Raw genomic sequence first — 111221 nt, 5'->3', positions numbered from 1 at the left:
CTGTTTCTGTACTTCGGGCTGATTGCCCTGGGCAACGCGATCAGCAATCGTGACAGCGCGGCCAAGGCCTGCGCGGTGCTGGCGATTGTCGGCGTGATCAATATCCCGATCATCAAGTACTCGGTGGAGTGGTGGAACACCCTGCACCAGGGCGCCACCTTCACCCTCACCGAAAAACCGGCGATGCCCGTGGAAATGTGGGCGCCGCTGCTGCTGATGGTCCTGGGCTTCTACTGCTTCTTCGGCGCGGTGCTGCTGATGCGCATGCGCCTCGAAGTGCTCAAGCGTGAGGCCCGTACCAGTTGGGTCAAGGTCGAAGTGCAAAACAGCCTGGGAGCCCGTGGATGAGTTTCGCCTCTTTCAGTGATTTTCTCGCCATGGGCCACCACGGCCTGTACGTCTGGACCGCCTATGGCATCAGCCTGGCCGTCCTGGCCCTCAACGTCGTTGCGCCGATCCTGGCCCGCAAGCGTTACCTGCAACAAGAGGCGCGTCGTCTGCGCCGGGAGACCGATAAGTGAATCCGCTGCGTAGAAAGCGTCTGTTGATCATCCTTGCCATCCTGGTGGGCGTCGGCATTGCCGTGGGCCTGGCCTTGAGCGCCTTGCAGCAGAACATCAACCTGTTCTATACCCCGACCCAGATCGCCAATGGCGAGGCGCCGCAAGACACGCGGATCCGCGCCGGTGGCATGGTCGAGGCCGGCTCCCTGAAGCGCTCCGGCGACTCCCTGGACGTGACTTTCGTGGTTACCGACTTCAACAAATCCGTGACCATCTCCTACCGCGGCATCCTCCCGGACCTGTTTCGCGAAGGGCAGGGCATCGTGGCCCTGGGCAAGATCAACGCCCAGGGCGTGGTGGTAGCCGATGAAGTGCTGGCCAAGCACGATGAAAAATACATGCCGCCGGAAGTGACCAAGGCCCTTAAAGACAGCGGCCAATCCGCGCCAACCCCAGCCAAGGAGGGTTAAGCGATGACCTCTACATTGTTTATTCCCGAGTTGGGCCAGTTGGCGATGATCCTCGCCCTGTGCTTTGCCATCGTCCAGGCCATCGTGCCGCTGCTGGGCGCCTGGCGCGGCGACCGGCTGTGGATGAGCCTGGCGCAACCCGCCGCCTGGGGCCAGTTCGCGTTCCTGGCGTTCGCCTTCGGTTGCCTGACCTATGCCTTCATGACCGACGACTTTTCCGTCGCCTATGTGGCCAGTAACTCCAACAGCGCCTTGCCCTGGTACTACAAGTTCAGCGCCGTGTGGGGTGCCCACGAAGGCTCCTTGTTGTTGTGGGCGCTGATCCTTGGCGGCTGGACCTTTGCCGTGTCGGTGTTCTCCCGGCAGTTGCCCCAAGTCATGCTGGCGCGGGTGCTGGCGGTGATGGGCATGATCAGCATCGGCTTTTTGCTGTTCCTGATCATGACGTCCAACCCGTTCGAGCGGATCCTGCCGCAGATTCCCATGGACGGTCGCGACCTCAACCCGTTGCTGCAGGATATCGGCCTGATCGTCCACCCGCCGATGCTCTACATGGGCTATGTGGGCTTCTCCGTGGCCTTCGCCTTTGCCATCGCCGCCTTGCTCGGCGGGCGCCTCGACGCGGCCTGGGCGCGCTGGTCGCGGCCCTGGACCATCGTCGCCTGGGCCTTCCTCGGCATCGGCATCACCCTGGGCTCGTGGTGGGCCTATTACGAACTCGGCTGGGGCGGCTGGTGGTTCTGGGACCCGGTGGAAAACGCCTCCTTCATGCCCTGGCTGGTGGGCACGGCACTGATCCACTCCCTGGCCGTCACCGAAAAACGCGGCGTGTTCAAGAGCTGGACCGTGTTGCTGGCCATTGCCGCCTTCTCCCTGAGCCTGCTGGGCACGTTCCTCGTGCGTTCCGGCGTGCTGACCTCGGTGCACGCATTCGCTGCCGACCCTGAGCGCGGCGTGTTTATCCTGATCTTCCTGCTCTGCGTGGTGGGCGGCTCGCTGACTCTGTTCGCCCTGCGCGCACCGGTGGTCAAGAGCCACGTGGGCTTCAACCTGTGGTCGCGGGAAACCCTGCTGCTGGGCAACAACCTGGTGTTGATCGTTGCTGCCTCGATGATCCTGCTGGGTACCCTGTACCCGCTGGTACTCGATGCCCTGACCGGCGCCAAGCTGTCGGTCGGCCCGCCGTACTTCAACGCATTGTTCATCCCGCTGATGGGCCTGTTGATGGTGGTGATGGCCATTGGCGTGCTGGTGCGCTGGAAAGACACCCCGGTCAAATGGCTGCTGGGCATGTTGATCCCAGTGCTGCTGGGCAGTGCCGCCTTGTCGGTGATTGCCGGGATTGCCTACGGCGACTTCAACTGGGCAGTGCTCGCCACCTTCATGCTCGCGGCCTGGGTGTTGCTGGCCGGTGTGCGCGATATCTTCGACAAGACCCGGCACAAGGGCCTGATCAAGGGCCTGCCGACCCTGACCCGCAGCTACTGGGGCATGCAGATCGCGCACATCGGCATCGCCGTGTGCGCCCTGGGCGTGGTGTTGTCCAGCCAGAACAGCGCCGAGCGCGACCTGCGCCTGGCCCCTGGCGAGTCCATGGACCTGGCCGGCTACCAGTTCGTCTTTGAAGGCGCCAAGCACTTCGAAGGGCCGAATTTCACCTCCGACAAAGGCACCGTGCGTGTGCTGCGCAACGGCAAGCAGGTTTCCGTGCTGCACCCGGAAAAACGCTTGTACACCGTACAAAGCTCGATGATGACCGAAGCCGGGATCGACGCCGGGTTCACCCGTGACCTGTATGTGGCCCTGGGCGAACCCCTGGGCGAGGGCGCCTGGGCCGTGCGGGTCCACGTCAAGCCGTTTGTGCGCTGGATCTGGTTCGGCGGCCTGCTGACCGGTTTTGGCGGGTTGCTGGCAGCGATGGACCGGCGTTACCGGGTCAAGGTCAAGAGCCGGGTGCGTGAAGCCCTCGGCATGCAGGGAGCAGCGGTATGAAGCGTTGGTTGATGGTATTGCCGCTGGCGCTGTTTCTGCTGGTCGCGGTGTTTTTGTATCGTGGCCTGTACCTGGACCCGGCGGAGCTGCCGTCGGCGATGATCGGCAAGCCGTTCCCGGCGTTCTCGTTGCCTACGGTGCAGGGCGATAAAACCCTGACCCAGGCCGACCTGATCGGCAAGCCGGCCCTGGTCAACGTGTGGGCCACCTGGTGCATCTCGTGCCGCGTGGAACATCCGGTGCTCAACAAGCTGGCCGAGAACGGCGTGGTGATCTACGGCATCAACTACAAGGACGACAATGCGGCGGCCCTGAAGTGGCTCGCGGAGTTCCACAACCCGTACCAGTTGGACGTGCGTGATGAAGACGGCAACCTGGGCCTGAACCTCGGCGTCTACGGTGCCCCGGAAACCTTCTTTATCGACGCCAAGGGCGTGATCCGCGACAAGTTCGTCGGGGTGATCGACGAAGTGGTCTGGCGCGAACAACTGGCGGCCAAGTACCAGGCCCTGGTGGATGAGGCCAAGCCATGAAGCGCTGGTTGACCGCCGCAGTACTGGCCCTGGGCCTGGTGGGCGTGGCCCATGCCGCCATCGACACCTATGAATTTGCCCGCGATGGCGACCGCGAGCGTTTTCGCGAGCTGACCAAGGAGCTGCGCTGCCCCAAGTGCCAGAACCAGGACATCGCCGATTCCAACGCGCCGATTGCCGCCGACCTGCGCAAGGAAATCTTCCGCATGCTGGGCGAGGGCAAGGACAACCAGCAGATCATCGACTTCATGGTCGATCGCTACGGTGATTTTGTCCGCTACAAGCCGGCGCTGACCGGCAAGACCGCCTTGCTCTGGTTTGGCCCCGCTGCCCTGTTGCTGGGTGGCCTGGTGGTCATGGCCGTGATCGTCCGCCGTCGCCGTGCGGCGCCTACCGATGGTTCTGATGCGCTATCTGCCCAAGAGCGCCAACGCCTCGACCAACTGCTGGACAAAAAAACTGATGATTGATTTCTGGCTCGCAGCTGGCCTGCTGCTCCTGGTTGCCTTGAGTTTCCTGCTGATCCCGGTGCTGCGCGTACGTCGCGCCCAGCGTGAAGAAGACCGCACCGCGCTGAACGTCGCGCTGTATCAGGAACGTGTCGCCGAACTGCAAACCCAACAAAGCGAAGGCGTGCTCAACGCCGCGCAGCTCGATACCGGCCGCGCCGAAGCCGCCCGTGAATTGCTGGCCGATACCGAAGGCGTGGAAAAGCCCCGCGAATCGCGCCTGGGCAAGCCGCTGCCGTTGCTGGCCGCGGTGCTGGTGCCGGTGTTGGGCCTGGGGCTGTACCTGCATTACGGGGCCATCGACAAGGTTGAACTGACCCGCGAATTCGCCCAGCCGCCGGTGTCCCTTGCCGACATGACCCAGCGCCTGGAGCGGGCGGCGGCAGCGCAACCGGATTCGGCCGAGGGCCTGTACTTCCTGGGGCGCGCCTACATGGCCCAGGACCGCTCGGCGGATGCGGCCAAGGTCTTCGAGCGCGCCGTGGCCCTGGCTGGCCGCCAGCCGGAATTGCTCGGGCAGTGGGCCCAGGCGCAGTACTTTGCCAACAACAAACAATGGTCGCCGCAGCTTCAGGCCTTGACCGACGAAGCGCTGAAGCTCGATCCGAAAGAAGTCACCAGCCTCGGCCTGCTGGGCATCGCCGCCTTTGAAGGGCAGCGTTACCAGGAAGCCATCGACTACTGGAATCGTCTGTTGGCCTTGTTGCCGGAGAAAGACAACTCCCGCGCAGCACTGCAAGGCGGCATCGACCGTGCGGCCGAGAAGTTGAAAGAGGGCGGCGCTGCCGTCGCGCCAACGGCCAAGACCGCCGTGATGAAAGTGCGCGTGGACCTGGCGGCCGACGTCAAAGCCCGCGCCCTGCCGACTGACAGCGTATTCATCTTCGCCCGCGCCGTTTCCGGTCCGCCGGCGCCACTGGCCGCAAAGCGCGTGACCGTGGCCGACCTGCCGGTGACCGTCGAACTGGGCGATGCCGATGCGATGATGCCGCAGTTGAAACTGTCCAACTTTCCCGAAGTCCAACTGGTTGCGCGCATCTCACGGGCCGGTCAACCGACTGCCGGCGAGTGGATCGGCCGCAGTCAACCCCTGGCCAGCAGCACCACCGCGACCCAGCAGTTGACCATCGACAGTCCGGATAAATAATTTCGAGGAAATCCCCATGACCGCCATCGCTCGTATCACCCTGCTCAGCCTGGTATTGGGCTTGAGCGCTTGCGCGGTTCATCGGCCACCTCCTGCCCCTACGGGCCCGACCATTCCACCGTCGGGCCCCTCGACCCAGCCGGTAACCAAACCTTCCGGCCCGGTCACCGCCCCCGCCAAGCCCTTGCCGAGCAAGTCCCCGACCTTCGCCCCACCCCCCGGCGCTGCCAGCCACTGGGACGGCAAGATGCAGGTGTACGTGCTGGACGAACAACCGGACACCTTCTACCGCCAGCGCACCTATTACCGCTGGAGCAACGGCTGGAGCCGCTCCATCAGCCCGAATGGGCCCTGGGAAGAGACAAATGTGCAGGGTGTACCGCCTGGGTTGAGCAAGCAGTACGCAAAATGATCTAAGGCGACCTTCAAACGGTCGCCTTTTTTTATGACTTGAAATTCAATCAAAATGTGGGAGCTGGCTTGTCGGGTCGCCGCATAGGTATCTACACAACTCGCTTTTTTTGGTTATTGGGTATGTGTACATATCCGTTGCTGCGGTTACGGCGGCTATTGGTTCCGCCCTTACGGCGGGTCACTTTGGAAAAGAGCCGGAGTGCCGGCCCAGCCCAAAGTAACCAAAGGGCTCTTGCCCCACCACTCGGTGCCTCGCCTAGGCTCGGCATGCCCGCAGTCAGGCATTGCTCCGTGGGCCCGCCGCGATCGGCCATCCCTGGCCGTGTCGCGGCTACCCCGGCATCCATGCCGGGGTGCCCACTGCGCAATACCTGCCTGCGGCCAGCGTGGTTTGACGGGGCGCCTAAGATCAAAAGCCAGATCAAAAGCAGTGCAACAGCAGAGCAACAGCAAAGCCAGAGCGCGAAGCTACATTCCCCTGTAGGAGCTGGCTTGCCTGCGATGGCGGTGTATCAGCCAATACATTTATCGACTGATACACCGCCATCGCAGGCAAGCCAGCTCCCACAGGAGTCCGCGCACGCCTCGATGATCAGGTCGGCTGTCAGGCCGCCTCGCTTTGCTTGTGATTTTGATCTTAGGCACACCGAGCCTAGGCGAGGTGCCGAGTGGTGGGGCAAGAGCCCTTTGGTTACTTTGGGCTGGGCCGGCACTCCGGCTCTTTTCCAAAGTGACCCGCCGTAAGGGCGGAACCCTAAGTGGCCGTAACCGCAGCAATGGATATGTACACAGACCGAGAAGAGAGTTGTGTAGATACCTATGGCTATCGCAAGCAAGCCAGCCCCCACAAGGATTTACTTGGCCGTCAGGCCGCCGGGTATTCCCGGTGCAACGCTGCCTCGACTAACAACTGCGCGATCTCGATCAATTGCACCACCGCCATCACCTGCTTACGGCTCGAGCCTTCAAGATGCTCGGTGCCGTCGTACGCACTGACCGCCGCCGACTCGAGCATTTCACAGGCGTTGCTCAACGCCTCTTCGGTGCTGAGACCGGCTGCGAATGCAGTGCGTATTGCTTGAACGCACGTTGTGCCGCTTCGTGGAGTTTGCTGTCGTTCAGGGAGTAGGCCGGGCTAGGCGTGACTTTTTTCATACGGTTGCTCCTGGAGTTAAAGGAGCCGCCACAATCACTTCCACATGATGGGTGGCGACTGTACGCAGGTGTGGAAGACCGGACTCCAGGACCCCGGCGCACCCGAAGGTGCCCCGCGCACAGCCGCCATATAGCTGCGTGAAAAAGGGCGACGACCGAGGAATGGAGACCCGGCAGGGCTGGGCCCTCCTGCGTACAGCTCGCCCAACATGATGTGTGCCTGTTAAATGATGAGCCGTAGGGAAAGTCCTGTTTTGATCATCCCCACACGGAGCATGGGAGCGATCCTCATATGCATGGGAATTGTCCTTCGGCTGTTCCAACCTTTCATAAAACCTTCATCAAACCGCCCCCCTGCCGTCATGTGCAAGTCATAGCCCTGACACCTCCCGCGCCTACTGTCGTTTGAACTCAAACACAGCCCCGCAAGGCTGTTCAAACCAGACAGAGAAGCCCATGAATCCCGCTATCCATGTCGATCGCCTGAACAAGACCTTTGCGAAGAAAACCGCGTTGGTCGACCTCGAACTCACCATCGCCAGCGGCGAGATGGTCGCCCTGATCGGTGCGTCCGGCTCCGGTAAGTCCACGTTATTGCGCCACCTCGCGGGGCTGGCCTGTTGCGACAAGGGCAACGGCGGCAGCGTCAAGGTGCTGGGCCGGGAGGTGCAGGCCAGTGGGCGGTTGAATGGCAAGGTGCGGCGGTTGCGCGCGGATATTGGCTACATCTTCCAGCAGTTCAACCTGGTCAATCGCCTGAGTGTGATCGACAACGTGCTGCTCGGTTGCCTGGGCCGGGTCCCGCGCTGGCGCGGCAACCTCGGGTTGTTCAATACCGAGGAAAAGCAGTTTGCCATGGAATCCCTGGCACGCGTCGGCCTGGCGGACCTGGCCCAGCAGCGCGCCTCGACCCTGTCCGGTGGCCAGCAACAACGGGTGGCGATTGCCCGGGCGTTGACCCAGCGTGCCGAAGTGATCCTCGCCGACGAACCCATCGCCTCCCTGGATCCGGAGTCGGCGCGCAAGGTCATGGAGATCCTCGCCGATATCAACCGCCGCGACGGCAAGACCGTGGTGGTGACCCTGCATCAAGTCGATTACGCCATGCGTTATTGCCCGCGCGCCGTGGCGCTCAAGGGCGGGCGCATTCATTTCGATGGGCAGGGCCGCGAGATGAGCAGCCAGTTTCTCAACGACCTGTACGGTGCCGACGTCGACACCAGCCTGATGTTTTGCGAACCGCCGCGCCGTTCCGAACTGCCCCAGCGCCTGGCCCTGGCCCGCGCTTGAACCCCCACTCACGATCCCTAGGAGTCGCCTGCATGTTGAACCGTATCGGTCATGTTTTCCTGTCTGCCGTGTTGTTGGCCAGCGTCGCCATGGGCAATGCCCAGGCCGCCGACAAGGCCATCAACTTCGGCATCATGTCCACCGAGTCTTCGCAGAACCTCAAGAGCATCTGGCAGCCGTTTCTCGATGACATGCACAAGAAGACCGGCCTGACCATCAACGCCACCTTCGCCTCCGACTACGCCGGCCTGATCCAGGGCATGCGCTTTAACAAGGTCGATGTGGCCTGGCTCGGCAACAAGGCAGCGATGGAGGCGGTTGACCGCTCCAACGGCGAGATCTTCGCCCAGACCGCCGCCGCCAACGGCGCCGCCGGCTACTGGAGCCTGCTGATCGTACGCAAGGACAGCCCGCTCAACTCCGTCGAAGATATGCTCAAGAACGCCAAGAACCTGACCTTCGGCAATGGCGACCCGAACTCCACCTCGGGCTACCTGGTGCCGGGCTACTACGTGTTCGCCAAGAACAATGTGGATGCCGCCACCGCCTTCAAGCGCACGCTCAATTCCAGCCATGAAGTCAACGCACTGAGCGTGGCCAAGGGGCAGTTGGACGTGGCCACCTTCAACACCGAAAGCTGGGACCGCCTGGAAGTGACCCAGCCGGACAAGGCCGCCCAACTCAAGGTGATCTGGAAGTCGCCGCTGATCCCCGCCGACCCGCTGGTGTGGAGCAAGGCCCTGACTGACAGCGAGAAGAGCAAGATCCGCGATTTCATCTTCAGCTACGGCGACACCGATGAAGAGAGGGCGGTGCTCAAGAACATGCAGTTGGGCAAGTTCCTCGCGTCCACTGACGACCAGTTGCTGCCGATCCGCCAGCTGGAACTGTTCAAGCAACGCACCACCATCAGTGCCGACAGCAAGCTGGCCGAGGCAGATAAGGCCAAGAAGCTGGCGCAGATCGACGCCGACCTGGCCACGCTGCAACAGCGCCTGAGCGAGCTGGACAAGAAACCCGCCGCCAACGGTTAACCCCCTGTGGGACCGGAGCCTATGTGTGAACTGAGCCTATGTGTGAACAGGCTTGTGTGGGAGCGGGCTTGCTCGCGAAAGCGGTGAGTCAGTCGCTGGATGTGTTGAATGACACACCGCTTTCGCGAGCAAGCCCGCTCCCACCCACACACACATAGGCCCAGCTCCAATAATTATCGAGAGTGATCCATGACGACCTTGCACGCTGAAGCCGTGGGTAAAAGAACCTGGCCGCAATACCTCGGCTGGGGCCTGTTCCTGGTGCTGCTGGCCTGGGCCTGGAAAGGCGCAGAAATGAACCCGCTGGCGCTGTACCGCGACTCGGGAAACATGGCGACCTTCGCCGCCGACTTCTTCCCGCCGGACTTCCACGAATGGCGCTCCTACCTCAAGGAAATGATCGTCACCGTGCAAATCGCCCTCTGGGGCACGGTGCTGGCGATTGTCTGCTCGGTGCCCCTGGGCATCCTCTGCGCCGACAACATCACCCCCTGGTGGATTCACCAACCCCTACGCCGGGTGATGGATGCCTTCCGTTCGATCAACGAAATGGTGTTTGCCATGTTGTTCGTGGTGGCGGTCGGGCTTGGTCCGTTTGCCGGTGTGTTGGCCCTGTGGATCAGCACCACCGGGGTACTCGCCAAGCTGTTTGCCGAAGCCGTCGAGGCCATCGACCCAGGCCCGGTGGAAGGGGTGCGCGCCACCGGTGCCAGCGCCTTGCAAGAGGTGATCTACGGCGTGATCCCGCAAGTCATGCCGCTGTGGGTGAGCTACGCGCTGTACCGCTTCGAGGCCAATGTGCGCTCGGCGACGGTGGTGGGCATGGTCGGCGCGGGCGGCATCGGCGTGATCTTGTGGGAGAACATCCGCGCCTTCCAGTTCGTGCAGACCTGCGCGGTGCTGCTGGTGATCATCGTGGTGGTAAGCCTGATCGACGTGCTGTCCCAGCGCCTGCGCAAGCGGTTTATCTGACCTTGGAGGGGTGCCTGCGGGCGCTTTTTTTAAAGCATGCAGTTGTCTAGACAAGATGAGCCGGTGTACCGCGAACTCGCCGATATCCTGCGCCGCGAACTCAGCGGCTACCAGGCCGGGGAGTTCCTGCCGGGCGAGGTGCAGTTGGCCGAACGCTTTGGCGTCAACCGCCACACCCTGCGCCGCGCCATTGATGAACTGGTGTTCGAAGGCAGCCTGCTGCGCCAGCAGGGCAAAGGCACCCAGGTGCTGGACCGGCCGCTGATCTACCCGATGGGCGCCGACACCGCCTACAGCCAATCGCTGTCGGCCCTGGGGCATGGCGTGCAGGCGCTGCTGCTCAAGCGCCGCTACTGCTACGCCAGCCGCGAAGAAGCGCAGCACCTGGGCATCGCCGAAATGGCACCGATGATCGAGCTGCAAACCCTGCGCAAGCTCGACCAGCAGCCCGTCAGCCTGATCCGCCATCGCTACTGCGCCAGCCACGCGCCGTTGCTGGCGCACTACAACGGCGGCTCCCTGCGCCAGTACCTGCGCGAGCGCGACCTGCCGCTGACCCGCACCCTGAGCCTGATCGGTGCGCGCCTGCCCAACCGTGATGAAGCCGCGCTGCTGATGATGCCCCGGCACTTGCCGGCCTTGACCGTATTCACCCTTTCCCGCGATCGCGATGGCCGCCCGGTGGAGCTGGCGCAGTCCACCAGCCGTTCGGATCGCTTCCAGTACCAGGTGGTGACTTGATGGAGACCCCGATGAATCTGTCCCCGCGTCAGCATTGGATTGGCGTACTTGCCCGCGCCCAGCTCAATGAACTGCAACCCCACGAAGCGGCATTGAAGGACGCCGAGTACCAACTGATCCGCGCCCCGGAAATCGGCATGACCCTGGTGCGCGGGCGCATGGGCGGCAATGGCGCGCCGTTCAACGTCGGCGAAATGACGGTGACCCGCTGTGTGGTGCGCCTGGCCGATGGCCGCACCGGCTACAGCTACCTGGCGGGGCGCGACAAGGTCCACGCCGAACTGGCGGCCCTGGCCGATGCCCATCTGCAAAACGCGCAGCCGAGCCCTTGGCTCACGGATTTGATCAGCGCCCTGGCCCAGGCCCAGGCCCGGCGCCGCGCACAAAAAGAAGCCGACACCGCGGCCACCAAGGTCGAGTTCTTCACCCTGGTGCGAGGAGAAAACTGATGCACGCTCAATTATTGCAACCGGCGTTTGTCGACCCGGTACTGGATGCCCAGCGCAGTTTTCGCGCCGCGCTCAAGGCCTTGGCCGAGCCGGGTTTGCTCCAGCACTTGCCGGCAGCCCCGCACCTCGATGGCCTGGCGCCCGCCACCTATGCCTTGTGCCTGGCGCTGCTGGATGTCGACACGCCGCTGTGGCTGGCACCTGGCTTCGACACGCCGCTGATCCGCGCCAACCTGGCCTTCCACTGCGGCTGCCCGTTGGTCGCGCGCCGGGAGGAGGCTGCGTTTGCCTTGCTCGGCGAGCCGGACCTGCTCGACCTGAGCGGCTTCGACCACGGCAATGATCGCTACCCGGACCAGTCCTGCACCTTGCTGGTCCAGCTTACCGCCCTGGACGCCGGGCGCGCCTTGCTCTGGCGCGGCCCGGGCATCCAGGCCCAGCGCCGGGTGCAGGTGCCGGTGCCGCCGGTGTTCTGGCTGGAGCGCCAGCGCCGTGAAGCCTTCCCCCGTGGCCTGGACGTGTTGTTCAGCGCCGGCCATCACCTGCTCGGCCTGCCGCGCAGCAGCCGCATCACACAGGAGCACGCCTGATGTACGTAGCCGTCAAGGGTGGCGAACAGGCCATCGACAATGCCCACCGCCTGCTGGCGAAAAAACGCCGGGGCGACCCGGCCGTGCCGGAGCTGCGCGTCGAGCAGATCCGCCAGCAACTGCCCCTGGCCGTGGCGCGGGTGATGAGTGAAGGCTCGCTGTACGACGAAGAGCTGGCCGCGCTGGCAATCAAGCAGGCGGCGGGGGACCTGGTAGAAGCGATCTTCCTGCTGCGCGCCTACCGCACCACGTTGCCGCGTTTCAGCCCGAGCCTGCCGATCGACACCGCGCAGATGTCGTTGAGCCGGCGGTTGTCGGCGACCTTCAAGGACGTGCCCGGCGGCCAGTTGCTCGGCCCGACCTTCGACTACACCCATCGCCTGCTGGATTTCGCACTGCTGGCCGAGGGTGAGTATCCAGGCCCGCAGACCACGGCGGATGCGCAACTCGAACCGTGTCCACGGGTGCTGGGGTTGCTGGCCAAGGAAGGCCTGATCAAGCACGAAGCCGACGACCACGCCCGTGTCGCTGACATCACCCGCGACCCGCTGGAGTTCCCCGCCAGCCGTGCCGAACGCCTGCAAGCCCTGGCCCGTGGCGATGAAGGGTTTTTGTTGGCGCTGGGCTATTCGACCCAGCGTGGCTACGGGCGCAATCACCCGTTTGCCGGGGAGATTCGTATCGGTGAAGTAGAGGTATGGATCGATCCCGAAGAGCTGGGCTTTGCCATTTGCCTGGGCAGCATCGAAGTCACCGAGTGCGAAATGGTCAACCAGTTCGTCGGCTCAGCCACCGAGTTGGCGCAGTTCACCCGGGGCTATGGCCTGGCGTTCGGGCATGCCGAGCGCAAGGCCATGGGCATGGCCCTGGTGGACCGCTCGCTGCGTGCCGAGGAGTACAGCGAAGAGATCGTCTCGCCAGCCCAGCGCGAAGAGTTCGTGCTGGCCCATTGCGACAACGTCGAGGCCGCCGGTTTTGTCTCGCACCTAAAACTGCCGCACTACGTGGACTTCCAGGCCGAACTGGAACTGATCCGCAAACTGCGCCAACCGGCCGAGGGCACCCGCCATGAATGACGCCGCCTACAACTTCGCCTACCTCGACGAACAGACCAAACGCATGATCCGTCGCGCCTTGCTCAAGGCCGTGGCGATTCCTGGCTACCAGGTGCCCTTTGGCGGGCGCGAGATGCCGTTGCCCTACGGCTGGGGCACCGGCGGCATGCAATTGACAGCGGCGATCCTCGGCGCCGACGACGTGCTCAAGGTCATCGACCAGGGCGCCGACGACACCACCAACGCCGTGTCCATCCGACGCTTTTTTGCGCGCACTGCCGGCATCGCCACCACCGAAGCCACCCCCGACGCCACGGTGATCCAGACCCGCCACCGCATCCCGGAAACCCCGCTGCAGGCCGGGCAGATCATGGTCTACCAGGTGCCGATCCCCGAGCCGCTGCGCTTTATCGAGCCTTCGGAAACCGAGACCCGCACCATGCACGCCCTCAACGATTACGGGGTGATGCACGTAAAACTCTACGAAGACATCGCCACCTTCGGCCACATCGCCACCGCCTATGCCTACCCGGTGATGGTCGACGAGCGCTATGTGATGGACCCCTCGCCGATCCCCAAATTCGACAACCCGAAACTCGACATGAGCCCGGCGCTGATGCTGTTCGGTGCCGGCCGCGAAAAGCGCCTGTACGCGGTGCCGCCGTACACCCAGGTCAACAGCCTGGACTTCGAGGACCACCCCTTTGAGGTGCAGAAATGGGAATACCACTGCGCCATCTGTGGCAGCCATGAATCGTTCCTCGACGAGCTGATTCTCGATGACGCCGGGACCCAGAGTTTTGTGTGTTCCGACACCTGGTACTGCGCCCAACGGGTCAAGGAGAACAACCAGTGAGCCAGCCGTTATTGCAAGTGCGCGACCTGTCCCTGCTGTATGGCCCGCAGAAGGGCTGCCAGGAGGTGAGTTTTGATCTGTACCCCGGCGAAGTGCTGGGGATTGTCGGCGAGTCCGGTTCGGGTAAATCCACCTTGCTCTCGCTGTTGAGCGGGCGCTTGCCGCCCCAGGCCGGCAGCGTCGGCTATCGCAGCAAGGACGGCGAATGGCTGGACCTCTACAGTGCCAGCGAAGCCGAGCGCCGCACCTTGTTGCGCACCGAATGGGGTTTTGTTGAACAGAACCCCCGCGACGGCCTGCGCATGGGCGTGTCGGCCGGCGCCAACATTGGCGAGCGCCTGATGGCCCAGGGCGTGCGCAACTATCAGCAACTGCGCGGCGCCGGCCTGGATTGGCTGGGCCAGGTGGAGATCGACCCGCAGCGCATCGACGACCTGCCGCGCACTTTCTCTGGCGGCATGCAGCAGCGCCTGCAAATCGCGCGCAACCTCGTTTCCAGCCCGCGCCTGGTGTTTATGGACGAGCCCACCGGTGGGCTCGATGTGTCGGTGCAGGCGCGCCTGCTCGACCTGCTGCGCGGCCTGGTGCGCGAGCTGGACCTGGCGGTGGTGATCGTCACCCACGACCTGGCGGTGGCGCGCCTGCTGGCCGATCGCCTGATCGTGATGCGCCGCTCGCGGGTGGTAGAAACCGGGCTTACGGACCAGATCCTCGACGATCCACAGCACCCTTACTCTCAACTGCTGGTGTCCTCGGTATTGCAGCCATGACAAATGCCTTGATCGAGGTCCGCGACCTCTCGAAAACCTTCACCTTGCACCAGCAGAACGGCGTGGTGCTCAACGTACTGCGCGGGGTGGCGTTCAGCGTGCAGGGCGGTGAATGCCTGGTGCTGCACGGCCAGTCCGGTGCCGGTAAAAGCACCTTGCTGCGCACCTTGTATGGCAACTACCTGCCGGCCGGAGGCAGCATCCGCGTGCGCCATGCCGGGCAATGGCTGGAACTGGTGGGCGCCGCACCCCGGGACATTCTCCAGGTACGCCAGCAGACCCTGGGCTATGTCAGCCAGTTTTTGCGGGTGATCCCCCGGGTTGCCTGCCTGGATGTGGTGATGGAGCCCGCGCTGGCCCGTGGCTGGACGAAGGCTGACGCCCAGGCCCGTGCCGAGCATTTGCTGGCGCGCCTGAATATCCCCCGGCGCCTCTGGCAACTGGCGCCGGGCACGTTCTCCGGGGGCGAGCAGCAGCGGGTCAATATCGCGCGTGGCTTCATGGTGGCTTGGCCGGTGATGTTGCTGGACGAACCGACAGCCTCCCTGGATGAGCGCAACCGCCAGGTTGTCCTGGAACTGATCAACGAAGCCAAGGCCGGCGGTGCCGCACTGATCGGCATCTTCCATGACCGTGCCGCCCGTGAGGCAGTGGCCGACCGCCATTTGGACATGACGCCCGCTGTAATCACCGATGAGGACTACGCCGATGCCCGCTGAACAGATCCTCAGTAATGCCCAGTTGGTTACCGCTGATCGTGTATTTCTCGGCAGCCTGGTGCTGCGTGACGGGGTGATCGTCGACCTCGCCGAAGGCCGCAGCCAGTTGCCCCAGGCCCAGGACCTGGGCGGTGATTTCCTGCTGCCGGGGTTGGTGGAGTTGCACACCGACAACCTGGAAAAACACATGACCCCGCGGCCCGGCGTGGACTGGCCGTCGACCTCGGCGGTGCTCAGCCATGACGCGCAGATCATCGCGGCCGGTATCACCACGGTGTTTGATGCGGTGTCCATCGGCGACGTGAACCCCAAGGGCAATCGCATGCAGAAACTGCCGGCGATGCTCAATGCCATTGCCTCGGCGCAAGAGGCCGGCCTGACCCGCGCCGAACACCGCCTGCACTTGCGTTGCGAGTTGTGCCACCCGGACACCTTGAGCGTGTTCCGCGATCTGGTGGAAAACCCGCTGGTGCAATTGGTGTCGGTGATGGACCACTCGCCGGGCCAGCGCCAGTTTGTGCTGCAGTCCAAGTACCGCGAGTACTACATGGGCAAGTACCACCTGGACGAGGCAACCATGGATGCGTTCGTGGTGCTGCAAATGGCCAACTCCAAGACCTACAGCGACCGCTACCGCTCAGCCATCGTCGAGCATTGCCTGGCGCGTGGCTTGTCGGTGGCCAGCCATGACGACGCGACCCTGGCCCATGTCGAGGAGTCGGCGCGCTACGGCATGAACATCGCCGAGTTCCCCACCACCCTGGAAGCGGCGCGCGGATGCCGGCAATTGGGCATGAAAGTGCTGATGGGCGCGCCGAACGTGGTGCGTGGCGGGTCCCACTCGGGTAATGTGGCCGCCGCCGGCCTGGCCGCGGAAGGATTGCTGGATATACTTTCCAGTGACTACTACCCGGCTAGCCTGTTGCCAGCGGCCTTTGCCCTGGCGGCCCAGGACAATGACTGCGATCTGCCCCAGGCGATCCAAATGATCAGCCTGGCCCCTGCGCACGCGGCGGGCCTCAGGGATCGCGGGGAAATTGCCCTGGGCCTGCGCGCGGACCTGGTGCAAGCCAGGGCCCAGGGCGGGCTGCCGGTAGTCCAACAAGTCTGGCGACAAGCCAAGAGGGTGTTTTGATGGCGGGCAGGTTGATCTATCTCATCGGGCCATCGGGTTCGGGCAAGGACAGCCTGTTGGATGCCGCGCGCGGGCCATTGGCCGAGCGCGGTTGCCGCATTGTGCGACGGGTCATCACCCGTTCGGCCGAAGCGGTGGGCGAGGCCGCCCAGGGTGTGAGCCCCGAGCAATTCGCCGCGCTGCAGACCGAGGGCGGCTTTGCCCTCAGTTGGCATGCCAATGGCTTGTCTTATGGCATTCCACGGCAGATCGACGACTGGCTGGCGGCTGGCGACGATGTGCTGGTCAATGGCTCCCGTGGCCATCTGGCGCAAACCCGCGCGCGTTATCCGACGTTGTTGGTGGTCTTGCTGACCGTGGACCAGGCGGTATTGCGCCAACGCTTGCTGGCGCGGGGGCGTGAGTCGGTGGCAGAAATCGACGCGCGCCTGGCACGCAATGCGCAGTTTCGCGACAGCCTGCAGGCCGCGCCCGGGGTATTGCTGCTGGATAACTCCGGGCCGTTGGCGCACACCGTCGCCCGGTTGCTCGAGTGTCTGGACGAGGGGCACTCGGCATGCGCCTGACCCTGCTGGGCACCGGCGACGCCCGCCAAGTCCCGGTGTATGGCTGCGAATGCGCGGCCTGCGTCCTGGCGCGCAGCGATGAGCGTTTGCGCCGCCGCGAGTGCAGCGCGCTGATCGAATGCGGCGACCAGCGTTGGTTGATCGACAGCGGCCTGACGGACCTGACCGAGCGTTTCCCGCCCCGCAGTTTCAACGGCATTTTGCAGACCCACTACCACGCCGATCATGCCCAGGGCCTGCTGCATCTGCGCTGGGGCCAGGGCCTGATCATCCCGGTGCATGGCCCGGCAGACCCCGAGGGCCTGTCGGACCTCTACAAACACCCCGGCATCCTCGATTTCAGCCAGCCCTTTGCCGAGTTCGAGACCCGGCAATTTGGCGAACTGGCGGTCACCGCGATGCCCCTGCAACATTCCAAGCCGACCTTCGGCTACCTGCTGCAAGGGCAGGGGCGGCGCCTGGCCTACCTGACCGACACCACGGGGCTGCCCCCGGCGACCGTCGACTGGCTGCGGCGCGAGCCCCTGGACGTGCTGGTCATCGACTGCTCGATGCCACCGCAACCCCAGGCGCCGCGCAATCACAATGACCTGACATTGGCCCTGCAATGCATCGACGCGTGCGGCGCCGAGCTTGGCGTGCTGACCCACGTCGGGCACACCCTGGATGCCTGGCTGTTGCAGCATCGCAGTGAACTGCCGCCGCATGTGACGGTGGGTTGGGATGGGCGGGTGCTCTAGCTCAAGGGGGACCTTGGGGTTACGCTGAAAATGGCGAGCGGATATTTCTCGGGATGGAGAACATGCCCCGTAGGGCATTCGGCTTTTGCTGGCATTTTTTTAATCGCCGTCAGCCACTTGAACGGGTTTTTTCGAGGTCGATTCACGGGGCTGGAGTGTAAGAGTCCATGTGTTTTGTGAGCAAATCCCACAGCAGGCCAAAACGTTTCAATCAGACTTAAAACCCAGGTGGCAAGGCAGGTTTCCTGCATGAAAGATTAGCCGCAGATGACGGTGGTCCAGGCAGTTTTCACTGATGTTGGGCGCTGTTACTCCAGCCACTAATCGTTTCGGAGATCGCCATGTGTCAGATAGGCCACGCAGGTACTCACCCAGCTCACCATCCAGCAGAAACGGACCCGCCGTCCAAGGCGCAGTTTTACGGCCGTGGAAAACGCTCCTTGAACACCGATCAGGTCGCAAGGCACCTGACGCGCAGTGGCATGCGCTTTTACGATCGAGACCGGGACGGCAAGACCCAGGTTTCTTTCAATCTTCGCGGGTTCACCGAACCACAGAAAGGCTGTGCCCGCCGGGCCATGGAGGCTTGGCAGGACGTAGCCGATATCAGCTTTCATGAAAATGCGCGCAAGGCAGATGGATCGATTCAAGTCACTGGTTCCAATCGCATGGAAAGTGGCGTGGCATGGGGTCCTGATCGGCATAACTCCGGCGCGCGCGCCATGATCGGGACACGCCGGGCGGCACATGCACCTCAGGAAGGGAGTTATTTCAACACCACTATGGTGCATGAGATCGGCCATTGCCTGGGGCTGGCCCACCCCGGGGAGTACAACGGCGGGGGGACGTACGAAAGGGATGCGACGTTCGCGCAGGACACCCGGGCCGGCACGGTCATGAGTTACTGGGCCGAGACCAAGCACGCCGGTCATGATTTCCGGGGGCTGATGCCCTCGGCACCGATGATGCATGACATCGCGGCGATTCAGAAAATGTATGGGGCCAACCACAAAACCCGTAGTACAGACACAACCTACGGCTTCAACTCCAATACCGGGCGTGACGTCCTGAGCCTCAAGAATGCACGCGAGGCGGCGCTGTTTTGTGTGTGGGACGGGGGCGGCAACGACACCCTGGATTTTTCCGGGTATGGGCAGAACCAGAAGATCGACCTCAATGCAGAATCATTCTCGGACGTCGGCGGCCTGCGCGGTAACGTCTCCATCGCCAAGGGCGTGACCCTGGAAAATGCCGTCGGCGGTTCTGGCAATGATGTGCTGACGGGCAATGATGCGGACAATCGCCTCAAGGGCGGCGCCGGGGCAGACAGGCTGCGCGGGGGGGAGGGCGCTGACACTTTCGTTTACGACAAGGCCAGTGACTCCACGCCGCGCAACCCTGATCGGATCGCGGATTTTACCAGTGGTACCGACAAGATCGATGTGTCCGGGGCCCTGAGAGAAGCCGGTATCAAGGGCCTCACGTTCTCCAGTCAATTCACCGGGCAGCCCGGCAATGCGGTGCTCAGCTACCAGGAGAGTACCGGGCGTGGCAGCCTGGCGATTGATATGAACGGCAATGGCAAACCTGATCTGCTGGTGATCACCACCGGCAAAATCGCACAGGCCGATATCGTGACGGGAGGGCAGGCGCCCACTCCGTCGCCGCGACCTACGCCTACGCCGGCCCCCGTACCTGAGCCAGAAACCAGCGCTTCGCTCCTTGCGACAGTAGCGAGTTTTCTCCAGCAAACCCTCACCCTGTTCCAGTCGCTCTTGCGCATGCTGGAGAAGAGCCACCGGTGAACCCCAGGCCGGGGCCCGAGCGTACTGGCGTCGTGTCGAACGTCAGGCGCTCACCGCCGATGCCGCCCGAGACACACTCAAGAACCGCAACAGCGCCACCAGCGGGAACAGGCTGCCCACCACGATCACCCCAAGCCAGCCGCCGTGCTCATACACGCTGCTGGCAATCGCTGAACCGAAGGCGCCGCCGATGAAAATGCTGGTCATGTACAGCGCGTTCAGGCGGCTGCGGCTATGGGCGTCGAGGGCGTAGATGCTGCGCTGGCCAAGGACCATGTTCATCTGCACGCAGAAGTCCAGGACCACGCCGGTCACCGCCAGGCCAATCACGCTGTAGATCGGGTGGATAAACGCCGGCAGAAAACTCAGCGCGGCAAACAGCATCGCCAGCAGCGAGGCGCGGTGGGTATGGCCAGCATCGGCCAGGCGCCCGCTGATAGGGGCGGCAATGGCGCCGAGGGCACCGACCAGGGCAAACAGGGCAATTTCGCTTTGGCTCAGCCCATGGTTACGCGACAGCTCCAGGGGCACGGCGGTCCAGAACAGGCTGAAGGCCGCAAACAGGCAACCCTGGTAGAACGCCCGTTGACGAAGCAACGGTTGTTCGCGCAGCAAGGTGCCCAACGAACGCAGCAACTGGGCATAGCTGGCGCTGTGATCCGGCTGGCGCTTGGGCACGGTCAACAGCAGTACCACGCTGATCAGGACCATCATTGCCGCCGCCGCCATGAACATCGCGCGCCAGCCGAAGTGGTCAGCCACCAGGCTGGACACCGGCCGTGCCAGCAGGATGCCCAGCAACAGGCCGCCCATGATGCTGCCCACCACCCGGCCACGGGATTCGGCGGGCGCCAGGTGCGCGGCCAGGGGAATCAGAATCTGCACCGACACGGAGCTGAAGCCGATCAGCAACGACACCAGCAGGAACAGGTTCGGCTGCTCGGCAAAGCCCGCGCCCAGCAGGCTGGCGATGGCGACCACGGTGGTGATGATCATCAGCCGGCGGTTTTCCAACAGGTCGCCCAGCGGCACCAGGAAAAAAAGGCCCAGGGCGTAGCCGATCTGGGTCAGGGACACGATCAGGCTGGCCATGGCCGGCGTCAGGCCGATGTCCGGGGCAATCAGTTCAATGATCGGTTGGGCGTAGTAGATATTGGCGACGATAGCGCCGCAGCAGAACGCGAACAGCAGCACCATGCCACGGGTCATGGTGGCGGTCGCGGGCGGAGTAGCGGTCATGGTGTTCTCGTTAAAACGGGGAAGGAGGATGCGAAGGGTAAAGGGTAGGCGAGGGACGAGGTAAGTGTTACTGATGATTTCAGACATGCCTGGCATTAATGTCTTGCGCACAACCCAATGTGGGAGCGGGCTTGTCGGATCGCCGCATCGCCGCGATGGCGGCGTATCAGGTTAGAAATACCTGGCTGATACACCGCTGTCGCGAGCAAGCCCGCTCCCACATTGTTGAGCGTGTCCGGTCAGTTACTGGCCGTTGTAGATCTGGTCGAAGACTCCACCATCATTGAAGTGGGTCTTCTGCACGGTGCGCCAGTCACCAAAGGTCTTCTCCACCGACAGGAAGTCGACTTTCGGGAAGCGATCGGTGTACTTGGCCAGCACCTTCGGGTCCCGTGGACGCAGGTAGTTGTTGGCTGCAATTTCCTGGCCTTCGGCCGACCACAGGTATTTCAGGTAGTCATCGGCCACTGCACGGGTGCCCTTTTTATCGACCACTTTGTCGACCACCGACACCGGCGGCTCGGCTTCGGCAGAGACGCTTGGGTAGATCACTTCGAACTGGTCGCGGCCGAATTCACGGGCAATCATTTCCGCTTCGTTTTCAAAGGTCACCAGCACGTCGCCGATCTGGTTGGTCATGAAGGTAGTGGTCGCGGCACGGCCACCGGTATCGAGCACCGGAGCTTGCTTGAACAGCTTGCCGACAAAGTCCTTGGCCTTGTTTTCATCGCCGCCGTTCTTGAGCACATAGCCCCAGGCCGACAGGTAGGTGTAGCGCCCGTTGCCGGAGGTCTTGGGGTTGGGCACGATCACCTGCACGCCATCTTTGAGCAAGTCCGGCCAGTCTTTGAGGGCCTTGGGGTTGCCCTTGCGCACGATAAACACGGTGGCGGACGTGAACGGTGCGCTGTTGTTCGGCAGGCGGGTGACCCAGTTGTCGGGCACCAGTTTGCCGTTGTCCGCCAGGGCATTGATGTCGGTGGCCATGTTCATGGTGATCACGTCAGCCGGCAGGCCGTCGATGACCGAGCGCGCCTGTTTGCTGGAACCGCCGAAGGACATCTGCAAGGTCAGCTTGTCGTTCGGGTGTTCGGCTTGCCAGTGCTTCTGGAACGCCGCGTTGTAGTCCTTGTAGAAGTCACGCATCACGTCATAGGAGACGTTGAGCAGGGTGGTCGAGGCGGCCTGGGCGCCGACAGACAGTGCGAGGCCTGCGGCCAGGAGCGAAGCGCTAACAAGTTTTTTCACTGCTCATTCCTTGTTGTTCGAGAAGGTAGTGGCTTATAGCCCACGACTATAGCCGGGGCGGCATAGACGCTTAAAGATTAAAAAGAACTTTGCTTATTCCACTTTTTTATAGAGCCCGTTGCCACAGCGTGAACAGAAGGCCGCATTGGGTTCGTGGCTGCTTTTCTGGCACACAGGGCAGTCGTGTTGCAGTTGCTCGCCGCGCATGGCGTTGGCCAGTTCGGCGGTAAAGATCCCGGTGGGCACGGCGATGATCGAGTAGCCGGTGATCATCACCAGCGAGGAGATCACCTGGCCCAGCGGGGTCTTGGGCACGATGTCGCCAAACCCCACGGTGGTCAGGGTCACGATAGCCCAGTAGATGCCCTTGGGGATGCTGGTAAAGCCGTGCTCCGGGCCTTCGATCACGTACATCAGGGTGCCGAACACCGTTACCAGGGTGCAGACGCTGACCAGGAACACCACGATCTTCTGCTTGCTGCCGCGCAGCGCCGACATCAGGTAGTTGGCCTGCTTGAGGTAGGGGCCGAGCTTGAGCACCCGAAAGATCCGCAACATGCGGATGATGCGGATAATCAGCAGGTACTGGGCGTCGCTGTAGTACAGGGCCAGGATGCCGGGGACGATGGCCAGCAAGTCCACCAGCCCGTAGAAACTGAAGGCATACCGCAACGGTTTGGGCGAGCAATACAGGCGCAGGCCGTACTCGATGAGGAAAATCAGCGTGAAGCCCCACTCGATATAGGCCAGCACATCGGCGTAGTTCTGGTGGATCTGGTCGATGCTGTCGAGCATCACGATCACCAGGCTGGCGAGGATGATCAGCAGCAAGATGCCGTCAAAACGCCGCCCGGCCACCGTGTCGCTCTGAAATACCATGACGTAGAGCCGCTGGCGCCAGTCGTTGTTGCTGTCCATGAAGTCCGCCTGAATCGTAGGTCTGCGAAGCCTAGGGGGATTCGAACGGGCTGTCCACGTTGACCCTGTGCCGCAGGCGCAACGTCGCGCGCACCAACCAGCAGGCGAGGATAAACGGTGCAGTCAGCGGCGCCAGGTGCAGGCCGGCAAAACCCGGGGCAAGCAGGCTGGCCAGGAGGATGCCGAGCAACGGCAGCCAGGGTTGGCGCCGGTAGTGGCTGAGGGCCAGGGCGGCAAGTGCCGGGTTATAGCTGTGCAGGCCGAGCAGGGCGCCGGCGGGGTCGTCGAGCAGCAGGCCGAGCACCACGCCGCTGCCGGCCCCGAGCATCGCCCACAGCGCCGCGCGAGGACTGGCCAACAGCAGGCCAAGGGCTATCAGCAGGCCGGCCAGCGGTCGATCCAGCAGCACGACCTGGCCCAGCCCGACCAGTGGCGCGCTCAGCCAGTCCAGGGGAGTGGCGGCAATGAGGGGCAGGGTGGCCGGTGAGACCGTGCCGAGCAGCAGCCAGCCTAACCCGACGAAGGGCACCGTATAGGCGGGCAGGTCATCGCCATGGGCCATGCGCTTGACCCATTGCCGGGTCAGGATCGCACTCAGGCCGCCGCACGCCAGGATCAGCGGCGGCAGCAATGCTGACCAGGCAAAGTGCTGGCCGATCAGCAGCCCCAGTAACACACCGTTATAGCTATAGAGCCCGGCCTGGCGCTCGGCCTTGGGATAGTCGCGGCGCTGGGCCGTGAGCAGGCCGGCGACCCCGCCCAGCAGCGCACCGCCGAGCAGGGCCGGGGCGCAGGCGAGGATCGCCAGCAGGCAGAGCAGGCCACACAGCGGGTGGCGTTGCAGGAAGATCTGGCTGAAGCCGTTGAGCAGGGCTTCGGCCCAGTCGGGGCAGGTTGGGTTGGGCATGGTGGGTAAGTCAGTAAGACCGAGTTGCCCCCATCGCGAGCAACCCCGCTCCCACATTTTGATCTGCGAACACGGTCAAATGTGGGAGCGGGCTTGCCCGCAATAAGGCCCGAACAGACGCTAGATCAACGTCTCGATACGCAGCGAGTTGGTCGACCCCGGCTGCCCAAACGGCACCCCCGCGGTGATCAACAGCGTATCCCCACGCTGCGCCATGCCTTGGGCCTGGGCGATTTCCAGCGCTGTGGAACACACCTCGTCCACCTGCCGCAAGCGGTCATTGACCACCGAATGCACGCCCCAGGCCACGCTCAAGCGGCGCGCGGTGGACAGGTTCGGCGTGAGGTTGAGGATCGGCACCGCCGGCCGCTCCCGCGCCGCGCGCAGGCTGGAGCTGCCCGACTCGCTGTAGTTCACCAGCACCGCCACCGGCAGGATGCTGCTGATCCGGCGGATCGCGCAGCTGATGGCATCGGACACGGTGGCGTCGGCCTTGGGCCGGCTTACATCCAGTTGGGTCTGGTAGTCCGGGCCGTTCTCCACCTGGCGGATGATCTTGCTCATCATCTGCACGGCTTCCAGCGGGTATTCGCCGGACGCGGTTTCGGCCGAGAGCATCACCGCATCGGTGCCCTCGGCCACGGCATTGGCCACGTCCGTGACTTCGGCGCGGGTCGGGGCCGGCGAGAAACGCATGGATTCGAGCATCTGCGTGGCCACCACCACCGGTTTGCCCAGTTGGCGGCAGGTGCTGATGATGTCTTTCTGGATTTGCGGCACGCTTTCGGCCGGCACTTCCACACCCAGATCGCCTCTGGCGACCATGATCGCATCGCTCAGCTCGGCGATTTCCTGCAGGTGGCGCACCGCCGAGGGCTTCTCGATCTTCGCCATCAAGAACGCCTTGTCGCCGATCAGTTCGCGCGCTTCACGGATGTCTTCGGGGCGTTGCACAAACGACAGTGCCACCCAGTCCACGCCCAGTTCCAGGCCGAAACTCAGGTCGCGGCGGTCCTTGGCGGTCAGTGGGCTGAGCTCCAACAAGGCTTGTGGGACGTTCACCCCTTTACGGTCGGACAGTTCGCCGCCATTCAACACCGTGGTGTCGATCGCATCGGCATGCTTGGTAATCACCCGCAGGCGCAGCTTGCCATCATCGAGCAACAGGTCCATGCCCGGTTCCAGGGCCTTGATGATTTCCGGGTGGGGCAGGTTGACCCGCCGCTGGTCGCCCGGCGTGGGGTCGAGGTCCAGGCGCAACGCCTGGCCACGCACCAGTTGCACCTTGCCCTCGGCGAAACGCCCGACCCGCAGCTTCGGCCCTTGCAGGTCCATCAGGATCCCCAGCGGGTAATTGAGCTGGCGCTCGACCTGGCGGATCCACTGGTAGCGCTGGGCATGGTCGGCGTGATCGCCATGGCTGAAGTTCAGGCGGAAGATATTCACCCCGGCTTCCACCAGCTCGCGGATGTCATCGATACCGTCGGTGGCCGGCCCCAGGGTGGCGAGGATTTTGACTTTCTTGTCAGGCGTCATGGGCAGCAGTCTCAAGTATCAAAATGGCGCGGAAGTCGTTGACGTTGGTACGGGTCGGCTCGGTGACGATCAGCGCGTCGAGTGCCGCGAAATAGCCGTAGCCATTGTTGTTGTCCAACTCATCGCTGGCCGACAGGCCCAGGGCCTCGGCGCGCGCGTAGCTGGTGGGGGTCATGATTGCCCCGGCGTTGTCTTCGGAACCGTCGATGCCGTCGGTATCACCGGCCAGGGCGTACACGCCAGGCAGGCCCTTGAGGCTGTCGGTCAGGCTCAGCAGGAACTCGGCGTTGCGTCCGCCACGGCCATTGCCGCGCACGGTCACGGTGGTCTCGCCGCCGGAGAGGATCACGCAGGGCGCCGCCAGCGGCTGGCCGTGCTGCACGATCTGCCGGGCGATGCCGGCGTGGACCTTGGCCACATCCCGCGCTTCGCCTTCCAGGTCGCCGAGGATCAGCGGGCTGAAGCCGGCCTGGCGCACTTTGACCGCCACCGCTTCCAAGGACTGTTGCGGCCGCGCGATCAATTGGAAATGGCTGCGCGCCAGGCACGGGTCCCCGGGTTTGACGGTCTCTGACTCCGGGTTCTGCAACCAACTGCGCACCGAGGCTGGCACTTCGATCTGGTAACGCTTGAGGATCGCCAGGGCCTGTTGCGAGGTGCTCGGGTCGCCTACGGTCGGGCCGGAGGCAATCACCGTGGCCTGGTCGCCCGGCACATCGGAAATCGCGTAGGTGTAGACCGTGGCCGGCCAGGCGGCCTTGGCCAGTCGCCCGCCCTTGATCGCCGAGAGGTGCTTGCGCACGCAATTCATCTCGCCGATGGTCGCGCCGGATTTGAGCAGGGCTTTGTTGATGGCTTGTTTGTCGGCCAGGGTGATACCCGCCGCCGGCAACGCCAGCAGCGCCGAACCGCCGCCGGACAGGAGGAAGATCACACGGTCGTCTTCGCCAAGGTTGCTGATCAGTTCCAGCACGCGCTTGGCCACGGCCTGGCCAGCGGCATCGGGCACGGGGTGCGCGGCTTCGACCACTTCGATTTTCTGGCAGGGCGCGCCGTGGCCGTAGCGTGTGACCACCAGTCCCGAAACCTCGCCCTGCCAGCTGTTTTCCACGACCAGGGCCATGGCGGCCGCAGCTTTACCCGCGCCGATCACGATCACGCGGCCGCTGCGGTCGGCGGGCAGATAAGGTTCGAGGACTTGCCGGGGGTGGGCAGCGTCGATGGCTGTGGCAAACAGCTCGCGAAGCAGGTGTTGCGGATCGACCGACATAAGCGGGCTCCCGGGTTCTTGTTATTGGGTTTGCAACGTGGAATGAGGGCCAAATGTGGGAGCTGGCTTGCCTGCGATGGCGGTGTGTCAGGCGATTAATCTGTCACTGAACGACCGCTATCGCAGGCAAGCCAGCTCCTACCAGGGATTGCATTGGAAAAGGGGCGGTTACTTATCGCGAATCGAGAAATTCGCCATATGTTCCAGGCCCTTGATCAGCGCCGAATGGTCCCAGTTGCCGCCGCCAATCGCGGTGCAGGTGCTGAACACTTGCTGGGTGCCGGCGGTATTGGGCAGGTTGATCCCCAGCTCCTTGGCGCCGGCCAGGGCCAGGTTCAGGTCCTTCTGGTGCAGGTTGATCCGGAAACCCGGGTCGAAGGTGCCCTTGATCATCCGCTCGCCATGCACTTCGAGAATCTTCGAGGAGGCGAAGCCGCCCATCAGCGCTTCGCGGACCTTGGCCGGATCGGCGCCGTTTTTCGCGGCGAACAGCAGCGCTTCGGCCACCGCCTGGATGTTCAGGGCAACGATGATCTGGTTCGCCACCTTGGCGGTCTGGCCATCGCCATTGCCACCCACCAGGGTGATGTTCTTGCCCATGCTCTGGAACAGCGCCAGGGCGCGTTCGAAGGTCTGCGGCTCGCCACCGACCATGATGCTCAGGGTCGCGGCCTTGGCGCCGACTTCACCGCCGGACACCGGTGCGTCGAGGTACTGCGCGCCAGTGGCGTTGATCTTGGCGGCAAAGGCCTTGGTGGCGGTGGGCGAGATCGAACTCATGTCGATCACCACTTTGTTCGGCGACAGGCCAGCCGCTACGCCGTCGGCGCGGAACAGCACGTCATCGACCTGGGGGGTATCGGGCACCATGACGATGATGAATTCCGCTTCCTGGGCCACTTGCTGCGGGTTGGCCAGGGCCACGGCACCGGCGGCGACCAGCTCGGCGGGCGCCTTGCCGTGGTGCTCGGAGAGGAACAGTTGGTGACCTGCTTTCTGCAGGTTCGCGGCCATGGGTTGGCCCATGATGCCGGTGCCGATAAAGCCGATTTTAGCCATGGTGAAGTCCTCTTTTTATTCTCTGTGCGAGCCTGGCCCGGTCTACCAGACCCAGGCGATCTAAATGTGGGAGCGGGCTTGCTCGCGATTGCGGTAGATCAGTCGACAAAAATGTTGAATGTCAGACCTTCGCGAGCAAGCCCGCTCCCACAGTTGGGTTGTGTGTATTTCGGTCAGATCGCGTTATGGCTCTTGAGCCAGCCAAGACCAGCCTCGGTAGTGGTCAACGGCTTGTACTCACAGCCGACCCAACCCTGATAGCCAATGCGCTCCAGATGCTCGAACAGGAACCGGTAGTTGATTTCACCGGTGCCCGGCTCGTTGCGCCCCGGGTTGTCCGCCAGCTGGATATGGTTGATCTGATCCAGGTGCGTGGCCATGGTGCGGGCCAGGTCGCCTTCCATGATTTGCATGTGATAGATGTCGTATTGCAGGAACAGGTTGGCGCTGCCCACCTGTTCGCGAATCGCCAGGGCCTGTGCGGTGTTGTTCAGGTAGAAGCCGGGAATGTCGCGGGTGTTGATCGCTTCCATCACCAGCTTGATGCCCACCGCTTGCAGCTTGTCGGCTGCGTACTTGAGGTTGGCGACGAAGGTTTTTTCCAGGGTGGCGTCGTCCACGCCGGCAGGGCGAATCCCCGCCAGGCAGTTGATCTGGGTATTGCCCAGTACCTGGGCGTAGGCGATGGCCAGGTTGACCCCAGCGCGAAACTCCTCGACCCGGTCCGGGTGGCAGGCCAGGCCGCGCTCGCCGCTGGCCCAGTCACCGGCCGGCAGGTTGAACAGCACTTGGGTCAAGCCGTGGGCGTCGAGTTGTGCCTTGATTTCGGCGGAGCTGAACTCGTAGGGGAACAGGTATTCCACCCCGCTGAAACCGGCATCGGCGGCGGCTTTGAAGCGGGCGAGAAAGTCCTGTTCGGTGAACAGCATGGACAGGTTGGCGGCAAAACGCGGCATGGGGTTCTCCTTAATCGAGCAATGAAATGGCAGTGGGTGCGTCGTTGCCCACCAGTGCCAGATCTTCGAATTCATTGACGGCGTTGATCTCGGTGCCCATGGAAATATTGGTCACGCGCTCCAGGATGATCTCGACAATCACCGGCACCTTGAACTCTTCGATCATTTCCTGGGCCTTGCGCAGTGCTGGCTGGATCTGGCCCGGCTCGAACACACGCAGGGCCTTGCAACCCAGGCCTTCGGCGACGGCAACGTGGTCGACGCCATAACCGTTGAGTTCCGGGGCGTTGAGGTTGTCGAAAGACAACTGTACGCAGTAGTCCATTTCAAACCCGCGTTGGGCCTGGCGGATCAGCCCCAGGTAGGAGTTGTTCACCACCACGTGGATGTACGGCAGCTTGAACTGCGCGCCCACGGCCAGCTCTTCGATCATGAACTGGAAGTCATAGTCGCCGGACAGCGCCACTACCTTGCGGCTCGGGTCGGCCTTGACCACGCCCAGCGCAGCGGGGATGGTCCAGCCCAGCGGGCCGGCCTGGCCGCAGTTGATCCAGTGGCGCGGCTTGTAGACGTGCAGGAACTGCGCACCGGCAATCTGCGACAGGCCAATGGTGCTGACGTAGCAGGTGTCTTTGCCGAACACCTGGTTCATCTCTTCGTACACCCGTTGCGGCTTGACCGGGACGTTGTCGAAGTGGGTCTTGCGGTGCAGGGTGGCTTTGCGCTGCTGGCAATCATGCAGCCAGGCGCTGCGGTCCTTGAGCTTGCCGGCGGCTTTCCACTCGCGGGCCACTTCGATAAACATCGTCAGCGCGGCACCGGCGTCGGACACGATGCCCAGGTCCGGGGTGAACACCCGGCCGATTTGCGTCGGTTCGATGTCGACGTGAATGAACTTGCGACCCTCGGTGTACACCTCCACCGAGCCGGTGTGACGGTTGGCCCAACGGTTGCCGACACCCAGGACCACGTCGGACTTGAGCATCGTAGCGTTGCCATAACGGTGCGAGGTTTGCAGGCCGACCATGCCCACCATCAGCGGGTGATCGTCGGGAATGGTGCCCCAGCCCATCAGCGTCGGGATCACCGGGATACCGGTCAGCTCGGCGAATTCCACCAACAGTTCGCTGGCGTCGGCATTGATCACGCCGCCACCGCTGACCAGCAGCGGGCGCTCGGCCTGATCGAGCATCGCCAGGGCCTTCTCGACCTGGATCCGCGTGGCCAGTGGCTTGGCCAGGGGCAGCGGCTGGTAGGCGTCGATGTCGAACTCGATCTCGGCCATCTGCACATCGAATGGCAAGTCGATCAGCACCGGGCCGGGGCGGCCGGAGCGCATTTCATAGAAGGCTTTCTGGAACGCATACGGCACCTGGCCAGGTTCCAGCACGGTGGTTGCCCACTTGGTCACTGGCTTGACGATGCTGGTGATGTCCACGGCCTGGAAGTCTTCCTTGTGCATGCGGGCACGGGGCGCTTGCCCGGTGATGCACAGGATCGGGATCGAATCGGCCGAGGCGCTGTACAGGCCGGTGACCATGTCGGTGCCCGCCGGGCCCGAAGTGCCGATGCACACGCCGATATTGCCGGCCTTGGTGCGGGTATACCCCTCGGCCATGTGCGAAGCGCCTTCCACGTGGCGAGCGAGGACGTGATCGATGCCGCCGACCTTTTGCAGGGCCGAATACAACGGGTTGATCGCAGCGCCTGGGATGCCGAAGGCGGTATCTACACCCTCACGACGCATCACCAGGACAGCGGCTTCGATTGCTCTCATTTTGCTCATGGTTTTGGTGCCTCTTGCGTTTTGTAATTGTATACAAGTGGTGTTGCCTCAAAGTGTATTCACGGCGAGCTACGCAGGTCAATCCATTTTATTCTCGGGCCTGTGCATTCGTCGGAAGGCTTTTTAGCGGGAGTATTTCGACGTGTGGTGCGTATGTTTCGAAATATTGTATACAAAAAATAAATCTATTGTGTTCTATTTGTTGCATCCGGCTTCTGATCAATCAGAGCCCCAAGGCTTTCTCAATAACAAGATAAGGACGGCACCCATGAGCGCTCTAACCTTGAAAGTCGCAGTCAACCTGGTCAGCCAGGCCATCACCGCAGGCCGCACCATTGCCGCTGCACCGCTGACCATCGCAGTGCTCGACAGCGGCGGGCACCTGATCACCCTGCAACGGGAAGACGGCGCCAGCCTGCTGCGCCCGCAAATTGCTATCGGCAAGGCCTGGGGCGCGATTGCCCTGGGCAAGGGCTCGCGTTTGCTGGCGCTGGATGCCCAGCAACGGCCGGCATTTATCGCTGCACTGAACAGCCTGGGGCAGGGCGGCGTGGTGCCGGCGCCGGGCGGGGTGTTGATTCGGGATCAGGCGGGGGTGGTGCTGGGGGCGATCGGGATCAGTGGGGATACGTCGGATATTGATGAGCAATGCGCGATCAGCGCGATTGAAGGGGTGGGGTTGTTGGCGGATGCGGGGGTGAGTGCTTGATTTCTCCGGGCTTGTAAGAACCTCATCGCGAGCAAGCCCGCGTTTTGACCTGTGAACACGGTCAAAATGTGGGAGCGGGCTTGCTCGCGATAGGGCCGACTCGGTCTTGAATCTAAACCCAAATTGCATCCCACAACGGATAGTCGCCAATCCTCTCCACCAACCCCGCCCTCAATGGATTGGCCACCACATACCTGGCCATCTTCACCAGATCATCTTCCCTACGCAGCGCGCGATCATGAAAGCTGGTTTGCCAAAGCCTCCCCTTGCGGGCAGTGGTGCCATTGACTGAGCGAGTGCTTTTGGATTTCACCTGGCACATCAAGTCACCCAGCGAACCTTTTTGCAGTTGGATCAACCAGTGGAAATGGTCGGGCATCACCACCCAGGCCAGAGAGTGCGCCAGCCCTTGATATTGGGCGAGCCTGAACTGCCAGACCACCAGGCGGCCGAGATGGAAATCGCTGAAGATTGGTGTGCGTTCGTGGGTGTTGGTGGTGATCAGGTAGATGTGGTTGGTTTCGCTGAACCGCCCGATGCGTAGGCGGTGTGAGGTGGCTCGATCAGGCATTCCGTTGCCTCTCTTCAGATGGGGTCTTGAGAGGCTAGATCGGGGAGCTTGAGGCTGATGGGCAGGCTTTTGGCAGGATGTGTCTGGGAGGGCACTTTCGCGAGCAAGCCCGCTCCCACATGGGATCTTTGTTGTTCATACATTTTGTGTCTGGCACAGATCTAGTGTGGGAGCGGGCTTGCTCGCGAATCTTGGCCACACCACAGTCCATCAGTCCGGCTCACACCCCTTCAACACCAACCGAATAATCGTCTGCGCCGCCGCTTCATAATCGGCCTCATCCAGCTTGGCCTTACCGGTCACCGCCGAGATCTGCCAGTCAAAGTCCGCATAGGTCTGGGTCGCTGCCCAGATGCTGAACATCAGGTGATGAGGATCAATGGCGGCGATCAGGCCGCGATCGACCCAGCTCTGGATGCAATCGATATTGTGCTTGGCCTGGGCGTTGAGTTGCTGCACCTGCTCGGGGCTCAGGTGCGGGGCGCCGTGCATGATTTCGCTGGCGAACACTTTCGAGGCAAAGGGCAGGTCGCGGGAGATGCTGATTTTCGAGCGGATATAGCCGCTCAGCACCTGCTTGGGGTCGCCGTCCGGGTTGAAGGGAGTGGAGGCGGCCAGGATTGGCTCGATGATGCTTTCGAGCACCTCGCGGTAGAGGTTGTCCTTGGACTTGAAGTAGTAATAAACGTTGGGCTTGGGCAGCCCGGCCTTGGCGGCGATGTCGCTGGTTTTGGTCGCGGCGAAGCCCTTGTCGGCAAACTCCTCGCTGGCAGCCCGCAGGATCAGTTCTTTGTTGCGCTCGCGAATGGTGCTCATAGACCAGATGATTCCTTGCCAGGACAGGCGGTTGCGCATGGTAGCACCGGCGATCCGCGCGCCTCAAGAATCTGCCCGCGACGCTTTGTACCACGCTATGCTGCGAAATATCCCACATTTAGGACGTCCGATTCATGGCAGGAAGCAGCTTGTTGGTATTGATCGATGACATCGCCGCCGTCCTCGATGACGTGGCCTTGATGACCAAAATGGCCGCCAAGAAAACCGCCGGGGTGTTGGGGGATGACTTGGCGCTCAATGCGCAGCAGGTTTCTGGCGTACGCGCCGAGCGGGAAATCCCGGTGGTGTGGGCAGTTGCCAAGGGCTCGTTTATCAACAAGCTGATCCTGGTTCCCGCCGCGCTGTTGATCAGCGCCTTCGCGCCATGGGCGGTCACGCCACTGTTGATGCTCGGCGGCGCTTATCTGTGTTTCGAAGGCTTTGAAAAACTCGCCCATAAATTCCTGCACAGCAAGGCCGATGATCAGGCCGCACATGCCCAGTTGGTCGAAGCCGTGGCCGACCCCGCAACCGACCTGGTGGCGTTCGAGAAAGACAAGATCAAGGGCGCGATCCGCACCGACTTTATCCTCTCCGCCGAAATCATCGCCATCACCCTGGGCACCGTGGCTGATGCACCGTTGATGCAGCAAGTGATCGTGCTGTCGGGCATCGCTCTGGTCATGACCATCGGCGTGTACGGCCTGGTCGCCGGTATCGTCAAGCTCGACGACCTGGGCCTGTGGATGGCGCAAAAGCCCGGCCAACTGGTGCGCGATATCGGCAACGGGTTTGTACGAACCACACCGTACATGATGAAAAGCCTGTCGGTGATCGGCACGGCGGCGATGTTCATGGTCGGTGGCGGCATCCTGACCCACGGCGTGCCGGTGGTGCATCACTGGATTGAGAGTGTGAGCCAGAGCATCGGTGGCATCAGCTGGCTGATGCCGACCTTGCTCAATGCCATCGCGGGGATCATCGCCGGGGCGGTGGTGCTGGCGCTGGTGTCGGTGGCGAGCAAGGCGTGGCGTGCCTTGAGGGGTTAGGTGCTATTGCAACGCGCTGTAGCCTTTTTCGCTGAATGCCTTGAGCAGTTGCGCTTCCGAGCCTGCTGAAACGCTGCCGAACTGGCCGAAACCCTGAACGTGCTGATCGCTCTGCTGGCTCGGGCCCTGACGCTCCAAGCCTTCGCGGCCATCAATGTAGGTTGCCACTTGCGCCAGGTTATAGGCGGCGTTGGCGCGTGAGTCGGGGTTTCGATTGGCTGCGCCCCAATCGCCGGTTTGCTGCTTGAGCTGATTGATGAAGTTGCTCGCGAAAGGACCGTCTTGCTTGAGGATGTCCTTGAGGATCGGCGTGTCCTTGAAGATTTGTCCTGCGCTGCGATCATCGCCGGCCGGTCGACCATAGGCGCCTCTGGGGGCGTCCAGAGAAGGTTTTGTTGAGGCTTGGGACTCTGCGGCGGGAGTAGCGGGGGTGCTGGGTGCCGTGATGGGGGGTTGGGAAACCGATATCGTCATGTTGAAGTTCCACTGGAAAGTTCGAGGTGGGTAGCGGGAAGTCAGCCTGTTTTGTGTCAGGCTGACCTGCGCGCGTGCCTGGGTTTTCAGTGGCAAACAGGTACGAAATGGTTCCTGGTGGTTGGGGGCGTCGCTCGGTAAGGTGCGGGGTGTATGGTATTTAAGGGGTTTCGTTCGGCGCTGTGGATGAGTTGAGTAACTCATAGCCATGCTTTAAGGTTACTTGAAGCAAATAGCTCTTATCTGCGGCGTCGTTTTGGGCCCACACCTTACCCCGATTAAAATCTGGAAGCTTTAGACTAATATCTGTAGTCGATTTGTTTAGGTTGCCAATGTAGTTGGCTATATAGGCCAGGTTGTACGCTGCATCTGCCCGTGCCTCAGGGTCTTTGTTATTTTTACTCCAGTCTCCGATATGTTTCTGAAGTTCTTTAAGGTTTTCGCCGGATTTAACCAGTGCGTTGACAATCCGATCTGCTGTAGCAAGTAATGGATTGTCCCTCAAGATATCCTCGGCGCTTCGATGATCGCCACGGGGTCGCCCCGTGGCGTGGGTTGGCCTTACATAAATCTGCTGCTCACCTTTGAACTCCAGGCTGGCGTAGCCATGTTCGATAAATTTTGTGAGCAGCGCGTGTTCGGAGTCCTTTCGGATGGATGGTTCACGAAATGGAGGGTAGATCGCTTCGTTTGGGTGTTGTTTCTTGAACGGTACAATCTGTTCGTTACCAGAATAACCACTGAGAAAACCATCGTTGTGTTGGCTTGCCAGTACGGCATGCGCGTCTTTGGAGTCAATGAAGTTGAACAGGCGCGCAGCATTGTAAGCCGCATCGGCGCGGGCTTGCGGGTCCTTGTTGGCGATTGTCCAGTCGCCGGTATGTTTGTAGATACCTTGCTTGTAGGCTTCGGGCAGGGGTCTGTGCTCTGGGCCACGTCGGTAAATACTTGGTCGCATTTCCAGGTGTTTAAGAGTGGGGTTGGCATTGATGATTTGCTCCGCCGTTCGGCGATCTCCTGCTGGTCGACCGGTTGCCGCGGTGGGGCGCGTCGCGCTGTCGAGATCTCCCAAGGCTGGCGGTAGAAGAGTCTCAGGAGTTGAACGCTCAGGACATGTTGCCTGGCTAGTGGTGGTGTTTATGTTGCAAACTTGGTTGGATAGTAATTGCTGAATAATACCGAGCCCGGTAAAAAATCTGATGTCCATAAGCGTATCCTTCTTACTGGGTTTTTAGTGCTGGAATTTAATGGGCGCAAAGCGACAGTTGTTAACTTTCTTGATTTAAGTGGTGGGCGATGTCGTGTGGTTCCACTTCTTTTATTTCAGATGTTAATCAGGTTTTGTTGTGATGATTAACTATAAAAGTGGTTTTAAGGGGGCGATAGATAAGCGTTGGCTTAAAGGGTGAGACTCGTAGGAATAACGCGTTTAGATAAGTGGGCGGGATGCAAGGATGTTCCATTGACCTCGGGGGCAGGGCCGGGCTGCGAACAGCCGCGGCCTGCGATGGCTACAGGTTACTCGGCAATCTGCAACTTGCGCGACTCGGTATACACATACCGCACTTTTTCATACTCGAACGGCGAGTTCATCTGGCCGTAGCGAAAGCTCGTCTGGTAGCGCTTGTCCACCGCACGCAGGGCCCAGATTTCCGGGTGGTTGGAGCTGACTTCGGCGACGTTGAGGTAGTTGATCTGGGTTTCTGCGGTGTAGTCCACCAACAGGCCGCCGGTGTCGCGCAGGTTGGACGGGCCGAGGATCGGCAGGATCAGGTAGGCGCCGCCGGGAACGCCGTAGAAGCCCAGGGTCTGGCCGAAATCTTCGCTCTGGCGCGGCAGGCCCATGGCGGTGGCCGGGTCCCACAGGCCGGCGATGCCGAGGGTGGTGTTGACCAGCAGGCGGCCGGTGGTTTCCAGGGAGCGGTGGCCCTTGAGTTGCAGCAGGCTGTTCATCAGGTTGGGCACATCGCCCAGGTTGTTGAAGAAGTTGCTGACACCGGTGCGCAGGAAGCTTGGGGTAACGTAGCGATAACCGTCGACCACCGGCAGGAATACCCATTGGTCGAAGCGATAGTTGAAGTGGTACACCCGACGGTTCCACGACTCCAGCGGGTCGTAGACGTTGAGGGCGTTGAGGGTCGAGCGCTCGAACTCGCGCTGGTCCAGGCCAGGGTTGAACTTGAGTTTGCTCAAGGGCTCCTTGAAGCCATCCTGGTCGACCACGGTCGGTGCGTGAGCCTTGCTGTTGTCCGCGTGGGCAACGCCTGCGCAGAGTAAGGCCGCAAGAAACAGGAGATGTTTAGCCACGGAAGAACTCCAGCATGGCGTCGGCGTTGACGCGGTAATTGAGGTTGCCGCAGTGGCCGCCCAGTGGGTAGACGGTCAAGCGATCGCCGAAGGTCTTGCGCAGGAAGCCCAGGTCGCCGGGGCCGAGGATCACGTCGTCGGCGTTGTGCATCACAGCGATTTTCGGGCTGTCGCGCAGGTAATCCTCCAGGGCGTACAGGCTGACCTGGTCGATCAGTTGCAGCAGGCTGCCGCCGTCGGAGCGGGCGCGCCACATCGGGATCACTTGTTCGGTGAGGTAGCAGTCGAAATCACATTGCAGCGCACGCTTGAGGAACGGCGTGAGGCTGGTGCTTTCGGTAATCGGGTACTTGGGTGGGATGATCAGGCCGCGGCGGTTGATCAGGTCCGAGGTGAAGGCGATATCCGCCGCCGAGAAGCGGAACGAGGTGCCGATCAGCATCGCCATCTGCTCGTTGGTCAGGTGCTCCTTGGAGCTCTGGAAGTCGTAGAGCAGGGCATCGTTGAGGTCGATGTAGCCTTTTTGCTGGAAGTAGCGGGTCAGCTTGTTCAACACCAGTTCATAGAAGGTGGTGCTGTTGTTGATGCCCTTGACCTCGGTCTGCACCAGTTTGTCGAGGTTGGTGATGGAGGTGTAGAGGTTGACCGGCGGGTTGAGCAGCAACACTTTCTTGAAGTTGAAGCTGCGGCGGGTTTCGTCCAGTTTGCTGACGAACGCTGCGTCCAGCGCGCCCAGGCTGTAGCCGGTGAGGTAGAAGTCGGTGACGGGCAACGAGGCGTTTTGCGCGCGTACGGCCTGCATCACGCGGTACATGTCCTCGGCGTCTTCCTGGGTGATGCCGGGCGTGGCAAAGCGCGAGGCGGCGCTGATGAAGTCGAAGCTGGTGGGCGATGACAATTGGACGACATGGTAGCCGGCCTTGTAGTACAGCTTTTTCAGGTATTCGTTGAGGCTGCTGTCAAAGCGTGCACCGGTGCCGGCGATCAGGAAGATCAGCGGCGCGGCGCGGTCTTGCTTGGCAATGCGGTAGGTGAGCTTCTTCACCGGCCAGAAGTTGTCGGGCAGGCTGAATTCACGCTCCGGGCGCATGGTCAGGGTGTAGTCGGACTGGTTGATGTCATCGATGGATGGCAGATCCGGCCGCAGGTCCGGTGGTGTCGTGGCGATGGTCGCCTCGAACGGGTTGGTCAAAGGGTAGCCATAGCTGGCCGGATCGACATCGACCGCCAGTGCTGACGCACTCAAAAAAAGGCCACCCAACAGGGCAGCGCAGCGCAAGGAACGGAGCATGACTAAATCCCTAAGAGGAAAACGTGCTGAATGAAGTTCGCAGGCTATGACCACCGCGCTATCGCCGAAGTGCCAGCCATCGGCACTAAATATCGGAAATAAGCGTAGGAATCGAGCTAATAGTAGCCAGACGATACACTTTGGCACGCTTTGATGAATAGTTATCTGTGTGCAGCCCTTGCCAATGGCCCCGGGGAGATTAAGCTGGGCGCCGTTTTCGCCTATCGGAGTGCCCTTATGTCCCCTCGTTTGCCGCTGATTCTGCTGCTGTTGGCCTTGCCGTTATGGCTGGCTGCCAGTTATGGCGCCCGTTATGGGTTTATGGAGGATGGGCAGTGGGTGGGCATCTGCGCCGAGGACGCCAGCCGCTGGGAGTGCCAGTTGCGGGCCAACCTGGGGCTGATGATCCACTTCAAGGTCATGGGCTGGGCGGCGCTGGTCACGTCGGTGCTCGCGTTTTTGCTGCCCGGCCGCGCGGGATGGGGCTTGGCGGTGCTGGGGCTGGCGTTCGGGATTCCGGCGCTGGCGTTGTACAACACCAATTTTGCGGTGTTTGCGCTGGTGATTGCCGGGTTGCGGTTGGTCAGGGCGGCTCGGGCTGTCTGACAGGGCCAACCGCAGGCCAGCCAGCTCCCACATTTGAATGTATTCACAGATCAAAATGTGGGAGCGGTGCGATAGCGATCTTAGGCGTTGCGCACCCGCAGGCAACGCCACAAGGCTGCAACCATCAACCCACTGACCAGCGCCCAACCCAGGGCCTGCTGGTTCATCAAGCCTTCGCGATACAGCTGCGGTGCAATGCCGGCGCCGATGATGAAGGTCAGCAGGGCAATTTCCCGGCGTGGCCCGTTGACCGGGCGCAGCAGGTAAACCAGGGCTGGCAGTAGCAGGGCGGCGCTGGGGAAGCTGCGGTAACGCGGGTCGAATACCAGCGCCAGCATCATCACCGCCGTGGCGAACCCGGCAAATGCGATCAGCCAGCCGGCGCGTTGCTCCAGCCAGGCGAAAGTCCGGTCGCGCCAACCCTGGCGAGCGCTCAAGGCCAGGGCCCCATGGGCCAGCACCAACAGGTTAAGGGCCAGCAACAGCCCGGCCCAGATCCATTCATCAGTGAAGCGTGCGGTCACCCGGGTCAGTTCGGCCCAACTGCCAATCGAACCCGCCGCGACCGCACCCAACAGCGGCAGCAACAGCGCCGCGCGGGTGTTGCGAACCCGTCCGCCGAGCGCCAGGGTACCCAGCAGGATCAGCCCGCCAACGCCCAGCCATAGCGGCCAGTACGGCACGTTGGTGACTGGGCCTGCGAGGATGCCCTTGTCCTGGCGATCGGCGTCAAACAGGCCCCAGTAACCGCCAACCGCACCTTCGCTGGCGCGTTTCCACGGTTGGTCAAAGGCTTCGATCAGGTTGTAGTGCCAGCCATTGGCTTCGGCCATGGCGACAAAACCGCGAATGAACTTGGCTTCGTTGACTCTGCTCGGCACGGCGGTTTCCCGCTGGCGGCCTTCGCTGGGCCAGCCGGTTTCGCCAATCATCACGTCCTTGGGGGCGAAGCGGTTGCCGAAGGTCTGGCGGATATCACCGACATGGCGCAGGGCCTGGTCGATGCCGGCAGGGTCATCTTCCCAATACGGCAATAGGTGGATGGTCAGGAAATCCACCGCCGGGGCGATTTCCGGGTGTTGCAGCCAGAACTCCCAGACGTCGGCGTAGGTGACCGGCTGCTGGATCTGGCTTTTGACCTTTTCGATCAGCTTCACCAGTTGCGTGGCGGTGATTTCCTTGCGCAGCAGCGCTTCGTTGCCGACGATCACCGACGTGACCACGTCAGGGTTGGCGTTGGCCGAGGCGATCAGCAGGTCGACTTCCTTGGCATTGTCCACCGGGTTGCTGTTGATCCAAGCACCGATCATCAACTTCAGGCCGTGTTTGCGCGCCAGGTCCGGCAGGGCTTCGAGGCCGGTCATGGAGTAGGTGCGGATGCACTCAAAGCGCGTGGCCAGCAGTGCCAGGTCGGCGTCCATGCGTTCGGGGCGCAGTTTGAACGGCTGGTCGAACGGCGATTGGTCCTTGTCGAAGGGCGTGTAGGACGCGCATTGCAGCTTGTGGCTGGCGCTGGCCACATCCGGCAGTACCACTGGCTGGCCGAGGCCATACCAGTAGCCACCGAGTGCGAACAGGCCGAGCAGCAAGGCAAATATATAAGGCAGGAAGGGGGAGCGGGCAGTCGCGGTCATGGTCAGGCCGTGTAGGAGCAAAGGCGCGCATCTTACCTGCATTTGCCGGTTCTCAGTGGGGCCGCATAATTTTGACATGCAAAGTTCGAGCGGGATTTTGACGCGAGTTCCTACAAATTGTCCTGCTGGCTTTGTGATGTCGTTTCTTGCTCCGCTGAGGTCGTAGTCAGAGCAGGTCCGCAGGGGCGGCAGGTTGATGATCCAAAGGCACCACCTGACAACAGGTTGACGTCGCTCGGCATCCGCCGGGCGCAGCACTTTCGGGGAAGCACTATGAAGATGCGACGACTCTTGGGCGCAGCTGCCACGTTGGTAGTTGCGATGGGTTCCACACTGGCCAGCGCCGACAGCAAGACCCTGAGCATCGGCTATGTGGACGGCTGGTCGGACAGTGTCGCCACCACCCACGTGGCGGCTGAAGTGATCAGGCAAAAGCTCGGCTATGACGTGAAACTGCAGGCAGTTGCCACCGGGATCATGTGGCAGGGCGTGGCCACCGGCAAGCTCGACGCCATGCTTTCGGCCTGGCTGCCGGTGACCCATGGTGAGTACTGGACCAAGAACAAGGACAAGGTGGTCGACTACGGCCCCAACTTCAAGGATGCGAAGATCGGCTTGATCGTGCCGGAGTACGTCAAGGCCAAGTCCATCGAGGACTTGAAGACCGACACCACCTTCAAAAACAAGATCGTGGGCATCGATGCCGGTTCAGGCGTGATGCTCAAGACCGACGAAGCCATCAAGCAATACGGCCTGGACTACAAGCTGCAAGCCAGTTCCGGGGCGGCAATGATCGCCGAATTGACCCGCGCCGAAGACAAGCAAGACTCCATCGCAGTGACCGGCTGGGTGCCGCACTGGATGTTCGCCAAGTGGAAACTGCGCTTTCTTGATGATCCCAAAGGCATCTATGGCGCCGCCGAGACGGTTAATAGCATCGGCAGCAAGGGCCTGGAAAAGAAAGCCCCGGAAGTCGCGGCGTTCCTGAAGAAATTCCAGTGGGCCTCCAAGGATGAAATCGGCGAAGTCATGCTGGCCATCCAGGAAGGTGCCAAGCCTGATGTGGCGGCCAAGGATTGGGTGGCCAAGCATCCTGAGCGTGTGGCCGAGTGGACCGCTCCGTAACACCCCCAAAAACGGTGGGAACGCACTTTGTGTAGGAGCGGGCTTGCCCGCGATTACGGTGGGTCAGTTGATGGATACCTGACTGATTCACCGCCATCGCGGGCAAGCCCGCTGCCACATAAGCTCGCTCGCGCAATTGTTTCTGGCCCCTGCCAAACCCTCGCTACACTGGTTCTAAGACTAAGGTCGTCTGGAACCTGTCCTGCAGCCGCATACAGTGGATACGTTCCAATAATAAAAAAGCTGTGCTGCGAGGATAAAAACAATGAACGACAGCATTTACCTCTCGATTCAAAACAGCCCGCGCTTCAAGGAGCTGGTGAGAAAAAGGGAAAAGTTCGCCTGGATTCTCTCGGCGATCATGCTTGGGCTGTACTCCGGATTCATCCTGTTGATCGCCTATGGACCGCAAGTCCTGGGGGCCAAGATCAGTCCTGAATCGTCCATAACCTGGGGAATCCCTATCGGGGTCGGGCTGATTGTCTCGGCCTTCGTTCTCACAGGCATCTACGTGCGACGCGCCAATGGCGAATTCGACGACCTGAACAATGCGATTCTCAAGGAGGCTGCGCAATGATCCGTCGTCTATTGGCTGTATTCGGCGCTTCGCTTTTTGCTCCTGCCGTTTGGGCGGCGGACGCATTGACCGGTGAAGTGCACAAGCAACCGCTGAACATTGCAGCGATCCTGATGTTTGTCGCCTTTGTCGGCGCAACATTGTGCATTACCTACTGGGCGTCCAAACGTAACAACTCGGCGGCCGACTACTATGCCGCGGGTGGCAAGATCACCGGTTTCCAGAACGGCCTGGCGATTGCTGGCGACTACATGTCGGCGGCGTCCTTCCTGGGGATTTCCGCGCTGGTGTTCACCTCTGGCTACGATGGCCTGATCTACTCGATCGGCTTCCTGGTGGGCTGGCCGATCATTCTGTTCCTGATTGCCGAGCGCCTGCGTAACCTGGGCAAGTACACCTTTGCCGACGTGGCGTCCTACCGCCTCGGGCAAACCCAGATTCGCAGCCTGTCGGCTTGCGGTTCGCTGGTGGTGGTGGCGTTCTACCTGATCGCGCAGATGGTCGGCGCGGGCAAGCTGATCCAACTGCTGTTCGGCCTTGATTACCATGTGGCGGTGATCCTGGTGGGTATCTTGATGTGCCTTTATGTGTTGTTCGGCGGCATGCTGGCCACCACCTGGGTGCAGATCATCAAGGCAGTGCTGCTGCTGTCCGGTGCCTCGTTCATGGCTCTGATGGTGATGAAGCACGTCAACTTCGACTTCAACATGCTGTTCTCCGAGGCGATCAAGGTTCACCCTAAAGGTGAGGCGATCATGAGTCCTGGCGGCCTGGTGAAAGATCCGATCTCGGCGTTCTCCCTGGGCCTGGCCCTGATGTTCGGTACCGCTGGCCTGCCACATATCCTGATGCGCTTCTTCACCGTGAGTGACGCTAAAGAAGCCCGCAAGAGCGTGCTGTATGCCACAGGCTTCATCGGCTACTTCTATATCCTGACCTTTATCATCGGCTTCGGCGCGATTCTGCTGGTCAGCACCAACCCGGCGTTCAAGGATGCAGCAGGCGCCTTGCTCGGTGGTAACAACATGGCGGCGGTGCACCTGGCCAATGCGGTGGGCGGCAGTATCTTCCTGGGCTTCATCTCGGCCGTGGCGTTTGCCACCATCCTCGCGGTGGTTGCCGGCTTGACCCTGGCCGGTGCTTCGGCGGTGTCCCATGACCTGTATGCCAGCGTGATCAAGAAGGGCAAGGCCAACGAGAAGGATGAGATTCGCGTGTCGAAGATCACCACTATCGCCCTGGCAGTCCTGGCGATTGGCTTGGGTATCCTGTTCGAAAGCCAGAACATTGCGTTCATGGTCGGCCTGGCGTTCTCCATTGCTGCCAGCTGTAACTTCCCGGTGTTGCTGCTTTCCATGTACTGGAAGAACCTCACCACCCGTGGCGCGATGATTGGCGGCTGGCTGGGCCTGGTCAGCGCTGTTGGCTTGATGATCCTGGGTCCAACCATCTGGGTCTCGATCCTGCACCATGAAAAAGCGATCTTCCCGTACGAATACCCGGCGCTGTTCTCGATGATCATCGCGTTCGTGGGTATCTGGTTCTTCTCCATCACCGACAAGTCGGCGGCGGCGGTGAAAGAGCGTGCGCTGTACTTCCCGCAGTTTGTGCGTTCGCAGACTGGCCTGGGGGCGAGCGGGGCGGTTAACCACTAAGCTTGTAGCTCAATAAGAAATGCCCCGGTTGAAAGGCCGGGGTATTTTTTTGCCTGGGGTCCTGTGTTGCCTGGGCTATTGCTTTCGCGAGCAAGCCCGCTCCCACAGTTGACCGCATTCATCCATTGAAATGTGGACAACTGTGGGAGCGGGCTTGCTCGCGAAAGCGGCCTGTCAGGCAGCACAAACAAAAACGGCCTCCACTAAGGGAGGCCGTTCTCAATGCAGCTAAGCAGTTGAATGCTTACTTGCGGTCTTCCAGCTTGGTAATGTCACGCGACTCGTAGCCGGTGTACAGCTGGCGCGGGCGGCCAATCTTGTACGGGCTGGAGAGCATTTCTTTCCAGTGGGAGATCCAGCCCACGGTCCGCGCCAGGGCGAAGATCACGGTGAACATGCTGGTTGGAATGCCGATCGCCTTGAGGATGATCCCCGAGTAGAAGTCGACGTTCGGGTACAGCGAGCGCTCGATGAAGTACGGGTCGGTCAGTGCGATCTCTTCCAGGCGCATGGCCAGTTCGAGTTGCGGATCGTTGTTGATGCCCAGTTCCTTCAGCACTTCGTCGCAGGTCTGCTTCATGACGGTGGCGCGCGGGTCGCGGTTCTTGTAGACCCGGTGGCCGAAGCCCATCAGCTTGAACGGATCGTTCTTGTCCTTGGCCTTGGCGATGAACTTGTCGATGTTGGACACATCGCCGATTTCATCGAGCATGGTCAATACGGCTTCGTTCGCACCGCCGTGGGCAGGGCCCCACAGTGCGGCGATGCCGGCGGCGATACAGGCGAACGGATTGGCACCCGAGGAGCCTGCCAGACGCACGGTGGACGTCGAGGCGTTCTGTTCGTGGTCGGCATGGAGGATGAAGATCCGGTCCATGGCCTTGGCCAGCACCGGGCTGATCGGTTTGATCTCGCACGGGGTGTTGAACATCATGTGCAGGAAGTTTTCCGCATACGTCAGGTCGTTGCGCGGGTACATCATGGGCTGGCCCATGGAGTACTTGTAAACCATTGCGGCCAGGGTGGGCATCTTCGCAACCAGGCGGATCGCGGAGATTTCGCGATGCTGCGGGTTATTGATGTCCAGGGAGTCGTGATAGAAGGCCGACAGGGCGCCGACTACACCGCACATGACGGCCATCGGGTGGGCGTCGCGACGGAAGCCGTTGAAGAAGGTCTTCAACTGCTCGTGAACCATGGTGTGGTTCTTCACGGTGCTGACAAACTGGGCCTTTTGCTCGGCTGTTGGCAATTCGCCATTTAGCAGCAGGTAGCAGGTTTCCAGGTAGTCCGATTTCTCGGCCAGTTGTTCGATCGGGTAGCCGCGATGTAGCAAAATGCCATTATCGCCATCGATATAGGTAATCTTCGACTCGCAAGAAGCGGTCGACATGAAGCCTGGGTCGAAAGTGAAACGGCCCGTGGCCGTCAGGCCCCGTACGTCGATAACATCGGGACCAACGGTGCCGGTTAAAATGGGCAGCTCGACGGGGGCTGCGCCCTCGATGATCAACTGCGCTTTTTTGTCAGCCATGTGGCCTCCTATTTATGCTTCAAATCATCAGACAGACCCCCCACGCAGGGCCCGCACCACTATATTGATATAAATCCAGATGTCAATTTGCCTAAAGTCTTGCCCCAGAAGGCTTTAACCGTACTTTTTCCTCGAAATTGCCTGCCGTTTACGCCTTTTATCCCGTCAGCGCAATCAGCTATTAGGGTGAGGAGCGCGCGTTGTCATTAGTAGCCTAACTGTCTATACTCGGCCACCGACCGCCAAGGGCTTTTGGGCTTGCTTTCATTGGGGGTCGCACTCCCTGGGTGGTGCTTACCTGACCAGTGCACTCCCCAACAACTTTGCCCTGATTGTTAGGGGCTCTTCAGTGTGAAAAAAAGCCGTGAATAGCCAACGACCTGTAAACCTAGACCTAAGGACCATCAAACTCCCCATCACCGGCGTTACGTCGTTCCTGCACCGTGTTTCCGGCATCATCCTGTTCCTGGGCTTGGGCATCATGCTTTATGCATTGAGCAAATCCCTGGGTTCCGAGGAAGGATACGCCGAGGTGAAGGCATGCTTGACCAGCCCGCTGGCCAAGTTCGTAGCATGGGGCCTCCTGTCCGCTCTGCTGTATCACCTGGTAGCCGGTGTGCGCCACTTGATCATGGACATGGGCATCGGTGAGACGCTGGAAGGCGGCCGCCTGGGCTCGAAAATCATCATCGCCATTTCCGTGGTGCTGATCGTTCTGGCAGGAGTTTGGATATGGTAACCAGCGTTACGAACCTTTCGCGTTCGGGCCTCTATGACTGGATGGCACAACGAGTGTCTGCGGTCGTTCTCGCGGCTTATTTCATTTTCCTGATCGGGTACCTCGTTGCAAACCCTGGCATTGGCTACGCCCAATGGCACGGTCTGTTCTCCCACAACGGGATGCGTATCTTCAGTCTGCTCGCCCTTGTGGCCCTGGGCGCTCACGCCTGGGTCGGCATGTGGACCATCGCGACCGACTACCTGACGCCGATGGCGCTGGGCAAGTCCGCGACTGCAGTACGTTTCCTTTTCCAGGCAGTATGCGGCGTCGCGATGTTCGCTTACTTCGTCTGGGGTGTGCAGATTCTCTGGGGTATCTGATTCATGGCTAACATTCCAACGATTTCTTTTGACGCCATCATTATTGGTGGTGGCGGCGCCGGCATGCGCGCTGCACTGCAGCTGGCCCAGGGCGGTCACAAGACAGCCGTGATCACCAAGGTGTTCCCGACCCGTTCCCACACCGTATCGGCCCAGGGTGGCATCACCTGCGCCATCGCTTCTGCGGATCCGAACGATGACTGGCGCTGGCACATGTACGATACCGTCAAGGGTTCCGACTATATCGGTGACCAGGACGCTATCGAGTACATGTGTCAGGAAGGCCCGGCTGCGGTATTCGAGCTGGACCACATGGGTCTGCCGTTCTCCCGTACCGAACAGGGGCGTATCTACCAGCGTCCGTTCGGCGGCCAGTCCAAGGATTACGGTAAAGGCGGCCAGGCTGCCCGTACCTGCGCGGCATCCGACCGTACCGGTCACGCACTGCTGCACACCCTTTATCAGGGCAACCTGAAAGCCGGCACCACGTTCCTGAACGAGTACTACGCAGTTGACCTGGTGAAGAACCAGGACGGCGCATTCGTCGGCGTGATCGCTATCTGCATCGAAACCGGTGAAACCACCTACATCCGCGCCAAGGCTACCGTTCTGGCGACTGGCGGTGCAGGTCGTATCTACGCTTCGACCACCAACGCCCTGATCAACACCGGCGACGGCGTTGGCATGGCCCTGCGTGCAGGCGTTCCGGTACAAGACATCGAAATGTGGCAGTTCCACCCAACCGGCATCGCCGGCGCCGGTGTACTGGTTACAGAAGGCTGCCGTGGTGAAGGCGGTTACCTGATCAACAAGCACGGCGAGCGTTTCATGGAGCGTTATGCTCCGAACGCCAAGGACCTTGCCGGTCGTGACGTGGTTGCCCGTTCGATGGTTAAAGAAATCATCGCCGGCAACGGTTGCGGCCCGAACGGCGACCACGTGATGCTCAAGCTCGATCACCTGGGCGAAGAAGTGCTGCACAGCCGCCTGCCAGGTATCTGCGAACTGTCCAAGACTTTCGCACACGTTGACCCGGTAGTTGCTCCAGTACCAGTAGTTCCAACTTGCCACTATATGATGGGCGGCGTGCCGACCAACATTCATGGCCAGGCGATCACCCAGAACGCCGAAGGCGTGGACGAGATCATTCATGGTCTGTTCGCTGTAGGCGAAGTGGCTTGCGTATCGGTTCACGGTGCCAACCGTCTGGGCGGCAACTCGCTGCTCGACCTGGTGGTATTCGGCCGAGCTGCCGGCCTGCACCTGGAAAAAGCCCTGACCGACGGCATCGAATACGATGACGCGACCGACGCCAATATCGAAGCTGCCCTGGCACGCCTGAACGCGCTGAACGAGCGCACTGATGGCGAAGACGTAGCAACCCTGCGTCGCGAGCTGCAAAGCTGCATGCAGAACTACTTCGGTGTATTCCGTACTGGCGAATACATGCAGAAGGGTATTGCCCAGCTGGCTGACCTGCGCAAGCGGATTGCCAACGTCAAGATCAACGATAAGAGCCAGGCGTTCAACACCGCTCGTATCGAAGCCCTTGAGCTGCAAAACCTGCTGGAAGTGGCTGAAGCGACTGCGATTGCCGCCGAGGTTCGTAAAGAATCCCGTGGTGCCCACGCTCGTGAAGACTTTGAAGATCGCGATGACGAAAACTGGTTGTGCCACACCCTGTACTTCCCGGGTGACAAGCGCGTAACCAAGCGTGCCGTGAACTTCTCGCCGAAGACGGTTCCGACGTTTGAACCGAAGATTCGGACTTACTAAGGGTGGCTGCCATGTTGAAAGTCAGTGTTTATCGCTACAACCCTGATCAGGACGCTGCGCCGTTCATGCAGGAATTTGAGGTCGATACCGGTGGTAAAGACCTGATGGTGCTGGATGTGCTGGCCCTGATCAAAGAGCAGGACGAAGGTTTCTCCTATCGTCGCTCTTGCCGTGAAGGTGTCTGCGGCTCCGACGGCATGAACATCAACGGCAAAAACGGCCTGGCTTGTGTCACGCCGCTGTCGGCCGTGGTCAAGAAGAACAAGCTTGTTGTACGTCCACTGCCAGGTTTGCCGGTTATCCGTGACCTGGTCGTCGATATGAGCATCTTCTACAAGCAATACGAGAAGGTGAAGCCATTCCTGCAGAACGATACGCCGGCTCCGGCCATCGAGCGTCTGCAGTCCCCGGAAGAGCGCGAGAAGCTCGACGGTCTGTACGAGTGCATCCTGTGCGCTTGCTGCTCGACCTCTTGCCCGTCCTTCTGGTGGAACCCGGACAAGTTCCTGGGTCCAGCTGCACTGCTGCAAGCCTATCGCTTCCTGGCAGACAGCCGTGACACCAAGACGTCCGAGCGTCTGGCTTCACTGGATGACCCGTTCAGCGTATTCCGCTGCCGCGGGATCATGAACTGCGTCAACGTATGTCCCAAAGGCCTGAACCCGACTAAGGCCATTGGTCACATCCGGAACATGCTGCTGCAAAGCGGCGTGTAAGACGTTGTAGTAAAAGCAGGACCGTTGTGCCCGTAAATGCTACGGCGCAGGCTTCAACCGGCGCCGTAGTTTTAACTTGAGCAGCGACTTACAAAGCCGCAGCTCTTATTTTGAAGAAATGAGACAAGCAGGGGCATTCGGGTTGGTACCCGAACTATCAGCGTGATCCTAAGTGGCTTGTTTTGGTCGCTGCACTTGGCCTTTTGCAAGCAAACTCGGTGTTTTCGCCGGTGGTGTCCCCAAATCGAGGGTGACCAAGCATGCAAGAAAGCGTGATGCAGCGCATGTGGAACAGCGGCTATCTTTCAGGTGGTAACGCTGCCTATGTGGAAGAGCTTTATGAGCTCTACCTGCACGACCCTAACGCTGTGCCAGAAGAATGGCGCACCAAATTTCAGACGTTGTCTTCAGACGGCAACGCTGCCACCGATGTATCGCATGCAACAATTCGCGATCAATTTGTGCTGCTGGCAAAGAACCAGCGCCGCGCCCAACCGGTTTCCGCCGGGAGCGTGAGCAGTGAGCACGAGAAGAAGCAAGTTGAAGTATTGCGACTGATCCAGGCCTACCGTATGCGTGGCCACCAGGCAGCCCAGCTTGATCCGCTGGGGCTGTGGCAGCGTCCTGCACCTGCAGACCTGTCGATCAATCACTACGGCTTGACCAATGCCGATCTTGATACGATTTTCCGTGCCGGCGACCTGTTCATCGGCAAAGAGGAAGCGAGCCTACGCGAAATTCACGAAGCGTTGCAGCAGACATATTGCCGCACCATCGGCGCTGAATTTACGCACATCACCGATTCCGAGCAGCGCCACTGGTTCCAGCATCGCCTGGAAGGCGTGCGTGGCCGTCCGGTGCTGTCTGCCGATGTACGTGGCCACCTGCTTGAGCGCGTCACCGCTGCCGAAGGCCTTGAAAAATACCTGGGCACCAAATACCCGGGCACCAAGCGTTTCGGTCTGGAAGGCGGCGAGAGCCTGATTCCGATGCTTGACGAGCTGATCCAGCGTTCCGGTTCCTACGGCACCAAGGAAATCGTGATCGGCATGGCTCACCGTGGTCGCCTGAACGTGTTGGTCAACACCTTCGGCAAGAACCCGCGCGAGCTGTTCGACGAGTTCGAAGGCAAGAAGAAGGTCGAGCTGGGTTCCGGTGACGTTAAATACCACCAGGGCTTCTCGTCCAACGTGATGACCACCGGTGGTGAAGTCCACCTGGCCATGGCGTTCAACCCATCCCACCTGGAAATCGTTTCTCCAGTGGTCGAGGGTTCGGTACGTGCTCGCCAGGATCGTCGCAACGACTCCACCGGTGAGAAGGTTCTGCCGATTTCCATCCACGGTGACGCGGCATTCGCCGGTCAAGGCGTGGTCCTGGAAACGTTCCAGATGTCGCAGACTCGCGGCTTCAAGACCGGCGGTACCATTCACATCGTCATCAACAACCAGGTGGGTTTCACCATCAGCAACCCGCTGGACGCACGCTCTACCGAGTACGCGACCGACGTTGCCAAGATGATCCAGGCGCCGATCCTCCATGTGAATGGGGATGATCCGGAAGCCGTATTGTTCGTGACCCAACTGGCCATTGACTACCGCATGCAGTTCAAGCGTGACGTGGTCATCGACCTGGTTTGCTACCGCCGTCGCGGTCACAACGAAGCGGATGAGCCTAGCGGCACCCAGCCGTTGATGTACCAGCAGATCTCCAAGCAGCGCACCACCCGTGAGCTGTACGCCGAAAGCCTGACCAAGGCCGGCGTGCTGGATGAAGCGCGTGTTCAGGCGAAAATCGATGAATACCGCAACGCGCTGGACAACGGTCTGCATGTAGTAAAAAGCCTGGTCAAAGAGCCGAACAAAGAGCTGTTCGTGGACTGGCGTCCATACCTGGGCCACGCCTGGACTGCGCGCCACGACACTTCGTTCGATCTGAAAACCCTGCAGGAACTGTCCGCCAAGCTGCTGGAAATCCCGGAAGGCTTCGTGGTACAGCGCCAGGTTGCGAAGATCTACGAAGACCGTCAGAAGATGCAAGCCGGCGGCCTGCCGATCAACTGGGGTTACGCTGAAACCATGGCGTACGCGACCCTGGCGTTCGAAGGTCACCCGATTCGCATGACCGGCCAGGACATCGGCCGTGGTACGTTCTCGCACCGTCACGCGGTATTGCACAACCAGAAAGACGCGGGCACCTACATCCCGTTGCAGCACTTGTATGAAGGCCAGCCACGTTTCGACCTGTACGATTCGTTCCTGTCCGAAGAAGCCGTACTGGCGTTCGAATACGGTTACTCGACCACCACGCCTAACGCGCTGGTGATCTGGGAAGCCCAGTTCGGCGACTTCGCCAACGGTGCCCAGGTGGTTATCGACCAGTTCATCACCAGCGGCGAGCACAAGTGGGGCCGTCTGTGCGGTCTGACCATGTTGCTGCCACACGGTTATGAAGGTCAGGGTCCTGAGCACTCCTCGGCCCGTCTGGAGCGTTACCTGCAGTTGTGCGCCGAGCACAATATCCAGGTGTGCGTGCCGACTACCCCGGCCCAGATCTACCACTTGCTGCGTCGCCAGGTGATCCGCCCGCTGCGCAAGCCGCTGGTAGTGCTGACTCCGAAATCGCTGTTGCGTCACAAATTGGCCATCTCGACCCTGGAAGATCTGGCCGATGGTTCGTTCCAGACCGTTATTCCGGAAATCGACACCCTGGATGCAGCCAAGGTCACTCGCCTGATCCTGTGCAGCGGCAAGGTTTACTACGACTTGCTGGAAAAACGTCGTGCCGAAGGCCGCGAAGACATCGCCATCGTGCGTATCGAGCAGCTTTACCCGTTCCCGGAAGATGACCTGATGGAGGCCATTGCGCCTTACACCAACCTCACCCATGTGGTGTGGTGTCAGGAAGAACCGATGAACCAGGGCGCGTGGTACAGCAGCCAGCATCACCTGCGTCGCAGCATCGGCAACCACAACAAGGCCCTGGGCCTGGAGTACGCCGGTCGTGATGCTTCTGCTGCACCTGCTTGTGGTTATGCATCGATGCACGCCGAGCAGCAGGAAAAACTGCTGCAAGATGCTTTCACTGTTTAACGCCTTCGCGCTGACTGAAACCGAATTTTAAGGACCCACAGATAATGGCTATCGAAATCAAAGCCCCGTCATTCCCGGAATCGGTTGCCGATGGCACCGTTGCCACCTGGCACAAGAAACCAGGCGAGGCCGTCAAGCGTGACGACCTGATCGTCGACATCGAGACTGACAAAGTCGTCCTGGAAGTGTTGGCCGAAGCCGACGGCGTCCTGGGCGCCATCGTTGCCGAAGAAGGTGCAACCGTCCTGTCCAACCAGGTACTGGGCTCGATCGAAGCGGGCAGCGCTGCCGCCGCCGCTCCAGCCGCCGCTGCTGCTGCTCCGGCTGCCGCACCTGCTGCTGCCGCTCCGGCTGCTGGTGGTGAAGATCCAATCGCTGCGCCGGCTGCACGTCAGCTGGCTGAAGAAAACGGCATCAACCTGGCTTCCATCAAAGGCACTGGCAAAGACGGCCGTGTGACCAAGGAAGACGTGGTTGCTGCTGTTGAAGCCAAGAAAAACGCTCCGGCTGCCGCACCTGCCAAGGCTGCTGCCCCGGCTGCCGCTGCGCCTGTGTTCGCCGCTGGCGACCGCACCGAGAAGCGCGTGCCAATGACCCGTGTGCGTGCCACCGTGGCCAAGCGCCTGGTTGAAGCACAGTCGAACATGGCGATGCTGACCACTTTCAACGAAGTCGACATGACTGAAGTCATGGCCCTGCGTTCGAAGTACAAGGATCTGTTCGAGAAGTCCCACAACGGCGTGCGCCTGGGCTTCATGTCGTTCTTCGTGAAAGCGGCCACCGAAGCGCTGAAGCGTTTCCCGGCAGTCAACGCTTCCATCGACGGCAGCGACATCGTTTACCACGGTTATGCAGACGTCGGCGTTGCCGTCTCCAGCGATCGTGGCCTGGTGGTACCGGTCCTGCGTAACGCCGAACTGATGAGCCTGGCTGAAATCGAAGGCGGCATCGCTGGCTTCGGCAAGAAAGCCCGTGACGGCAAGCTGACCATCGACGAGATGACCGGCGGTACCTTCACGATCACTAACGGTGGTACTTTCGGTTCGATGATGTCGACCCCGATCGTCAACCCGCCGCAAGCTGCGATCCTGGGCATGCACAACATCATCCAGCGTCCGATGGCCATCAACGGCCAGGTCGTGATCCGTCCGATGATGTACCTGGCGCTGTCCTACGATCACCGCCTGATCGATGGTAAGGAAGCCGTTACGTTCCTGGTGACCATCAAGAATCTGCTGGAAGACCCGGCTCGCCTGCTCCTGGATATCTGATAGAAGCAGCTTCAAGTTGCGGGCTACAAGCTGTAGGAAAAATCAGCTTGGCTTGCAGCTTGGAGCTAAAAGCTTGTCGCAAATAGAGGATCTATTTTCATGACACAGAAATTTGACGTTGTAGTGATCGGTGCGGGCCCTGGCGGCTACGTGGCCGCCATCAAGGCCGCACAACTGGGCTTCTCGACTGCGTGCATCGAAAAATACACTGACAAGGAAGGCAAACTGGCCCTGGGCGGTACCTGCCTGAACGTCGGTTGCATTCCTTCCAAGGCGCTGCTGGACAGCTCCTGGAAATTCCACGAAGCCCAGGACGGTTTTGCCATCCACGGCATCAACCACGCTGGCGTGACCATGGACGTGCCAGCAATGGTCGGCCGCAAGGCCAACATCGTCAAAGGCCTGACCTCTGGCGTTGCTACCCTGTTCAAGGCCAATGGCGTCACTTCCCTGCAAGGTCACGGCAAACTGCTGGCCGGCAAGAAAGTTGAAATCACCAAGCCAGACGGTTCGACCGAAATCATCGAAGCCGAGAACGTGATCCTGGCTCCAGGTTCGCGTCCAATCGACATTCCACCGGCTCCTGTTGATCAGAACGTGATCGTCGATTCGACCGGCGCCCTGGAATTCCAATCGGTACCGAAACGCCTGGGCGTGATTGGCGCTGGCGTAATCGGCCTGGAGCTGGGTTCGGTCTGGTCCCGCCTGGGTTCGCAAGTGACCGTGCTGGAAGCCCTGGACACGTTCCTGCTGGCTGCCGACACCGCGGTGTCCAAAGAAGCGCTGAAAACCCTGACCAAACAAGGTCTGGACATCAAGCTGGGCGCACGCGTGACCGGTTCGAAAGTCAACGGCGAAGAAGTTGTCGTGACCTACACCGACAAGGATGGCGAACAGACCATCACTTTCGACAAGCTGATCGTTGCCGTTGGTCGCCGTCCAGTGACCGCTGATCTGCTGGCCTCTGACAGCGGCGTGACCATCGACGAGCGTGGTTTTGTCCACGTCGACGATCACTGCGCTACCACCGTGCCTGGCGTCTATGCCATCGGTGACGTGGTTCGCGGCATGATGCTGGCACACAAGGCATCCGAAGAAGGCATCATGGTGGTTGAGCGCATCAAGGGTCACAAGACCCAGATGAACTACGACCTGATCCCTTCGGTTATCTACACCCACCCGGAAATTGCATGGGTCGGCAAGAACGAACAGCAGTTGAAAGCTGAAGGCGTTGAAGTTAACGTCGGCACCTTCCCGTTTGCCGCTTCTGGCCGTGCCATGGCAGCGAACGACACTGGCGGTTTTGTCAAAGTCATCGCTGATGCCAAGACTGACCGCGTACTGGGTGTCCACGTAATTGGCCCAGGCGCAGCAGAACTGGTTCAGCAGGGCGCTATCGGTATGGAATTCGGCACCAGCGCCGAAGACATCGGCATGATGGTTTTCTCCCATCCGACCCTGTCTGAAGCGCTGCACGAAGCCGCGTTGGCAGTGAATGGCCATGCCATCCACATTGCCAACAAGAAGAAGCGCTAAGCGAGATAATAAGAAACCACGGCGGTTGCCCGTCGTGAGCCTTGCGCGCAAGACTCACCGCGGAATATCCGCTGGACGCAGTCTTGCGCAGCTTTGCCGGCCCTAGGGCAGCGAAGTTGGGCAAGCAGCAGTCACAGGTGGCGCGGCACTCATAATGAGCGCAGCGCCGAATGCGCAGTACCTAACGAAGACGGTAAAAAGCATGAATCTTCACGAGTATCAGGGTAAGCAGCTGTTCGCTGAGTACGGCCTGCCAGTTTCCAAGGGCTACGCAGTAGACACCCCGGAAGCAGCAGCAGAAGCTTGCGACAAAATCGGCGGCACTGAATGGGTTGTCAAAGCCCAGGTCCACGCTGGTGGTCGCGGTAAAGCGGGCGGCGTTAAGCTGGTTCGCAGCAAAGAAGACGCCAAGGCCTTCGCACAGCAGTGGCTGGGCAAGCGTCTGGTGACTTACCAGACTGACGCCAATGGCCAGCCAGTCACCAAGATCCTGGTTGAATCGTGCACTGATATCGCTAAAGAGCTGTACCTGGGCGCTGTCGTTGACCGTTCGAGCCGTCGCATCGTGTTCATGGCTTCCACCGAAGGTGGCGTGGACATCGAGAAGATCGCTCACGAAACCCCAGAAAAAATTCTGAAAGCCACTATCGACCCACTGGTTGGCGCTCAGCCATTCCAGGGTCGCGAGCTGGCTTTCCAGCTGGGCCTGGAAGGCAAGCAAGTTGCCCAGTTCGCCAAGATCTTCGTAGGTCTGGCCAAACTGTTCCAGGATCACGATCTGGCCCTGCTGGAAGTGAACCCGCTGGTGATCAAGGCTGACGGCGATCTGCATTGCCTCGATGCCAAGATCAACATCGACGCCAACGCCATGTACCGTCAGCCTAAGCTGAAGACTTTCCACGATCCGTCGCAAGACGATCCGCGCGAAGCGCACGCTGCCAAGTTCGAACTGAACTACGTAGCCCTGGAAGGTAACATCGGTTGCATGGTCAACGGTGCTGGCCTGGCCATGGGTACCATGGACATCGTCAACCTGCATGGCGGCAAGCCAGCCAACTTCCTCGACGTAGGCGGCGGTGCCACCAAAGAACGCGTTACCGAAGCGTTCAAGATCATCCTGTCCGACTCCAACGTCGCTGCAGTACTGGTCAACATCTTCGGCGGCATCGTTCGTTGCGACATGATTGCCGAAGGCATCATCGGTGCAGTGAAAGAAGTCGGCGTGAAAATCCCGGTTGTTGTACGCCTTGAAGGTAACAACGCTGAACTGGGCGCTAAAGTACTGGCAGAAAGCGGTTTGAACATCATCGCTGCTACCAGCCTGACCGACGCTGCTCAACAAGTTGTCAAAGCTGCGGAGGGCAAATAATGAGCGTCCTGATCAATAAAGACACCAAAGTTATCTGCCAGGGTATTACCGGTTCGCAAGGTAGCTTCCACACCCAGCAAGCCCTCGAATACGGCACCAAGATGGTCGGTGGCGTCACTCCGGGCAAAGGCGGCACCGAGCACCTGGGCCTGCCAGTGTTCAACACCGTGAAAGAAGCTGTTGCTCAAACTGGCGCCACCGCCAGCGTGATCTACGTTCCAGCTCCTTTCTGCAAGGATTCCATCCTGGAAGCAGCATTCGGCGGCATCAAGCTGATCGTTTGCATCACCGAAGGCATTCCTACCCTGGACATGCTGGACGCTAAAGTTAAGTGCGACGAGCTGGGTGTTACCCTGATCGGCCCTAACTGCCCAGGCGTGATCACTCCAGGCGAATGCAAGATCGGCATCATGCCAGGTCACATTCACTTGCCAGGTAAAGTCGGTATCGTTTCCCGTTCCGGCACCCTGACCTACGAAGCTGTGAAGCAGACCACTGACGCCGGTTTCGGTCAGTCGACTTGCGTCGGCATCGGCGGTGACCCGATCCCAGGCTCGAACTTCATCGACATCCTGAAACTGTTCCAGGAAGACCCGAAGACCGAAGCGATCGTAATGATCGGTGAGATCGGCGGTTCGGCTGAAGAAGAAGCGGCTGCCTACATCAAGGCACACGTGACCAAGCCGGTTGTTTCCTACATCGCTGGTGTGACTGCCCCTGCGGGCAAGCGCATGGGCCATGCTGGCGCAATCATCTCTGGCGGCAAAGGCACTGCGGACGAGAAGTTTGCTGCCCTGGAAGACGCAGGCGTAAAAACCGTGCGTTCGCTGGCAGACATCGGCAAGGCTTTGTCCGAGCTGACTGGCTGGGCGATCAAGTAAGCCTCGCGCTTAACTGACGCTTCACCACACAAAGGCCACCTTCGGGTGGCCTTTGTGCATTCTGCAGGTTGCTGAAGATCAAAATGTGGGAGCGGGCTTGCTCGCGAATGCGGTGTATCAGTTGATACATTCGGTGCTGACCCACCGCATTCGCGAGCAAGCGCGCTCCCACATTTGTTTGTATTACCAAGTTAAGTATGAAAACGCGACATCAAAGTGTCGCTTATCGGACAGTCCGCCCTGCAACAGTGCGTTTGTCAGACAAATTCGGTACTCTTGCCGCCTCTTTATGCGCCCGCATCCCAAAAGGAAGCCGCGTGCTAGACCGGTCGGTCCCCATAAGGGCCGGCAGTATTTCCCTCATCCATAGGGAATCCCCCTCTAAATTCCGATTCAGTAGTGTGGTATTTCCTCAAATGAAAGTGTTGAAAGGCCAGGATATCCTGGCGTTGGGCTTTATGACTTTTGCGCTGTTCGTGGGCGCCGGTAACATCATCTTCCCGCCTATCGTTGGTTTGCAGTCCGGGCCCCATGTCTGGATGGCAGCGCTGGGCTTCCTGATCACTGCAGTCGGCCTGCCGGTGGTCACGGTCATCGCCCTGGCCAAGGTCGGCGGTGGCATGGACGCTTTGAGCAGCCCTATCGGCAAGGTCGCCGGTGGCATCCTGGCTGCAGCGTGCTACCTGGCAGTCGGCCCGCTGTTCGCCACGCCACGTACCGCAACAGTCTCCTTTGAAGTCGGCCTGGCGCCACTGACCGGCGAAAGCCCGCTGGCACTGTTCCTCTACAGCTCGGTGTACTTCCTGCTGGTGTTCTTCATCTCCCTGTACCCAGGGCGACTTTTGGATACCGTCGGCCGCTTCCTCGCGCCGCTGAAGATCATCGCGCTGGCGGTCTTGGGCATCGCGGCCTTTGCCCTGCCTGCGGGTGATATTGGCGTTGCTACGCCAGAGTACGTCGCCGCACCGTTCTCCCAGGGCTTTATCAATGGTTACCTGACCATGGATACCCTGGGCGCACTGGTGTTTGGCATCGTGATTGTCAACGCCATCCGCTCCCGTGGCGTTGAATCGCCACAGCTGATCACCCGTTACGCGATCATTGCCGGACTGATTGCCGGCCTCGGCCTGGCACTGGTGTACATCAGCCTGTTCCGCCTCGGTTCGGGCAGCCATGAAGTGGCTGCCGGTGCAGCCAACGGCGCAGCGGTACTGCACGCCTACGTACAACATACCTTCGGTTCCCTGGGCAGCGGCTTCCTCGCGGTGCTGATTTCCCTGGCGTGCCTGGTAACAGCCGTGGGCCTGACTTGTGCCTGCGCCGAGTACTTCAGCCGCGTGTTGCCACTGTCCTACAAGACCCTGGTGGTGATCCTCGCCGCATTCTCGCTGCTGGTGTCCAACCTGGGCCTGACCAAGCTGATCGCGTTCTCGATCCCGGTCCTGACCGCGATCTACCCGCCGTGCATCGTTCTGGTCGCCCTGAGTTTCTGCAAGGATTTCTGGCATGAGCATGGCCGTATCCTTGGCCCGGTGATGCTGGTTTCGTTCATCTTCGGCACCATTGACGCACTCAAGGGCGCAGGCCTGGCTGGCTGGATGCCCACTCAAATGGCGAACCTGCCATTGAGCGAACAAGGCCTGGCCTGGCTGGTGCCTTGTGTGATCACCCTGGTGGCTGCATTCGGGGTCGACCGCATGCTCGGCAAGCGCAGCGAAGCCATCGCTTAAAGCGTTCGTTACACGCTGACATCGAAATGCCCCGTATCTATCGATCCGGGGCATTTTTTATGGGCGCTCGGCGGTGTCTTTTTTTGCAGGCTAACGTCGAAGGGGTTATGAGTTTTCCAGATCAGGAACACGGTCAGTGTGGGAGCAGGCAAGCCCCACATTGTCCGAGTGAGCCAGCCCTATTGTTTAGAGGACCCGCATGTCATTTGTCGAAGCCAACCTGATCCACCTGCTTGCTGCGCTGTGGTTTGTCATCTGCTGGGGCGGCTACACCCGCTACGCCAGTTGGAAAGCCCGTGACACTGCCTGCCTCGCCAGTGTGTTGCATCTGTATCGCGAAGACTGGATGCGCCGCATGCTCCTGCGCGACAACCGCATCGCCGATGCCAGCGTGATCGGCAACCTGGAGCGCAACGCCTCGTTCTTTGCCTCCAGCACCCTGATCATTCTCGCCGGTATCCTCACCGTGCTGGGAGCATCGGAGCGCGCGGTGTCGCTGCTGGCGGACATTCCCATGGTGCAGCAGGCATCCCAGGGCATGTCGGAGATCAAGCTGCTGTGCCTGGCCCTGGTGTTTGTCTATGCCTTCTTTACCTTCAGTTGGTGCATGCGCCAGTACAACTTCGCCGCCATCCTGATTGGCTCGGCGCCGATGGTCGGTGAGCGCCACGTCTCCGAGCAGGAGCGCAAGGCGTTTGCCTCGCGGGCGGCGCGGGTGATCTCCATGGCCGCCAACCAGTTCAACTTCGGCCTGCGTTCCTATTACTTCGGCATGACCATGCTCGCCTGGTTTGTCAGCCCCTGGCTGTTCATGCTGATGAGCAGCGGGGTGGTGCTGGTGTTGTATCGGCGTGAATTTCATTCCGACGTTCTGGAAGTCATGGTCTATACCCCTACAGAGGCACCGATGCCTGAAGCGAACAAGGAGGCAACATCGTGAGTATTCCGTTCTGGTGTGTGTTTATCAGCGCGTTGCTGATTTTCGTGGCGCGCATGCCGGTGGGCAAGGCCATGAAAGAGCAGGGCGGGTATGACAACCATCTGCCTCGCCATCAACAGGCACAACTGACCGGCTTTGGCGCGCGGGCGGTGGCTGCTCATCAAAACAGTTTTGAAGCGTTTATTTTGTTTGCGGTGGGGGTATTGATGGCCCATACCACCCAGACTCAGGGCTACCTGATTGACTGGCTGGCGATCATCTTTGTGATTGCGCGGGTAGTCTATCTTGCGTGTTATTGGGCGGACTTGGCGTGGCAACGCAGCCTGGTGTGGCTGGTGGGGTTGCTGTGTTCGCTGTTGTTGATGCTTAGTCCGACATTTCGCACTTTGCTGATCTGATAAAAGTCTCGCGCAAAGTAAAGCCCGCTATTAAGCGGGCTTTCTTTTGCAACATGGTATTTAAACCGCGGTATCAGGAACCGGTTGCAGGTGTAGCGGGTGCAGCTTCTTTAGCGGCGGCAGCGTCAGATTCAGCTTGGGCTTTGGCGGCTTCGGCGTTTTCTTTTGCAGCGTCGTTCACTTTATCCTGAGCTTCGCTCATTTTTTCCTGAGCTTGTTCAGCATGCTGGTTGGCATCCTGAGCTTTGTCCTCGGATTTTTTATCGCAGGCAGCGAGGCCAAGGGCGGCAGCCAACATCAAGGAAACAGCGAAAGTCTTGCGCATGGGGTGTTTCTCCTTATTGAAGATATCTACTGGCCTTTCGAGCATGGGGTGCACGCATTAGTTCCTTTAATCCCACAGATATATAAGCCGTTTTGCCAAGGAACTTTCTTCCGGGGTATTTGTTTCGCCGGATCACTACTAATAAGAGTCTTTATCCAATGACCGATAGCCCCCTTTTAGAGCGTGCCGCACGTTTTGTCTCAGCCCTGCGCCACTGTCAGGTGCTGGGGATCCAGGTACATGATGCAAACACCGAGGGCATGACCTTGTACCTGCCCTACAGCCCGCAGATCGTCGGCGATCCGCAAACCGGGATCATCCATGGCGGCGCCTTGACCTCGCTGATGGACACCGCCTGTGGCATGGCCACCCTGTGCGTGCTGCCGGAGTTCGAGGTCTGCCCGACCCTGGATCTGCGCATTGACTACATGCACCCGGCCGAGCCGCACAAGACGGTGTTTGGCTTTGCCCAATGTTATCGGGTGACCACCGATGTGATTTTCACCCGGGGCTTTGCTTACCAGGACGATCCCCAGCAGCCGATTGCCCATGTAGTGGGCACGTTCATGCGCATGGGCAAGCGATTGAAGGGCACCAAGGGGCTGGGCAGTAGCATCAAGGGAGAACAGGCATGACCCATCAATTCAAGACCCGGATGCAGCAGGCCCACCAACGCGGCGACTATAAGGCGTTGCTCGAGTTGATTCCCTATGCCCGCCTGATCGGCGTCGAGTGCACGCGACTGGGGGATGAGTTGTTGTTCCGCATGCCGGCGAACAAGGACAATATTGGTAACCCGATATTGCCGGCCATCCATGGCGGGGTGATCGCAGGGTTTATGGAGTTGTCGGCGGCCTTTCATCTATGGGTGGCTACAGGCACCCCACGGGTTGAAACAGGCCTGCCGAAGATCGTCGATTTTTCCCTGGATTACTTGCGGGCCGGGCAGTTTCGCGACACCTACGCAACCTGCCAGGTGTGGCGCCAGGGACGGCGGGTGGCCAATGTGGCGATCACTGCCTGGCAGAGCACCCCTGCCGAGCCCATCGCTACCGCTCGCGCGCATTTCAAGATTCAGGAGCAGGGCCACCCTTGAAATCCTGGTCTTAGCCCCCAACTTTGATGACAACCCGCCGCCAACCCTCTAGGGCGCGGCCACTGCCATCCAATTGGAGTTTGATGACCATGAGTGTGGAAACTCAAAAGGAAACCCTGGGCTTCCAGACCGAGGTGAAGCAACTGCTGCACCTCATGATCCATTCGCTGTATTCCAACAAGGAAATCTTCCTTCGCGAATTGATCTCGAACGCCTCTGACGCTGTCGACAAATTACGTTTCGAAGCCCTGTCCAAGCCTGAGTTGCTGGAAGGTGGCGCAGAACTGAAAATCCGTGTGAGCTTCGACAAGGACGCCAAGACCGTCACGCTCGAAGACAACGGCATCGGCATGAGCCGTGAAGACGCGATTACCCATTTGGGCACCATCGCCAAATCCGGCACCGCCGACTTCATGAAGAACCTCTCGGGCGATCAGAAGAAAGATTCGCACCTGATCGGCCAGTTCGGCGTGGGCTTCTACTCGGCCTTTATCGTCGCCGACAAAGTTGAAGTGTTCAGCCGCCGCGCCGGTCTCGACGCCAGCGAAGGCGTGCACTGGTCTTCCAAAGGCGAGGGCGAATTTGAAATCGCCACCGTCGATAAGGCTGATCGCGGTACCCGCATCGTGCTGCACCTGAAGTCCGGTGAAGACGAATTCGCCGATGGCTGGCGCCTGCGCAACATCATCAAGAAGTACTCCGACCACATCGCGCTGCCCATCGAACTGCCGAAAGAACAAGCGGCGGCCGAAGGCGAAGAGGCTCCTGCCCAGGAGTGGGAAGTGGTCAACCGCGCCAGCGCCCTGTGGACCCGTCCGCGTACCGAGGTCAAGGACGAGGAGTACCAGGAGTTCTACAAGCACATCGCCCATGACTACGAAAATCCGCTGAGCTGGAGCCACAACAAGGTCGAAGGCAAGCTGGAATACAGCTCGCTGCTGTACGTCCCGGCCCGCGCTCCGTTCGACCTGTACCAGCGCGAAGCGCCGAAAGGCCTGAAGCTGTATGTGCAGCGCGTATTCGTGATGGATCAGGCGGAATCCTTCCTGCCGCTGTACCTGCGCTTTATCAAGGGCGTGGTTGACTCCAACGACCTGTCGCTGAACGTGTCGCGGGAAATCCTGCAGAAAGACCCGATCATCGACTCCATGAAGTCGGCGCTGACCAAGCGTGTGCTGGACATGCTGGAAAAACTGGCGAAGAACGAGCCTGAGCAATACAAGGGCTTCTGGAAAAACTTCGGCCAGGTCATGAAGGAAGGCCCGGCAGAAGATTTCGCCAACAAGGAAAAAATCGCCGGCCTGCTGCGTTTTGCCTCGACTCAAGGCGAGGACGGCGAGCAGGTGGTGTCCCTGGCCGAGTACCTGGCGCGCGCCAAGGAAGGTCAGGACAAGATCTACTACCTGACCGGCGAAACCTACGCCCAGGTCAAGAACAGCCCGCACCTGGAAGTCTTCCGCAAGAAAGGCATCGAAGTGCTGCTGCTCACCGACCGTATCGACGAGTGGCTGATGAGCTACCTCAGCGAGTTCGACGGTAAGTCCTTCGTCGACGTGGCCCGTGGTGACCTAGACCTGGGTAACCTGGACTCCGAAGAAGAGAAGAAAGAAGCCGAAGAAGTGGCCAAGGCCAAAGAAGGCCTGGTTGAGCGCATCAAGACCGCACTGGGCGATGCCGTCAGCGAAGTGCGGGTTTCCCACCGTCTGACCGACTCCCCGGCGATCCTGGCCATCGGCGAGCAGGACCTGGGCATGCAAATGCGCCAGATCCTTGAAGCCAGCGGGCAGAAGGTGCCGGATTCCAAGCCGATCTTCGAATTCAACCCGGCTCACCCGCTGATCGAGAAACTCGACGGCGAGCAGAGCGAAGAGCGTTTTGGCGACCTGTCGCACATCCTCTTCGACCAGGCGGCCCTGGCCGCAGGGGACAGCTTGAAAGACCCGGCCGCCTACGTGCGCCGACTGAACAAGCTGTTGGTTGAACTGTCGGTTTAACAACGCTGCAAGAAAACCCCGCTTCGGCGGGGTTTTTCGTTCTCGTGCATATCAACTGGAGAAGATGATGAGCCAAGTCACCGTGCGTTCCGTGGTCTATCAGATTGATGGCCAGTCTTATGAAAGCCGCCTGGCCTTCGATGCCAGCCACACGGACCCGCTGCCGGGCCTGTTGATGGCGCCGAACTGGATGGGCGTCAGCGCAGGCGCCGAAGAGATCGCCAAGGCCGTGGCCGGCAAGGGCTATGTGGTGTTGATCGCCGATCTGTACGGGCAACAGGTGCGCCCGTCCAATGGCGATGAAGCTGGCGCCGCGATGATGCCGTTGAAAAATGACCGTGGCTTGCTGAACAAGCGCATGCAGGCGGCTTTTGCGCAACTGCAAGGTCAGGCCGAAGCCGCGGTCGATACCTCGAAGCTGGCGACCTTTGGCTTCTGTTTTGGCGGTTGCTGTTCACTGGAGCTGGCACGTACCGGGGCGTCGCTGAAGGCAGCGGTGTCGTTCCATGGCACCCTCGACACGCCAAACCCGGCGGATGCCAAGCGCATCAAGGGTTCGGTGCTGGTGCTGCATGGTGCGTCTGACCCGTTGGTGCCCAAGGAGCAGTTGCCTGCCTTTGAAGATGAGATGAACGCGGCCGGGGTGGATTGGCAATTGCTGAGCTACGGTGGCGCGGTGCATTCGTTCACTGACCCGCAGGCGAATGTGCCGGGCAAGATGATGTACGACGCCAAGACTGCCGGGCGGGCGTTCCAGGCGATGCATAATTTGTTGGATGAAGTGTTCAAGGGCTGAATATTTAGCGCCTGAGTTGGCCCCATCGCGGGCAGCCCGCTCCCACATTTTGGAATGCATTCCAAGTGTGGGAGCGGGCTTGCCCGCGATAGCTATCTCAGAGGCAACTCAATTCTCCCTGTCTCCCCTGGCACCGTCGGCCAATCCCCAGCCGCCCAGCGCTGGCGAGCCTGTTCGATCAACGCCGGATCACTGGCGACAAAGTTCCAGTTGATCCGCCGAGGCCCATCCAGCGGCGCGCCGCCGAAGATCACCAGATGGCAGTCGGTTTCGGCAAACAGCGTCATGCTCTGGCCCGCCGGCAACACCACCAGGCTATGGACTGCCAAAGGTTCGCCATCCAACTGCGCATCACCGTCGAGCACATACACCGCCCGTTCCTCATGCTCATCAGGAATCAGCAGGGTGGTGGCGGTTTGCATATGAGCCTCGGCATACAGCGTCGGCGACAGCACCGGCACCGGTGATTCCAGGCAAAAGCCATTGCCGGCGATCATGCGGATCGCCACGCCGAGGTTGTCACTGACCGGCAAGCTGTTGGCAGGGTGATGGCTGTAATGCCCCGGCCCTTGCTCGTGTGCCTTGGGCGAGGCCAGCCACACCTGCAGGCCATGCAGCTCGAACCCCTTGGCCTTGAGCGCGTCAGGTGTGCGTTCGACGTGGGCAATGGCGCTGCCGGCGGTCATCCAGCTGACATCACCGGCCTGCACCACTTGATCGGAGCCGAGGCTGTCTTTGTGCAGCAGTTCGCCTTCAAACAGGTAGGTGAGAGTGGACAAGCCGATATGCGGATGCTGGCGGATATTCATGCCACTGCCGGGGGCGTAGCGGGTTCGGAGCATATGGTCGAAAAACACGAAAGGCCCGACGCTGCGGCATTCCCGCGAGGGCAGCGGGCGCAGGATCGGTTGGCCTTCGACATCTTCGGCGCGCGGGCGAATCACGGTCACGGTGGTCATGGAGCGTCCCTGTCTGAGCGGGTTTGTAGGGCTTGAGCATAACCCGCCAGACAGGGAATCGGTGTTATTGGCTGAACGCGCCTTCGGCAAGCCGGGTCTCGATGCTGATCTCGGCGGTAGTCATCAGTTTATGCACCGGGCACTTGTCGGCCACGCGATGCAGCTCGGCGCGCTGCTCATCGGTGAGCACGCCCTTGAGGGTCAGCTTGACGTTGAGCTTGTACTTGCCCTTTTGTTCCTCGGTGCTTTCGTGGGTGACTTCTACGGTCACACCGGTCAGGGGGATGTCCTTTTTCTGCGCATACAGCTTGACGGTCAGCGCCTTGCACGAGGCCAGCGCCGCGTCGAAGTAATCGTGGGGCGAGGGCGCCGAGTCGTCGCCACCCAGGGTCTTGGGCAGGTCGGTAAACAGCTCATGGTTATTGATGTTGACGCTATGGCGAAAGTTCTCGGTGTTCAGCGTATTGACGATAACAGGCATGGCAAGCCTCACTAGGTGGCAGGATGAAGGTCATGCAGTTATAGAGCATGCTGGCACCTGAGTGTTCCGCGTTTTTTATCGGATGAACCCCGGCACGCCGTCGCAGGTCTACCGCACTTATCCCCTGTTGAGGTTTTACCGTGCCCTGGACCCGCCTGCCCCTCGTCCTGTTGCTTGCCGCCAGCAGCCTTGCCGTACAGGCCCGCGACTATGCCTACAGCGACGCGCACCTGCATTACGTCGACTTCTTCCAGGAGACAGCTGGCATGGACAAGCTGCTCAAGGCCATGGCCGACAATCGCATTGAGCATGTGATGATTTCCGGCGTCCCGGTGGCGAAAAAATGGCATGAAGACGAACCCAAGCGCCCGCGCTATTACGCCGGGGATGACGCGGATGCCTACTGGTACAGCGCCACCGATGTGATCGTCGCCGCAGCGGTCAGCAAGCTGGCCCCCGAGCAGCGCCAGCATTTGCACCCGTTCCTCAGCGGCTTCAACCCCAATGACAAGAACTCCGAGGCCCATATCCAGCGCATGCTCGACCTCTATCCGGGCCTGTGGCAGGGCATCGGCGAAGTGTTCACCCGCCACGATGACCTGACCGCGCTGACCTCCGGTGACACGCCGCGGGCCAATAACGAGGCCATGACGCGCATCTATCACCTGGCCGCCGAGAATGACCTGCCAGTACTGGTGCATTCCAACATCACCTCCAAGCGCGAACGCAACCCCCTGTATCTGGCAGAAATCGAAGAACCACTGCGCAATCATCCGCACACCCGGTTTATCTGGGCCCATGCCGGCACCAGCATGGAAATCCACCGGCACCAGACGCAGTTGGATTTCCTGTTGCCGACCTTGAGCCGCATGCTTGAGGCGTATCCCAACCTGTACATCGACCTGTCCTGGAGCGTGCTCACGCCGTACTTGCTCGACGATGCGGGAAAGCCCCGGCCGGAGTGGTTGAAACTGGTGGAGCGCTTCCCGGAGCGCTTTATGCTGGGGTCTGATGTTGTAGGGCGGTTCAATAAGTTGGGTAAGGAAATGCGCAGCTTCAATCCCTTCCTCGATGCCTTGCCTGAAGACGTCGCGCGAAAAGTCGCACGGGACAATTTCCTGGCGATCTTGCCCAAGGCGCGCTGATCGGGTTTGTCATCGTCCCGTCATACCGGTGTCATAAGCTCCCGCCATCTCACTCAAGGAGCCCACTATGCACCTCACCCGTTTAAGCGCCCTGGCGGCATTGATGATGATCAGCGGCCTGGCTGGCGCCGAAGTCCGTATTGAAGGCCCGGTAGAGTTCGGCGTGTTCGAAGGCCCGAAAGCCGAGTTGCAGTCGGGCGAGCGTGTGTTGCGCCGCAGCAACGAACAGATCCAGGCCACTACCGTGGTGCCGGCCAAGCTGGGCACCAAGTTCGGCCTGCGTTATCAGTTGTTGGGCAAGGTCGCCGAAGACACGCCGCTGACCTTGCTCTATTTCACCCCAGGCATCCGCACGGCTGATGGCCAGCGGCATGACAAATTCGAAGTGACCCAGAAACTGGTGCCCGGTGCGCCTCAGGACGTGATGGCCTACGAGTTCACCGAAAGCCACGAGGTGGTGCCGGGCGAGTGGCGATTCATGGTGTTCCAGGGCGATCGCCTGCTGACCCAGAAGAGCTTTACCGTGCGCTGAATCGCTACAGTCATGGGCTAGGCAGATAAAGGCGTTTTGATATCGCGTTTTCGTCTTACGCAAAAAGTCGAAGACGCCGATACCTTTCAAGAGCAACCCGCTGCAGGTGGATGCAGCGCTTTTGGAAGGAGTCCGAGCAATGAGTATCCGAAGTCTCAATATCGCTCCACGTGCAGGCCTGGGTTTTGGATTGTTGGCGTTGATGGTGTTTGTGCTCGGCGGGTTCGCCTTGGTGCAAATGGCCAATATGCGTGCGCAGTCGGACCAGGTGGAAACCAACTGGCTGCCCAGCGTGATGGCCGTCGGCGAAATGAATCAGGACCTGCTGCGGGTACGGGCCTTGACCTTGCGACTGTTGGTCAACCGCGACCCACAGGCGGTGGCGCAGAATGAACAGAAAATCCTCGATATCAAAAAGCAGTTGCACAACGCGCAGTCGCTGTACGATGCCCTGATCGTCCTGCCCCAGGAGCGGGTGCTGTTCGACCGCTTCAAACTCGAGGAGCAGCAATACCTGCAACGCCAGGAGCAGGTCATGGCGTTTTCCCGGCAGAACCAGGTGGAAGACGCGATCAAGGTGGTCAACGGCGAGATGAACCACCTGGCCGACGCGTTGGCCGGCACCCTCGGCGAACTGGTTACCCTCAACAAGGTCAGCGCCAACCAGGCGGCCACCCTGGCCCAGCAAGTGTTCAGTCAATCGCGAGTCTGGGTGATCGGCATGATTGCCCTGACCGCGCTGATTACCGTGGGACTGGCGGTGTTGTTGACCCGCAGCATCGTATTGCCACTGGCGCAGTCGGTGAGGGTCGCCCAGGGGGTGGCCAGCGGCGACTTGACCGGCGAGATCACCGTCAGCGGCAAGGACGAGCCAGCGCGCCTGCAACAGGCGCTCAAGAGCATGCAGGAAAACCTGCGCGAGACGATCCTGCGTATTTCCCAATCCTCCAGCCAATTGGCCTCTGCTTCCGAGGAGCTCAGTTCGGTCACCGAAGACGCCACCCGTGGCCTGCACCAGCAAAGCCAGGAAATCGAACAGGCCGCCACGGCGGTCAATCAGATGACCGCCGCGGTGGAGGAGGTGGCCAGTAACGCGGTGGCTACCTCCCAGGCCTCGCGCGAATCCGATCGCATTGCCCAGCAGGGGCGCGAGCAGGTGCATCAGACGGTGCTGTCGATTGAGTCCCTGGCCGACGACGTGACCGCCAACGCCACCCAGGTCGAGGACCTGGCGCAGAAGGTGTACGGCATCAGCAAGGTGCTGGATGTAATCCGCGCGATTGCCGAACAGACCAATCTGCTGGCGCTGAATGCGGCGATCGAGGCGGCGCGGGCCGGCGAGGCCGGGCGTGGTTTTGCGGTGGTGGCCGATGAAGTGCGGGCCCTGGCCCATCGCACCCAGCAATCGACCCGGGAAATCGAGCAGATGATCGGTGGGATTCAGCAGGGCACCGATCAGGCGGTCAGCGCCATGCAACAGAGCAACGGTCGGGCGCGAGCGACCCTGGACATTGCCAAGTCAGCGGGCACTGCGCTGGAGGAGATTGCCTCGGCGTTTACCCTGATCAATGAGCGCAACCTGGTGATTGCCAGCGCCTCGGAGCAGCAGGCAGCGGTGGCGCGGGAGGTGGATCGCAACCTGATGAATATTCGCGACCTGGCGATGCAGACCTCGGCGGGGGCGAACCAGACCAGTGCGGCGAGTCATGAGCTGTCGCGCTTGGCGGTGGATTTGAACACCATGGTGGCGCGGTTTTCGGTGTAAGGCTTTAAACCGGGTTGGCCCCATCGCAGGCAAGCCAGCTCCCACAGTTGACTGAGTTGGAATGCGATCAATGTGGGAGCTGGCTTGCCTGCGATGAAGACGACTCGGCCTTGAATAAACCCCCGCCCAATAAAAAACGCCCCGAACCAGTCGGGGCGTTTTCATAAGCACAACCTGCGGGGTATTACTTACCCTGCCAGCGCTTGAGCACCAGGGTGGCATTGGTGCCGCCAAAGCCGAAGCTGTTGCTCATGACCGTGTTGATGGTGGCATCTTCACGGGTCTTGGTCAGGATCGGCATATCAGCCACGGCTGGGTCCAGCTCTTCGATGTTGGCCGAACCGGCCATGAAGTTGCCTTCCATCATCAGCAGGCAGTAGATCGCTTCGTGAACGCCGGCGGCGCCCAGGGAGTGACCCGACAGGCTCTTGGTGGAGCTGATGGCCGGAGCCTTGTCGCCGAATACCGCACGCACGCCTTCCATTTCCTTGGCATCGCCCACCGGAGTGGAGGTGCCATGGGTGTTCAGGTAGTCGATTGGCGTATCCACGGTGGCCATGGCCATCTGCATGCAACGGATGGCACCTTCGCCGCTTGGCGCAACCATGTCATAGCCGTCGGAAGTCGCGCCGTAGCCGACGATTTCCGCGTAGATCTTCGCGCCACGGGCCAGGGCGTGTTCCAGCTCCTCGACCACCACCATGCCACCACCACCGGCGATGACGAAACCGTCACGCTTGGCGTCGTAGGCACGGGAGGCTTTTTCCGGGGTTTCGTTGTACTGGGTGGACAGCGCGCCCATGGCGTCGAACAGGAACGATTGGCTCCAGTGTTCTTCTTCACCGCCACCGGCGAATACGATGTCTTGCTTGCCCAGCTGGATCTGCTCGACCGCAGTACCAATGCAGTGAGCACTGGTGGCGCAGGCGGAGGAGATCGAGTAGTTCACGCCCTTGATCTGGAATGGCGTGGCCAGGCATGCGGAAACGGTGCTGCCCATGGTCCGCGTGACGCGGTACGGGCCAACGCGCTTGACGCCTTTCTCGCGCAGGATGTCCAGCGCTTCCATCTGGTTCAAGGTCGACGCGCCACCGGAGCCTGCGATCAGGCCGGTGCGTACGTTGGACACCTGGTCGTCGCTCAGGCCGGAGTCGGCGATTGCGTCTTTCATGGCCAGGTAGGCATAAGCTGCGGCGTGGCCAACGAAGCGATAGATCTTGCGATCGATCAGTTCTTCGAGGGGGAGGTCGATGGAGCCGGAAACCTGGCTACGCAGACCCATTTCGGCATATTCCGGGTTGAAGCGGATGCCAGGGCGACTTGCACGCAGGTTAGCGGAGACGGTCTCTTTGTCATTGCCCAGGCACGAAACGATGCCCAGACCAGTGATAACGACGCGGCGCATGCGGATAACCCTTAAAAGTTGTCAGTGGAAGTGAACACGCCGACGCGAAGGCCTTCGGCGGTGTAGATCTCGCGACCGTCGACAGTCACCGAACCGTCGGCAATGGCCAGGTTCAGCTTGCCCTTGAGGACGCGCTTGATTTGAATGTTGTAGGTGACTTTCTTGGCGGTCGGCAGGACCTGGCCAAAGAACTTCACTTCGCCCGAACCCAAGGCGCGACCGCGGCCCGGCAGGCCTTGCCAGCCGAGGTAGAAACCGACCAGTTGCCACATGGCATCCAGGCCCAGGCAGCCTGGCATCACCGGGTCACCTTCGAAATGGCAGGCGAAGAACCACAGGTCCGGGGTGATATCCAGCTCGGCGACCAATTCACCTTTGCCGTACTTGCCACCCTCTTCGCTGATATGGGTGATGCGATCCACCATCAGCATGTTAGGGGCGGGCAGTTGCGCGTTACCTGGGCCGAACAGCTCACCGCGACTGCAGCGCAGCAGGTCTTCCCGGGTAAAGGCGTTTTGTTTGGTCATGCGAGCTCCTCAATAATCCCATGCGGCAGGGCCGGGTAAATCTTCCCGACCGACTGAAGCGTGCTTGCCTCACGTCGGCAGCCTACAGGTAGACTATTGCGTTGTAGTGAAAGTCACAGCATCAAGGACATGAATGTACACTTGTGCACTGAAATTTTAAACCGGACTCATTTATAGGCCCGCTCGGGTGCCTAAGACTGCCGCACTTTCGTGTTTCACGCCAGTCGCAGTTGGCTGATGGTGCTGATCTAATGCACCCAGCGCTGTAGGATTTGCTGCAAATCCGTGCGTTTGAACGGCTTGGCCAGGTAATCGTTCATTCCAGCGGCCAGGCACGCCTCGCGATCGCCCTGTAACGCATTGGCTGTCAGGGCAATGATCGGCAGGTCGGCGCAGCCGGGCAATTGGCGAATCTGGCGGGTGGCTTCATAGCCGTCGATCACCGGTAGCCGGCAATCCATCAGGATCGCCGTGAAAATCAGGCTTTCGGCACTGCGAATCGCTTCGGCGCCATCGGTGGCGATGCTCACCTCGAACCCCAGGCTGCGCAGCATGGCTTGGACCACCGTGCGGTTGACCGGGTTGTCCTCCACCAGCAACACATTGCGACCTTCACCGGCACTGGCTTTGTGCTGGGTGGCTGCGGCGATCTGCGGCAGGCTCTGTTGGTAGATCGCCAGGGGGATTTCCAGGGTGAACACCGACCCCAGGCCTTCTTCGCTCTTGGCGCGCAAGGTGCCGCCCATGCGCTCGGCCAGGGTGCGGGCAATCGGCAGGCCCAGGCCGGTGCCGCCGTAACGCCTGGAGATAGAGCTGTCCGCCTGTTGAAAAGCATCGAACATCAGTTCCAGGCGCTCGGCCGAGATGCCAATCCCGGTGTCGCGCACGGTGCAGGTGAACCACAGCAGTTCATGGTCCAGGGTCTGCCAGTTGGGCTCGACGCTGACCGTGCCCTGCTCGGTGAATTTCAGCGCATTGCCGATCAGGTTCACCAGGATCTGCCGGATCCGCGTCGGGTCGCCCTGCACGCGCAACGCCTCCATGCCCGGCGGGATCGGCAGTTCCAGGACCAGCCCGCGCTGTATGGCACTGTGCTGGAAGGCCTGGGCGCAACTGTTGATCAGGTCCACCAGGTTGAACGGGATATGTTCAAGCTCCAGGGCCGAACGTTCGATACGCGAGAAGTCGAGGATATCGTTGATGACTTTGAGCAGGTGCTCGGTGGACTCCGAGGCCAGCGCGGCGTACTCGGTCTGCTCGTCTGTCATGGATGTGGTTTCGAGCAGTTGCAGCATGCCCAGCACACCATTCATCGGCGTGCGCAGTTCGTGGCTCATCATCGCCAGGAAGTCGGATTTTGCGCTGTTGGCACGCTCGGCTTCCTCGCGCGTCTGGATCAACTGGGCCATGGCCTGCTGCTGTTCGCGGCTGGCGTGGTGCAGGCCTTCGGCAAGGTTGTTGATATGCCGGGACAGATCGCCCAACTCCGAGTCGTCGACAATCGGCAGCGGGGCCCTGTAGTCACCCTGCTGGATCGCCTTGACCGCATGGCCCATGGCGCTGATCGGCTGCGACAGGCTGGCGGCCAGGCGCCGCGCCAGCAGGAAGGTAAAGAGCAGGGCAAACAGGGCGAGGATCGCGGCCTTGAAGAGGATTTCCTGCTGGCGCTGGCTGAAGGCGTCATTGGACATGCCGACGATCACCCGCCCCAGGTAGTCGGCCCGTGGCGCTTTGGATTGCGCGGTGCTGTCCTGGAAAAAATCGTTGCCCAGCTGGATATGCTGCAGACGGATCGGCGCCTGGAAGATTTTCACCGACAGCGAGCGGTCGTGCTTTTCCGATGGCTGCTCCACATACACCAGGATGTTTTCCGCGCTGTCCTGGATTTCCAGGAAGCGCACGTGCGGCGTGGCCAGGGTCGCCCGCAGCAGGCTGTCGAGCACGTCGTTGTTGCCTGAAATCACCCCGTACTCGGTGGCCGGGGCCAGTTGGTTGGCGATCAGTTGGCCGGTGTGGTCCAGTTCCTGGCGCAGATCCTGGATCCGCACGAAGGTAAAGAAGCTGATCAGCAGCAACGTCAGCAACAGGGCCGGGCCCAGGGTGATGATCTGGGTGCGGGTGTTGATATCCCAGCGGCGACGCAAGGTCATGGGTGTTTCTCCCCTTCGGCCAATCGGGTCGCGACGGCGGTCTCGTCCACCTGTTCGATCCCCAGCGAGCGCGCCACTTGCGGGTTGCCCACGACTTTGAAGTGTTCCGGGTACAGCGAGCGCGGCCAACTGGCCGGCGGGCGATCGAGCAGGCGGTCAAGTACATCCAGCCAGTCGGCCTGGTCGCTGTAGGTACTGGCCAGGCTGCCGGCCCGTACGAAGCCGGCGTTGGGCCCGATCAGTGGCAACTGCCTGGCGTAGCTGCTCAGCAGCAGGTTTTTCACCGTCTTTGGGTTGTACAGCTGCGGATCATCCAGCCCCAGCAACACATCGCTGTTTTTGAACAGGTTCAGCAGCGGCCGACTGTCATTAATGTTGTCCCAGTGCTGGGCGACGATTTCCAGGCCCTGGGCCGACGCATGCTGGCGCAACTCTGGCAGCAGGAATTCGCTTTCGCTGCCGTACAGCACGCCGATACGCCGGGCCTGGGGCAGGATATTGGCGATCAGACGCAACTGCCGGTCCAGGGGCGGGTCGCTCCACAGCAGGCTGATCTTGCCAGGCACATGGTTGCCCAGGCGCTCGCGGGCTTGCAGGCGACTGATACGCAGCACCAGGGTGGCCGGACCCTGGGGATCCTGCAGGCGCCAGTCGAGGCTGGGCGGGTCCAGCAGGACCAGGCGGGTGCTGCTCGGCAGTTGGCCGGGGGCGGGCATGTCTTGCAGGGCCTTGAAGGTGACGCTATCGGCAGGGCGTTGCTCGCGCAGGGCCTGGGTGAATGCCTGCACGCCGGGGCCATCCTCGGCGGCGGTCAGCAGGATTTCGGCGCTCCACACGGGCTTGGCCAATGCCAGGCTGGCGAGCAGCAGGCAGCGGCGCCAGAACCTGGCGCCGAAGAGGGCGGTCATCCTTGACTGGGCAGGGTTCATGTCAGAACTCTAACTCCGCACTGAAGTAGAGGACGTGGCGCTGGTCGTAGTTATTGTCGACCTGGGTGGTGGGCTGGTGGTCGAGGCGTTGTTGCAGCATGCCGGCCAGCTCCAGGTTGGCCTTGCCCAGGGCGATGCGTTTGGCGACTCGCATGTCGACCCGTTCAAAGCGATATTGATTGAGTGCATCGTTGCCATAATAGAACAGCGCGCTGGACCAGCCTTGCCCCCACTCGCGCATCCAGCCGGCCGAGCCGCTGTTGCGTGCGGTCTGTTGGCGGTCCAGCGCGTTGCTGGCGTCGGCATCCACGTAAGCATAGGTCAGGCGCAGGCGGTCGGCGGTACTCAAGTGCCAGTCCAGCTGGGTCTCGGTCCCGGTAAAACGCGAGCTGTTACTGTTGCTGGCGATGTACTGGTTGTTGCGCAAGGGCTCGCTGATCATGCCGGTGATTTCGTCATAGAACAGCTTGACGTCGAGGTTCAGCCCAATGTCGGCAAAAAAACCGTTGTAGCCCAGCTCCCGGGAGCGCATCAGCTCCTTGTCGAGGTCACCCGGGCCCCGGGTCTTGACGAAATACTGCCCGGAGTTCTGCCCGTACACGGGGGAACTGAGGTTGGTGACCCGGTAGCTCCAGTTCACATTGTTCTCGAACATGTCCGGCGAGCGGATGGCCTCGGAGTACACCGCGCGCAGCCCGTGGCGCGGGTTGATCAGGTAGTTGACCGCGACCCTGGGCGTGAGCGAATTGCCGCTCAATTGGGTGCTTTCGTACATCGCCCCGCCCTGCAACAGCCAATGTTCGCTGGCGCGCCATTCCAGATGGCCGAACAGGCGCCAGGTGGTGTCGTCCAGCCGGCCATTGAAGTAGGTGTCGGAGTCGGCGCGGTCGTAGCGGTAATTCATGCCGCTGACCAGGCGCAGGCTGTCGGACAGGCTCAGGGTGTCCTGTACTTCCAGGTCGTAGCGGCTTTCCTTGGTGCTTTGGTCGATGTTGCCGCAGACGCTTTCCTTGCCGCCTTGATTCCACTGTTCGATGACCTCTTGGGCCAGCGCCTGCTCGGCAGCGGAACCCTGCGGTGGAGTGCCGCCCTGGTAATCCTGCATGTGCCGCGCCAACTTTTCAGCGTAGTTGGGGTTCATTTGCCACAACTGTGTCAACTGCGGGCTGAACGAGACCTTGGCGTCACAGGCTTTCCACACCTGGCGGCGATCCCACTGCTGCGCCGAACCCTGGATATACAGGCTGTGGTCGGGGTTGAAGTCGAAGTTCCAGCGCAGGGAGGCGGCGTAGTCCTTGGCGCTGACGTCGGAATCAGTCCCACCATCGGTAATCCCGGCAAATACCGGCTTGTAGGTGTACGGCCGCTGGTTGGTCCCTTCCTTGGCGTTGATCTGCCAGTCGATGCTTTGCTGCTGGTCGAGGGTCTGGCTGACTTTCAGGCTGAAGCGGTTGAGGCGCCGGCTATCGCGGTAGTCGGCACCCACCCGGTCGCTGTCAAAACCTTCGTCTTGTTGCCCGGACAGCGACAGCCGCAGGTTGCCGGTGTCCCAGCCCAGGCCCTGGCTGGCATACCAATCATTGATGCCGCGCTCGCCCCGGGTCATTTTCATCCGGGTGCCCAGGCTGTTGGCCGGCGAGCGGGTGAGGATATTGACCACTGCCATCAGCGCATTGGCGCCGTAGCTGACGGTATTGGGCCCACGGAACACCTCGATCCGCTCGATATCCTCCATGGCCACCGGAATATCGCTCCAGTCCACCGTGGCGAGGCCGGCGCGGTACACCGAGCGGCCATCGATCAGCACCTGCATGCGCCGTGCTTCGCTGGCATTGGTGCCGTGATAGTTGACGGCAGCCTGGTTGCCCGAGGTGTAGCCCACCATCATCCCCGGCACCAGGCGCAGCAACTCGGCGATATCCCGCGCGCCGCTGGCCTTGATCAGTTCGCTGTCGATCACCGTCATGCTGCCAGGCACGGCGGCGGCCGACTGCTTGAGCCGGGTCGCCGTGAGGACCTGGGGCAGCGGTTGGTTGTCGAGGAACAGATCGTCGGCCAGCAATGGCGTACTGACCAGCAGCGCCAGAAACACAGATGAACGAGGAGAAGGGCCCAAATACACGGCACGGCCTTGATAATTGCGGATAGCCGCCCATGTTAACTGAGGCGGGCGCTTTTGCCAGTCGGCGCTATCGCAATTACTGTGGTCTATCCGGCCATTTTCCGACAATCGCGGGAAATTACGGAAGGGCTGGCCGCCATCGGGCCGGCCCGTATAATGCCGCCATCGCCACTGCTATGGATTAACGGATTGCATATGACTGAACAGCGCCCAATTGCGGTCCTGGGAGGCGGAAGTTTTGGTACCGCCGTGGCTAATCTGCTGGCCGAGAACGGCCATCAGGTGCGTCAGTGGATGCGCGATCCCGAACAGGCCGAGGCCATCCGGGTCAACCGGGAAAACCCCCGTTACCTCAAGGGCATCAAGATTCATGCGGCGGTCACGCCGGTCACGGACCTGCAGGCCACCCTGGATGCCTGCGACCTGTGCTTCGTCGCGCTGCCTTCCAGCGCCCTGCGCTCGGTGCTGGCGCCCCATGCCGAGCGACTGGCGGGCAAGATGCTGGTCAGCCTGACCAAAGGCATCGAGGCCCAGACCTTCAAGCTGATGAGCGAAATCCTCGAGGACATCGCGCCCCAGGCCCGTATTGGCGTGCTCTCCGGGCCGAATCTGGCGCGGGAAGTGGCCGAACACGCCTTGACCGCCACCGTGGTCGCCAGTGAAGACGAGGCCCTGTGCGAACAGGTGCAGGCGGTGCTGCATGGCCGCACCTTCCGTGTCTATGCCAGTGCCGATCGCTTTGGCGTGGAGCTGGGCGGTGCGTTGAAAAACGTCTACGCCATCATCGCCGGCATGGCGGTGGCCCTGGGCATGGGGGAAAACACCAAGAGCATGCTGATCACCCGCGCGCTTGCGGAAATGACCCGCTTTGCGGTCAACCAGGGCGCCAACCCCATGACGTTCCTCGGCCTGGCCGGGGTGGGCGACCTGATCGTCACTTGCTCGTCGCCGAAAAGCCGCAACTACCAAGTGGGTTTTGCCCTGGGCCAGGGCTTGAGCCTGGAAGATGCCGTCACCCGCCTGGGTGAAGTGGCCGAAGGGGTCAACACCCTGAAGGTGCTCAAGGCCAAGGCCCAGGAGACCGGGGTCTATATGCCGTTGGTCGCCGGCCTGCACGCGATCCTGTTCGAAGGGCGCACCTTGAACCAGGTCATCGAGTTGCTGATGCGTGCCGAACCCAAGACCGATGTCGACTTTATTTCCACCAGTGGTTTCAACTGAGGAACGCGCGATGAACGATCCGAAAACAGCACCCAAGTATGAATCCATTGTCCTGCGCATCCTGTGGATGCTGGTGTTTGCCCTGGTCTGGCAAGTGGCGCAGTTCATCCTCGGGGCGTTGGTGGTGGTGCAGTTGATCTACCGCCTGATCTACGGCGCACCGAACCTGGGCCTGATGAACTTTGGCGACAGCCTCAGCCAGTTCCTCGCGCAGATTGGCCGTTTTGGCAGCTTCCACAGCGAGCAGAAACCCTGGCCCTTCGCTGATTGGCCAACCCCGCGCGCTCCGGAAGGCGAGGCCGCCCACAGCGTGCCGCCAGCCCCGCACCCGGTGCGCGATGAGGAGCCCAAGCTATGAAACTGTGGGTGTTGCGCCACGGTGAAGCCGAGTCCCATGCGCCCAGCGACGCCCAGCGCAACCTGACCGAGCGGGGCCGCGAAGAAGTGCTGCACAGCGCCGCGCACCTGATCGGCCAACCCATCAGCGCAATCATTGCCAGCCCTTATGCGCGGGCGCAGCAGACTGCACAGTTGGTGCGTGAGGCGCTGGGGTTTGTGCCAGAAATCCGCACCGTGCCGTGGCTGACGCCGGACGGCAACCCCCTGCAAGTGCTGGAAAAACTCGACACCGATGACAGTGTGCTGCTGGTCAGCCATCAGCCATTGGTGGGCAACCTGATCAGCTTTTTGCAGCACGGCCACCAGCGCCAGCCGCAACCGATGCACACCGCCAGCCTGGCGGAGCTGGAAGGGGACTTTCCGTTGGCGGGGCTGATGAGCCTCAACAGCGTCAAAAACCCCTGATTTTTCAGGCACAACACAATCACCTGTGGGAGCGGGCTTGCTCGCGAATACGGTGTATCAGTCAATGAATATATTGGCTGACACTGCGCATTCGCGAGCAAGCCCGCTCCCACACTTATTTGTGTTGTGTCAGTAAGGAACTTGCAGTGCTCCTTTGTGCATGGAATAGTCCACCAAGCAAGTGCTTGGTTGGCTACCATCGGAACACACAGGAGCGCGTCCCATGTCTGTCGCTTTTCGTTTGCCGCTGCAGGTCTTCTTTGAACGTGAGGCGCGCCATCCGCGCCAGCGCTTCCTGGTCCAGCCCCTGGGCGGCGGCGAGGTGCAGACGCTCACCTGGGGCGAAGCCGGTCACCAGGCCCGTTGTGCCGCCCATTGGCTGCGCGCGCGGGAGCTGCCCCAGGGCTCGCACATTGCCCTGATCTCGAAAAACTGCGCGCACTGGATCATCGCCGACCTGGCGATCTGGATGGCCGGGCATGTCTCGGTCCCGCTGTATCCCAACCTCACCGCCGATTCCGTGGCCCATGTGCTGGAGCACTCCGAGGCCGCGTTGGCGTTTATCGGCAAGCTTGACGACTGGCCAGCCATGGCCCCAGGCATCAAGGCCGGGCTTGCGACCATCAGCCTGCCGCTGTGCCCCGAGGGTGAGTTCGACTTCACCTGGGCCGACCTGCAAGCCTGTTCGCCGATCCAGGATGACCCCGCGCCTGCGGCCACGGACCTGGCCACCATCATTTACACCTCCGGCACCACTGGCCTGCCCAAGGGCGTAATGCATACCTTCGGCGGCCTGGCGTTCGCGGCGACCCGGGGTACCGAGCTGTTCGGCCTGGGGGAGGGCGATCGCCTGCTGTCTTACCTGCCGCTGTGCCATGTGGCCGAGCGAATGTTTGTCGAGATGGCGGCGATCTACACCGGGCAAACGGTGTTTTTTGCCGAAAGCCTCGACACCTTCCTCACCGACCTGCAACGCGCCCGGCCCACGGCCCTGTTCGGCGTGCCGCGGATCTGGACCAAATTCCAGATGGGGGTGTACGGCAAAATCCCGGAAAAACGCCTGGACCTGCTGCTGCGCTTGCCATTTATCGGCAAACGTGTCGGCCACAAGGTCCTTGCCGGCCTCGGGCTGGACGCGGTCCGGGTGGCCCTTTCCGGTGCCGCGCCGGTGCCCGAGGCGCTGCTGCGCTGGTACCAGCGCCTGGGCCTGGACGTGCTGGAGGTGTATGGCATGACCGAAAGTTGTGGTTACTCTCACGTCTGTCGCCCGGGCCAGCAGAAGATCGGCTGGATCGGCCTGCCGTGCCCGGACGTGGAGGTGCGCATCGATCCGGCTGGCGAAGTCCAGGTACGCAGCGGCGCGACCATGCTCGGCTACTTCAAGGACCCGCAGAAGACCGCCGAGACCCTCACCGAGGACGGCTTCCTGCGTACCGGCGACAAGGGCGAGCAGGATGCCGAAGGCCGCTTGCGCCTGACCGGGCGCCTCAAGGAAATCTTCAAGACCAGCAAGGGCAAGTACGTGGCCCCGGCGCCCATCGAAAACCGCCTGGCGGAGCACGGGCGCATCGAGCAGGTGTGTGTGGTCGGCGATGGCCTGAGCGCGCCGATGGGCTTGTGCGTGCTGTCTGCGGTGGGCCTGCAAGAGGCGGCCAGCGAGGCCCGGCAATCCTTGCACGGCAGCCTGGAGCGCCTGCTGGAGGAGGTCAACCAGGTGCTGGATAAACATGAGCGCTTGCGTCAACTGGTGGTGGTGAAAGACAGTTGGGCCGTGGAAAACGGCTTTCTGACGCCGACCCTGAAGATCAAGCGCAACGTGATCGAGTCAACCTACGGTCCACAGTTCCAGGCCTGGAGCGCGCGCTCCGAGGCGGTGCTGTGGCAGGATTGAGCATTCAATAAAATCAATAAGGACACTGCAATGAGCCTGTGGCGCACCCTTCCCAACATCGAGCAACTCAATGCCATCCAGAAAAATACCATTGGCGAGGTGCTGGACATCCGTTTCGAGCGCTTCGACGACGAGTCCCTGACCGCCAGCATGGTGATCGACCACCGCACCCATCAACCCTATGGCCTGCTGCACGGTGGGGCCTCGGTGGTGTTGGCCGAAACAGTCGGCTCCATGGCCAGCTATTTGTGCATCGACGCCAGCAAGTTCTACTGCGTGGGCCTGGAGATCAACGCCAATCACCTGCGCGGCCTGCGGTCCGGGCGGGTGACGGCGGTGGCCCGGGCGATCCATATCGGGCGCACCACCCATGTCTGGGACATTCGCCTGACCAGTGACGAGGGCAAGGCCAGTTGCGTGTCGCGCCTGACCATGGCGGTGGTGCCGCTGGGCGAGAACCCGCCAGCGCGATAGGCGTGGCGTGAGTGTCATCATTCCTGGCAGTTACAGTCATTGCTGTGGCGACCGGGGGTGGGGACAATCGATTTCTGTTTTTGAAGATGGGCAGGCTATGTCGCAACATGTGTTTTTCACCCATGCCAATGGCTTCCCTTCGGCGACCTACGGCAAATTGTTCGAGGCCCTGGCGCCGGAGTACGCAGTGGCGCACCTGTCACAGCACGGCCACGATCCGCGGTTTCCGGTGGATGACAACTGGCAGAACCTGGTGGACGAATTGATCCACCACCTGGAACAGCAACCGGAGCCGGTGTGGGGCGTCGGCCATTCACTGGGCGGGGTGTTGCATTTGCACGCGGCCTTGCGCTGCCCGCAGTTGTATCGCGGGGTGGTGATGCTCGATTCGCCGGTGCTGACCCTGGCCGACCGCTGGGTGATCCGTGCGGCCAAGCGTTTTGGCCTGATCGACCGCCTGACCCCGGCTGGCCGCACCCTGGGCCGGCGCGAAGAGTTCGCCGATCTGGAGGCCGCGCGCCAGTATTTTTCCGGCAAGACGTTGTTCCGCGGGTTTGACCCGGATTGCCTGGAGGCCTATCTGCAACACGGTTTGCACCAGGTCGGCGATCGCTTGCGCCTGCGGTTCGACCCGGCCACGGAAATCAGCATCTACCGCGGCGTGCCACACACCAGCCCTGGCCAGACTCGCCAATTGAAAGTGCCACTGGCCGTGGTACGCGGCCGGCAGAGCCGGGTGGTGATGCGCCATCACGCCAGCGGCGTCGCGCGCCTGCCCATGGGCGAGATGCTGACCATGCCCGGCGGCCACATGTTTCCCCTGGAGCGCCCGCAGGATACGGCGACCTTGATCAAGAACCTGTTCACCCGTTGGCAAGCCCGCGAGCGCAGCTGCGCATGACCGTGCCTGTCGAAGAAGTGCGCCTGAGCCTGCCGCATATCGAGCTGGCGGCCCATCTGTTCGGCCCGCAAGACGGCCTGCCGGTGATCGCCCTGCATGGCTGGCTGGACAACGCCAACAGCTTCGCGCGCCTGGCACCCAAGCTGCACGGCTTGCGTATTGTCGCCCTGGACATGGCCGGCCACGGCCACTCGTCCCATCGCCCGGCCGGGGCAGGTTATGCGCTGTGGGATTACGTGTTCGATGTACTGCAAGTGGCCGAACAACTGGGCTGGAAACGTTTTGCATTACTTGGCCACTCCCTCGGTGCAGTTGTTTCCACCGTACTGGCCGGGGCCATGCCGGAGCGCGTGACGCATTTGGCATTGATCGACGGCGTGATCCCGCCGACCGCCACCGGCGAGAACGCCGCCGAGCGCCTGGGCATGGCCTTGCAGGCGCAAATCAACCTGCAAGACAAGCGCAAGCCGGTGTATGGCAGCCTCGACCGGGCGGTGGAGGCGCGGATGAAAGGTGTGGTCGCCGTCAGCCGTGAAGCCGCGGAACTCCTGGCCCAGCGCGGCTTGATGCCGGTACCGGGTGGCTACACCTGGCGCAGCGACAGCCGCCTGACCCTGGCCTCGCCGATGCGCCTGACGGAAGAACAGGCCATGGCCTTCGTGCGCCGGGTAGCTTGCCCTACGCAGTTGGTGGTCGCACAAGAGGGCATGCTGGCCAAGCATCCCGAGCTGCTTTCGCAGCTGCCGTTCAGCGTGACGACCCTTGCAGGTGGCCATCATTTGCACCTGAATGACGAGCCGGGGGCCGCTCTTGTTGCAGACTGTTTCAATCGGTTCTTCACCGCGCCTTGACTTGGCGGGGGCAACTGTCGAGGCTGGGCGGATTGAAAGGGAGTCAACCATGAACAATCCGAATACCGCGAAGGCATCCACCGGCCCAGGCGCACCGATCCGATGAGTAGTGCCAAGGGAATTATCCGTGTGCTTGGGCTGTGCTGCGTCAGCCCGTTGGTTTTCGCTGCTGATCTACCGGGAAGCCAGGATCTGCCCAGCGTGGCCCGTCAGGTGGATGCGCAGATTGTCGACTACCGTCCCGCCGAAGAAAAAGAACGCATTTACCCGATGGGCGCGATCCGCAAGATCAGCGGCCAGTTACGTTACGAAGGCCAGGCCACGACGCGTGGTCAAGTGACCGCCATCACCTATGAACTGCCCGCCGAGCACAGTTCCAGCGCGGCCTTCAAATCCACGCGCGAGGCCTTGCAAGAGCAGGGCGCACAGTTGCTGTTCTGGTGCCAGGCCCGCGATTGTGGCGAAAGCAGCCTCTGGGCCAACGAGGTCCTGGGCAATGCCAAGCTGGTGGGCGCCGATGGCCAGCAGGAATTCCTCTTGCTGCGCCTGGCCGCCCCCCAGGACAACTCCCTGGTGGCGCTGTACGGCATCACTCGCGGCAATCGCCGGGCGTACCTGCATGTGGAGCAAATGGACGCCAGCGCGCCCTTGGGGCAATTGCTGCCAACCTCGGCCACGTTGTTGCGCGAACTGAAAAGCACCGACGAGCTGGATTTCCCCTCGCTGGGGGCTGAGCCCGACGCCACGTGGCTGACCCTGATTTCCCGTGGATTGAACCTCGATACCACCTTGCGGGTCAGTTTGAGCGGGCCCAACGCCGAAGCCTGGCGCCAGGGCCTGATCGACAAGGGCGTACGCGCGGCGCGGTTGGAAACCGCCACTAGCGAGGCCAAGGGCCTGCATCTGCAAGTGATCCGCTGATCGTTCCAGGGCGAACGGACCCGTGCCGTTCGCCTAAGCTCTTCCTCTACAGACTTTTTTCGAGAAACCACATGCTCAACAATGATCGCCTGCTGGTGCAGATCCTGCTCCTGGTGCTGTTTGGTGCCAGTTTCTGGGTGATGGCGCCGTTCTGGTCGGCGCTGTTCTGGGGCGCGGTGCTGGCGTTTGCCAGCTGGCCGCTGATGCGCCTGTTGACCCGCGCCCTGGGTGGCCGCGAGTCCCTGGCCGCCGGGATCCTGACCCTGGGTTGGATGCTGCTGGTGGCGGTGCCGCTGGTGTGGCTGGGCTTCAACCTGGCCGACCACGTGCGCGACGCCGTGGCGCTGATCAAGGACGTCCAGGTCGACGGCCTGCCCGAGGCGCCCACCTGGCTGGGCTCCATCCCGTTTGTGGGAGAGCGGCTGGTGGGCATGTGGGACAGCATCGACCAACAGGGCGCAGCCTTGATGGTCACGATCAAACCGTACCTGGGGCAGGTCGGCAACTGGCTGCTGGCCCGTAGCGCGCAGATCGGCGGCGGCATTCTGGAGCTGACCCTGAGCCTGGTGTTTGTGTTCTTTTTCTACCGCGACGGGCCGCGCCTGGCGATGTTCGTCCACCGTTTGCTGGAACGCTTGATTGGTGAGCGTGCCGGGTACTACATCGACCTGGTCGCCGGTACCGTACAGCGGGTGGTCAACGGCGTGATCGGCACCGCCGCCGCCCAGGCACTGCTGGCACTGATCGGCTTCCTGATCGCCGGCGTGCCGGGGGCACTGGTGCTGGGCATCGTCACCTTCCTGCTGAGCCTGATCCCCATGGGCCCGCCGCTGGTATGGATCCCGGCCACGGCCTGGCTGGTATGGAAGGGCGATTACACCTATGCGGTGTTCCTTGGCGTCTGGGGCACATTCATCATCAGCGGCGTGGACAACGTGCTCAAGCCGTACCTGATCAGCCGCGGCGGCAACCTGCCGCTGGTTATTGTGCTGCTGGGGGTATTTGGTGGCTTGATCGCGTTTGGCTTTATCGGCTTGTTTATCGGGCCGACCTTGCTGGCAGTGGCGTATAGCCTGTTGACGGATTGGAGCGCCAGCCAGGCGCAGGTTCGTCGCGAGGACAAGACAAACTGATCTCTGCTAGGAGCCGGCAGGCCGGCTCCTACAGGGGTTCGCTTCTGGGTAGCCACATTTTTGCCGTCAACCCACCGCCTGGTGTTTCCTCCAGGCTCAATCTACCCCCCAACCGCTCCACCGCCTCCTTGGCGATGGTCATCCCCAGCCCCACGCCCCCGGAATTACGGTTGCGCGAGCCTTCCAGCCGAAAAAACGCTTCGAACACCGCTTCCCGCTGTTCGGCGGCAATCCCCGGCCCATGGTCGATCACCCGAATCACCAGCGCCTGGGGGCTATCCTGCAGTTCAATGCGCGCCGTACCGGCATAACGCAGGGCGTTGTCGATCAAGTTGTTCAGGCACGAGCGCAAGGCCATGGGTTGCACTTGCAGCGGGGCGCTTTGGCCCAGGCACTGCACGTCTGCGCCCTGGTCCTGGGCGTTTTCGCTCAAAGATTGCACCAGTGCCTGCACGTCCAGCCACTGTCGGCTTTCGCCGGTGCGTTGTTCGTGCAGGTAGCTCAAGGTGGCGTCGAGCATGCCGATCATGTCGTCCAGATCGTGGCGCATCTGGCCCTGCAAGCGCATATCGTCGATCTGCTCCAGGCGCAGCTTGAGCCGCGACAGCGGGGTGCGCAGGTCGTGGGACACTGCGCCGAGCATGCGCGCGCGCTGGCTGACTTGTTCGCGGATGCGCCGTTGCATCAGGTTGAAGGTCGAGGCAGCCTGGCGGGCTTCGCGCGGGCCGGATTCGTCCAGGGGCGGGCTGTCCAGGTCCAGGCTCAGGCGCTCGGCCGCCGCGCTCAAGCGCTGGATCGGGCGGCTGAGCAGCTTGGCGCCGAACCACGCGGCGATGATCAGCGAGATACATTGGAAGGACAGCAGCACCACCGCGCCTCTGAGTCTGGGACGGCTCTGTATCTGGGGCTCCAAGGTACCGTCCGCTTGTTCGACCAGCGTTGTGACAGGCGGTGGTGGCGGCGGGCCGTAATGCTGGAACCAAAGGATCGCCAGCACATGGGCCAGCACAATGCCCACCAGCAACACCCCGAACAGGCGGCCAAACAACGTGTTGAAGGCGTTGCGCATCAGCCAATGTCTCGCGCGTCGAACAGGTAGCCTTCACCGCGCACGGTCTTGATCAGTTGCGGGGCCTTGGGGTCGTCCCCCAGTTTCTGGCGCAGGCGCGAGACCAGCAGGTCGATGCTGCGGTCAAAGGCTTCGATCGAGCGCCCACGGGCGGCATCCAGCAACTGTTCGCGGCTGAGCACCCGGCGCGGACGTTCGATAAATACCCACAGCAAACGGAATTCGGCGTTGGACAGCGGCACCACCAGGCCGTTGTCGGCCACCAGTTGGCGCAGCACGCTGTTGAGGCGCCAGTTATCGAAGCGGATGTTGGTCCGCTGCTCGGTGCGCTCATCACGAACCCTGCGCAGGATGGTCTGGATCCGCGCCACCAGTTCCCGGGGTTCAAACGGCTTGGACATATAGTCGTCAGCCCCCAGCTCCAGGCCGATAATGCGGTCGGTGGGTTCGCAGCGGGCGGTCAGCATCAGGATCGGGATATCCGATTCGGCCCGCAGCCAGCGGCAAATCGACAAACCGTCTTCGCCCGGCAGCATCAGGTCGAGCACCACCACATCAAAGGTCTCGGCCAGCATGGCCTGGCGCATGGCGGCGCCATCGGTCACGCCGCTGGCGAGGATGTTGAAGCGGGCCAGGTAATCGATCAGCAGTTCGCGGATCGGCACATCGTCGTCGACGATCAGCGCGCGGGTGTTCCAGCGCTTGTCCTCGGTGGCGGGCTCGTGGTTCAGGGCGCAAGGGGTATGCATGGTGCGATCATCTGCCTGGTTGACCGTCGGCCCAGGGGCGGCGACGGGGTAGGTGCGTTGAGCGTAGGCGCCGTGTCGGGGCATGCGGGCGAGGCTACTGGCGGGGCATGTTGCAGGCGTGTCGTGAATGTATCGACTTTGAAATATTAGCCGCTTCTCCCAGAAAAGTAGGCAGTCGGCGAGGATTTACCGATCATCGGATCCCGCAAAGCCGCTGCTTGCGCTACAATCCGCGCCGATTTCGACTTGCCTGAGAGCCCATTCCAATGTCCGTCTGCCAGACTCCTATCATCGTCGCCCTGGATTACCCCACTCGTGACGCCGCACTGAAGCTGGCTGACCAGTTGGACCCCAAGCTCTGCCGGGTCAAGGTCGGCAAGGAATTGTTCACCAGTTGCGCCGCAGAAATCGTCGGCACCCTGCGGGACAAAGGTTTTGAGGTGTTCCTCGACCTGAAATTCCACGATATCCCCAACACCACCGCAATGGCGGTCAAGGCCGCTGCCGAGATGGGCGTGTGGATGGTCAACGTTCACTGTTCCGGCGGCCTGCGCATGATGGCCGCGTGCCGTGAGGTGCTGGAGCAACGCAGCGGTCCCAAGCCGCTGCTGATCGGTGTAACCGTGCTGACCAGCATGGAGCGTGAAGACCTGGCCGGTATCGGCCTGGATATCGAGCCCCAGGAGCAAGTGCTGCGCCTGGCGGCCCTGGCGCAGAAGGCCGGCCTTGATGGCCTGGTCTGTTCGGCGCTGGAAGCCCAGGCGTTGAAGGCCGCCCATCCGGCGTTGCAGTTGGTGACTCCGGGGATTCGCCCGGCGGGCAGCGCCCAGGACGACCAGCGCCGCATCCTTACCCCGCGCCAGGCGCTGGATGCGGGTTCTGATTACCTGGTGATTGGTCGCCCGATCAGCCAGGCGGCCGATCCGGCCAAGGCCCTGGCGGCGGTGGTTGCTGAAATCGCCTGATGCCTTTGCGCTAAAAATGTGGGAGCTGGCTTGCCAGCGATACAGGCACCTCGGTTTTTCAGTCAGCCCGAGGTGATGCTATCGCAGGCAAGCCAGCTCCTACATTTGCTTATGGTGTGTCGGCTGGCACCCAATCCCACAAGGGCTCTGTGGGGTGTCAGTTGACCTTGAGTACCAACTTGCCAAAGTTCTCGCCGTTGAACAGCTTCATCAGCGTCTCCGGGAACGTCTCCAGCCCCTCGACAATATCTTCCTTGCTCTTGAGCTTGCCCTGCGCCATCCAGCCGGCCATTTCCTGGCCGGCGGCGGCAAAGTTCGCCGCGTGGTCCATCACCACAAACCCTTCCATGCGCGCCCGATTGACCAGCAGCGACAAGTAGTTGGCCGGGCCCTTCACGGCTTCCTTGTTGTTGTACTGGCTGATGGCACCGCAGATCACTACCCGCGCCTTCAGCGCGAGGCGGCTGAGCACGGCATCGAGGATATCGCCGCCCACGTTGTCGAAATACACGTCCACGCCTTTCGGGCATTCGCGCTTGAGGGCCGTCGGCACGTCTTCGTGCTTGTAGTCGATGGCCGCATCGAACCCCAGTTCATCCAGCAAGAACTTGCACTTGTCGGCGCCGCCGGCAATCCCCACCACGCGGCATCCCTTGATCTTGGCGATCTGCCCGGCAATGCTGCCCACCGCCCCGGCGGCGCCGGAAATCACCACGGTGTCGCCGGCCTTAGGCGCGCCGGTGTCGAGCAGCGCGAAGTAGGCGGTCATGCCGGTCATGCCCAGCGCCGACAGATAGCGCGGCAACGGCGCCAGTTTCGGGTCGACCTTGTAGAAACCTCGCGGCTCGCCGAGGAAGTAATCCTGCACGCCCAGGGCGCCATTCACATAATCGCCTACGGCGAATTTCGGGGTGTTCGAGGCGATGACCTGGCCTACGCCCAGGGCGCGCATGACTTCACCGATGCATACCGGCGGGATGTAGGACTTGCCTTCATTCATCCAGCCACGCATGGCCGGGTCGAGGGACAGGTACTCATTACGCACCAGTACCTGGCCGTCCGCCAGGTTGCCCACTGGCACTTCCTGATAGGTAAAGGTGTCCCGCGTGGCCGCGCCGACCGGGCGTTTGGCAAGCAGGAATTGGCGGTTGGTCTGGGCAGTCATGGCAAGGACTCTGGGTAAATGAACCTCAAGTGATAGACCTTCCAGGCGCCAGGAGCAAGTTCGGCCGATGCCTGCGAATGCCCGTCGATAGGCTGGCTTGATAGTGGGCACGGCACACTTATCACTGCCACGCATGGGCGTTCAACCGGCCTTCTGATAGTGCTGACGCGCGGCGCCGGGCACTGGCTATGCTGGGCGAACGGGTATTCATCCAAGGATAAAAGCTATGAGCATGACGTTTTCCGGCCAGGTAGCCCTGGTCACTGGTGCCGCCAACGGCATTGGCCGCGCCACGGCACTGGCATTTGCCGAGGAAGGCTTGAAGGTGGTGGTCGCCGACCTGGATGTGACGGGCGGCGAGGGCACGGTCGCGCTCATCCGCGAGGTGGGCGGTGAGGCGGTGTTCGTGCGCTGCAACGTCACCCTGGAGGCGGACGTAAAGAACCTGATGCAGCAGGTGTTGAACAGTTATGGCCGCCTGGACTATGCGTTCAACAATGCCGGCATCGAAATCGAACAAGGCAAGTTGGCCGATGGCACCCTGGATGAGTTCGACGCGATCATGGGGGTCAACGTCAAGGGCGTGTGGTTGTGCATGAAGTACCAATTGCCGTTGCTGCTGGCCCAGGGCGGCGGGGCGATCGTCAATACCGCGTCGGTGGCCGGGTTGGGGGCTGCGCCGAAGATGAGTATTTATGCGGCGTCCAAGCATGCGGTGATTGGCCTGACCAAGTCGGCGGCCATCGAGTACGCGAAAAAGAAAATCCGCGTCAACGCCGTGTGCCCGGCGGTGATCGACACCGACATGTTCCGCCGCGCCTATGAAGCCGATCCGCGCAAGGCCGAATTTGCCGCCGCCATGCACCCGGTCGGGCGTATTGGTACGGTCGGGGAAATCGCCAGTGCGGTCCTGTATTTGTGCAGCGATGGTGCGGCGTTCACCACCGGGCATGCATTGGCGGTGGATGGTGGGGCGACCGCTATTTAGGACCTGCTGCCGTGCACCACTGGGAAAGTGATTTGAGGCGCTGTGGGGCGTTTCCGCAGGTGGCAAGATGCCTTGGTTTATTGTGTTTCAATAGGTAAATTATTCAATAAAATCAATGATTTAATAAATTTATGAGCGGGGTGATCCGGACCTTCTGTGCTTAACTGTTTGGAGTTAAAAGCCAAACAGTTGAAGGGGGTGGCTCATGGATTTAGGGATCAATCGACAAGCCCTTGTACCGGTGGTTCAGCAAATTGTCAGCGCCATTGCCGCATGGATCCGAGAGAGCGGGGTCAGCCCTGGAACGCGCCTGCCGTCCATCCGGCAACTGGCTCATGACAACCTGCTCAGTCAATCCAATGTGATCGAGGCCCTGGAGCGCATGGTGGCCGAAGGGGTGTTGGCCTCAAGGGCCGGCTCGGGGTTTGTTATCGCCGAACAACCTGTGGCCAGCAGTCCACTGGCAGAGTGCCAGTGGTACGAGGGCGCGGAGCGCAGGTGGGGAGCCTTTACCGATAACCAGTTGGGTGAATTGAAGCTGGGGTGCGGCTGGCTGCCGGACTCCTGGCGTGAAAGTGATGACATCAGCTACGCGATTCGCGAAATCAGCCGTACCGATACCGCAGGGGTTTTCAACTACAGCACGCCCCTGGGGTTGCCGGTGTTGCGTGAGCAATTGCACAAGCGCCTGACGCAGATCCAGGTGGCCAGCAGTACCGAACGCATTCTCACCACCCATGGTGCCAGCCATGCCCAGGACCTGCTGATCCGCACCTTGCTCAAGGCCGGCGATACGGTGGTGGTTGAGACCCCTGGCTACGGCAACCTTTATCGTCAGTTGGCCTTCCACGGCGTCAAGTTGCTGGAGGTCCCCAGGACCCGCAGTGGCCCGGACATCCAGGCCCTGGAGGCGCTGCTGGCCAGCCACCGCCCCAAGTGCCTGTTCATCAACAGCCTCTACCACAACCCGACCGGTAGTAGCCTCTCGCGGACAGTGGCCGAGCGCCTGCTGCACCTGGCCCACGCCCGGGACTTCCTGATTGTCGAGGAGGATGTCTACGGCGACCTGCAACATGCTTCCTGTATCCGGCTGGCGGCATTGGCCCATGGTGATCGGGTCATCTATGTCTCGAGTTTTTCCAAGACCCTGAGCAGCGCCCTGCGAGTCGGCTATCTCACCGCCAGCGCGGCCTTGATCGGCCAAGTGCTCAAGCTCAAGACCCTGACGGGCCTGGGCACCTCGCGCTTCGCCGAAGCGATGGTGGCGAGCCTGCTGGCCAACGGCACCTACCGCAAATGGGTGCAACGCCTGCGCCGTCGCTTGAGCACGGAGATGGCGAAGACGTTGCAGGTGCTGGAGGACGAAGAGTGGGAGGTGTTTGCGGTACCTGCAGGTGGCATGTTTGTGTGGGCGCGCCCCGGCGCAGTGGATGGCACGAGGTTGCATGCCAGGGCGCGGCAGCTTGGGGTCCTGCTGTCTTCCGGGGAGTTGTTCAGCCCGACCGGCGAGCACGCCGATTGGCTACGGATCAACGTGGCCTATGCCTGTGATCACCGGGCCCTGGCGTTGTTCAAGGCGATGGGGCCTGCAGGATCGACCTCCACCATTCTGAAAACGACGGGTATGTAGCTTTTTGCCATTATTGTGGCGCCAACGTCTTGTGTTGCCGGGGCCGGGGTTGCGAATCTCGTTGCATGGATACCGGGCTTGCTGGCATTCGCCACGCCAAGAGGATTTTGCGCAATGATTTGGGCCGTGCAACGACGATTTGCCAACCTTGGGCTGGCCAGGAAACTGGGGCTGGGGTTTGCCCTGGTATTGCTACTGACGGCCCTGGTGGCGGCGATTGGCGTGTGGTCCCTGCAAACCGTTGGCCAGCGTTTTGTGGGGCTCAAGGGCATGTCTTCGCTCAATGAAGGGCTGCTGAACGTGCGCCTGATCGAGCAGGAGTATGCGTTGCGCACCGACGCCAAGTCGGTCGAGGCCCTGCACCAGCGGGTCGATAGCCTGTTGGCCGAGGCGCTGGCGCTGAACATGAGCGAGGTCGGGCAGGCCCTGGGCGCTTATCGCAAGGCGTTTGACGAGTTTGTCGAGCTGACCCAGGCCAAGGATCTGGCGCTGGAAATGGCCAGTTGGTCGGTGTCCAGCGTGGCCAACAACCTTGATGTACTGCAGGCCGGCCTGGCCGACGACGGGGCCTATGGCCTCAAGGAAAGCCAGGGCAGGGAGGGCGCCGAGTTTATCGAGCAGGCCGGCCAGGTGGCGCAGGTCTCGCGCCTGATGTTGCAGGCCATGAACGAAGCGCGGGTGCGTCTGGATCAAAGCCGCAAGGGTGATGAGGACAGTGCCGGGCAAGGCCGCATCGAACAGGCTGACCAGGCCCTGGCCCAGGCCGAACAACTGAAGACCCTGGTCAAGGACCCCGGCTATCAGACGGTGCTTAATGAAGTGGTCGGGCACATCGGCGCCTTCAGCGAAAAACTCACCGAATACACCGGCCTGTTGGCCCAGGAAAAGATCGTCTACCAGCAGTTGCATGAGCGGGCGGCGCAGGTGGTGGCGCAGGTCAACCAGGCCTATGCCGCCCAGGACCAGTCGATGCAGGCGCAATTGGCCAAGAGCAGCTTGCTGATCATTGTTTCGTCGGCCCTGGCCTTGTTGGTGGGGGTGATTGCGGCGTGGCTGATTACCCGGTTGATCGTGCTGCCGCTGCGCAGCGTGATTGGCGTGGCCCGGCAGATTGCCGCCGGGGATCTCAGCGGGCGCATGAAGGTGAGCCGACAGGACGAAATGGGTCAGTTGATGCAGGCGATGCAGCAGATGGGCGGGGGCCTGAGCAGCATGGTCAGCGGGTTGCAGGCGGGCATTGCGCAATTGGCCAGCTCGGCTCAGTCGTTGTCCAGCGTGACCGAGCAGACCAATCTCGAAGTCAGCAACCAGAAAGAAGAAACCGAGCAAGTCGCCACCGCCATGAACCAGATGGCCGCCACGGTGCATGATGTGGCGCGCAATGCCGAGCAGGCCGCCCAAGCGGCGCAAACCGCCGACGACAAGGTCGACAGCGGCCAACAGGTGGTGCGCCAGAGCTTGCAGCGCATCGAGTTGCTGGCCAGTTCGGCGACATCCGCCAGTACCAGCATCGAGAGCCTGAGCGCGGAAATCCAGAACATTGGCAGCGTGCTGGAGGTGATCAAAAGCGTGGCCGAGCAGACCAACCTGCTGGCACTCAACGCGGCCATCGAGGCGGCACGCGCCGGCGAGCAAGGGCGCGGCTTCGCGGTGGTTGCCGATGAAGTGCGGGCCCTGGCTCGGCGCACCCAGCAATCGACGGAAGAAATCGAACGTCTGGTCAGCACCTTGCGCAGTGCAGCGCAGTCCTCGGTGCGGGATATCCAGCACAGTGGCGAGCTGGTGAAACTGGCCGTCAGCGATGCCCTGGAAACCGAAAGCGCCTTGGGCAGCATTGCGGCGGCGGTCTCGCTGATCCAGCAGATGAACCAGCAGATCGCGGCGGCCGCCGAACAGCAGAGCTCAGTGGCCGAAGAGATCAACCGTAGCGTCACCAGCATCCGCGCCAGTGCCGATCAATCGGCGCTGAGCATGCAGGGTAACGCCGCGTCGAGCATCGAGTTGGCGCAACTGGGGGCGGAACTCAAGGGGATGGTGGGGCATTTCCGGTTGTAATCATATTCAGGACCGGAACGAGTTCCCTGTGGGAGCTGACACCCTGAGGTGTACTCACGGGCGCCATCGCGGGCAAGCCCGCTCCCACAGGGGAATGTAGCTGCGTGCCTCGGCATCTCATCCATGTTGGAGATACGCAAGGTGTGATCAGGCGTGATTAGCCAAAAAGGTCAGCAGCGCCTCATTGACGAAATCCGGGTTTTCCCGGCTGGAGATATGCCCTGCACCCGGGATCAATACCAGATCGCAGCCGATCAGCTCAGCCATCTCCTGCGCTTCTGCGGGTGGGCGCGGCTGGTCTTCGTCACCGCACATCACCAACGTAGTATCGGAGTTCAGGCGGCACAGGCCTGCCATCGCATCACCCCGACCGAAAATCAGGCGCCCCAGGGGCACAATGCTCTGTAGCAGGCGATCCTTGGGGAAGTCACGCAGGGATTGGCGGAAGTCCTGATACAGCGCAGAGTCGCGGTCGATGCCGAGGCGGAAGAAGATCGGCACGATGATATCCAATAGCGCATCTGAGATAGCCCCCGTGGCTTCAATCGCGCTGAGCAGCGCGAAATACTTTTCGCGCGTCGCCTCAGGCTCTGCGCCCAGGTAGGTGTCCATCAGCACCAGGCTATTGACCCGCTCGGGCGCCAGTAGCGCCAGCGGGGCGCCCCACATGCCGCCGACTGACAAACCCACCAGATTGACCTTGGCAAGGCCCAGGTGGTCCAGTAGCGCCAGGGCCTGGCGCGCCAGGTCGTCCAGGCTCTGGGTCGATGCTGGCAGCGGGCCAGACTCACCGTGGCCCCACAGCTCTGGCACGATCACTCGGTACTGTTGCGACAGGGCGGCGATCTGCGGGGCCCACATCTGCTGGTCCCACAAGTAGCTCTGGCCGAGCAGGACAGCCGGGCCAGAACCCTGGTCCACGTAGTGCAAGGGCTGATCATCAATGATGGCGATAGGCACGGCTTGCCTCCTTGGTTAAGTGCATGAAGTGCACTTTTGTACGCGAATTATAGAAGGGGGGATAGCCGCAGGATGATGGCACCGAGTGCAGGAAATGCACCCGGTGACTTAAGTACAGGAGGGGGTCAATCGTAGATGACTTTCTTTTTCCATTCGGCATCCGCGTCATCGGCCTTCAAGCCTGCGGTCAGTTCATTGACCTCTTCTGCGGTTTGCTGGCTGTTGGTCAGCACCATGGAGTTGGCGCGCGCCAGTTGTTTTTCCAGCAGTTGCAGGTGCTGGCTGTAGGTGGCCGGCTCAGGCTGCTTGCGCAGGTATTGCACGCCGCGCTCGAACGCCAGGCGCGCCTGGCCGGGCTGCGCCTGTTGCAACGCGTGCTGGCCAAGATTGTTGAAGAACTCGATGTGCAGCAGCACCAGCAGGTGACGGATCTCGCGGATCCAGTGCTTGGCCTCATTGGTCGGCAAAAAGCCGTCCTGGGCGGCGCGGGTGACCTGGCCGTGCAGGGCTTCGAGCAGAAAGCGCACATCCTTGGCCTTGGCTTCGGTCTGGATCGGTCCCGGGGGGTTGTTCACCGGGATCGATTCGCCCTGGCCTACCAGTGCTTCCAACTCGGCAATACGTGCCTTGATAGTGGCGCTGGATTTGTTCAGGTGAAGCATGCGTTGGTTGACGTTCAGTTCCAGGCGGGTCAGCAGCAGCTTGAGCTGCGGCGTCATCAGTTGGCCAGGGAACGTCTCGGTGATCTCGCCACAGCGGCGCAGCCGATCGTTGAGTTCGATCTGGGCACGGGCCTTTTCCAGTTTGTTGTTTTCCACCACGTGGTTCATGTAGCCAATGGCGATCAGTATTACGATCCCGGCTATTACCAGCAGGGTGATCATGAGTGGTGTCACCGGTGTGACCTCTTTATGGGATGTGCGTTGAAGTGTAGTGATTGGCGCATGCGGCGGATAGGACTCTTCGACGAGATGAGTCGGTGCTTTCATCTGTATATGTAGGCATCGTCTTTATAGATGCACATTGCCATCATTCGCGGGTGGGGACTATAACGCCTTGTCGGGCGCCAGAATATAGGCGCCAAAGCCTGGACGGCGAGAAACCCCGGGAGTGCCTGGAAAGCAGGGGGAAGTCATTGATTTAAATAAATTTATCCTTGGGGGTTGACGACCTTTCAATCCATCCATAGAATGCGCGCCACTTACAGCGTAAAGCACACAGCGAAACGCGGTAGGGAGTGAATGTTGTACGTGTGTCCCCTTCGTCTAGTGGCCTAGGACACCGCCCTTTCACGGCGGTAACAGGGGTTCGAGTCCCCTAGGGGACGCCATTGCGGGAATAGCTCAGTTGGTAGAGCACGACCTTGCCAAGGTCGGGGTCGCGAGTTCGAGTCTCGTTTCCCGCTCCATTTTTAAACAGTGTGGCTTTCGGGCGGCACTGAGTGAAACCAGGACCAAGTCTTCGGACAAGGCCTCTGGGCACTGGAATACACACCATGTGTTTCAGTTAGCGTGTCCCCTTCGTCTAGTGGCCTAGGACACCGCCCTTTCACGGCGGTAACAGGGGTTCGAGTCCCCTAGGGGACGCCATTTGCGGGAATAGCTCAGTTGGTAGAGCACGACCTTGCCAAGGTCGGGGTCGCGAGTTCGAGTCTCGTTTCCCGCTCCATATTCAACAAAAACGCCGCTCAGTGATGAGCGGCGTTTTTGTTTGTCCGGGATGGACCCGCTGCAAGAGCAGGTCCAAGGGTTGGCTTAGAGTTTTGGCAGTTGCCCGATACGTCCCATCATTTCTGTCACGATCTGTAGGTCCAGCAGGAACTGCTCGGTGGTCTTGAACTCGTTGTCGGTGTGGCCGGTGTACTTGGCTTCTGGTCGGGCCAGGCCGAATTGCACGCCGTTTGGCAGTTCATGCACCGACGTTGCGCCGGCCGAAGTACCGAACTCGGGCTTCATGCCCAGGTTTTCGGTGGACACGGCCAGCAACGCCTTGACCCACTCGCCCTCGGGGTTGCGATACATCGGCGCGGCCACCGAGTAATCGAAGGTCGGCGCAATATGGGTGTTTTTGCTCCAGGCGCTGAGCTTGTCGGCGATTTCTTTCTTGAGTGTTTCCGGGGATTTGCCCTTCGGCACCCGCAGGTTGACTGCCAGCTTGAAGGCTTTTTCATCCATGCCGACGAAGGTCAGGGAAGTGGTCAGCGGCCCCATGAACGCATCGGAAAAGCCCACGCCCAATTTGCCGCCCAGATAATCCAGGCCCCAGTTGTCGGCGGCGTAACGCGCAGCGTCGGTGATTTCGTTGTGCTTGAGCGCAACCTTGCCATCCAGGCTATTAATGAAGACCAGCATCCGCGCGACCGGGTTAATACCGGATTCGGGCTCCGAAGAGTGGGCCGACACCCCGGTAACGGTCAGCTTGACATCATTGCCGACAACCTTGGCATCTACCGTGAAATCACCCCCATTGGCCTTGGCAAACGCAGCGCCGGCCTGCTGCAGGCTGGCCGCCAGTTCAGCGGGTTTGTCGCTGCGCAATGTGGCTACCGAGGCCGAAGGAATCTGGTTGGTCGCCAGGCCGCCGGTCATGGCGATGATCTCGGCGCCTTTGCCATCTGCCTTGCGCTTGGCAAAGGTCGCCATGACCGTGCCATAACCTTTTTCGGCGATGACCACTGGGTAGCCGCCGTCCAGTGCCAGGTTGTAGTTCGGCGTCGGGTTGTGTTCAAAGTAGTAAGGAATGGCGTCGCCAGTGGTCTCTTCGGTGGTGTCCACCAGCAGCTTGAAGTTGCGTGCCAGGGGCAGGTTTTCTTCCTTGATCACTTTCATCGCATACAGCGTTACCACGATGCCGTTCTTGTCGTCCTCGGTGCCGCGGCCGTACATGCGGTCGCCAATCAGCGTGACCTTGAATGGGTCGAGGCGGGTGCCGTCGGCCAGGACCCAGTTTTCCGGGGTCACCGGTACCACGTCGGCGTGGGCGTGAATGCCGACCACTTCATCGCCCGTACCTTCCAGGGATATTTCATAGACGCGGTTGTCGACATTGCGAAAGTTCAGGTTGAACGCCTGGGCCAGGCTCTTGATCTTGTCGGCGATCTTGATGAATTCAGGGTTGTCGTGCTGGGCTACGCCTTCTACCTGGAAGGTCGGTATGGCCACCAGCTCACGCAGGGTCTCGGTAGCCGCTGCGCCGTATTTCACCCGGGCGTAAATGCCCAGCAGGCGGTGAATCTCGTTTTGCTGTTCGGCGCTGAGGCTCTTGTTATCGAGAAATGCGCTGATCGCCGGGCCGAGATCGGCGGTTTTGCCCAGTTCACTTTTGGCCAGGCTGCCCAGGAAAGTGCGGAAGTCCTTGATCGACGCGTCATTGAACGTCTTGAGGATGGTCGCGCTCTGTTGCGGGGTGATGTTGGCGAAGGCGGGTGCGGTAAAGGCGGACAGGCTGGCGACCATCAGGGTGGCGGCGGCCAGGTGCTTGAGGGAGAAGTCCATTGCTGGGGGCATTCCTTTGCAGGTGGTGAGTAGGAAGTTTCCTATTTTTTGTCGGAAACATTTTCACACACTAGCATCACCCACAAGCAGGAGGGGAGCCCCTTGCGGGGTGATGTCCGATCTCGATAAGAAAACGCCGCCTGCCATCCACCTGTCAGTCCAGGCTATAGCGCACCGACAGCGTGCCCTTTTTCTCCGACAGGCCGAGAATCGTGACCTGGCCGACTTGGGCCAGGGCTTGCACATGAGTGCCGCCGCAGGCGTAGGGCGGCAGGTCGCCAAAACCGACTTCGCGGGAGCCACTTTCCAGTGTCATGTGGCGCGGTAAATCCGCGGCGATCCACTGGTTGACCTGTTCCTGCAAGGCATCGGCTTCTATGTCTTGGGCCGATTCCCCACGGATAAAACTGATCTTGCCTTCACCGGGCCAATGGTGAGCCTTGATCGGCATCCAGCCCAGGGTTTCACCGGCGTTGCCGATCAGATGCCCGGCCGAATGCAGGCGTGTATGCAGGGCGCGGCGCTGGCCGTCGACCCGAGCTGGCTGGAGGCCAAGTGCCACGGCCTGGTCCACGTAGTGCACGATGCGCTCGGCCTCCTGCACCACTTTCAATACGTTGCTGTCCCCCAGCCACCCCGTATCAAAGGGCTGGCCGCCACCCTGGGGATGGAAAATAGTGGACTGCAGGACTACTGCAAACTGCTGCTCATGGGGCGTGCACTCCAGCACATCAACATCGGCAACCAGGTGGTCATGGGTAAAAAACAGGCGCTGGGTCATCGTCTACATCCGCATCAGGGGTCTACGCAGCAGTATAAGTAGTGCGCAAATGGGTGATAATCCGCTGAAATCTCAATGGACTTGTGCGTCATGAGCATCAATCTTCCTTTGCCACTGCTGGGTGAAATGGCGATTTTCGTCAAGGTGGTGGAAGCCGGCAGCTTCTCTGCAGCAGCGCGCCAACTGGGCACCTCGCCATCGGCGGTGAGCCGCAGCATCTCGCGCCTGGAACAGGCCCTGGCCACGCGACTATTACAGCGCACCACGCGCAAGCTGCGCTTGAGCGAAGGTGGTGAAGAAGTCTTCAATCGCTGCCAGGAGATGGTCAACGCGGCGCGCTCGGTGATGGAAATCAGCGGCCAGTACACCCACGAGGCCGAAGGGCTGATACGGGTCAGCGTGCCCAAGGCGGTCGGGCGGTTTGTGGTGCATCCGCATATGCCGCAGTTCCTGCGGCGCTATCCCAAGGTCGATGTGCAACTGATCCTCGAAGATCGGCAGGTGGATTTGATTGATGACAATGTCGACCTGAGCATCCGCATCACCGATAACCCGCCGCCGGGGTTGGTAGGGCGCCGGTTACTGCCGATCGAGCATTTGCTGTGTGCTACGCCGCAATATCTGGCCACCCACGGAACGCCGCTGCATCCCCATGACTTGCTGGAGCACAGCTGCATTTACCTGGGCGAAACCCTTGGGGATGCACGCTGGAAATTGCGCCAGGCTGGCAAAACAGTGACGGTGGGTGTGCGTGGTCGTTATGCGGCCAATCACACGGGGGTGCGGTTGGATGCGGTGTTGCAGGATGTGGGAATTGGCAGCTTGCCGTATTTCACTGCGCGGCATGCATTGGAGGAGGGGCGGTTGGTGCAGGTCCTGGCGCAATGGGATTTTATTGCCTCGTACCATGGGGATGCCTGGTTGCTGCATTCACCCACGCGCTACCTGCCACCGAAACTGCGGGTGTTCATCGATTATCTGGTGGAGTGCATGGCTAAGGAGCCCACATTGCGTCGGCGGTAGGAGCACGATCGGGAATGTGGAGCGGATTAATGTGGGAGCGGGCTTGCTCGCGAAAGCAGTGGGTCAGTCAACATCAATGTTTGCTGGGCCGACGTCTTGGCGGCGATGCGTCGATCCGACAAGCCCGCTCCACATTTGGATCTTTGGTGCTTTTGAGATCAGTGCTTGGGCTGGTCGTTGGACATGGCCAGCAATTGCTTTTCCTGGTTCCAGTCGAACGGTTCGTCGTTCTGTTCGGCTTCGAAGCGCCGTTCTTCCAGGGCCTGGTACAAGTCCAGTTCATCATCGGGCATGAAGTGCAGGCAGTCACCGCCAAAGAACCACAGCAAGTCGCGCGGTACCAGATGGGCAATCTGTGGGTAGCGCAAGATGACCTGGCTCATCATGTCCTGGCCCAGGTATTGGCTTTCGATCGGGTCGATGGGCAGCATGGCCCGCAGTTCATCAAAGCGTTCCAGGAACAAAGCGTGGCTTTCCTCTGGAACCTGTTCGGCTTCGCCGACGGCAACCAGGATACTGCGCAGGTGGTCGAGCAAGACGAGATGATCGGCAACGACGTTGGACACGAGAGTAAGTCCTCAAAAGCAAAAACGGGCGCGAGAGTATATAGCTCTCGCGCCCGCTTTTATATGACCGCCGGTACTAGCGGACTCTGCCAGGCGCCTGGGCCAACTCCTCCTTACTGAAGTCATCCACGTCGATCACCTTGCGCCGCGCCGCTTCCGCATCGCGCAGGGTCTGCGCCTCTGCCGGTTGCAGCACGCCAGCCTCGAGTGCGGCTTCGATGGCGTGTTCCCCCGCGCGTGGCTTGACCTGGCCACTCTTGAGGGCGCTGTGGAGTTTCTTTTGCAGGGGCTGGCTGGCACCCAGCAGGTCGTAGGCATGTTGCAAGGCGCCGACTGGATCTTGCGCCGACTGTGGGCGGTAGCAGCCAGCCAGCAGTTCTTCGAGGGTCGGGTCGCCCTTGGCCCGGCCAATTACTGCGGCGACTTCCGCGTCCAATGCATCGGACGGACCTTTGTGGCGGCGGCCGAACGGGAACACGATGACTCGCATCAGGCAGCCCAGCACTTTGTTGGGGAAGTTGCTGAGCAACTCATCCAGCGCGCGCTCCGACTGGCCGAGGCTTTCCTCCATGGCCCAGGCAAACAGCGGCTCCAGGTGGTCCGGGGAGTCGAGGTCGTGGTAGCGCTTGAGCGCTGCCGAGGCCAGGTACATATGGCTGAGCACATCGCCGAGCCGTGCCGACAGGCGTTCACGACGCTTCAACTCGCCGCCCAGCAGCATCATGCTCAGGTCCGCCAACAGGGCAAACGCGGCAGCCTGGCGGTTGAGCGCACGGAAGTAGCCCTGGCTCAAGCGGTTGCCCGGGGCTTTTTCGAAGTGACCCAGGCCCAGGTTCAACACCAGGGTGCTGGCGGCGTTGCTCACGGCAAAGCCGATATGTTGCATCAGCAGCCCATCGAACTCCTTGAGTGCCTGGTCGCGGTCTTCACGGCCGGCCAGGGCCATTTCCTTGAGGACGAACGGGTGGCAGCGGATCGCGCCCTGGCCGAAGATCATCAGGTTGCGCGAGAGGATATTCGCCCCCTCCACGGTGATGAAGATCGGCGCCCCTTGCCAGCTGCGGCCCAGGTAGTTGTTGGGGCCCATGATGATGCCCTTGCCGCCGTGGACGTCCATGGCGTGGCTGATGCACTCGCGGCCGCGCTCGGTCAGGTGGTACTTGAGGATCGCCGAGAGCACCGAGGGTTTTTCCCCCAGGTCGACGGCATTGGCGGTGAGCATCCGCGCGCTGTCCATCAGCCAGGCGTTGCCGCCGATACGGGCCAGGGCTTCCTGGATACCTTCGAAGGCCGACAGTGGCACGTTGAACTGTTCGCGCACCTGGGCGTACTGGCCGGTCACCAGGCTGGTGAACTTGGCCGCGCCGGTGCCCACTGCTGGCAGGGAGATCGAACGGCCGACCGACAGGCAGTTCATCAGCATCATCCAGCCCTTGCCGAGCATCTCCTGGCCGCCGATCAGGAAGTCCAGGGGAATGAACACGTCTTTGCCGGAGTTGGGGCCGTTCATGAACGCAGCGCCCAAGGGTAGGTGGCGACGGCCGATTTCCACGCCGGGAGTATCGGTGGGGATCAGCGCCAGGCTGATGCCCAGGTCTTCTTCCTCACCCAGCAGGTGGTCCGGGTCATGGGCCTTGAAGGCCAGGCCGAGCAGGGTCGCGACCGGACCCAGGGTGATATAGCGCTTTTCCCAGTTCAGGCGCAGGCCAAGGGTTTCCTTGCCTTCCCATTCGCCTTTGCAAATCACCCCAGTGTCGGGCATTGCGCCGGCATCGGAGCCGGCCAGCGGGCCGGTCAGGGCAAAGCACGGGATGTCATCGCCACGGGCCAGGCGCGGCAGGTAATGGTTGCGTTGCTCGTCGGTGCCGTAGTGCAGCAGCAGTTCGGCCGGGCCCAGGGAGTTGGGGACCATCACGGTGGAGGCGAGGTCGCCGCTGCGGGTTGCCAACTTCATCGCCACCTGGGAGTGGGCGTAGGCCGAAAAGCCCTTGCCGCCGAACTCCTTGGGAATGATCAGGGCAAAGAAGCCATGTTGCTTGATGTGGTCCCAGGCCGCTGGCGGCAGGTCCATGGCCTGGCCGATTTCCCAGTCGGTGACCATGGCGCACAGCTCTTCGGTGGGGCCGTCGATAAAGGCCTGTTCTTCTTCGGTCAACTGCGCCTTGGGGTAGGCCAGCAGTTTGTCCCAGTCGGGGCGGCCGCTGAACAGTTCGCCGTCCCACCACACGGTACCGGCGTCGATGGCATCGCGCTCGGTTTCGGACATTGGCGGCAGTACTTTCTGGAACCAGTTGAACAGCGGTGCGGTGAAGTACTGGCGACGCAGGTCGGGCAGCAGCAGCGGTGCGGCGACTACCGCCAGCAGGACCCAGAACACCAGCAGCAGCCAGCCCGGTGCATGGCTAAAGGCGCCCATCGCCAACAGATAGACGGCGACCACGCCCAGGGCGGGCAGGGGCGCGGTGCGACGGTGTGCCAGGTAGGCAATGCCGAGCACCAGAACCAGTATCCACAACAACAGCATATTCAATCCTCCGTGAAACCAGGGGCAGAAGCACCCTCAGAGCTTAGTCGGCATCCGAAAAAGCGGTGCCTGAGGGTGTTACGTGGTGTGGCGGGAAGTGCTCTCCAGTCACAGGCAGCAGGCGCCGACATTTGGCCGAATCGTCGTTATCCCTCGGTCGGGCCTGTGGTTAGACTCCAGGCTCGCCTCGGAGACAATCCCCATGAATGCGTACTTGAGTCCCAGCCGCTTCATCGATAGTGACCACCCTGCGGTGGTGGAGTTCGCCGAAAAACATCGAGGTTCGAGCCTCGCCCCCCGTGACCAGGCAGTCAGTCTCTATTACGCCGTGCGTGAAGCGGTGCGCTACAACCCTTACACCTTCAGTCGCGATCCGCAAACCCTGCGTGGCAGCTACGCCCTGGCAGCGGGCCAGAGCTATTGCGTACCCAAGGCCACCCTGCTGGCGGCTTGCGCCCGGCATTGCGGCATACCGTCGCGTATTGGCCTGGCTGATGTGCGCAATCATTTATCGACGCCGCGCCTGATCGAGTTGCTCAAGAGTGATGTGTTCGCCATGCATGGCTACACGGAGCTGTACCTGGATGGGCGTTGGGTCAAGGCCACACCGGCGTTCAACCAGCAATTGTGCGAGTTGTTCGATGTGCCGCCCCTGGATTTCGACGGAATCAACGACAGTGTGTTTCACCCGTTCAACCGCCAGGGCCAGCGCTCCATGGAGTACGTGGTGGACCATGGACAGTTTGCCGAGGTGCCCGAGGCATTCTTCTTTGCCCACATAAAGAAATGTTACCCGCACCTGTTTGGCGAGCAGTCGCCGCAGTTGTTGGGTGATATGCAGAGCGATTTGAGTCGCGGCTGAACCGGCGTATGCTGCTCCGGCATTCATCCACTGGGAGGCGGTCATGCTGAGGATCTGGGGTCGTAAAAATTCGTCAAACGTCAGGAAGGCACTGTGGTGCGCCGAGGAACTCGGCCTGGACTATGAGGCAATTGATGCGGGCGGGGCCTTTGGTGTGGTCGATACGCCGCAGTACCGGGCGTTGAACCCCAATGGCCGGGTGCCGATGATCGAGGACGGCGAGTTCGTGTTATGGGAATCCAACACCATCGTGCGCTACCTCTGCGCCAAGCAGGCCTCGAGCTGGTACCCCAAGGACCTGCAAGCGCGGGCCAATGCCGAGAAGTGGATGGACTGGACCACCTCGACCTTTGCCGAACCGTTCAAGACGGTGTTCTGGGGCATCCTGCGCACGCCGGCCGAGCGGCAGAACTGGGACAGCATCCATGCCGGGCGCAATGCCTGTATCGAGGTGTTGAAAACCGTGGACCAGGCCCTGGCCGGCCAGCCCTACCTGTCCGGCACCGAGATCGGCATGGGCGATATTCCCCTGGGCAGCTTTATCTATGCCTGGTTCGAGATGCCTATCGAGCGCCCGGCAATGCCCCACCTGGAGGCGTGGTACCAGCGCTTGCAGCAACGTGCGGCCTATCAAAAAGCGGTGATGACCGCGTTGACTTAATACTGACTATTAATACAGGTGACTGTACTTGTGCGGCGCGGGCAAGCACCATGCTCGCCGTGCGCTGCAGTTGTATTACGTAGGGCGCGCCCTTATCTATTCTTTCTATTCCCTTCCTTGGTGCGTAATCCGATATGAGTTCCGCTCTGTCCATCCGGCAGCTAACCAAAACCTACGGCAACGGTTTCCAGGCCCTGAGTGGTATCGATCTGGATGTCGCCGAAGGTGATTTTTTCGCGTTGCTCGGCCCCAACGGTGCCGGCAAATCCACCACCATCGGCATTCTGTCGACCCTGGTCAACAAGACCAGTGGCACGGTGAATATCTTTGGCAATGACCTGGATAAATCGCCGGCCGCGCTCAAGCGCAGCATTGGCGTGGTGCCCCAGGAGTTCAACTTCAACCAGTTTGAAAAGACCTTCGATATCGTGGTGACCCAGGCCGGTTACTACGGCATCCCGCCGAAGATCGCCAAGGAGCGCGCCGAGCAATACCTGACCCAGCTGGGGTTGTGGGACAAGCGCGACGTGCCATCACGCTCGCTGTCCGGCGGCATGAAGCGGCGCCTGATGATCGCCCGTGCCTTGGTGCACGAGCCACGCCTGCTGATCCTCGACGAACCGACGGCAGGGGTGGACATCGAATTGCGGCGCTCGATGTGGACCTTCCTCACCGAACTGAACCAGAAAGGCATCACCATCATCCTCACCACCCACTACCTGGAAGAGGCTGAACAGTTGTGCCGCAACATCGGCATCATTGACCACGGCACCATTGTCGAGAACACCAGCATGCGCAACCTGCTGGGCCAGTTGCATGTGGAGACGTTCCTGCTCGACCTGAAGAACAACCTGTCGGTGCCTCCGCAACTGATCGGCTACCCAACCCGCCTGGTAGACAGCCATACGCTGGAAGTCCAGGTCGATAAAGCCGTGGGCATCACCGCGCTGTTCAGCCAGTTGGCGTTGCAGAACATTGAAGTGTTGAGCCTGCGTAACAAAACCAATCGCCTTGAGGAGCTGTTCGTGTCCCTGGTGGAGAAAAATCTGGCGAAGGTGGCGGTATGAGTTCTGAGTTCCAACCCAACCTGGTAGCGCTCAACACCATCGTCTACCGCGAAGTGAAGCGCTTCATGCGCATCTGGCCGCAAACCCTGCTGCCGCCAGCGATCACCATGGTCCTGTACTTCGTGATCTTCGGGAACCTGATCGGCCGGCAGATTGGCGATATGGGCGGCTTCACCTACATGGAATACATCGTGCCGGGGTTGATCATGATGTCGGTGATCACCAACTCCTATGGCAACGTGGTGTCGAGCTTCTTTGGCAGCAAGTTCCAGCGCTCCATTGAGGAACTGATGGTGTCACCGGTGTCGCCGCACACCATCCTGATCGGCTACACCCTGGGCGGCGTACTGCGCGGCTTGATGGTCGGGGCGATCGTGACGGTGCTGTCGATGTTCTTCACCGACCTGCAGGTGCATCACCTGGGGGTGACCATCCTGGTGGTGGTGCTGACGGCGACGATCTTCTCGCTGCTGGGCTTTATCAACGCAGTGTTCGCGCGCAACTTCGATGACATCTCGATCATCCCGACCTTTGTGCTGACGCCGCTGACTTACCTGGGCGGGGTGTTTTATTCGATTACCTTGCTGCCGCCGTTCTGGCAGACCGTGTCGATGGCCAACCCGGTGCTGCATATGGTCAACGCGTTCCGCTACGGGATTCTTGGGGTGTCGGATATCAAGATCAGCGTGGCGATTACGTTCATGATCGCGGCGACGGTGGTGTTGTATATCGGGTGCGCGCGGTTGCTGGTGAGTGGGCGTGGGATGCGTACCTGAGCCAGGTCTAAATATGTGTGGGTTTGTGTAGGAGCGGGCTTGCCCGCGATAGCGGGGGGTCAGTTAAAGAGGTATTGACTGACACTCTGCTATCGCGGGCAAGCCCGCTCCCACACAAGCCCACACACAGTTGGGTCAGGTGTGCAGCGCAATCTCGATCAGCTCATGCAGTTCCTCAACCCGCATCGGCGCAGCGCCAAACAAAATTCGAAACACCGTCGGCGCCGCCAGCAGATTGATCAACCGATCTACGCTGGGCAATGCCTGGCCGCTACCTTGGTAACGATCCAGGATTACCTGCAGTTGCCCACCCAGAATCGTCACGCAGTACCCCGGCGTCTGGCTGCACTGTACGTCGCGCATCATGTTGCGCCCCGGTTCCGAGCTCATCTCATCCAGGTATTGTTCGGCCCAGGCTTGCAGGTCGCCGCGCAGGCTGCCGGTGTCGGCCGGTTCACTGTCGGGACGCATGCGGGCCAGGGCGACGTCGGCGAGCAGGGCGGCGAGGTCGCCCCAGCGCCGGTAGATGGTCGACGGTGTGACTCCCGCGCGTGCGGCGATCTGCGGCACCGTCACGCTGGCGCGCTCTTGCTCCTGCAGTAGCTGGCGCACCGCCGAATGAACCGATTCTTGTACCCGGGCACTACGGCCCCCCGGGCGGAGGCCTTCTTTTATCGCCATGCCAAAACCTTAACACAAAGAATTTGCTTTAAGCGCGACCCAGTAGCACACTGCACAAAAGCAAAATATTAGCTTTAGCGGAGCGTGCCCATGTCCAGCGTCACTTCTCATCGTTCCAGCCTGGTGTTCCTGGCGATCACCTTGCTGACGTTTCTTGCCGCCTCCAGCGCGCCGACGCCGTTGTATCACCTTTACCAGGAGGGCCTGCACTTTTCCGCAGGCACCCTAACCCTGATCTTCGGTGTCTATGCCTTGAGCCTGCTGGCCGCGTTGTTGACCGTCGGTTCGCTGTCGGATTACCTGGGGCGCAAGCCGGTGATCTTTGCCGCGCTGGTGCTGAATATGCTGGCGATGCTGCTGTTTATCTACGCCGACAGTGTCGCCTGGCTGATCGCCGCCCGAACCTTGCAGGGGTTTGCCACAGGCATGGCCACCGCTGTGCTTGGCGCTGCGTTGCTCGACACCGACCGTCAGCAGGGCCCGTTGGTCAACAGTGTCGCGCCGTTGCTGGGCATGGCCTGCGGCGCCATGGGCAGCAGTTTGCTGGTGGAGTTCGCGCCGCTGCCGACCCAGTTGATCTATTGGGCCTTGTTCGCGCTGCTGCTGTTGCAGAGCCTGTATGTGTGGCGGCTGCCCGAAAGCGTCAGACGCATGTCGGGCGCGCTGGCCTCGCTATGGCCGACCCTGCATGTGCCGCCCCAGGCGCGCCGGGCCTTGTGGCTGTCGCTGCCGGTGGATATTGCCGTGTGGGCCATGAGCGGTTTCTACTTGTCGCTGGCGCCGTCGCTGGTGCGGGCGGCAACCGGATCGACTTCCAACCTGATCGGTGGCGGCCTGGTCGCGGTGTTGACCTTGAGCGGCGCGGTGATGATTTTCAGCCTGCGCAATCGCCCGGCGGACAAGGTGCTGCGCCTGGGGGCAGGCCTGTTGGCCGTGGGCGTCGCGTTGATCCTCGGTGCGGTTCACAGCGCCAGCCTGCCACTGTTTTTCCTCGCCACACTGGTGGCGGGCAGCGGATTTGGCGCGGGGTTCCTTGGCGCGGTGCGCAGTGTGGTGCCCTTGGCCTTGCCCCATGAGCGGGCCGGGTTGATGTCGGCGTTCTACGTCCTCAGTTACCTGGCGTTTTGCCTGCCGTCCCTGCTGGCGGGCAACCTGACCCGCAGCTTTGGCCTGATCGCAACCACCGACGGCTACGGTGCGGTGCTGATCGTCCTGGCGCTCGGGGCCTTGATTGGCTTGATGAGGCAAGCATCCGCCAAAGCTGTATATAGGTAAAACAGATAACAGTTAGAGATATTACCCGTTATATAGATATTCGTTGCGCTTCTATCATGGGCTCAACCTCATACGAGGAAGAGGAATAAGCCATGACGTGCCCCAATAGCATCACCCCCAGCTATAAACCGTTCAGCCATCTCGCCGCTCCCAGGGAAGTGATTCGCCAGTTCACCCCCAACTGGTTCGCCGCCACCATGGGCACCGGCGTGCTGGCGTTGGCCCTGGCGCAAGTGCCGGTGCAACTGCCGGGTGTCTATGCCATCGCCGAAGGGTTGTGGTTGCTGACGATCTTTCTGTTTGTATTGTTCAGCGGCCTATACGCCGCGCGCTGGGTGATGTTTTTTCACGAGGCGCGGCGAATTTTCGGACACTCCACGGTCTCGATGTTCTTCGGCACCATTCCCATGGGCCTGGCGACCATCATCAACGGCCTGCTGCTGTTTGGCCTGCCGCGCTGGGGCGAGGGCGTGGTGCAACTGGCTGAGGCCCTATGGTGGCTGGACGTGGCCATGGCCCTGGCGTGCGGGGTGCTGATCCCGTTCATGATGTTTACACGCCAGGAACATAGCATCGACCAGATGACAGCCGTCTGGCTGCTGCCGGTGGTGGCGGCCGAAGTCGCCGCTGCCAGTGGTGGCCTGTTGGCGCCGCACCTGGCCGACGCTCATTCGCAACTGGTGATGCTGGTGACCAGCTACGTACTCTGGGCATTTTCCCTACCGGTTGCGTTCAGCATTCTGACAATCCTGATGCTGCGCATGGCCCTGCACAAACTGCCCCACGCCAACATGGCCGCGTCGAGCTGGCTGGCCCTTGGCCCGATCGGCACCGGCGCCCTGGGTATGTTGCTGCTTGGCCAGGACGCGCCGGCGATCTTCGCTGCCAATGGCTTTGCCGGCATCGGCGAGATTGCCGCCGGCCTGGGGCTGGTCGCCGGCATCACCCTGTGGGGCCTGGGCCTGTGGTGGATGTTGATTGCGGTGCTGATCACCCTGCGTTACCTGCGCGCAGGTATTCCATTCAACCTCGGCTGGTGGGGCTTTACCTTCCCGCTGGGGGTGTATGCCCTGACCACCTTGAAACTGGGCAGTACCTTGCACCTGGCATTTTTCAGCGTGACCGGCAGCGTGCTGGTCGCCGCCCTGGCCCTGATGTGGCTGGTGGTCAGCAAGCGCACGGTGCAGGGCGCCTATAAAGGTGAGCTTTTTGTTTCACCGTGTATTGCAGGGGTGGGGAATAAGTAAGCGGGATTAGGTAAAGTCGTGGCCTGAAAAATCAATAAAGCCTTCAGGCCACGCAGGAACACGGACGATGAGTCACCCCTCGCAATTTACCTTGCTGCGCAAACGGCGCTTTCTGCCGTTCTTCATCACCCAGTCCCTGGGGGCGTTCAACGACAATATCTTCAAGCAGTCGTTGATCCTCGCCATTCTCTACAAGCTGGCCATCGAGGGCGATCGCTCGATCTGGGTCAACCTCTGCGCCTTGTTGTTTATCCTGCCGTTCTTCCTGTTCTCGGCCCTTGCCGGGCAGTTTGGCGAGAAATTCAACAAGGATGCGCTGATCCGCGCGATCAAGATCGGCGAGATCGTGATCATGGCCATCGGCGCCGTGGGCTTTATGACCAACCACCTGGAGCTGATGTTGCTGGCGCTGTTTGCCATGGGTACCCACTCGGCGCTGTTTGGCCCGGTGAAGTACTCGATCATGCCGCAAGCGCTGCATGAAGAGGAGTTGGTGGGCGGCAACGGCCTGGTGGAAATGGGCACGTTCCTGGCAATTCTCGCCGGGACTATCGGCGCTGGGGTGATGATGTCCTCTGCGCACTACGCGCCGGTGGTGTCCACGGCGATTGTCGCGATTGCCGTGCTGGGCTACCTGGCCAGCCGGGCGATCCCGCGCGCCGCGGCGTCCAGCCCCCAGATGCGCCTGGACTGGAATATCTTCAGCCAATCCTGGGCTACCTTGCGCCTGGGCCTGGGGCAGACACCCGCGGTGTCGCGCTCGATTGTCGGCAACTCGTGGTTCTGGTTTGTCGGGGCGATCTACCTCACGCAAATCCCGGCCTACGCCAAAGAGTGGCTGTATGGCGATGAAACCGTGGTGACCCTGATCCTCACGGTGTTCTCGGTCGGTATCGCGTTGGGCTCGATGCTCTGCGAAAAACTCTCCGGGCGTAAGGTGGAAATCGGCCTGGTGCCCTTCGGGTCATTCGGCCTGACGGTGTTTGGCCTGTTGCTGTGGTGGCATTCTGGCGGCTTCCCGCAGAACGTCCAGGCCAACGATTGGCTGGCGGTGTTGGGTTACGGCCAGGCCTGGTGGGTGTTGATCGATATCCTTGGACTGGGGGTGTTTGGCGGTTTCTATATCGTGCCGCTGTATGCCTTGATCCAGTCGCGTACCGCTGAAAACGAGCGGGCGCGGGTGATCGCTGCCAACAATATTCTCAATGCGCTGTTCATGGTGGTATCGGCGATTGTCACCATCCTGCTGCTGAGCGTGGCCAAGCTGTCGATCCCCGAGCTGTTCCTGGTGGTGTCGCTGCTTAATATCGCGGTCAACACCTACATCTTCAGGATTGTTCCCGAGTTCACCATGCGCTTCATGATCTGGCTGCTCGGCCACTCCATGTACCGCGTGCAGCATCGCGACCTGCAACACATCCCGGACGAAGGCGCGGCGTTGCTGGTGTGCAACCATGTGTCGTTTGTCGATGCACTGCTGATTGGCGGCGCGGTGCGTCGGCCGATTCGCTTTGTGATGTATTACAAGATCTACCGCCTGCCGGTGCTCAACTTTATCTTCCGCACGGCCGGCACCATTCCGATTGCCGGGCGCCATGAAGACCTGGAGATCTACGAAAAGGCCTTCCAGCGTATCAGCCAATACCTGAAGGACGGCGAGCTGGTGTGCATCTTCCCGGAAGGCAAGTTGACCGGCGACGGTGAGATCAACGAATTCAAGAGTGGCGTGACGCGGATTCTCGAGGAAACGCCGGTACCGGTGATTCCCATGGCGTTGCAGGGGTTGTGGGGGAGCTTTTTCAGCCGCGATCCGAACAAGGGGATCTTTCACCGGATCTGGTCGCGGGTGACGTTGGTGGCGGGGCCGCCGTTGGCAGTGGAGCAGGCGACGCCACAGGCTTTGCAGGAACAAGTGCTGGCACTGCGTGGCACCACCCGGTAGGAGCCCGGCTCGCCGGCGATGAGGCCCGAAAATCCATCACGGGATTCAAGGGCCTCATCGCCGGCAAAAGCATCAGGCGCTAATCTTGAGCCCGATCAACCCGGCAATAATCAGCGCCACACTGGCCAAGCGAAACAGCGCCATGGACTCCCCAAACAGGATAATCCCGGCAATCACCGTGCCCACTGCACCGACCCCGGTCCAGATCGCATAGGCGGTGCCCAGCGGCAGTTCCTTCATCGCCAGCCCCAGCAGGCCGAGGCTGACGGCCATGGCGGCAATCGTCAGGGCGGTGGGCATTGGTTTGCTGAAGCCGTCGGTGTATTTCAGGCCGACGGCCCAGCCAACTTCAAACAACCCGGCGAAAAACAGAATGACCCAGGACATATTGACCTTCCTTTTAGAAGTGGGGTCGTCCCCGGATTAATGCTCGAACGAGTCGCGGGGTCGTCCCCGCGAAGATGGGTAGAGTGCCGAAAAGCCAGCACCCGATCAAGTTTCGGCAAGGGCCTTGCGATCTTCCTTCTCGCTCATCCGGCGGAAATACGTCGACAACAGCGCCCCCGAAATATTGTGCCAGACGCTGAACAGCGCACTGGGCACCGCTGCCAGTGGCGAAAAATGCGCACTGGCCAGTGCGGCGCCCAGCCCCGAGTTCTGCATGCCCACTTCCAGCGCCAACGACTTGCGCTGGGCCAGTGGCAACTTGAACACGCGGCCGGTGAAGTAACCGAGCAAGTAGCCGAAGCTGTTGTGCAGCATCACCACCGCCATGATCAGCAGACCCGATTCGGCAA

General features: G+C 61.1%; 107 protein-coding genes, 4 tRNA genes and 2 pseudogenes (2 of these 113 cut by a window edge). 74 read left to right on the top strand and 39 right to left on the bottom strand.

Annotation, left to right across the window (positions count from 1 at the left end):
* The 8 genes in view from ACSSVH_RS18180 to ACSSVH_RS18145 are tightly spaced (at most 16 nt apart) and all read left to right on the top strand, a layout consistent with a single transcriptional unit that may run on beyond the window.
* A protein-coding gene (locus ACSSVH_RS18180; RefSeq protein WP_057438825.1) for a heme ABC transporter permease crosses the window boundary here: on the top strand, window positions 1-348 show its final stretch. 408 nt of this gene lie to the left of the window's left edge; only the last 348 of its 756 coding nucleotides appear in the window; the start codon falls outside the window, past its left edge; its stop codon occupies window positions 346-348.
* Window positions 345-521: a heme exporter protein CcmD gene (ccmD, locus tag ACSSVH_RS18175; RefSeq protein ID WP_029292593.1), complete on the top strand. Its 177-nt coding sequence runs from the start codon at window positions 345-347 to the stop codon at window positions 519-521. Before ACSSVH_RS18180 ends, ccmD begins: the two co-directional genes overlap by 4 nt.
* On the top strand, window positions 518-973 hold the full coding sequence (ccmE, locus tag ACSSVH_RS18170) for a cytochrome c maturation protein CcmE (protein ID WP_169955959.1): 456 nt from the start codon (window positions 518-520) through the stop codon (window positions 971-973). Before ccmD ends, ccmE begins: the two co-directional genes overlap by 4 nt.
* 3 nt (window positions 974-976) lie before the next feature.
* Window positions 977-2965 (top strand): heme lyase CcmF/NrfE family subunit, encoded by a 1989-nt coding sequence (locus ACSSVH_RS18165; RefSeq protein WP_169955961.1) that lies wholly within the window; start codon window positions 977-979, stop codon window positions 2963-2965.
* Window positions 2962-3498 carry a DsbE family thiol:disulfide interchange protein gene (locus tag ACSSVH_RS18160; protein ID WP_169955962.1) on the top strand — a complete coding sequence of 179 codons (537 nt, stop codon included), beginning with the start codon at window positions 2962-2964 and terminating at the stop codon, window positions 3496-3498. The genes ACSSVH_RS18165 and ACSSVH_RS18160 overlap by 4 nt, the downstream gene beginning before the upstream one ends.
* Window positions 3495-3968, top strand: coding sequence for a cytochrome c-type biogenesis protein (locus ACSSVH_RS18155; protein WP_169955964.1), 474 nt, complete (start codon window positions 3495-3497; stop codon window positions 3966-3968). Before ACSSVH_RS18160 ends, ACSSVH_RS18155 begins: the two co-directional genes overlap by 4 nt.
* Window positions 3961-5154 (top strand): c-type cytochrome biogenesis protein CcmI, encoded by a 1194-nt coding sequence (gene ccmI, locus ACSSVH_RS18150; protein WP_170042624.1) that lies wholly within the window; start codon window positions 3961-3963, stop codon window positions 5152-5154. The genes ACSSVH_RS18155 and ccmI overlap by 8 nt, the downstream gene beginning before the upstream one ends.
* Window positions 5155-5170: 16 nt before the next feature.
* Window positions 5171-5566, top strand: coding sequence for a hypothetical protein (locus ACSSVH_RS18145; RefSeq protein ID WP_115127676.1), 396 nt, complete (start codon window positions 5171-5173; stop codon window positions 5564-5566).
* 867 nt (window positions 5567-6433) lie between these two features.
* Here the strand turns inward: ACSSVH_RS18145 and ACSSVH_RS18140 are convergent.
* Entirely contained in the window at window positions 6434-6601 is a 168-nt protein-coding gene (locus ACSSVH_RS18140; protein WP_492633577.1) for a DUF6124 family protein, read from the bottom strand.
* Window positions 6598-6723 carry a hypothetical protein gene (locus ACSSVH_RS18135; RefSeq protein ID WP_262381071.1) on the bottom strand — a complete coding sequence of 42 codons (126 nt, stop codon included), beginning with the start codon at window positions 6721-6723 and terminating at the stop codon, window positions 6598-6600. Before ACSSVH_RS18135 ends, ACSSVH_RS18140 begins: the two co-directional genes overlap by 4 nt.
* Before the next feature lie 456 nt (window positions 6724-7179).
* On the opposite strand from ACSSVH_RS18135, the gene phnC reads away from it, so the two are divergent.
* The 14 genes from phnC (at window position 7180) to ACSSVH_RS18065 (ending at window position 19445) form a co-directional block, all read left to right on the top strand.
* Complete coding sequence (gene phnC, locus ACSSVH_RS18130) at window positions 7180-8013, top strand: phosphonate ABC transporter ATP-binding protein (protein ID WP_170056965.1); 834 nt, start codon at window positions 7180-7182, stop codon at window positions 8011-8013.
* Window positions 8014-8045: 32 nt separating this feature from the next.
* A complete protein-coding gene (gene phnD, locus ACSSVH_RS18125; RefSeq protein WP_492633576.1) occupies window positions 8046-9047 on the top strand; it encodes a phosphonate ABC transporter substrate-binding protein in 1002 nt (333 codons plus the stop codon).
* Between the two features lie 189 nt (window positions 9048-9236).
* Complete coding sequence (gene phnE, locus ACSSVH_RS18120) at window positions 9237-10019, top strand: phosphonate ABC transporter, permease protein PhnE (RefSeq protein ID WP_032859104.1); 783 nt, start codon at window positions 9237-9239, stop codon at window positions 10017-10019.
* Window positions 10020-10055: 36 nt separating this feature from the next.
* Entirely contained in the window at window positions 10056-10760 is a 705-nt protein-coding gene (gene phnF, locus ACSSVH_RS18115; protein WP_169956417.1) for a phosphonate metabolism transcriptional regulator PhnF, read from the top strand.
* An 11-nt stretch (window positions 10761-10771) separates the two neighbouring features.
* A complete protein-coding gene (gene phnG / locus ACSSVH_RS18110) occupies window positions 10772-11209 on the top strand; it encodes a phosphonate C-P lyase system protein PhnG (RefSeq protein ID WP_169956419.1) in 438 nt (145 codons plus the stop codon).
* Window positions 11209-11799 carry a phosphonate C-P lyase system protein PhnH gene (gene phnH, locus ACSSVH_RS18105; RefSeq protein ID WP_172312833.1) on the top strand — a complete coding sequence of 197 codons (591 nt, stop codon included), beginning with the start codon at window positions 11209-11211 and terminating at the stop codon, window positions 11797-11799. The genes phnG and phnH overlap by 1 nt, the downstream gene beginning before the upstream one ends.
* Window positions 11799-12875, top strand: a complete 1077-nt coding sequence (locus tag ACSSVH_RS18100; protein WP_170042628.1) for a carbon-phosphorus lyase complex subunit — start codon at window positions 11799-11801, stop codon at window positions 12873-12875. The genes phnH and ACSSVH_RS18100 overlap by 1 nt, the downstream gene beginning before the upstream one ends.
* Entirely contained in the window at window positions 12868-13710 is an 843-nt protein-coding gene (locus ACSSVH_RS18095) for an alpha-D-ribose 1-methylphosphonate 5-phosphate C-P-lyase PhnJ (protein WP_492633575.1), read from the top strand. Before ACSSVH_RS18100 ends, ACSSVH_RS18095 begins: the two co-directional genes overlap by 8 nt.
* Window positions 13671-14480 carry a phosphonate C-P lyase system protein PhnK gene (gene phnK, locus ACSSVH_RS18090; RefSeq protein WP_169956506.1) on the top strand — a complete coding sequence of 270 codons (810 nt, stop codon included), beginning with the start codon at window positions 13671-13673 and terminating at the stop codon, window positions 14478-14480. Before ACSSVH_RS18095 ends, phnK begins: the two co-directional genes overlap by 40 nt.
* Window positions 14477-15199, top strand: coding sequence for a phosphonate C-P lyase system protein PhnL (gene phnL / locus ACSSVH_RS18085; protein ID WP_432754465.1), 723 nt, complete (start codon window positions 14477-14479; stop codon window positions 15197-15199). Before phnK ends, phnL begins: the two co-directional genes overlap by 4 nt.
* Window positions 15189-16334, top strand: coding sequence for an alpha-D-ribose 1-methylphosphonate 5-triphosphate diphosphatase (locus ACSSVH_RS18080; protein WP_170056970.1), 1146 nt, complete (start codon window positions 15189-15191; stop codon window positions 16332-16334). Before phnL ends, ACSSVH_RS18080 begins: the two co-directional genes overlap by 11 nt.
* Window positions 16334-16900: a phosphonate metabolism protein/1,5-bisphosphokinase (PRPP-forming) PhnN gene (gene phnN / locus ACSSVH_RS18075; RefSeq protein WP_169956431.1), complete on the top strand. Its 567-nt coding sequence runs from the start codon at window positions 16334-16336 to the stop codon at window positions 16898-16900. Before ACSSVH_RS18080 ends, phnN begins: the two co-directional genes overlap by 1 nt.
* A complete protein-coding gene (gene phnP / locus ACSSVH_RS18070) occupies window positions 16891-17640 on the top strand; it encodes a phosphonate metabolism protein PhnP (protein WP_492633574.1) in 750 nt (249 codons plus the stop codon). Before phnN ends, phnP begins: the two co-directional genes overlap by 10 nt.
* Before the next feature lie 440 nt (window positions 17641-18080).
* Entirely contained in the window at window positions 18081-19445 is a 1365-nt protein-coding gene (locus ACSSVH_RS18065; protein ID WP_492633573.1) for a M10 family metallopeptidase C-terminal domain-containing protein, read from the top strand.
* Window positions 19446-19487: 42 nt separating this feature from the next.
* Here ACSSVH_RS18065 and ACSSVH_RS18060 read toward each other — a convergent pair whose 3' ends face one another.
* The 9 genes from ACSSVH_RS18060 to gcl all read right to left on the bottom strand — a co-directional run bounded on the left by ACSSVH_RS18060 (window position 19488) and on the right by gcl (window position 30364).
* Entirely contained in the window at window positions 19488-20684 is a 1197-nt protein-coding gene (locus ACSSVH_RS18060; protein ID WP_492633572.1) for an MFS transporter, read from the bottom strand.
* A 243-nt stretch (window positions 20685-20927) separates the two neighbouring features.
* Window positions 20928-21932 carry a sulfate ABC transporter substrate-binding protein gene (locus tag ACSSVH_RS18055; protein WP_169956439.1) on the bottom strand — a complete coding sequence of 335 codons (1005 nt, stop codon included), beginning with the start codon at window positions 21930-21932 and terminating at the stop codon, window positions 20928-20930.
* Between the two features lie 93 nt (window positions 21933-22025).
* On the bottom strand, window positions 22026-22850 hold the full coding sequence (locus ACSSVH_RS18050; RefSeq protein WP_169956441.1) for an ion transporter: 825 nt from the start codon (window positions 22848-22850) through the stop codon (window positions 22026-22028).
* Window positions 22851-22881: 31 nt separating this feature from the next.
* A complete protein-coding gene (locus ACSSVH_RS18045; RefSeq protein ID WP_169956443.1) occupies window positions 22882-23757 on the bottom strand; it encodes an urea transporter in 876 nt (291 codons plus the stop codon).
* 120 nt (window positions 23758-23877) lie between these two features.
* Window positions 23878-25293: a pyruvate kinase gene (gene pyk, locus ACSSVH_RS18040; protein ID WP_169956445.1), complete on the bottom strand. Its 1416-nt coding sequence runs from the start codon at window positions 25291-25293 to the stop codon at window positions 23878-23880.
* A complete protein-coding gene (locus ACSSVH_RS18035) occupies window positions 25283-26563 on the bottom strand; it encodes a glycerate kinase type-2 family protein (protein ID WP_169956447.1) in 1281 nt (426 codons plus the stop codon). The genes pyk and ACSSVH_RS18035 overlap by 11 nt, the downstream gene beginning before the upstream one ends.
* A 168-nt stretch (window positions 26564-26731) precedes the next feature.
* Window positions 26732-27622, bottom strand: a complete 891-nt coding sequence (locus ACSSVH_RS18030; protein ID WP_169956449.1) for a 2-hydroxy-3-oxopropionate reductase — start codon at window positions 27620-27622, stop codon at window positions 26732-26734.
* A 173-nt stretch (window positions 27623-27795) separates the two neighbouring features.
* On the bottom strand, window positions 27796-28578 hold the full coding sequence (gene hyi, locus ACSSVH_RS18025; protein ID WP_169956451.1) for a hydroxypyruvate isomerase: 783 nt from the start codon (window positions 28576-28578) through the stop codon (window positions 27796-27798).
* Window positions 28579-28588: 10 nt separating this feature from the next.
* Window positions 28589-30364, bottom strand: a complete 1776-nt coding sequence (gene gcl / locus ACSSVH_RS18020; RefSeq protein WP_057438849.1) for a glyoxylate carboligase — start codon at window positions 30362-30364, stop codon at window positions 28589-28591.
* Window positions 30365-30632: 268 nt separating this feature from the next.
* Between gcl and ACSSVH_RS18015 the strand changes: the two genes are divergently transcribed.
* Window positions 30633-31073 carry a GlcG/HbpS family heme-binding protein gene (locus ACSSVH_RS18015; RefSeq protein WP_170056975.1) on the top strand — a complete coding sequence of 147 codons (441 nt, stop codon included), beginning with the start codon at window positions 30633-30635 and terminating at the stop codon, window positions 31071-31073.
* A gap of 112 nt (window positions 31074-31185) precedes the next feature.
* On the opposite strand, the gene ACSSVH_RS18010 is transcribed toward ACSSVH_RS18015, so the two are convergent.
* Entirely contained in the window at window positions 31186-31644 is a 459-nt protein-coding gene (locus ACSSVH_RS18010) for an REP-associated tyrosine transposase (protein ID WP_170056976.1), read from the bottom strand.
* 210 nt (window positions 31645-31854) lie between these two features.
* Window positions 31855-32460 carry a TetR/AcrR family transcriptional regulator gene (locus ACSSVH_RS18005; RefSeq protein WP_029292641.1) on the bottom strand — a complete coding sequence of 202 codons (606 nt, stop codon included), beginning with the start codon at window positions 32458-32460 and terminating at the stop codon, window positions 31855-31857.
* A 134-nt stretch (window positions 32461-32594) separates the two neighbouring features.
* Between ACSSVH_RS18005 and ACSSVH_RS18000 the strand changes: the two genes are divergently transcribed.
* The gene (locus ACSSVH_RS18000; RefSeq protein WP_169956457.1) at window positions 32595-33509 is read left to right on the top strand and encodes a DUF808 domain-containing protein; all 915 of its coding nucleotides are present in this window, start codon (window positions 32595-32597) and stop codon (window positions 33507-33509) included.
* A 3-nt stretch (window positions 33510-33512) separates the two neighbouring features.
* On the opposite strand, the gene ACSSVH_RS17995 is transcribed toward ACSSVH_RS18000, so the two are convergent.
* From ACSSVH_RS17995 to ACSSVH_RS17980, 4 genes are all read right to left on the bottom strand, one after another.
* Window positions 33513-33983, bottom strand: a complete 471-nt coding sequence (locus tag ACSSVH_RS17995) for a hypothetical protein (RefSeq protein ID WP_170056978.1) — start codon at window positions 33981-33983, stop codon at window positions 33513-33515.
* A 160-nt stretch (window positions 33984-34143) separates the two neighbouring features.
* Complete coding sequence (locus ACSSVH_RS17990; RefSeq protein WP_492633571.1) at window positions 34144-35190, bottom strand: hypothetical protein; 1047 nt, start codon at window positions 35188-35190, stop codon at window positions 34144-34146.
* Window positions 35191-35501: 311 nt separating this feature from the next.
* Window positions 35502-36290 (bottom strand): MlaA family lipoprotein, encoded by a 789-nt coding sequence (locus ACSSVH_RS17985; protein ID WP_492633570.1) that lies wholly within the window; start codon window positions 36288-36290, stop codon window positions 35502-35504.
* Window positions 36283-37581, bottom strand: a complete 1299-nt coding sequence (locus ACSSVH_RS17980; protein ID WP_170042640.1) for a serine/threonine protein kinase — start codon at window positions 37579-37581, stop codon at window positions 36283-36285. The genes ACSSVH_RS17985 and ACSSVH_RS17980 overlap by 8 nt, the downstream gene beginning before the upstream one ends.
* 237 nt (window positions 37582-37818) lie before the next feature.
* Here ACSSVH_RS17980 and ACSSVH_RS17975 point away from each other — a divergent pair, with 237 nt between their 5' ends.
* A complete protein-coding gene (locus ACSSVH_RS17975) occupies window positions 37819-38187 on the top strand; it encodes a hypothetical protein (protein ID WP_170042641.1) in 369 nt (122 codons plus the stop codon).
* Between the two features lie 80 nt (window positions 38188-38267).
* Here the strand turns inward: ACSSVH_RS17975 and ACSSVH_RS17970 are convergent, their stop codons facing one another.
* Window positions 38268-39821 carry a glycoside hydrolase family 17 protein gene (locus ACSSVH_RS17970; protein WP_492633569.1) on the bottom strand — a complete coding sequence of 518 codons (1554 nt, stop codon included), beginning with the start codon at window positions 39819-39821 and terminating at the stop codon, window positions 38268-38270.
* Between the two features lie 273 nt (window positions 39822-40094).
* Here ACSSVH_RS17970 and ACSSVH_RS17965 point away from each other — a divergent pair, with 273 nt between their 5' ends.
* The 3 genes from ACSSVH_RS17965 (at window position 40095) to ACSSVH_RS17955 (ending at window position 43178) form a co-directional block, all read left to right on the top strand.
* Window positions 40095-40946: a glycine betaine ABC transporter substrate-binding protein gene (locus ACSSVH_RS17965; RefSeq protein WP_170042643.1), complete on the top strand. Its 852-nt coding sequence runs from the start codon at window positions 40095-40097 to the stop codon at window positions 40944-40946.
* Between the two features lie 265 nt (window positions 40947-41211).
* Window positions 41212-41523, top strand: coding sequence for a DUF485 domain-containing protein (locus ACSSVH_RS17960; protein ID WP_029292656.1), 312 nt, complete (start codon window positions 41212-41214; stop codon window positions 41521-41523).
* Complete coding sequence (locus tag ACSSVH_RS17955; protein ID WP_133714242.1) at window positions 41520-43178, top strand: cation acetate symporter; 1659 nt, start codon at window positions 41520-41522, stop codon at window positions 43176-43178. Before ACSSVH_RS17960 ends, ACSSVH_RS17955 begins: the two co-directional genes overlap by 4 nt.
* A gap of 244 nt (window positions 43179-43422) precedes the next feature.
* Here ACSSVH_RS17955 and gltA read toward each other — a convergent pair whose 3' ends face one another.
* Window positions 43423-44712 (bottom strand): citrate synthase, encoded by a 1290-nt coding sequence (gltA, locus tag ACSSVH_RS17950; RefSeq protein ID WP_003222994.1) that lies wholly within the window; start codon window positions 44710-44712, stop codon window positions 43423-43425.
* Between the two features lie 364 nt (window positions 44713-45076).
* Between gltA and sdhC the strand changes: the two genes are divergently transcribed.
* The 12 genes from sdhC (at window position 45077) to ACSSVH_RS17890 (ending at window position 59522) form a co-directional block, all read left to right on the top strand.
* A complete protein-coding gene (gene sdhC / locus ACSSVH_RS17945; protein ID WP_003172804.1) occupies window positions 45077-45451 on the top strand; it encodes a succinate dehydrogenase, cytochrome b556 subunit in 375 nt (124 codons plus the stop codon).
* A complete protein-coding gene (sdhD, locus tag ACSSVH_RS17940) occupies window positions 45445-45813 on the top strand; it encodes a succinate dehydrogenase, hydrophobic membrane anchor protein (RefSeq protein WP_029292670.1) in 369 nt (122 codons plus the stop codon). The genes sdhC and sdhD overlap by 7 nt, the downstream gene beginning before the upstream one ends.
* A gap of 3 nt (window positions 45814-45816) precedes the next feature.
* Complete coding sequence (gene sdhA / locus ACSSVH_RS17935; protein ID WP_076963916.1) at window positions 45817-47589, top strand: succinate dehydrogenase flavoprotein subunit; 1773 nt, start codon at window positions 45817-45819, stop codon at window positions 47587-47589.
* Window positions 47590-47600: 11 nt separating this feature from the next.
* A complete protein-coding gene (locus ACSSVH_RS17930) occupies window positions 47601-48305 on the top strand; it encodes a succinate dehydrogenase iron-sulfur subunit (RefSeq protein ID WP_169956472.1) in 705 nt (234 codons plus the stop codon).
* 260 nt (window positions 48306-48565) lie between these two features.
* A complete protein-coding gene (locus ACSSVH_RS17925) occupies window positions 48566-51397 on the top strand; it encodes a 2-oxoglutarate dehydrogenase E1 component (protein WP_169956474.1) in 2832 nt (943 codons plus the stop codon).
* 44 nt (window positions 51398-51441) lie between these two features.
* The gene (odhB, locus tag ACSSVH_RS17920) at window positions 51442-52668 is read left to right on the top strand and encodes a 2-oxoglutarate dehydrogenase complex dihydrolipoyllysine-residue succinyltransferase (protein ID WP_170056980.1); all 1227 of its coding nucleotides are present in this window, start codon (window positions 51442-51444) and stop codon (window positions 52666-52668) included.
* Between the two features lie 99 nt (window positions 52669-52767).
* Window positions 52768-54204 (top strand): dihydrolipoyl dehydrogenase, encoded by a 1437-nt coding sequence (gene lpdA / locus ACSSVH_RS17915; protein ID WP_169956478.1) that lies wholly within the window; start codon window positions 52768-52770, stop codon window positions 54202-54204.
* Between the two features lie 202 nt (window positions 54205-54406).
* Window positions 54407-55573 (top strand): ADP-forming succinate--CoA ligase subunit beta, encoded by a 1167-nt coding sequence (gene sucC / locus ACSSVH_RS17910; RefSeq protein ID WP_003233235.1) that lies wholly within the window; start codon window positions 54407-54409, stop codon window positions 55571-55573.
* The gene (gene sucD / locus ACSSVH_RS17905; RefSeq protein WP_057438865.1) at window positions 55573-56454 is read left to right on the top strand and encodes a succinate--CoA ligase subunit alpha; all 882 of its coding nucleotides are present in this window, start codon (window positions 55573-55575) and stop codon (window positions 56452-56454) included. Before sucC ends, sucD begins: the two co-directional genes overlap by 1 nt.
* Before the next feature lie 416 nt (window positions 56455-56870).
* On the top strand, window positions 56871-58184 hold the full coding sequence (brnQ, locus tag ACSSVH_RS17900) for a branched-chain amino acid transport system II carrier protein (RefSeq protein ID WP_169956480.1): 1314 nt from the start codon (window positions 56871-56873) through the stop codon (window positions 58182-58184).
* Window positions 58185-58383: 199 nt separating this feature from the next.
* Window positions 58384-59124 carry a DUF599 domain-containing protein gene (locus ACSSVH_RS17895; protein ID WP_169956482.1) on the top strand — a complete coding sequence of 247 codons (741 nt, stop codon included), beginning with the start codon at window positions 58384-58386 and terminating at the stop codon, window positions 59122-59124.
* Window positions 59121-59522, top strand: a complete 402-nt coding sequence (locus tag ACSSVH_RS17890; RefSeq protein ID WP_169956484.1) for an MAPEG family protein — start codon at window positions 59121-59123, stop codon at window positions 59520-59522. Before ACSSVH_RS17895 ends, ACSSVH_RS17890 begins: the two co-directional genes overlap by 4 nt.
* Window positions 59523-59595: 73 nt before the next feature.
* On the opposite strand, the gene ACSSVH_RS17885 is transcribed toward ACSSVH_RS17890, so the two are convergent.
* Window positions 59596-59847: a hypothetical protein gene (locus tag ACSSVH_RS17885; RefSeq protein WP_029292691.1), complete on the bottom strand. Its 252-nt coding sequence runs from the start codon at window positions 59845-59847 to the stop codon at window positions 59596-59598.
* Window positions 59848-60005: 158 nt separating this feature from the next.
* On the opposite strand from ACSSVH_RS17885, the gene ACSSVH_RS17880 reads away from it, so the two are divergent.
* From ACSSVH_RS17880 to ACSSVH_RS17865, 4 genes are all read left to right on the top strand, one after another.
* Window positions 60006-60482, top strand: a complete 477-nt coding sequence (locus ACSSVH_RS17880; RefSeq protein ID WP_169956486.1) for a PaaI family thioesterase — start codon at window positions 60006-60008, stop codon at window positions 60480-60482.
* Window positions 60479-60943 (top strand): PaaI family thioesterase, encoded by a 465-nt coding sequence (locus ACSSVH_RS17875; RefSeq protein WP_169956488.1) that lies wholly within the window; start codon window positions 60479-60481, stop codon window positions 60941-60943. Before ACSSVH_RS17880 ends, ACSSVH_RS17875 begins: the two co-directional genes overlap by 4 nt.
* Window positions 60944-61032: 89 nt before the next feature.
* Window positions 61033-62937 (top strand): molecular chaperone HtpG, encoded by a 1905-nt coding sequence (gene htpG / locus ACSSVH_RS17870; RefSeq protein WP_169956490.1) that lies wholly within the window; start codon window positions 61033-61035, stop codon window positions 62935-62937.
* A gap of 67 nt (window positions 62938-63004) precedes the next feature.
* Complete coding sequence (locus ACSSVH_RS17865) at window positions 63005-63733, top strand: dienelactone hydrolase family protein (protein WP_170056982.1); 729 nt, start codon at window positions 63005-63007, stop codon at window positions 63731-63733.
* A 92-nt stretch (window positions 63734-63825) separates the two neighbouring features.
* Here the strand turns inward: ACSSVH_RS17865 and ACSSVH_RS17860 are convergent, their stop codons facing one another.
* The gene (locus ACSSVH_RS17860) at window positions 63826-64692 is read right to left on the bottom strand and encodes a pirin family protein (RefSeq protein WP_169956494.1); all 867 of its coding nucleotides are present in this window, start codon (window positions 64690-64692) and stop codon (window positions 63826-63828) included.
* 64 nt (window positions 64693-64756) lie between these two features.
* Window positions 64757-65173, bottom strand: coding sequence for an OsmC family protein (locus ACSSVH_RS17855; RefSeq protein WP_170056983.1), 417 nt, complete (start codon window positions 65171-65173; stop codon window positions 64757-64759).
* Between the two features lie 140 nt (window positions 65174-65313).
* Here ACSSVH_RS17855 and ACSSVH_RS17850 point away from each other — a divergent pair, with 140 nt between their 5' ends.
* The 4 genes and pseudogenes from ACSSVH_RS17850 to ACSSVH_RS17835 all read left to right on the top strand — a co-directional run bounded on the left by ACSSVH_RS17850 (window position 65314) and on the right by ACSSVH_RS17835 (window position 68615).
* Entirely contained in the window at window positions 65314-66318 is a 1005-nt protein-coding gene (locus ACSSVH_RS17850; protein ID WP_170056984.1) for an amidohydrolase family protein, read from the top strand.
* Between the two features lie 67 nt (window positions 66319-66385).
* Entirely contained in the window at window positions 66386-66850 is a 465-nt protein-coding gene (locus tag ACSSVH_RS17845; RefSeq protein ID WP_169956500.1) for a DUF3859 domain-containing protein, read from the top strand.
* Between the two features lie 139 nt (window positions 66851-66989).
* Window positions 66990-67760: pseudogene (locus ACSSVH_RS17840) on the top strand (MCP four helix bundle domain-containing protein); the annotation flags it as partial.
* Window positions 67752-68615: a methyl-accepting chemotaxis protein gene (locus tag ACSSVH_RS17835; protein ID WP_407073440.1), complete on the top strand. Its 864-nt coding sequence runs from the start codon at window positions 67752-67754 to the stop codon at window positions 68613-68615. The pseudogene ACSSVH_RS17840 and the gene ACSSVH_RS17835, both read left to right, overlap by 9 nt.
* 184 nt (window positions 68616-68799) lie before the next feature.
* On the opposite strand, the gene fabB is transcribed toward ACSSVH_RS17835, so the two are convergent.
* From fabB to ACSSVH_RS17810, 5 genes are all read right to left on the bottom strand, one after another.
* Window positions 68800-70020, bottom strand: coding sequence for a beta-ketoacyl-ACP synthase I (gene fabB / locus ACSSVH_RS17830; protein ID WP_076964821.1), 1221 nt, complete (start codon window positions 70018-70020; stop codon window positions 68800-68802).
* 11 nt (window positions 70021-70031) lie between these two features.
* The gene (gene fabA / locus ACSSVH_RS17825) at window positions 70032-70547 is read right to left on the bottom strand and encodes a 3-hydroxyacyl-[acyl-carrier-protein] dehydratase FabA (RefSeq protein WP_003210552.1); all 516 of its coding nucleotides are present in this window, start codon (window positions 70545-70547) and stop codon (window positions 70032-70034) included.
* 248 nt (window positions 70548-70795) lie between these two features.
* Complete coding sequence (locus ACSSVH_RS17820) at window positions 70796-72697, bottom strand: ATP-binding protein (protein WP_170056985.1); 1902 nt, start codon at window positions 72695-72697, stop codon at window positions 70796-70798.
* Window positions 72694-73626 (bottom strand): ABC transporter substrate-binding protein, encoded by a 933-nt coding sequence (locus tag ACSSVH_RS17815; protein ID WP_262381072.1) that lies wholly within the window; start codon window positions 73624-73626, stop codon window positions 72694-72696. Before ACSSVH_RS17815 ends, ACSSVH_RS17820 begins: the two co-directional genes overlap by 4 nt.
* A 1-nt stretch (window position 73627) precedes the next feature.
* Window positions 73628-75748 (bottom strand): TonB-dependent receptor plug domain-containing protein, encoded by a 2121-nt coding sequence (locus ACSSVH_RS17810; RefSeq protein ID WP_492633568.1) that lies wholly within the window; start codon window positions 75746-75748, stop codon window positions 73628-73630.
* A 195-nt stretch (window positions 75749-75943) separates the two neighbouring features.
* Here ACSSVH_RS17810 and ACSSVH_RS17805 point away from each other — a divergent pair, with 195 nt between their 5' ends.
* From ACSSVH_RS17805 to ACSSVH_RS17765, 9 genes are all read left to right on the top strand, one after another.
* A complete protein-coding gene (locus ACSSVH_RS17805) occupies window positions 75944-76969 on the top strand; it encodes an NAD(P)H-dependent glycerol-3-phosphate dehydrogenase (RefSeq protein ID WP_492633567.1) in 1026 nt (341 codons plus the stop codon).
* Window positions 76970-76979: 10 nt separating this feature from the next.
* Window positions 76980-77327: a DUF4389 domain-containing protein gene (locus tag ACSSVH_RS17800; RefSeq protein WP_038447121.1), complete on the top strand. Its 348-nt coding sequence runs from the start codon at window positions 76980-76982 to the stop codon at window positions 77325-77327.
* Window positions 77324-77773, top strand: coding sequence for a phosphohistidine phosphatase SixA (gene sixA / locus ACSSVH_RS17795; protein ID WP_492633566.1), 450 nt, complete (start codon window positions 77324-77326; stop codon window positions 77771-77773). The genes ACSSVH_RS17800 and sixA overlap by 4 nt, the downstream gene beginning before the upstream one ends.
* Before the next feature lie 223 nt (window positions 77774-77996).
* Window positions 77997-79664, top strand: coding sequence for an AMP-binding protein (locus ACSSVH_RS17790; protein WP_169956806.1), 1668 nt, complete (start codon window positions 77997-77999; stop codon window positions 79662-79664).
* 30 nt (window positions 79665-79694) lie between these two features.
* Window positions 79695-80138: a hotdog fold thioesterase gene (locus ACSSVH_RS17785; RefSeq protein WP_169956808.1), complete on the top strand. Its 444-nt coding sequence runs from the start codon at window positions 79695-79697 to the stop codon at window positions 80136-80138.
* A gap of 97 nt (window positions 80139-80235) precedes the next feature.
* Window positions 80236-81039, top strand: a complete 804-nt coding sequence (locus ACSSVH_RS17780; protein ID WP_492633565.1) for an alpha/beta fold hydrolase — start codon at window positions 80236-80238, stop codon at window positions 81037-81039.
* Window positions 81036-81890 carry an alpha/beta hydrolase gene (locus tag ACSSVH_RS17775; RefSeq protein ID WP_492633564.1) on the top strand — a complete coding sequence of 285 codons (855 nt, stop codon included), beginning with the start codon at window positions 81036-81038 and terminating at the stop codon, window positions 81888-81890. The genes ACSSVH_RS17780 and ACSSVH_RS17775 overlap by 4 nt, the downstream gene beginning before the upstream one ends.
* Window positions 81891-81992: 102 nt before the next feature.
* The gene (locus tag ACSSVH_RS17770; RefSeq protein ID WP_492633563.1) at window positions 81993-82811 is read left to right on the top strand and encodes a DUF4892 domain-containing protein; all 819 of its coding nucleotides are present in this window, start codon (window positions 81993-81995) and stop codon (window positions 82809-82811) included.
* A 71-nt stretch (window positions 82812-82882) separates the two neighbouring features.
* A complete protein-coding gene (locus ACSSVH_RS17765) occupies window positions 82883-83944 on the top strand; it encodes an AI-2E family transporter (protein WP_169956816.1) in 1062 nt (353 codons plus the stop codon).
* A gap of 28 nt (window positions 83945-83972) precedes the next feature.
* On the opposite strand, the gene ACSSVH_RS17760 is transcribed toward ACSSVH_RS17765, so the two are convergent.
* Both ACSSVH_RS17760 and ACSSVH_RS17755 read right to left on the bottom strand, forming a co-directional pair.
* The gene (locus ACSSVH_RS17760) at window positions 83973-85013 is read right to left on the bottom strand and encodes a sensor histidine kinase (protein ID WP_432754447.1); all 1041 of its coding nucleotides are present in this window, start codon (window positions 85011-85013) and stop codon (window positions 83973-83975) included.
* The gene (locus ACSSVH_RS17755) at window positions 85013-85762 is read right to left on the bottom strand and encodes a response regulator (protein WP_169956845.1); all 750 of its coding nucleotides are present in this window, start codon (window positions 85760-85762) and stop codon (window positions 85013-85015) included. Before ACSSVH_RS17755 ends, ACSSVH_RS17760 begins: the two co-directional genes overlap by 1 nt.
* 266 nt (window positions 85763-86028) lie before the next feature.
* Here ACSSVH_RS17755 and pyrF point away from each other — a divergent pair, with 266 nt between their 5' ends.
* The gene (gene pyrF, locus ACSSVH_RS17750; protein ID WP_029292743.1) at window positions 86029-86727 is read left to right on the top strand and encodes an orotidine-5'-phosphate decarboxylase; all 699 of its coding nucleotides are present in this window, start codon (window positions 86029-86031) and stop codon (window positions 86725-86727) included.
* 157 nt (window positions 86728-86884) lie between these two features.
* Here the strand turns inward: pyrF and ACSSVH_RS17745 are convergent, their stop codons facing one another.
* Window positions 86885-87892: an NADP-dependent oxidoreductase gene (locus tag ACSSVH_RS17745; protein ID WP_492633562.1), complete on the bottom strand. Its 1008-nt coding sequence runs from the start codon at window positions 87890-87892 to the stop codon at window positions 86885-86887.
* Between the two features lie 226 nt (window positions 87893-88118).
* Here ACSSVH_RS17745 and ACSSVH_RS17740 point away from each other — a divergent pair, with 226 nt between their 5' ends.
* From ACSSVH_RS17740 to ACSSVH_RS17725, 4 genes and pseudogenes are all read left to right on the top strand, one after another.
* Window positions 88119-88880 carry an SDR family oxidoreductase gene (locus ACSSVH_RS17740; RefSeq protein ID WP_170056988.1) on the top strand — a complete coding sequence of 254 codons (762 nt, stop codon included), beginning with the start codon at window positions 88119-88121 and terminating at the stop codon, window positions 88878-88880.
* 205 nt (window positions 88881-89085) lie between these two features.
* Complete coding sequence (locus ACSSVH_RS17735; protein WP_492633561.1) at window positions 89086-90510, top strand: aminotransferase-like domain-containing protein; 1425 nt, start codon at window positions 89086-89088, stop codon at window positions 90508-90510.
* Window positions 90511-90624: 114 nt separating this feature from the next.
* A pseudogene (locus ACSSVH_RS17730) lies at window positions 90625-91656 on the top strand (methyl-accepting chemotaxis protein); the annotation flags it as partial.
* Window positions 91648-92565, top strand: coding sequence for a methyl-accepting chemotaxis protein (locus ACSSVH_RS17725; protein ID WP_492634724.1), 918 nt, complete (start codon window positions 91648-91650; stop codon window positions 92563-92565). The pseudogene ACSSVH_RS17730 and the gene ACSSVH_RS17725, both read left to right, overlap by 9 nt.
* 147 nt (window positions 92566-92712) lie before the next feature.
* On the opposite strand, the gene ACSSVH_RS17720 is transcribed toward ACSSVH_RS17725, so the two are convergent.
* Together ACSSVH_RS17720 and ACSSVH_RS17715 are read right to left on the bottom strand one after the other, a co-directional pair.
* Window positions 92713-93525 carry an alpha/beta fold hydrolase gene (locus ACSSVH_RS17720; RefSeq protein ID WP_492633560.1) on the bottom strand — a complete coding sequence of 271 codons (813 nt, stop codon included), beginning with the start codon at window positions 93523-93525 and terminating at the stop codon, window positions 92713-92715.
* 125 nt (window positions 93526-93650) lie between these two features.
* A complete protein-coding gene (locus ACSSVH_RS17715) occupies window positions 93651-94421 on the bottom strand; it encodes a hypothetical protein (RefSeq protein WP_092234781.1) in 771 nt (256 codons plus the stop codon).
* A gap of 358 nt (window positions 94422-94779) precedes the next feature.
* On the opposite strand from ACSSVH_RS17715, the gene ACSSVH_RS17710 reads away from it, so the two are divergent.
* From ACSSVH_RS17710 to ACSSVH_RS17695, 4 genes are all read left to right on the top strand, one after another.
* Window positions 94780-94855: transfer RNA gene (locus ACSSVH_RS17710), tRNA-Glu, on the top strand.
* Window positions 94856-94857: 2 nt separating this feature from the next.
* A tRNA-Gly gene (locus ACSSVH_RS17705) sits at window positions 94858-94933 on the top strand.
* 105 nt (window positions 94934-95038) lie between these two features.
* Window positions 95039-95114 (top strand) — tRNA-Glu (locus tag ACSSVH_RS17700).
* Window positions 95115-95117: 3 nt separating this feature from the next.
* Window positions 95118-95193: transfer RNA gene (locus tag ACSSVH_RS17695), tRNA-Gly, on the top strand.
* Between the two features lie 86 nt (window positions 95194-95279).
* Here the strand turns inward: ACSSVH_RS17695 and ACSSVH_RS17690 are convergent.
* Entirely contained in the window at window positions 95280-97019 is a 1740-nt protein-coding gene (locus ACSSVH_RS17690; RefSeq protein ID WP_170056991.1) for a dipeptidase, read from the bottom strand.
* 154 nt (window positions 97020-97173) lie between these two features.
* Window positions 97174-97800, bottom strand: a complete 627-nt coding sequence (locus tag ACSSVH_RS17685; RefSeq protein WP_492633559.1) for an alanyl-tRNA editing protein — start codon at window positions 97798-97800, stop codon at window positions 97174-97176.
* A gap of 90 nt (window positions 97801-97890) precedes the next feature.
* On the opposite strand from ACSSVH_RS17685, the gene ACSSVH_RS17680 reads away from it, so the two are divergent.
* Window positions 97891-98823 carry a LysR family transcriptional regulator gene (locus ACSSVH_RS17680; RefSeq protein ID WP_492633558.1) on the top strand — a complete coding sequence of 311 codons (933 nt, stop codon included), beginning with the start codon at window positions 97891-97893 and terminating at the stop codon, window positions 98821-98823.
* 158 nt (window positions 98824-98981) lie between these two features.
* Here ACSSVH_RS17680 and ACSSVH_RS17675 read toward each other — a convergent pair whose 3' ends face one another.
* Both ACSSVH_RS17675 and ACSSVH_RS17670 read right to left on the bottom strand, forming a co-directional pair.
* Window positions 98982-99389, bottom strand: coding sequence for a PA2817 family protein (locus ACSSVH_RS17675; protein ID WP_099168779.1), 408 nt, complete (start codon window positions 99387-99389; stop codon window positions 98982-98984).
* Between the two features lie 76 nt (window positions 99390-99465).
* The gene (locus tag ACSSVH_RS17670) at window positions 99466-101913 is read right to left on the bottom strand and encodes an acyl-CoA dehydrogenase (RefSeq protein ID WP_432754445.1); all 2448 of its coding nucleotides are present in this window, start codon (window positions 101911-101913) and stop codon (window positions 99466-99468) included.
* A gap of 202 nt (window positions 101914-102115) precedes the next feature.
* On the opposite strand from ACSSVH_RS17670, the gene ACSSVH_RS17665 reads away from it, so the two are divergent.
* The 4 genes from ACSSVH_RS17665 to ACSSVH_RS17650 all read left to right on the top strand — a co-directional run bounded on the left by ACSSVH_RS17665 (window position 102116) and on the right by ACSSVH_RS17650 (window position 105279).
* Window positions 102116-102775, top strand: a complete 660-nt coding sequence (locus ACSSVH_RS17665) for a transglutaminase-like domain-containing protein (RefSeq protein WP_492633557.1) — start codon at window positions 102116-102118, stop codon at window positions 102773-102775.
* Window positions 102776-102818: 43 nt separating this feature from the next.
* Window positions 102819-103436 carry a glutathione S-transferase family protein gene (locus ACSSVH_RS17660; RefSeq protein ID WP_169956833.1) on the top strand — a complete coding sequence of 206 codons (618 nt, stop codon included), beginning with the start codon at window positions 102819-102821 and terminating at the stop codon, window positions 103434-103436.
* 134 nt (window positions 103437-103570) lie between these two features.
* Window positions 103571-104503, top strand: coding sequence for an ABC transporter ATP-binding protein (locus ACSSVH_RS17655; protein WP_492633556.1), 933 nt, complete (start codon window positions 103571-103573; stop codon window positions 104501-104503).
* Complete coding sequence (locus tag ACSSVH_RS17650; protein ID WP_169956835.1) at window positions 104500-105279, top strand: ABC transporter permease; 780 nt, start codon at window positions 104500-104502, stop codon at window positions 105277-105279. Before ACSSVH_RS17655 ends, ACSSVH_RS17650 begins: the two co-directional genes overlap by 4 nt.
* A 135-nt stretch (window positions 105280-105414) precedes the next feature.
* Here the strand turns inward: ACSSVH_RS17650 and ACSSVH_RS17645 are convergent, their stop codons facing one another.
* The gene (locus tag ACSSVH_RS17645) at window positions 105415-105960 is read right to left on the bottom strand and encodes a TetR/AcrR family transcriptional regulator (RefSeq protein WP_169956836.1); all 546 of its coding nucleotides are present in this window, start codon (window positions 105958-105960) and stop codon (window positions 105415-105417) included.
* Between the two features lie 90 nt (window positions 105961-106050).
* On the opposite strand from ACSSVH_RS17645, the gene ACSSVH_RS17640 reads away from it, so the two are divergent.
* The 3 genes from ACSSVH_RS17640 (at window position 106051) to ACSSVH_RS17630 (ending at window position 110424) form a co-directional block, all read left to right on the top strand.
* The gene (locus tag ACSSVH_RS17640) at window positions 106051-107235 is read left to right on the top strand and encodes an MFS transporter (RefSeq protein WP_492633555.1); all 1185 of its coding nucleotides are present in this window, start codon (window positions 106051-106053) and stop codon (window positions 107233-107235) included.
* A 92-nt stretch (window positions 107236-107327) separates the two neighbouring features.
* The gene (locus ACSSVH_RS17635; protein WP_169956838.1) at window positions 107328-108482 is read left to right on the top strand and encodes a TDT family transporter; all 1155 of its coding nucleotides are present in this window, start codon (window positions 107328-107330) and stop codon (window positions 108480-108482) included.
* 67 nt (window positions 108483-108549) lie between these two features.
* Complete coding sequence (locus tag ACSSVH_RS17630) at window positions 108550-110424, top strand: MFS transporter (RefSeq protein WP_169956839.1); 1875 nt, start codon at window positions 108550-108552, stop codon at window positions 110422-110424.
* Between the two features lie 72 nt (window positions 110425-110496).
* Here the strand turns inward: ACSSVH_RS17630 and sugE are convergent, their stop codons facing one another.
* Window positions 110497-110811, bottom strand: a complete 315-nt coding sequence (sugE, locus tag ACSSVH_RS17625) for a quaternary ammonium compound efflux SMR transporter SugE (RefSeq protein WP_057438900.1) — start codon at window positions 110809-110811, stop codon at window positions 110497-110499.
* A 105-nt stretch (window positions 110812-110916) separates the two neighbouring features.
* A protein-coding gene (locus tag ACSSVH_RS17620; RefSeq protein WP_170042667.1) for a bile acid:sodium symporter family protein crosses the window boundary here: on the bottom strand, window positions 110917-111221 show its 3' end. 652 nt of this gene lie beyond the right edge of the window; the window shows 305 of its 957 coding nt (coding positions 653-957); its start codon lies beyond the right edge, outside the window; it ends in the stop codon at window positions 110917-110919.

Source organism: Pseudomonas sp. HC1(2025), from assembly GCF_058742075.1.
The sequence above is the reverse complement of the archived record's forward strand: the minus strand, read 5'-3'. Positions and strand labels throughout refer to the sequence as shown.

Excerpts from the sequence above, each read along its gene's own strand:
- ccmD (WP_029292593.1), top strand. The coding sequence starts at position 345 with ATGAGTTTCGCCTCTTTCAGTGATTTTCTCGCCATGGGCCACCACGGC.
- ACSSVH_RS18165 (WP_169955961.1), top strand. The coding sequence starts at position 977 with ATGACCTCTACATTGTTTATTCCCGAGTTGGGCCAGTTGGCGATGATC.
- ACSSVH_RS18160 (WP_169955962.1), top strand. The coding sequence starts at position 2,962 with ATGAAGCGTTGGTTGATGGTATTGCCGCTGGCGCTGTTTCTGCTGGTC.
- ACSSVH_RS18155 (WP_169955964.1), top strand. The coding sequence starts at position 3,495 with ATGAAGCGCTGGTTGACCGCCGCAGTACTGGCCCTGGGCCTGGTGGGC.
- ccmI (WP_170042624.1), top strand. The coding sequence starts at position 3,961 with ATGATTGATTTCTGGCTCGCAGCTGGCCTGCTGCTCCTGGTTGCCTTG.
- ACSSVH_RS18145 (WP_115127676.1), top strand. The coding sequence starts at position 5,171 with ATGACCGCCATCGCTCGTATCACCCTGCTCAGCCTGGTATTGGGCTTG.
- ACSSVH_RS18135 (WP_262381071.1), bottom strand. The coding sequence starts at position 6,723 with ATGAAAAAAGTCACGCCTAGCCCGGCCTACTCCCTGAACGACAGCAAA.
- phnC (WP_170056965.1), top strand. The coding sequence starts at position 7,180 with ATGAATCCCGCTATCCATGTCGATCGCCTGAACAAGACCTTTGCGAAG.
- phnD (WP_492633576.1), top strand. The coding sequence starts at position 8,046 with ATGTTGAACCGTATCGGTCATGTTTTCCTGTCTGCCGTGTTGTTGGCC.
- phnE (WP_032859104.1), top strand. The coding sequence starts at position 9,237 with ATGACGACCTTGCACGCTGAAGCCGTGGGTAAAAGAACCTGGCCGCAA.
- phnF (WP_169956417.1), top strand. The coding sequence starts at position 10,056 with ATGCAGTTGTCTAGACAAGATGAGCCGGTGTACCGCGAACTCGCCGAT.
- phnG (WP_169956419.1), top strand. The coding sequence starts at position 10,772 with ATGAATCTGTCCCCGCGTCAGCATTGGATTGGCGTACTTGCCCGCGCC.
- phnH (WP_172312833.1), top strand. The coding sequence starts at position 11,209 with ATGCACGCTCAATTATTGCAACCGGCGTTTGTCGACCCGGTACTGGAT.
- ACSSVH_RS18100 (WP_170042628.1), top strand. The coding sequence starts at position 11,799 with ATGTACGTAGCCGTCAAGGGTGGCGAACAGGCCATCGACAATGCCCAC.
- ACSSVH_RS18095 (WP_492633575.1), top strand. The coding sequence starts at position 12,868 with ATGAATGACGCCGCCTACAACTTCGCCTACCTCGACGAACAGACCAAA.
- phnL (WP_432754465.1), top strand. The coding sequence starts at position 14,477 with ATGACAAATGCCTTGATCGAGGTCCGCGACCTCTCGAAAACCTTCACC.
- ACSSVH_RS18080 (WP_170056970.1), top strand. The coding sequence starts at position 15,189 with ATGCCCGCTGAACAGATCCTCAGTAATGCCCAGTTGGTTACCGCTGAT.
- phnN (WP_169956431.1), top strand. The coding sequence starts at position 16,334 with ATGGCGGGCAGGTTGATCTATCTCATCGGGCCATCGGGTTCGGGCAAG.
- phnP (WP_492633574.1), top strand. The coding sequence starts at position 16,891 with ATGCGCCTGACCCTGCTGGGCACCGGCGACGCCCGCCAAGTCCCGGTG.
- ACSSVH_RS18060 (WP_492633572.1), bottom strand. The coding sequence starts at position 20,684 with ATGACCGCTACTCCGCCCGCGACCGCCACCATGACCCGTGGCATGGTG.
- ACSSVH_RS18050 (WP_169956441.1), bottom strand. The coding sequence starts at position 22,850 with ATGGACAGCAACAACGACTGGCGCCAGCGGCTCTACGTCATGGTATTT.
- ACSSVH_RS18045 (WP_169956443.1), bottom strand. The coding sequence starts at position 23,757 with ATGCCCAACCCAACCTGCCCCGACTGGGCCGAAGCCCTGCTCAACGGC.
- pyk (WP_169956445.1), bottom strand. The coding sequence starts at position 25,293 with ATGACGCCTGACAAGAAAGTCAAAATCCTCGCCACCCTGGGGCCGGCC.
- ACSSVH_RS18035 (WP_169956447.1), bottom strand. The coding sequence starts at position 26,563 with ATGTCGGTCGATCCGCAACACCTGCTTCGCGAGCTGTTTGCCACAGCC.
- ACSSVH_RS18030 (WP_169956449.1), bottom strand. The coding sequence starts at position 27,622 with ATGGCTAAAATCGGCTTTATCGGCACCGGCATCATGGGCCAACCCATG.
- hyi (WP_169956451.1), bottom strand. The coding sequence starts at position 28,578 with ATGCCGCGTTTTGCCGCCAACCTGTCCATGCTGTTCACCGAACAGGAC.
- gcl (WP_057438849.1), bottom strand. The coding sequence starts at position 30,364 with ATGAGCAAAATGAGAGCAATCGAAGCCGCTGTCCTGGTGATGCGTCGT.
- ACSSVH_RS18015 (WP_170056975.1), top strand. The coding sequence starts at position 30,633 with ATGAGCGCTCTAACCTTGAAAGTCGCAGTCAACCTGGTCAGCCAGGCC.
- ACSSVH_RS18010 (WP_170056976.1), bottom strand. The coding sequence starts at position 31,644 with ATGCCTGATCGAGCCACCTCACACCGCCTACGCATCGGGCGGTTCAGC.
- ACSSVH_RS18005 (WP_029292641.1), bottom strand. The coding sequence starts at position 32,460 with ATGAGCACCATTCGCGAGCGCAACAAAGAACTGATCCTGCGGGCTGCC.
- ACSSVH_RS18000 (WP_169956457.1), top strand. The coding sequence starts at position 32,595 with ATGGCAGGAAGCAGCTTGTTGGTATTGATCGATGACATCGCCGCCGTC.
- ACSSVH_RS17995 (WP_170056978.1), bottom strand. The coding sequence starts at position 33,983 with ATGACGATATCGGTTTCCCAACCCCCCATCACGGCACCCAGCACCCCC.
- ACSSVH_RS17990 (WP_492633571.1), bottom strand. The coding sequence starts at position 35,190 with ATGGACATCAGATTTTTTACCGGGCTCGGTATTATTCAGCAATTACTA.
- ACSSVH_RS17980 (WP_170042640.1), bottom strand. The coding sequence starts at position 37,581 with ATGCTCCGTTCCTTGCGCTGCGCTGCCCTGTTGGGTGGCCTTTTTTTG.
- ACSSVH_RS17975 (WP_170042641.1), top strand. The coding sequence starts at position 37,819 with ATGTCCCCTCGTTTGCCGCTGATTCTGCTGCTGTTGGCCTTGCCGTTA.
- ACSSVH_RS17970 (WP_492633569.1), bottom strand. The coding sequence starts at position 39,821 with ATGACCGCGACTGCCCGCTCCCCCTTCCTGCCTTATATATTTGCCTTG.
- ACSSVH_RS17965 (WP_170042643.1), top strand. The coding sequence starts at position 40,095 with ATGAAGATGCGACGACTCTTGGGCGCAGCTGCCACGTTGGTAGTTGCG.
- ACSSVH_RS17960 (WP_029292656.1), top strand. The coding sequence starts at position 41,212 with ATGAACGACAGCATTTACCTCTCGATTCAAAACAGCCCGCGCTTCAAG.
- ACSSVH_RS17955 (WP_133714242.1), top strand. The coding sequence starts at position 41,520 with ATGATCCGTCGTCTATTGGCTGTATTCGGCGCTTCGCTTTTTGCTCCT.
- gltA (WP_003222994.1), bottom strand. The coding sequence starts at position 44,712 with ATGGCTGACAAAAAAGCGCAGTTGATCATCGAGGGCGCAGCCCCCGTC.
- sdhD (WP_029292670.1), top strand. The coding sequence starts at position 45,445 with ATGGTAACCAGCGTTACGAACCTTTCGCGTTCGGGCCTCTATGACTGG.
- sdhA (WP_076963916.1), top strand. The coding sequence starts at position 45,817 with ATGGCTAACATTCCAACGATTTCTTTTGACGCCATCATTATTGGTGGT.
- ACSSVH_RS17930 (WP_169956472.1), top strand. The coding sequence starts at position 47,601 with ATGTTGAAAGTCAGTGTTTATCGCTACAACCCTGATCAGGACGCTGCG.
- ACSSVH_RS17925 (WP_169956474.1), top strand. The coding sequence starts at position 48,566 with ATGCAAGAAAGCGTGATGCAGCGCATGTGGAACAGCGGCTATCTTTCA.
- odhB (WP_170056980.1), top strand. The coding sequence starts at position 51,442 with ATGGCTATCGAAATCAAAGCCCCGTCATTCCCGGAATCGGTTGCCGAT.
- lpdA (WP_169956478.1), top strand. The coding sequence starts at position 52,768 with ATGACACAGAAATTTGACGTTGTAGTGATCGGTGCGGGCCCTGGCGGC.
- sucC (WP_003233235.1), top strand. The coding sequence starts at position 54,407 with ATGAATCTTCACGAGTATCAGGGTAAGCAGCTGTTCGCTGAGTACGGC.
- sucD (WP_057438865.1), top strand. The coding sequence starts at position 55,573 with ATGAGCGTCCTGATCAATAAAGACACCAAAGTTATCTGCCAGGGTATT.
- brnQ (WP_169956480.1), top strand. The coding sequence starts at position 56,871 with ATGAAAGTGTTGAAAGGCCAGGATATCCTGGCGTTGGGCTTTATGACT.
- ACSSVH_RS17895 (WP_169956482.1), top strand. The coding sequence starts at position 58,384 with ATGTCATTTGTCGAAGCCAACCTGATCCACCTGCTTGCTGCGCTGTGG.
- ACSSVH_RS17885 (WP_029292691.1), bottom strand. The coding sequence starts at position 59,847 with ATGCGCAAGACTTTCGCTGTTTCCTTGATGTTGGCTGCCGCCCTTGGC.
- ACSSVH_RS17880 (WP_169956486.1), top strand. The coding sequence starts at position 60,006 with ATGACCGATAGCCCCCTTTTAGAGCGTGCCGCACGTTTTGTCTCAGCC.
- ACSSVH_RS17875 (WP_169956488.1), top strand. The coding sequence starts at position 60,479 with ATGACCCATCAATTCAAGACCCGGATGCAGCAGGCCCACCAACGCGGC.
- htpG (WP_169956490.1), top strand. The coding sequence starts at position 61,033 with ATGAGTGTGGAAACTCAAAAGGAAACCCTGGGCTTCCAGACCGAGGTG.
- ACSSVH_RS17865 (WP_170056982.1), top strand. The coding sequence starts at position 63,005 with ATGAGCCAAGTCACCGTGCGTTCCGTGGTCTATCAGATTGATGGCCAG.
- ACSSVH_RS17860 (WP_169956494.1), bottom strand. The coding sequence starts at position 64,692 with ATGACCACCGTGACCGTGATTCGCCCGCGCGCCGAAGATGTCGAAGGC.
- ACSSVH_RS17855 (WP_170056983.1), bottom strand. The coding sequence starts at position 65,173 with ATGCCTGTTATCGTCAATACGCTGAACACCGAGAACTTTCGCCATAGC.
- ACSSVH_RS17845 (WP_169956500.1), top strand. The coding sequence starts at position 66,386 with ATGCACCTCACCCGTTTAAGCGCCCTGGCGGCATTGATGATGATCAGC.
- ACSSVH_RS17835 (WP_407073440.1), top strand. The coding sequence starts at position 67,752 with ATGCAGGAAAACCTGCGCGAGACGATCCTGCGTATTTCCCAATCCTCC.
- fabB (WP_076964821.1), bottom strand. The coding sequence starts at position 70,020 with ATGCGCCGCGTCGTTATCACTGGTCTGGGCATCGTTTCGTGCCTGGGC.
- fabA (WP_003210552.1), bottom strand. The coding sequence starts at position 70,547 with ATGACCAAACAAAACGCCTTTACCCGGGAAGACCTGCTGCGCTGCAGT.
- ACSSVH_RS17820 (WP_170056985.1), bottom strand. The coding sequence starts at position 72,697 with ATGACCTTGCGTCGCCGCTGGGATATCAACACCCGCACCCAGATCATC.
- ACSSVH_RS17815 (WP_262381072.1), bottom strand. The coding sequence starts at position 73,626 with ATGAACCCTGCCCAGTCAAGGATGACCGCCCTCTTCGGCGCCAGGTTC.
- ACSSVH_RS17805 (WP_492633567.1), top strand. The coding sequence starts at position 75,944 with ATGACTGAACAGCGCCCAATTGCGGTCCTGGGAGGCGGAAGTTTTGGT.
- ACSSVH_RS17800 (WP_038447121.1), top strand. The coding sequence starts at position 76,980 with ATGAACGATCCGAAAACAGCACCCAAGTATGAATCCATTGTCCTGCGC.
- sixA (WP_492633566.1), top strand. The coding sequence starts at position 77,324 with ATGAAACTGTGGGTGTTGCGCCACGGTGAAGCCGAGTCCCATGCGCCC.
- ACSSVH_RS17790 (WP_169956806.1), top strand. The coding sequence starts at position 77,997 with ATGTCTGTCGCTTTTCGTTTGCCGCTGCAGGTCTTCTTTGAACGTGAG.
- ACSSVH_RS17785 (WP_169956808.1), top strand. The coding sequence starts at position 79,695 with ATGAGCCTGTGGCGCACCCTTCCCAACATCGAGCAACTCAATGCCATC.
- ACSSVH_RS17780 (WP_492633565.1), top strand. The coding sequence starts at position 80,236 with ATGTCGCAACATGTGTTTTTCACCCATGCCAATGGCTTCCCTTCGGCG.
- ACSSVH_RS17775 (WP_492633564.1), top strand. The coding sequence starts at position 81,036 with ATGACCGTGCCTGTCGAAGAAGTGCGCCTGAGCCTGCCGCATATCGAG.
- ACSSVH_RS17770 (WP_492633563.1), top strand. The coding sequence starts at position 81,993 with ATGAGTAGTGCCAAGGGAATTATCCGTGTGCTTGGGCTGTGCTGCGTC.
- ACSSVH_RS17765 (WP_169956816.1), top strand. The coding sequence starts at position 82,883 with ATGCTCAACAATGATCGCCTGCTGGTGCAGATCCTGCTCCTGGTGCTG.
- ACSSVH_RS17760 (WP_432754447.1), bottom strand. The coding sequence starts at position 85,013 with ATGCGCAACGCCTTCAACACGTTGTTTGGCCGCCTGTTCGGGGTGTTG.
- ACSSVH_RS17755 (WP_169956845.1), bottom strand. The coding sequence starts at position 85,762 with ATGCATACCCCTTGCGCCCTGAACCACGAGCCCGCCACCGAGGACAAG.
- pyrF (WP_029292743.1), top strand. The coding sequence starts at position 86,029 with ATGTCCGTCTGCCAGACTCCTATCATCGTCGCCCTGGATTACCCCACT.
- ACSSVH_RS17745 (WP_492633562.1), bottom strand. The coding sequence starts at position 87,892 with ATGACTGCCCAGACCAACCGCCAATTCCTGCTTGCCAAACGCCCGGTC.
- ACSSVH_RS17740 (WP_170056988.1), top strand. The coding sequence starts at position 88,119 with ATGAGCATGACGTTTTCCGGCCAGGTAGCCCTGGTCACTGGTGCCGCC.
- ACSSVH_RS17735 (WP_492633561.1), top strand. The coding sequence starts at position 89,086 with ATGGATTTAGGGATCAATCGACAAGCCCTTGTACCGGTGGTTCAGCAA.
- ACSSVH_RS17725 (WP_492634724.1), top strand. The coding sequence starts at position 91,648 with ATGAAGGTGAGCCGACAGGACGAAATGGGTCAGTTGATGCAGGCGATG.
- ACSSVH_RS17690 (WP_170056991.1), bottom strand. The coding sequence starts at position 97,019 with ATGGACTTCTCCCTCAAGCACCTGGCCGCCGCCACCCTGATGGTCGCC.
- ACSSVH_RS17685 (WP_492633559.1), bottom strand. The coding sequence starts at position 97,800 with ATGACCCAGCGCCTGTTTTTTACCCATGACCACCTGGTTGCCGATGTT.
- ACSSVH_RS17680 (WP_492633558.1), top strand. The coding sequence starts at position 97,891 with ATGAGCATCAATCTTCCTTTGCCACTGCTGGGTGAAATGGCGATTTTC.
- ACSSVH_RS17670 (WP_432754445.1), bottom strand. The coding sequence starts at position 101,913 with ATGCTGTTGTTGTGGATACTGGTTCTGGTGCTCGGCATTGCCTACCTG.
- ACSSVH_RS17665 (WP_492633557.1), top strand. The coding sequence starts at position 102,116 with ATGAATGCGTACTTGAGTCCCAGCCGCTTCATCGATAGTGACCACCCT.
- ACSSVH_RS17660 (WP_169956833.1), top strand. The coding sequence starts at position 102,819 with ATGCTGAGGATCTGGGGTCGTAAAAATTCGTCAAACGTCAGGAAGGCA.
- ACSSVH_RS17655 (WP_492633556.1), top strand. The coding sequence starts at position 103,571 with ATGAGTTCCGCTCTGTCCATCCGGCAGCTAACCAAAACCTACGGCAAC.
- ACSSVH_RS17650 (WP_169956835.1), top strand. The coding sequence starts at position 104,500 with ATGAGTTCTGAGTTCCAACCCAACCTGGTAGCGCTCAACACCATCGTC.
- ACSSVH_RS17645 (WP_169956836.1), bottom strand. The coding sequence starts at position 105,960 with ATGGCGATAAAAGAAGGCCTCCGCCCGGGGGGCCGTAGTGCCCGGGTA.
- ACSSVH_RS17640 (WP_492633555.1), top strand. The coding sequence starts at position 106,051 with ATGTCCAGCGTCACTTCTCATCGTTCCAGCCTGGTGTTCCTGGCGATC.
- ACSSVH_RS17635 (WP_169956838.1), top strand. The coding sequence starts at position 107,328 with ATGACGTGCCCCAATAGCATCACCCCCAGCTATAAACCGTTCAGCCAT.
- ACSSVH_RS17630 (WP_169956839.1), top strand. The coding sequence starts at position 108,550 with ATGAGTCACCCCTCGCAATTTACCTTGCTGCGCAAACGGCGCTTTCTG.
- sugE (WP_057438900.1), bottom strand. The coding sequence starts at position 110,811 with ATGTCCTGGGTCATTCTGTTTTTCGCCGGGTTGTTTGAAGTTGGCTGG.